Consider the following 115,343-nt stretch of genomic DNA (forward strand, 5'->3'; position numbering starts at 1 on the left):
CAGGAATCACTCTTCACAAAAATATATATGAAATCATCTTTTATGCAAAAGAAGATGACACCACAAAAATCGCTACAGAGTTCGTTGAGCTTCCTCATGAAATTGAAGACAGGGAAAAAAGATTCATCGGATACCATTCTAAAAGGGATCAAAACTGGGAATATGTGAAGATGTATTTTGAAGCAATGTCTAAAAAGTAATTGTGATTTTCTTTCATGAAAATAAAAGAGATTTTGGCCACTGTCAAAATCTCTTTTTTATTACTTATTCTTCTTCTCTCGATTATCCATTAAAGTAATGTACAGTAAGGGAATTCTTTATGATTCCATATTTCTCCCGTAGTACACAAGAAATTAATAATCATTAAAAAACAAAACATTTTAACATATATAAATCATCAATAAGAGAAATAAATTATTATATTAGTATTTGAAAATTAAACAGATAACATTTTGAAACCATTTTAAAAATATTGATATGAACAAACAACTTAATGACTTATTTTCTCCGAAGATGTTGACTAAAAGAACAATCTTCATGAGTTTTATTGTTGCAGCTACATTCATTTCTTGTAGTAAAAATAATGAAGAGATTGCAACAGAGGCACAAACAACAGCCTCCAATATGGAAAACGTTATAAAGGGCCAACTGAATGGTCAGGAGATTACTTATGAGAAAAAAGATGGAATGAATTTCTTTCAGGGAGATATCGTTCTTACAGACCAGCAGTTAACGGAAGAGCGTTCATCCCATAAAGGAGGTGCCAGTTTCTCAAGATGGCCCGGAGGTAAAATTTATTATACTATTGCAGGCAATATGGGCTCTATCAACGTAAATAAAATCAATACGGCTGTTAGTGAATATAACTCCAAAACAAATACCCAATGGATTCCTCGTACCAATCAGAGTAATTATGTAGAATTTATTTTTGGAAGCTCATCTGGAGCAGATGGATGGGCACATATCGGTTATCAGGGTGGAAAGCAGACTGTTTCTTTGGATCAGTACATTTCTGTAGGATCAGTCATTCATGAAATGGGACATACAGTGGGACTTTATCACGAACATTCCCGTAAAGACAGAGATCAGTATCTTAGTATTCAGTGGGGTAACATTCAGGATGGACAGGCTTATAATTTCAATATTTACAATTCAGGAACAGATATAGGTCCTTTCAATATTAATTCGGTGATGATGTATTGGCCAAATTCTTACTCTAAAAATGGACAACCCACCATTAAAAGAGCGAATAATACAACCTTTACATATAATAGAACAGGATTTACAACCGGAGATATCAATACGATCAATACGATGTATCCATAATATTCAATATAAAAGGCTTAAAGCAGGAAAAGAATTCTTTACGAATTCTTTTCCTTTTTATAATTATAATGATTGATCAAAATTCTGATCTCATTAAACTCAAAATTGCTTGGCAATGCATTCTTCCATTCGGTTAAGGTTTCATGTGGATTTTTGTAAAACTCTGTCTCAAAAGCCTTGATTTTATCCGAAACAATTACTCTTGAAATATCCAGTAATCCCTGTTCTGCAAACTTGGCAAGATGCCCGATGACGGTTTCTTTTACCAATCCTCTTTCCAAGGCAATTTCCCCAATGGTTTTACCTTGTTCAAATAATTGAAAAGTTAAAACCTGTGATGGAACTTTAGCTATTTTCAGACTGACTTCTTTATCATTTTTTTCATCTAAAAGTTTTGTATCAAGAAGATGAATTTCTTTCAGACTATTCAGATATTCTTCAGTATCCTCAAGCCAGCCTTTGAATTCTTCGTTGTATTGCTTCAGACCTTTTGCTCCTTTTATTTCAGCATAGAACTCTTTCAACGGATCAAAGATTTTATTTCTGGTTTCAGTAAAAAAGAAATTAACGGCTCCTTTCGACTTACTTTCAATCTCCGTCCATTCTTCTTTTTGTTCAATGAAATTATTAACTTTCTGAAAGATTACCCTTTCTAACTTTTCAAAGATTTTTCCGAGATTAGTTGCTTCATGTTTTAATTGAAGATACAATTGATTGGTCTTTACGTGATCAATATTTTTAGTCACAATGGAAAGTTTATTCCAATCCTCAACTTCTTTTAAAAACCACTGGCAATCCACAGTACGAAGTACTTTTCTGATGCTGTAATCATATTTTTCCTGATTCAAAATAGATTCTACGTGATCATTTGCCACTGTATCGGTATGGAAATGTAAAATTCTATTATCCTTAAAGATCACTTCTGGAGTAATTTTAGATTTTAAAACAATTCCCTCCAGTGTTCTACAACGTGATAAGGCAACATATACCTGACCAGCCGTAAAACTTTTCCCTGCGTCAATAATTACTTTATCAAATGTTAATCCCTGACTTTTATGGATGGTAACGGCCCAGGCTAATTTAATCGGGAATTGTTCAAAGCTTCCCAAAACCTCTTCCTTAATGGTTTTATCCGTATCTAGAAAATATTTTTTCTGTTCCCAGGTTTCTCTTTTTACTGTAATCTCTCTTTCATTTCCATCAAGAACTACACGGATTTCATTTTCATCAAGACCAATGATTTCCCCCAATTTACCATTGAAATATTTCTTTTCTCCGGAAATATCATTTCTGATGAACATCACCTGAGCACCAATTTTTAATTCTAAAAACTGTTCATTGGGAAATTGATTTTCCTTAAAGTCTCCTACCAATTTTGCTTCGTAGGTTTGAGCATCAACTTTTATTTCCGTTAATTTTTCCTGATTGATCTCATCCGCCATTTTATTGTGTGAACATAGATAGACATAGGATTCTTTCCCCATATCAAAATCAGGATCATATCTTTTGTTGAGATGATCAAAATCTATATTGGCAACATCACCATCACGAATAGCATTCAAAATCTCCAAAAATTCTTCATCAGATTGCCTGTAAACCTTTGTCAGTTCGATCGTAACAATCGGAATATCTTTAATGGCATGGCTATCGAAAAAGAATGGCGAATTGTAATACATTTTCAGAATATGCTCATCTCTTACCACTGGTGGAAGCTGAAATAAATCCCCGATGAATAACATTTGTACTCCACCAAACCTTTGATTATTTCTTCTGATAAATCTTAAGGAAAAATCCATCATGTCCAGAACATCAGCCCTCAACATGGAAACCTCATCAATGATGATGATCTCAACCTCTCTTAAAAGCTTGAGCTTATCTTTTCTATATTTGAAATGAGGCATCAGATCAGCAATATTATTAGCCAAACTGGTATCTATTCTTTCTGTTGTAGGCAAAAAGGTTCTTAATGGTAGTCCAAACATGGAGTGAATAGTCACTCCTCCTGCATTAATGGCAGCAATTCCTGTAGGAGCAATTACAATATGCTTCTTCTTGGTTCGTCTTACAAAATCATTAAGAAACGTTGTTTTCCCCGTTCCCGCTTTCCCGGTAAGGAAAACACTTCTATTGGTATACTCTATTAAGTCAAAAAAATGATTGTTCATCGTCGTCAAAAATACGGAAATGAATTTGAATTTCTTACCTTGGCATAAGTTTTGAAAATTCTTAAAAAGAAAAAAGTCTATTGTGAAAAAAAATTTACTCTATATTTCAGCAGTAGTATTCTGTACTACAATAGCTCTGGTTTCCTGTAATTCGTCGAAGAATCTTAATACCAATCTTCCTGTAGATATTGCAAACCGACCTGCTGATGAAGACAGTCAGAAATATGATCAGGCCCAACTGGATAAGTTAAAAGCCTCCATCGAATCTGAAGCAACAGGAGAAAAATGTACGGATGCCAGTGAGTGGACATTTGCTCCCATGGGAGTAAAAGCCTGTGGTGGACCTCAGCAATATATCGCCTATTCTAAAAAGATAGAGTCCAGTATTCTACCTAGGATTAATGAATATACAGATAAGGTAAGGATTTTTAATGAAAAATATAATATTACCTCTGATTGTATGGTGATTACACCTCCAACTTCTCTAAAGTGCATCCACGGGAAAGTAAGACTTATCACTCCTGATGATAATTAAAAATAAAGCAAAGGTTCTATAATCAAATCAACAAAAATCCCGTTCCTAAGAACGGGATTTTTACTTATATCTGAAAAGTAAGACTCTAGAGATGAAGATAAGGGGGCAATATTTAGCACGTAAGCTTTAAATCTTGAACCTTACCCTCTAAACCCGAATTCTACAACTCGTAATCTTTTACATTTTCTTTATACCAAGACGAATACTTCACATAGTTATCTGCAATTCTGTTGACTTCGCCTTCCAGTAACTGAGCATTGATGTCTTTAATTTTTTTAGCAGGAACACCTCCCCAAACTTCTCCGGATTTGATGTGAGTTCCCTGTGTTACCACTGAACCCGCTCCTACAATTGAATTTTCCTCAACCAGACAATCATCCATAACAATAGCTCCCATTCCAATCAATACATTATCATGAATAGTACATCCGTGAACAATTGCATTGTGTCCGATGGAAACATTATTCCCGATATTCAGAGGATGTTTCTGATAGGTACAGTGCAGCATTGCATTATCCTGAACATTCACCTTGTTTCCCATTTTAATATAATGAACATCTCCACGGATCACAGCATTGTACCAAACGCTACAATCTTTTCCCATGGTAACATCTCCGATAATAGTAGCCGTTTCAGCTAAAAAAGTGTTCTCTCCGATCTGTGGGCTTTTCCCTAAAAGTTCTTTTATTAGTGCCATAGTTTTAATTTGAAATTTGAAAATAAGCCTGTTTGAAAATTATGATTTACTATGTTTTAATTTTTAGTATCTAACTTCTAAATTAAAGCGATAGCAAAAATCTAACTCTCAATTTTCAGCTTCTGACTTCTAATGCGTATTTTTGTATCTCAAATTTAACGAAAAAATGCGTACCGTACTTATAGAACCAACCGAAAACCCAAAAGTGATGAAATTTGTTGCAGATTACAACTTGATTCCCGGGTCTTTAGAATTGGACAGAACTTCAGATGTTTCAGAAATTCCTTTGGCACAGGAGCTTTTCAATTATCCGTTTGTGGAAAGAATTTTCATTACGGCTAATTTTGTAGCAGTAGCTAAGCAGGATACCATAGAATGGGAACATGTAGCTGAAAGTCTGAAAAATGTAATTGAAGATGAGTTATTGGCTAATCCTAGACTTTATCTTCAGAAGAAAAAAGAAATGTATCAGATCTATTCAGAAATGACACCTAACCCAAATGTAATGAAATTTGTTTCCAGCAAATTGCTTATGGAGGGGTTTGTAGAGGTAAAATCAAGAGAAGCAGCAACCGAAGTTCCTTTGGCAGCAGCTATCTTCAATGAGTTTGACTTTGCAACAGAGGTTTTTATTTCAGATAACTTTGTGGCAGTTACGAAAAATCATTCTGTAGAATGGCATGAAGTAATGAGTACTGTTCGTGCTCTTATCTCTGATTATCTTCAAAATGGAGGTGAAATTTCTAATGTTGAACCTCAAAAACACGAAAATCCTGTTGAGAAAATCATCAACAGAGATTATACGGATGATGAGCAGAAAATTTCTGATATCTTAAATGAATATGTGGCTCCTGCTGTGGAAAATGATGGTGGAAAAATTTCTTTAATGGAATATGATGAATCTACCAAGACGGCAAGAATGCTTTTACAGGGAGCTTGCTCAGGATGTCCTAGTTCTACTGCTACTTTAAAGAATGGTATTGAGAATATCTTGAAACAATTTGTTCCGGATCTTGTAGAAAGAGTGGAAGCTGTAAACGGATAACATATACTTCATGATCTCCCGAAAGAAAATTCTGATAATTGTTGGAAGTGCTACAAAAGACTCCAGCAATCAGAAACTGATGGAACAGGTATTGGAAAAGAATCCCAATATTAATTTCCTGATGTGTGATGATCTATCTATTCTTCCTCATTTTGATACATCCTTAACGGATGTTGATACCCCTGAGGAAGTTGTGAAAATCAGGGAGAGCATTAATCATTCGGCGGGAGTACTATTTTCTACTCCGGAATATATTTTCAGTATTCCGAGCAGACTAAAGAACTTACTGGAATGGTGTGTTTCCACCAATGTTTTCTCGGACAAACCTGTTGCTTTTATTACAGGTTCTGCTAGTGGTGAAAAAGGTCATGAAGAATTATTATTGCTTTTAAAGACTCTTGGAGCAAAAACTAATGATAAACATCAGCTTTTGATAAAGGGGATAAAAGGTAAGTTCAGTAATGATGGCATGGTTGAAAGTAATACCTTTGCTAAAGTATCAAAATTAGTAACAGATTTCAACGATTCTGTTTCATAATTAAAATTAAAAACATTGAATAAAAAAGGAATTTTACTAGTCAATCTCGGATCTCCGAGATCTACTGAAGTAAACGATGTAAAAGAATATCTTGACGAATTTTTAATGGATGAAAGAGTAATCGATTACCGTTGGATTTTCCGTGCTCTTCTTGTTCAGGGTGTTATCCTGAAAACAAGACCTGCCAAGTCTGCTGAAGCTTATAAAACGGTATGGACAGATGAGGGTTCACCATTGATCTTTATTACTGAAAGGATTCAGAAAAAACTTCAGAAATTAGTAGATGTTCCTGTGGAAATCGGGATGAGATATGCAGAACCAAGTATTGAAACCGGAATTCAAAAACTGGTGGATCAGGGTATTTCTGAAATTGTTCTTTTTCCTTTGTATCCTCAATATGCAATGAGTACCACGGAAACTGTTATTGAAAAAGCAGAGGAAGTGAGAAAGAAAAAATTCCCAAAGGTGAAGATTAATTATATTCAGCCTTTTTACAATAGGGATATTTATATTAATTGTCTTGCAGAAAGTATTAAGGAAAAGCTTCCTGAAAATTTTGATGCTCTACAGTTTTCTTACCATGGAGTTCCTGAAAGACATCTTTACAAAACAGATCCGTCTAACACTTGTAAAATTGATGATGCCAATTGCATCAACAGTCAGGTAGATACTCACAATGCTTATTGCTACAGACACCAATGTTATAAAACCACTGAGGCTGTGATTGCCAAAATGGGACTTCCAAAAGAAAAAACCATCGTTTCTTTCCAATCAAGATTAGGAAAAGATAAATGGATTGAACCTTACACGGATGAAACTCTGGAAACTATTCCTAAAAAAGGTGTGAAAAATCTAGCCATTGTTTGTCCTGCATTTGTTTCAGACTGTCTTGAAACCCTTGAGGAAATTTCTGTGGAAGGGAAAGAGCAGTTCATGCATGGAGGTGGAGAAACGTTCCAATATATTCCTTGTTTAAATGATGAAGACCGATGGATAGAAGTAGTAAAGACACTTTGTGAAGAAAAACTGAATGATTTTTATTTGGTATAATTCATTCACCCAAAATATACAAAAAGGCCGCAGAATATTTCTACGGCCTTTTCTTTGGAATATATTAAAGTTTATTTTTTGATAAGATTTCCTGCAGTTTGTCCGTTCACTGTTACAACATAAACTCCTGGAAGCATATTGGTAGGAAGCTGTATATTAATTTTGTTTGCTCCATCAGTAAGGATAACTCTTTCGGAGATCTCCTTTTTCCCTGTTAAGCTTACCAATTCTACAGTTCCTTTACCAGCTTTTCCATCAAATGCAACTGTAAATCTGTCTGTTGCCGGATTTGGACTAATGGTATAACGTGATTCTTTTGCTGCTGTTGCTACTAATCCTGCCGGAGAGGTACCACCACCAACACCTACTGCATTCCATGCATTGGTAACCTGTGTTACTTCATTACTACCTGCTCCGTATAAATCTGCAGCTGACTGAAGAGAATACGTTCTTGCATTAGCATAAGTAGATGAGGAAGTAAGATAAGTAGTTAAAGTTCTGTAAGCAATTGCTCCTGCTTTATCTAACCCGATTCCGGAAACATTATAAGCAAAACCTTTATCATTGGTTCCTGTTCCTCCTGTTACCAATAAGTAGTACCAAAAATTAAGCACTCCTGAATTGGTGTGAACTCCGCAATAATCATTAGATTGGCTAGGGCTGGCACATCCTGAAGTGGTAGTTGTTTTCCAGTAAGTTCCCATATAAGTATCCGGCTGGCTATAAGCATTAGGATTTGCCATATTTCTGATCACATAGCTGAAGTCCTCTCCCAATGTCCAGCTTGCCTGGCTTGGTCTAGCCCATTTTTCTATTGTATTTCCAAAAATATCCGAGAATCCTTCATTTAAAGCTCCAGGCTCTCTCTGATAAACAAGATTTGCTGTTTTAGAAGTCATTCCGTGGGTAATTTCATGACCGCAAACATCCAGGGCAGTTAGGGGCTTACCTCCATTAGTAGAAGAACTTCCGTCACCGTAAGTCATTCTAGATCCATCCCAAAATGCATTAAAATAATTGGTTGAATAATGAACATATGATTTTATAGCAAAGTTATTGTTGTCAATACTTTTTCTACCAAATTTTGTATAGAAATAATCCAGCGTCATTTCTGCTCCCCAATGGGCATCGGTAGCATACTGATCTTTATTGGTATTCACATTATTCCATACATTGTCAGTATCTGTAAAATCTACTGCAGAAGAATAATTGGTTCCTTTTTTCAAATTATAGGTCTCTACAGCTGTTCCTCCATTTCTACCGGTTTCTCTCAGCCTGTAACTTCCATTATAAGAATCAGCTACAATATTTCTGCTTCCACTGTATCCTGTAGTAGCCGTTCCCGGAGCATTTACATCGTGAATAATGGCATCTACTCCCAAGACTTTACCATTCTTTGCATCTACAAAAACATATTGTCTGCTTAATGGTTTTTCTGCATAAATATCAAATTTATAAGCGAGTTTAAGCTCTTTTAAGCTTTCATCTGTAGGCTCTGAATAATAGACAATCTCACCTTTAGGGGTAAAACTGGCCTTATCGTCACCAGATTCTTTTTTAATAAAATCTTCCTCTTCTTTATTTTGCCATTTGTATTTATCTGCTCCCACAAAGGAAAGTGCACTTTGTAATGCAGTACTTTCAGAAATATTGGATTTCTTCTCTATTCCCTGTGGAACATCAAGAATCCATTTTCCGGACTCTCCTACAATTTTACCGTCTTTGGTTTGTACAGCCATCATTCCGTATTCTACAGGAATTCCATTGACCGTTTGTTGAAATCTGTGGGTTTCAAAACCTAATCCATCTTTTTCTAATCCAATCTTACGGGATTCTCCGGAAGAAAGTCGCTGGGAAGCTTCATTGAATAAAACCGGACTTCCTTGAAAAGTAGGTCCATCTTTTTCAAATCTCATAAACTCTGCATGCAGTCCGCTTTTACCAGGAACTACTTTTGATGGTGTGTTTTGTCCAAAAGCAAAAGAGCAAGCTGCAACACTTGCTGCTAGGATAAATTTTGTTTTCATAATAATATTGGTTTGATGTGAAAACGAATTTATAAATTTTTCACAACAAAATGATATATAATTTAATTAAAATTCAATAGAAAATATAAATCATTAAACATAACACAATGATGATTTTAAAAAGAAGAGAAATAATTAAACATAATTTTATTATTATTTGAAATTTTCATTAATTAATTTAATAAAAATCATCTTTTTGTGAATTATTTTTTTTTCGTTATGCAAAACATTAAACTGGAAATAATTCTATCAGTCAACAATTATGTAAAAAAAAAGGCTATCTCAATGGAGACAGCCAAAAAATATTTTATACAGTTTAATTAAAAAAGGAATTATTTTCTAATTGGAGTTCTGAATTCCCCATATCCTATTAAACCATCATAGTTTCTTCCAAAAGGAGCGTAATATAGAAATGCCTGGTAAAGGTTATCTGTCTGCCAGAAATTACCGTTTACTTCACCAAAATCCAATGGGCCATTACCTTGCTTCGTTGCTAAAATATAGTTATAAAAACCTTGCTTCAGGAAAATCTTAGCCACATATTGTTTACCTGCGGCATCGTACTGCATCTGATTTTCTTTGCTAGCCTGAAAATTATTAAATCCGCCAAGAACATAAATTTCTTTATCCACCGGTTCTGATTCCAGATAAAAATATACCCAAGAATAATCGGCTTCCCTTTCTGCATCTCTTTCTCTTCCCAGATCATTTCTTCTGTAATACCAAGCTCCGTTTACATCGGGCTGATACTGATAGTTTAAAGGAAATGCCCACACCGGATGCAAATAGGTATAATTGCCATCATCCTTTACCTCTACTGCACGAACCATGTCTGCAGCGATAGTCATGTTTTTATTATCAAAATAATAGAATTCATTGTCTCCCGGAAAGGTAAGGTTCATTTGCTGGAAAAGCATTTGATTTCCTAAAACAGTACTTGGTTTCTGATTAGAAATAACCATATTCGGGTTGTTATTCTGCATCACATTTAATGATATGGAATTCACATTGGAAGAAAGATCTCCTCCTTTTGGTGAAGCTTTTACTTCTACCCTCTGGTTCAGATTGGGATTCTTTGCATCCGCAATCCTAGAAACATTTAATCCTACAGACGCAATGTCTTCTACCAAATAAAATCTTCTTTTGAAAAGAGGTTTATCTGCAGAATCCTTGTACACAATCAGCTCAAAATTCCCCGATACTTTTGGTTGTATCTTATCATTCGGGAACGTTAGTTTGTAATGAGTATAGGCCTGTAATGTATTGAAAGAGTATTGAAATTTATCCAGAAGCGCATTCATGGTTCCATTGGCGAACTCTGTGAAAAACAGGTTGTCATCATTCCAGTTTCTGTCGTAATGTTTAATGGTATATCTATAGATTTCGCTGCCATTGGTAAGGTCATCAAAGCTCAAAACCAATTGTTCACCGAACTTTATTACCGGAGTTTCATCATTCGTCTGAGGGTTGAACAACTGGATACTTTGGATATTTTGTCCGTAAACCAGCCCACCCAAGGAGAGTAAAAGTATTCGCAAAGTTTTCATTATGACGAAGATAACGAAAAATAGCCATTTTCTTAATAATATCGTATTTTTGAATAAAAAATATTCAGATTATGCTTCAGATTCAAGGTTTCGTATTCAACTTTGCCAGCGAAAATACATATATCATTTACAACGAAAACAAGAATGCCTGGTTAATTGATCCGGGAAATATGAATGCTCAGGAAACTCAGGCCATTGATAATTTTATCAAAGATCACGAGCTGAAAATTCAGAAAATTCTTTTAACCCATGCTCATATTGATCATGTTTTAGGGCTTCAGTGGGCATTTGACACTTTTAAAGTTCCTGTATCTATGCATCAGGAGGATCAGGAGGTTCTGGATATGCTTCAGGCTAGTGGAATGAGATTTGGCTTTTCTGTTGACCCTGTAAAAGTGGATGTGGAATATGTAAAGGAGGAGGATGAGTTGGATCTGGATGGTGAAAAATTCAAGATTTATCATGTTCCGGGACATTCTCCTGGAAGTGTTGTTTATCACAATGAAAATCAAAAATTTATGATTTCCGGTGATGTTCTTTTTGAGGGAAGTATCGGTAGAACAGACCTTTACAAAGGAAACTATGAACAATTGATTGATGGAATAAAAACTAAACTTTTCGTTTTAGATTCTGACACACAGGTCTTCTCGGGTCATGGAAATCCTACTTCAATAGGTTTTGAAAAACAATATAATCCGTTTTTAAAATAGCAAACAAAATTTAAAGGTTAGGAGAATATAATGTTTTCCTTTCGTTGATTTTACAGATAAAGCAGATTTCATTTTTTTGAGATATGCAAACAACAAATAGAAACCGTCAGGATGTGTTTTCCTGACGGTTTCGTGTTATAAAGAAATAGAGTTTAGAAATCTAATGTGATTGAAGCTCTGGCAGCAGCTCCCATAATTGGTCTTGCCATTCTGATATTGGTTCCTGATCCTGCCGGAGATCTAGGATCGCCCTCTGTAATTCCAATGGTATTAAAGATATTGGTACCGTCTACAGCAAAACGAATTTTTCCAAGCTGATAAGACATTCCTGCTCCAAATTCTGTGAATGATGGCAGTTTATTTTCATCGGTATTCCCTTCATCCTGGAAACGCTTTCCATAATAGTTCATACTTACATACGCTCGCCATTCTTTCGTGATATTCACCGCCGGAGAGATGTTGAAGTAAAACTTAGGAATTCTTCTTACCGTATTTCCACTGTAATCAAATGCAGTTCCGTCACCATTTCTACCCTTGAAGTCTTTGTATTTCGGACTCTGAACTGTTCCGTTAAAAGTGACTTCAAAGATATTATTGAATAATCTCGCATATCCTTCAATCTCTACCCCAAAGTTAGTGGTATTGGCAAATTTATTTTCAGATGTTCCATCTATATAAACATCTGTAAATGAAAGATTTTTAAGAGCTGAGTAAAAAGGAATCACAGCAATATCAAATGTACGCGAGTAATATTTATACCCAACTTCCAACTGATTGGTCAACACGGGTTTTATTACGCTAAGATCTGATATATTATTGTAATATGCTTCTTCATTTGGAGATCTGAAACCATGAGAGAAACGGGCATACACCGCATTTTCACGATTAATCTTATAATTGGATGCCAAGGTATAAGACACTTTATTGATATCATAATACCAATAATTAAACTGATTTCCCAGAACATTCATGTTATCATCTGCCGTAGTGGTTTCAAAACCATGAGTTCCATCCACTGTTAAACCAGAATTATTAAGGTTGGCTCTTGTCGTATTTACTTTATATCCTCTGTAATAATCTCTGCTGTAACGAATTCCTCCATTAAAACTTAATGCATCGGTTACATTATAATCTAGGTTTAAATAAAGATCATTTAAGCTTCCCTGAATTTGTGAATCTCTTACCAAAGTAGACATGTCCGTAACTCCGTTATAGGTTTTAGAATACCCCACACTGCTTGGGCTAAGAGATGGATCTACCAGGTTCAACAGCTCAGGGCGGTCTGTTGCAGTAGCCAGAATATTACTCCAGTTCCAGTATTGATGGGACTTCCAGTTTGATTTATAAAAACCTGCTGTTACATTTCCTTTATCAAATTTATAATTGAACTGAAGATCATTCACAAAGTTATTCATCTGCTTATCAATTGCCCAGAATCCTAATTTTTGTACAAACTCAGGATTAACAACTGCTCCCGTACTTACTAATGAATATTGATAATTGGCCATTTTCATATCCTTTGCGAAATCAGCACCTGTTTTGGGTGCTCCGGCTGGGAAAATACCTGTATAGTTCATATCAATATTGGTATATCGGGTTTTATTTAAAACACTGAAATTATTTCCCAGATCATATTTAAATTCTGCCCCTAGTACATCTACCTTTGGATGAATTCCGTCTTCCAGATTTCTATTGAAAAAACCACCTCCGGCCTGTGGAATATTGAGCTGGCTGATTGCTCTGTAACTATAGGTTCCATAATTAGGATCAAAACCTTGGAACCCTTTTAATTTATCTCCATCCTGCGTTAATGGAATCGGAAGGAAAAATGTATTCCTGTCATCTAATTTTTTATAGTAAACTTTAGCATAGCCTTTATCAAAGACATACTTAAGGTTCATTCTGATCTGACCTCCGTTATTGGCTTTAAATCCTGTTTTTCTGATACCATCATCAGATCTGTAAAATCCTCCGACATTGAAAAATAGTTTATCTTTCACCAAAGCTCCACCAAGATTAAGATCTGTACGTATTAATCCGTATGTACTGGTTTCAAGCTTGGCTGTTCCTTTAAAATCATTAGTTCCTTCTTTCGAAATAAAGTTGATAAGCCCTCCGGGAGAGTTATTGGCATAAATGGAACCCGAACCTCCTCTTAAAGCCTCCAGACGGCTCACTGTATTATCTACACGGAAAAAATTATCTGCATTGGCAAACTGAAGTGCCCCATCCTCAAAAACCGGAAGACCATCTTCCTGTACCTGCACAAACTCGTAAGCTCCTGCAGATGGAATCCCCCTTGCAAAAAGGTTATTTCCTACTTCACCACCTGATGTTTCCACAGCAAATCCGGGAACCCTTTGTAACAAGGCGGCTGCACTAATTGGGTTTTGTTTTTGAATTTCCTTGGCACTGAACGTTGAAATAGCAGTACTGGATTCTATTTTTTTCTTGGGATTGGAGTTACCCGTAATCACAATCTGATCGATAGAGGAAACCTTTGCGGAATCTTGCGGAGTTTCCTGAGCATAAGCATTATTAAAGTATAATGTAGCTGTTGCGGCGATTAAAAAGATTGATTTTTTTTTCATAGCCATATTTTTTATTGTTAGTTTCAGTTTTGTTGTAGTTTTAAATACACTCCATTGGTCCAACCGAATCCATCCTGATTGGGGTATTCCCCACCTCCTGCTATCGTTTCTGTATCTAATGCATTGTATTTTTCCATCAGTTTCCCTGTGTTTTTATAAACCCTTTCTACGTTAGAACACCAGTTATTTTTAATACTTTCTGCCAATTCATCAAAGCCATAGTTCTTCATTGCTTTAAAGCCAAGCCATTGATAAGGTGCCCAGGCATTCGGTAAATCCCATTGCTGACCAGATTTTTTGGTAGTAGTCACAAGCCCTCCCTGATATAAAAACTTCTCAGAGATAGCCTTAGCCATAGCTTCGGCTTGTTGCTTATCTGCAATTCCAAGGAATAAAGGGTAAAGAGCAGCAATATGTTCAGACGGTGTGTTTGTGTTTTTTATAATATGATAATCTCTGTAAATCTTAGTCTTTTCATCCCAGAAGTATTTATTGATCATATGTCTTCGGCTTGCTGCTCTTTCGGTAAAATAATTTTCTTTTTCTTTCAGATTCTGAAGTGCTGAAGATTTGGCCAGGGTTGTTTCCAAATGCCATAAAAGGCTATTTAAATCTACCTCTGCAAGGTTCAGCGTTTCGATTGTCTGTATGTGATCTCCGTCTGCAAACCATCTGCTGGAAAAATCCCAGCCGGATTCGCATGCGCTTCTTATATTTCTGTAAAATTCTTCTCCTGAAGCATTTTCATGATCTTCAATATCAATTAAATAACTTTCAGGACGCGGTTCGTTTGCTGCATCGTAATATCTGTTCAAAATATCTCCATCATTGGTTTTTACCACTCGTTGGAGACCTGAACCTCTTTCAACTTTTTCTTTCCCATCCATCCAGAAAGTATATTCTTTCTCTAAAGTATCATGATATCGGGTATAAATGGTTTCATCATTTGTAGTCTCAGCAAGAAGCTCCAGCATCAGCGAAAAGTACGGTGGCTGTGAACGACTTAAAAAATGGGTTCTGCTTGCATTGGGTACAAATCCAACATTTTGAATGAGATAAGAACAGTTGTCCACAATATTCTCCATCATTTCCACTCTACCGGAAACCTGTAATCCAAGCATGATAAAATAGCTGTCCCAATAGAAAAACTCATTAAAACGTCCACCCGGAACAATATAGGGTTTGGGTAATTTCAAAAGCGTTCCTTTTTCTTCATAAGCTGTACGGGTCAGCTCATCCCAAAGCTTTTCGATATGCTGCCCAATGGGAAGATGATCTTCTTTCCGAACAGAAACTCTTGCTCCTAAAAAATCAAAATGGGTCATCACAAAACTTCTTAGGTCAAAACCATCAGAACTTTTCTCTTGCTCATATTTTGCATTGATTTCAGCAATCGGAAACAACGGAACTGCATCTGTCATCATTTTTTGATCTTCAAAGATCTTTGACTTCTGTACCGCATCAAAAAGAGCCTGAATTTCGTTGATGTAAAGTTGATTACTCATTATTATTTTTTAGGATTAATTTTTAATTTATTCATGAAAATTGCTGACGTGATCAACAATGAAAGTGGGATCAGGGAAAGATAAAATGCTTGCTGCCCACTGAATTCCTGAAATACAAAGCCCGTAATGATTGAGCCTATCGTTCCTCCAATAGCAGAGAACACTACAATCAAACCGGACATGGCACTGTGTAAATATTTAGGAATCGAAGCCAGAATAACAGAGTTGATACTCGGATAAATAGGTGCCAATAGACCTCCCATCAAGGGAAATAAATACACAACCAGTGGGGCATTCAGCCAATTTGTATTGGTATCAATATGAATATCGTGTGTCAATGGTAAAACCAAAAGTAAGCTTATGGCAAAACCAACCACACAGAATGAAACAACATAAATCCAGCTGAATTTCTTGGAAAAGAAACCTGATAAAAATCTTCCCAAAGCAAAAGCTCCTGCCAATACGGCTCCTGCCTGGATACTCATTGAGGTCGGAACTTTTAAGATCTCTTTATAAAATGTAGGCGTCCATGTCTGAAAACTCTGTTCTACCAATACAAAAAGGAAAGCACACAGTAAAAAGCACAATACTTTTTTATAACTGAACAGGCTGGCACTGTTTCTTAAATCACCCAATAAATCTGTTTTTTCGCTTTTCGCTTCGCTTTCATTCAACTTTGAAAAGAATAAAAACAAAAACGATAATGTTGAAAGAACTCCCAGTACCCAATATACATTCAGCCAATGGGTAGATTTCGGATTATGATCATCAATATATAAGCTGAATAAAACATTTCCCGCTAATACACCAATCATGAAAAATCCCTCCAGAAATCCCATAAAGCTCGAATGCTCTTTATCTGTTTCTGTAATCAGTCCAATGGAAGTAAAAACGGATATTTTTATCAAAGCAAAAGAAACTCCTACAATAGCAAATAATAATTTAAAGACCCAGAAATCATTTGTAAATGGCATCACAAAACACATGCAGCTCACCAAAAACAAAGCAATAAGCATGGATTTTTTGATTCCGATTTTGGGAAGAAATGAAGCCAGAATGAATGAACAGATTGCAATGGGAAGATCTTTAAATCCCTCCAATATGCTGGCAGATGATTTTGAAATTCCAAAGTTCTGCTGTACCTGCAAAATAACCGTTCCCACAGAATTCAAAAGAATTGCGAAAACAAAATAGTTTAAAAACAAAACCGCCTTTATGTTGAAATTTTTCATCCAGATCATTTCTTGTCGGCTAAGATAGAAGCATTTGTGTTAACGATAATTTAACACAATAAATCAATATTTGAACAATATTAATATAATTAGTATTTTTAGTGATTAAATATGATTAATTAAATGAAAGTTACTTTTGAAAGAGTAATTCCCAATGAGAAAAGCTCTTTCCGCACGATTCATAATAACTCCCCTATTTCGGAATTCAAATGGGAATATCATTATCATCCCGAAATTGAACTTGTCTGTGTAATTTCCGGGAGCGGAACCCGTCATGTGGGCTATCATAAAAGCAATTATACCAATGGAGATCTTGTACTGATAGGTTCCAATATTCCACATTCAGGATTTGGACTAAACTCCATTGATCCGCATGAAGAAATTGTATTGCAATTCAAGGAAGAGATTCTTCAGTTTCCTCAACAGGAAGTTGAAGCCCGATCTATCAAAAACTTGCTGGAACTTTCTAAATATGGTATTCATTTCCATCATAAGGTAAAAAAAGTGATGCTTCCGAAGCTAAAGCTTATGCTCGAATCTGAAGGATATAAAAGATATCTGTTACTGCTGGAAATACTTTTTGAACTGTCAAAGTGTAAAGACTATGATCTTTTGAACAAGGAAATCATGCCTTACACCATTATTTCAAAGAATAAAACACGCCTGGAAAATATTTTCACCTATGTAGAGCATCATTATGATAGGGAAATCAATATTGAAGAAGTAGCTAAACTCGCCAATCTCACCTTGCCGGCCTTTTGTAATTTTTTTAAAAAAGCAACCCAGATTACCTTTACTGAATTTGTGAACCGTTATCGTATTAATAAGGCATGCTTACTGATGGCGCAAGATAAATCCATTTCAGAATGCAGCTATAGTTGTGGTTTTAATAATGTGACTTACTTCAATAGAATGTTTAAAAAATATACTGCGAAAACCCCCTCAGAGTTTATTAAGGATTATTCTCATAATAAGGTGAATGTGTAATGAGACCACGTTAATTCTTTTATATGGTATAAAAGTGGATGGATAAACTAAACGTTCTATTTGGCATTCTGTAGGAATCCAAATGACTTTATTTTAAATCTCACGCAAATTTCGCGAATTTCGCAGATGTTTACGTATAAAATTCCCACAGTAACAAATCTGCATAATCTCCTAAATCTGCGAGAATAATAATCCGTGAAATCAGAGCGATCTGTAGGAAATAAAAAAGCTGTTCTTTAAAAAGAACAGCTCTGTATTATACTAGTAAGAATTAGTAATAAGAAAATTATTTCCATTTAATATTACATCCCATACTTGGTCTTTGGATCTCTTCCTGTGGTTCCCCAATTAAAAGATTTTCAAAGGCAATAATTAAATCTTCTCCGGTTACATCCTTATTATTCCCAGGTCTTGAATCATCCATCTGGCCTCTGTAAACAAGGTCCAGTTTATCATCAAAGAAATAAAAATCAGGTGTACATGCTGCTTCATATGCTCTTGCTACTGCCTGGCTCTCATCAAATAAATAAGGGAAATCAAAATTTTTATCGATTTGAAACTCAATCATTTTTTCAGGAGAATCAGCCGGATATTTTTCAATATCATTAGCATTAATCGCGATGAATTCAATACCTTTTTCATTATAGTCTTCGTATAATTCATTGATCTTGTCGATCACATGAAGAACAAACGGACAGTGGTTGCACATAAAGATCACCAATGTTCCTTTTTCTCCTTTCAGTTCTTCTAAAGACTGAAGTTCATTCGTTTTTGACGGGTTTGGAAGCTCAAAAAACGGAGCTTTTGTACCTAATGCCAACATATTTGAGGGAGTATTCATATCCTTTTTTCTTTAGTTCACAAAGATAAAAATTTCTTTTATTAATAGACTATTCAGGAATTTATAAACTTTCGTTAAATGTTAAAATTAAAATAACGTTTGGAAGATAACCTTAAAAGTTTGTAGTTTTGCTAACACTGTTAGTAAACAAATATCATGGGCCTACATGAACGTCGTCAAAGAGAAAAAGAATCCATTCGTGCAAATATCTTGCAGGCTGCATTCACTTTGGCTAAAACTGAGGGCTGGGCATCACTTTCCATGCGTAAAATAGCAGACGCTATTGAATACAGCGCACCGGTGGTGTATGATTATTTTGAAAATAAGGAAGCTATTTTATTTGAAATTTCATTAGATGGCTTTCACAAGTTACATATAGAATTACTAAAAGCACAGCAGAAACACAATACTCCTGAAGAACAACTTGTTGCTATTGTGGATGCTTATTGGAGCTTTGCTTTTAAGAATAAGGAATATTACCAGCTTATGTTTGGTTTGGGAATGCAGTGCTGTGGAAAAGGACAGATGAAGAAAGAATTTTCATCATTCCAGGAGCTGATCTATGAGTGTACTGCGAGCATTATCAAAAAGAATGGATCAAATCCTGATAATGCATGTCATATGTCTCATGCGTTGTTCTCGGCGGTACACGGAATGATTTCCATTATGATGATGCGTACAGCAGATATTCTTTCTACAATGAATAAATCGGCTTTGGATGAAACTGTTTCGTCTTTTATTAAGTCTTTATAATATTTTTTTGAACTAAAATTAACACCGTTAGGAAATTTAACACTGAATTAATATACATAATTCATTTAAACCTAATAAAAAAACAAAAATCTTTTATGTAGAATCTTAATCAATTCATTTTTTAAAAGTAGTCATTTTTTCTTTTAAAATTAACACTGTTAGCAAAAATAACACACATTACAACTCACATCTTCATATACTTAAATATTTTAAAAACAATTTCAATTATGGAAAATATCGATCAGATCGGACATTAAAAATTCTGTAATTTTTTTTGAACAAATTATTAACACTGTTAGGAAAAAAAACAGCATTTATCAAAAAAGAAACATTACTTAAATCTAACACTTCATTAAAAAAATTAAACCAACAATGAAAATACCTGGAAAAACAAGGTTTATTGTACTTATATCAAGTATAATTCTTTTACAGAGCTGCACCAAGGCTGCGGAAGGATCCAATGCCGCACCTCCAGCTCCAGAACTTCCGGTTTATACCGTTATCACCTCTCCTGCTACCATTTATCAAGAATTACCAACCGCTTTGGAAGGAAAAAATAATGTGGAAATCAGATCGCAGGTAGATGGATATCTTGATAGAATTTATGTAGAGGAAGGGGCTTATGTAAGAGCCGGACAGCCTTTATTTAAGATAGATTCAAGAAGCTATGGCGAACAAATGAATATGGCGCAAGCTAATCTTCAGGCGGCTAATGCCAATATACAGAAAGCAAAAGTAGAGGTTGACAGACTTCAGCCACTGGTTGCTGCAAAAGTAGTATCTGATGTACAGCTGAAAACAGCAAAAGCTAATTATGAAGCTGCTGTTGCCGCTGCCTCACAAGCAAGAGCATCGGTAGGAAGCGCAAAAATTAATGTAGGATTTACAACAATTACAGCGCCTGTAAGTGGTTATATTGGTAGAATTCCTTATAAAAAAGGAAGCTTAATCTCCAGAACAGACCCTAGTCCATTGACTTTATTGTCAGATATCAGTGAAATTTATGCCTACTTCTCTTTAAGTGAACTTGATTTTATTGCTTTCCAGAATAAATATCCGGGAGCTACTTTAGATGAGAAATTGAAAAATATGCCGATGGTAGAACTGGTAATCGCGGACAATAGTACTTATCCTGAAAAGGGAAGATTAAGTATTGTAGACGGACAGTTTGACAAAACAACCGGATCTATAAGTGTACGTGCGGTTTTCCCTAATGCAAACGGAACTTTGAGAACCGGTAATACGGGAAGAATACGTATGCCACAGCTTATTTCAAATGCAGTGATTATTCCACAGGAATCTACTTTTGAGATTCAGGATAAAACTTATGTCTATGTAATGGGCAAAGATCAGAAAGTGACTGGGAAACCCATCAAGATCTCAGGAAAAACCGATAGCTATTACTTTATTTCTGAAGGACTTTCACCAGGAGACAAGATTGTCTTTACCGGTATTGGAAGTCTAAAGGATGGAGTCTCCATTAAACCGAAAGCAATCTCTTCTGATAGTTTATTGAGAGCAAAACCTTTGTAATAGATTTCAATATGATTATTTAAGAGCAGTTTAAACATTTTTCTTTTTAATGCTTAAGTTTTTGAAGTCATCATCATTCCGTTGATTAAGAGCATATAAGTTTTTCATTTAAGAGGATACTTACTATTCTCAAGCTTTAAAACTAAATCAACTTAAGTGTTTAAAAAGGTTTAAACAACATTAAAAAATAAACTTCTTATGTTAAAACAATTTATAGAAAGACCGGTCCTTTCAACGGTCATCTCCATAATACTCTTATTATTGGGAGCTTTGTCTCTCTTTAATTTACCGATTGCTCTCTTTCCGGACATTGCTCCGCCGAGTGTTCAGGTAACGGCCTTTTATCCGGGAGCAAATGCTGAGGTAGTAGCTCGTTCTGTAGCAACACCCATTGAGGAAGCAGTGAACGGGGTTGAAAATATGACCTACATGACTTCCAACTCAAGTAATGATGGTACCATGACACTGAGCGTTTTCTTCAAGCAGGGATCTGATCCTGATAATGCAGCCGTAAACGTACAAAACCGTGTATCAAAAGCAATGAGCCAACTTCCTCAGGAAGTAGTACAAGCGGGAATTTCTACACAGAAAGTTCAAAATAGTATGATTATGTTCATGGGATTATCCAGTGATGATCCGAAACAATATGATGAACTTTTCTTACAGAATTACCTTAAGATCAACGTGATTCCTCAGATTCAGCGTATTCCGGGGGTTGCTCAGGCTCAGGTTTTCGGAACCAGAGATTATTCCATGAGAATCTGGTTAAAACCGGATAGACTGGCTGCCAACAATCTTTCTCCACAGGAAGTTTTGAATGCCATTAAAGATCACAACCTTGAAGCTGCTCCGGGACGTCTTGGACAAGGGAGTAAAGAAACTTACGAATATATCCTTAAATATAAAGGAAAGCTGAACAAAGGTGAAGATTACGAAAGTATCGCCATTAAAGCGAATAGTGACGGATCATTCCTAAGATTAAAAGACGTTGCAAGAGTAGAATTTGGTTCTTATACCTATACTGCAACCAACAGAGTAGACGGAAAACCGGTTGCCGGATTTGCTATTCTTCAAACTGCAGGTTCAAATGCCAATGAGATCCTTACTGAAATTGAAAAGCAGGTGGATACATTCAGTACTACCCTACCTAAAGGAGTGAAGCCTATTATCATGTATAATTCTAAGGATTTCCTTGATGCTTCTATTCATCAGGTAGTAGAAACATTGGTGATTGCATTCGTTTTGGTATTTATTGTAGTATTTATTTTCCTTCAGGATTTCAGATCTACTTTAATTCCGGCCATTGCAGTTCCGGTAGCCATTATTGGTACATTCTTCTTCCTTCAATTATTTGGTTTCAGTATTAATATGCTTACGTTGTTCGCATTGGTATTGGCTATTGGTATTGTAGTGGATGATGCCATCGTAGTGGTAGAGGCTGTCCATTCCAAAATGGAACAAACGGGAATGCCTGTGGAGCAAGCCACCATCAACTCAATGAGTGAAATTTCCGGGGCCATTATTTCCATTACATTGGTGATGTGTGCGGTATTTATTCCCGTAGGCTTTATGCAGGGCCCTGCAGGGGTTTTCTACAGACAGTTTGCCTTTACACTGGCCATTGCTATTTTGATTTCAGCAGTAAATGCATTGACATTGAGTCCTGCTTTATGTGCCCTTTTCCTTAATGATCCTCAGGGAGAACATGGTGAACACGGTCACAAAAAAGGATTTGGAGCAAGATTCTTCAACGCATTTAATGTGAGCTTCAATAACATGACCAGAAAATATATTTACAGCCTTAAATTTTTAATTAAAAATAAATGGGTTGCCATCGGAGGTCTTGTTCTGATTACTGCAGTCAGCATATTTATGATTAAAAAAGCCCCTTCAGGATTTATTCCGACAGAAGATCAAGGATTCGTATTATATGCAGTGAACACTCCTCCGGGAAGCTCACTGGAAAGAACACATAATGCAACTGCACAAATTGATAAAATCATTAACGGAGAAAAAGCAACCAATCACCTTTGGGTAGCAGATGGGATGAACTTTATCAGTAATGCCAATGCTTCGCCTTATTCTGCAGGTTTCATCAAGCTTAAAGATTATGATAAACGTGGTGAAATGAAAGATCCTGATCAGATTGCAGCTGCATTAACAGGAAAAGTAAGTCAGGTAAAGGATGCCAACGCATTCTTCTTCAACTTCCCAACAATTCAGGGATTTGGTAACGTTTCCGGTTTTGAATTTATGCTTCAGGATAAAACCAACGGTTCTTTTGAGCAATTGGGAACAACAACACAACAATTCATTGGTGAATTAATGAAGCGTCCGGAAATTGCATTTGCGTTTACTACTTATGCAGCCGGAAATCCACAATACACTATTGATGTAGATACAGATAAAGCCAATCAGTTAGGAGTTTCTGTTACAGAATTAATGCAGACTATGCAGATATATTACGGAAGTAGCTTCGTTTCAGATTTCAACAGATTTGGTAAGTATTACAGGGTAATGGCACAGGCCGATATTCCTTATCGTACAGATATCAATTCTTTGGAGGGAATCTATGTGAAAAATAAATCAGGCGAAATGGTTCCTGCTAAAACATTGGTTACCTTAAAAAGAACCTTTGGACCTGAAACGGTAACCAGAAATAACCTATTCAACGCCGTAACCATCAATGGTACTCCAAAACCTGGGTACAGTACCGGAGATGCCATCAAAGCAGTAGAAGAAGTAGCCAAGCAATCACTTCCAAGAGGTTATGGCTATGAATGGACAGGAATTACCCGTGAAGAAATTAAAACAGGTGGACAAACTACATTCATCTTCCTTTTAAGTATTCTTTTTGTTTACTTTCTATTGGCTGCACAGTATGAAAGTTATATTCTTCCGTTTGCCATTATCTTAACTATTCCAACAGGGATCTTTGGGGTATTTGCCTTCACAGGGCTGGCAGGAATTGATAATAACATCTATGTACAGGTTGGATTGATCATGCTGGTCGGATTATTGGCGAAAAATGCCATCCTGATTGTAGAGTTTGCCGTTCAGAGAAGAAAAGCAGGAAGATCATTAATTGAATCTGCTCTTCAGGCTTCAAGATTACGTCTAAGACCAATTTTGATGACGTCCTTTGCCTTTATCGTAGGGATGCTTCCATTGGTATGGACACAGGGAGCTTCTGCAAAAGGGAACCACTCCATCGGTTATAGTACAGTAGGTGGAATGCTTACAGGAGTTGTATTCGGAGTTTTCATTATTCCGGTAATGTATGTAGTCTTCCAGTATCTGCATGAAAAAATGCCGAGCAGAAAAAAGAAAAGACTTCAAAGAAAATTACAGCAAGAGCAAGCTTTAACAGCTACTCATTAAAAATTATTTATAAACTGTTGAGGAATATAATAATCACAAAAAGGCTTTGAAAATTGTTCAAATATTTGCGCAAATCTCAGCAAACCGTGTTGACAACCTTATTATATTCCTCAAAATTTTGTACTCAATTAAAGTCTATTAAACAAAAACTATGAAAAGAGTAAAAAATATTATTCTAACATTTGCGCTGGCTATAGGATCTGTTTCGTGTGTGTCAAAACTGGCATACACGGAGCCGGACCTTCCGCTTCCGGAAAAGTTCCAGTACACAGCAACTGCCGATACAGCAAGCATTGCTAATCTGGAATGGAAACAATTTTTCAACGATCCTATTTTACAGGGATTGATTGAAAAGGGAATTAAAAATAATTATGACCTTCAAATTGCTTTAAAACAAGTTGCCTCTTCACAGGAAAAACTAAAACAGGCAAAATATATGCAATATCCGGACGTTGGCTTCGGAGTATCTGCACAGATTTCAAAACCATCCAAAAACAGTATGAATGGGCAGAGCTTAAATTTATTTTTAGGACAAAGCCATGTTGAAGATTACAACGCTGCATTCAACTTATCTTGGGAGGCTGATATTTGGGGAAAGATCAAAAATCAGCAGGAAGTTTCAAGAATGCAATATCTACAAACTTACGAAGGTTCAAAAGCTATCCAGACGCAGGTGATTGCAGCCATTGCCCAAGGATATTACAATCTTTTGATGCTTGATAAACAATTGGGCATTGCAAAATCCAATCTGGAATTAAGCAGTAATACCTTAATGATTACACAAAAAATGTGGGAAAGTGGTGATACAACCTCTTTGGGAGTACAACAGGCTGCCGCTCAGAAACAGGCTACTGAACTTCTGATCTCTCAATTGGAACAAAATATTGCCATTCAGGAAAATGCTTTAAGTATTTTGGTAGGCGAAACCCCTAATAAGGTCAATAGAACTATTGAAATGTCTGACACTTCCCTTCCTCAAAATATTTCAGCAGGACTTCCGGCAGCTATGGTAAGCAGAAGACCTGATGTACGTCAGCAGGAACTTGTTTTATTGGAATCCAATGCTATGGTAGGAATTGCCCAAGCCAATATGTATCCAGCATTAAAAATCACAGCAAATGGAGGGGTTAACTCATTCAAAATTGATAACTGGTTTCAAATTCCGGCATCATTATTTGGATCTGTTTTAGGAGGAATTACTCAGCCTATTTTCCAGAAAAGACAATTAAAAACGGATTTGGCAGTGGCTCAAATTCAAAGAGAAAAAAATGTATTGGCTTTCCGTCAATCGGTACTGAATGCCGTTGGTGAAGTTTCTGATGCCTTGGTTTCTAATGAAAACTTAAAAATTCAGGAACAAAAAGCTGCAGAACAGTCCACTACATTAAAAGATGGGATTAAAAGCGCACAGCTTCTTTACAGAGGAGGTTCAGCCAATTATCTGGAGGTAATTACCGCACAAGGGAATTCTCTTCAGGCTGAGTTGAATCTTGCTTCCATTAAAAGACAGAGATTAAGCAGCATTGTAGACCTATACAGAGCGCTAGGAGGCGGTTGGAAGTAGTAAATTTAATTATATTGTTTGAGTGCAGTCTTTCGGGACTGCATTTTTATTTCATTGAAGTACTTGTTCTATTAATTCTAATCTTTTAACAATGGTTTTTTTATTTAAAATACTTCCCGGAGATAGAACAGCATTCGCACCAATTTTACAGTCATCTCCCACCAATGAACCAAATTTATTGATACCCGTAGAAATTATTTGATTGTTATAGATAACTGAAATATTTTTTTCTTCTCTTTCATTAAAATGATTTGCGCAAATAGATCCGGCTTCAAAATTTACATTTTTACCAATAATACTATTTCCTATATAATTAAAATGTGCCGTGGCAGAGTAATCAAGAATGATAGATTGTTTAATTTCAGAGCCTGGACCAATATTCACAGATTTGCCAAGAAATATAGGCCCTCTCAGATAGGCATATGCTCCTACCCTACAATTTTCATTGATGATTAAGGTTCCTTTTAAAACTGCACCTTGTTCAATTTCTGCAGATTTATGGATAGCAATACCTCCGTTAATAATATAATCGTCTGATAAAGTCTTTATTTTTTCAATTAATAGTATTTCTAACTGATCTGTTATTTCCCATGGAAATTTATTTTCAGTGTTAAAAACTTCAGAATCAAAATCATTTATAAAATTCTTTATTTCAATCATACTTACTATTCTATAAGCTTTAATCTGGTTGATATATATTCAATCAATCCATCATAATCCTGTTGAGAATATCCCAATTGCAAATAATGAATATCGTCCGCTCTTCTATACCAGGTCAATTGACGTTTGGCATATCTACGGCTATTCTTTTTAATTTCTGAAACGGCAAAATCAAGATCCCATTCCCCATCAAAGTATTTGAATAGTTCTGAGTAACCAACCGTATTCAAAGCAGTAAGTCCTTTAAATTTCTCCAAACCTTTTACCTCATCCAAAAGACCTTTCTCCATCATAATATCAACCCTACGATTGATCCTGTCATACAATTCTTCTCTAGGCGCTTCAATTCCAATTCTGATGACATTAAAATCTCTGGAGTCCTGAGAAATCGCAATCTGTTCAGAATATTTTTTATTAGTTTGCCAGATTACATCAATGGCGCGCAGAAGTCTTCGGTGGTTATGAATATCTACCACCTCAGCATATTCGGGATCCAGTTCTTTTAAAATTTCCTGAAGTTTTTCAATTCCCTCCTGCTCCATAAGTTGCTGAAGTTTCTCCTGATTTTCTGCATCAGCTTCCGGCAGATCATTCAATCCTTCAATGACTGCTTTTTCATACATCATACTTCCACCGACAAGAATTACGGTGTTATGATTTTTAAAAAGTTCATTAAGTTTTTGCAGGGCATCTTCTTCGTATTGCCCAATAGAATAGTAGTCTTCTACTAAAAGATTTCCAATAAAATGATGAGGTGCTTCAGCCAGCTCCTCTTCAGAAGGAGATGCCGTTCCTATTTTCATTTCCTTAAAGAACTGCCGTGAATCACAGGAAACAATCTCAGTATTGAAATATTTTGCAAGATCAATTGCCAGTCTCGTTTTACCTATTCCGGTGGGTCCTACTACAGAAATTAGATTTTTCATCAGTTCACGTTCATTATTTTATTGGTCAGATGGAGTCTTTACAGATTTCACAGTGCTAATTTAAATGTTTATCTTTGTAGAACAATAAAAAACTATGATTTTATCAATGACTGGCTTCGGTAGAGCCGAAGGTGTTTTTGAAGGAAAAAAAATAACAATAGATATTAAATCATTGAACAGCAAGAGCTTTGATTTAAATATCAAAATTCCTTTACGTTATAAAGAAAAAGAATTTGAAATCAGAAAAATTCTTAATGATAGAATTATCCGTGGAAAGGTAGACTGCTACGTCAATCTGGAAAACCTTGAAGAATCCAATGATGTGAAAATCAATAAGAGTTTAATTGAATCTTATGTCAATGAGCTTAAAAACATTGCATCAGACGGACCTAATTTCGAATATCTGAAAATGGCCGTAAGACTTCCTGACGCCATTACATCAAGACCTGATGAGCTTACAGAGGGTGAATGGGAAGCATTAGCAAAAATCGTTAATGCTGCTGTTGATAGATTTGAAGAATTCAGAAAAACTGAAGGCAGTATTTTACACGAAGAACTGAACAGAAATATTCAAAATATTGATAAATATCTGGGTGAAGTGATTCCTTTTGAAGAAGAAAGAATCGTAAGTGTAAAAGAACGTTACCAAAAGTCTCTGAAAGAATTCGAAAATGTGGATGAGACTCGTTTTTATCAGGAAATGGCTTATTTCACAGAAAAATTAGACATTTCAGAAGAAAAGGTAAGACTTACCCAGCACTTGAAATACTATAAGGAAGTAATGGACAATGAATCTTTCAACGGAAAAAAACTGGGCTTTATTTCTCAGGAAATCGGAAGAGAGATCAATACATTAGGTTCCAAAGCCAACCATGCTGAAATCCAGAAGCTGGTGGTGATGATGAAAGATGATTTGGAAAAAATTAAAGAACAAACGTTAAACGTATTATAAATAGTTGATTGTTGATAGTAGGGATAAGCTCCTATCTATCAACCACCAACTGAGAACTCTATGGATAAGGTAATTATATTTTCAGCACCGTCTGGAAGCGGAAAAACTACATTGGTAAAACATTCTCTTGAAACATTTCCTGAACTTGAATTTTCTATTTCCTGTACTACAAGACAGCCAAGAGGAAGTGAAGTTCATGCAGTGGACTATCATTTTTTATCTCCTGATGAATTCAGACAGAAAATTTCAGAAGATGCTTTTGTAGAATATGAGGAAGTATACACTGATAAATATTACGGTACTTTAAAGTCTGAAGTAGAAAAGATCTGGAATCAGGGAAAAGTTGTTATTTTTGATGTAGATGTAAAAGGAGGAATTTCCTTAAAAAAATACTTCGGAGAAAAGGCATTGTCTATTTTTATAGAACCCCCTTCCATTGAAGAACTGGAACGAAGATTGATTACAAGGAATACAGATGATGCAGAAACCATTAAAACCCGCGTAGAAAAGGCAGAAGAAGAAATGTCTTATGCAAGCGAGTTTGATAAGATCGTGATTAATTCTGATCTGGACGAAGCTAAAAAAGAAATAGAAAGTTTAATAAAAAGTTTTATCAACAATTAATGGCTGGAAGATGGAGGTCAGAAAATGGAAGTCATATACTCCCATTCTTATCTAACTTCTAATTTCTAATCTCTAATTTCTGATAATAAAAAACATTGAGGTTGATATGAGTACCGAAACATTAGAAAAAGCTAAATCTGCAATTCCTGTAAAAGGATTTCTGGATATAAAAGATATAGCAATTCCTCAGGGAGAAGAATTGGTAAAGGCCATTCTAAAACTTAAGGAAGAAAAAAATGCTGTAATCCTTGCCCATTATTACCAACCGGGAGAAATTCAGGATATCGCTGATTTCCTTGGAGATTCCCTACAATTGGCAAGACAGGCAAAGGATACCAATGCTGACATGATTGTATTCTGCGGAGTACACTTCATGGCGGAAGCGGCCAAAATTCTGAACCCAACTAAAAAAGTAGTTCTTCCTGATACTATGGCAGGATGCTCTCTTGCAGACGGATGTTCAGGTGAAGGGTTGAGAAAAATGCGTGAACAGCATCCTAACGCCTTAATTGCAACTTACATCAACTGTAATGCTGAAACCAAGGCAGAAAGTGACATCATTGTAACAAGCTCTAACGCTGAAACAGTAATTGAAGCGCTACCAACAGACAGACCTATCATTTTTGCACCGGATAAAAACCTTGGAAGATATTTATCTAAAAAGACAGGTCGTGATATGATCCTTTGGGATGGAAGTTGTATAGTACACGAAGCATTTTCTATGGAGAGAATTGCTAAGCAGCTGGCAGACAACCCAGACGCTAAAATGATTGCACACCCGGAAAGTGAAGAAGCCGTTTTAAAACTGGCTCACTTCATTGGTTCTACTTCTGCTCTATTAAACTTTGTAGAAAAAGACGATTGCCAGAAATTCATTATTGCTACTGAAGAAGGTATTCTTCACGAAATGAGAAAACGCGCACCGCATAAGGAATTAATTCCAGCTTTAGTTTTTGACGAAAGCTGTAACTGTTCTGAGTGTTTCTACATGAAGCGTAATACCATGGAAAAATTGTACTTATGTATGAAGTATGAACTTCCTGAGATTCTTATTGACGAAGAATTGAGATTAAGAGCATTAAAGCCAATTGAGGCCATGCTTGATCTTTCTAAAAGTATAAAATAATTTTTTTGTTTTTGAATATTTATTATATTTAGCATTCAAACTAATAATAAATATGAAAAATCTTAAAAAATTAAACCGAGAAAATCTTAAAAGAGTAAACGGTGGAGCAGGAAATTTCTGCAACTTTTGTGAAATACATGAAACCTGTGGATCAGGATGCAATGGAGAATCAATTTGTATTCCAAAAGGAGAACATTTCCCTCCTAATTGTTAATAAAATTAAAGCACTGTTTTTACAGTGCTTTTTTATTTCAATTGATCTCGTCTTATTAAGAAACTCCTCCATCCATGCATTCTATACTTACAATCACACACATTTTGCAACGGAAAGGAAGCGCATTATAAGCATCACAAGGAGCATCATTAGGTCCATTTCCATAAGTAGTATTTCTCGGACATCCACTACAGCTTGCTCCAGCTGCCCCATTGAGTTGTTCAAGTTCTTTTCTGTTTAATTTCTTAAGATTTTTCATAGTTGTTTTAATTTTTTGGTATTAAATATTTGACTCTTCTTAAAAAGGAATTAGTTTGAATCTTTAATTATAAAAATCAGAATAATCCGGACCATAGCAATCTGCACTTACATCTACACAATTTCTACAGTTTGGAGATAATGCCCAATAACTGGAACAGCTATTCGTATATTCTGGGCCGTCTCCGTAGTTTCCTCCGGTTGGGCATCCGGCACATCCTGCCATTCCCTTACCCTTGATACTCTTCAGTTTTGTTCTTGATAACTTTTTCATACTATTTATTTTTATGAATTAAGCTTATTGTAAGTATCGGAATACCTACTTCATTATAATTTAGGATCATAGCAAGTTCCACCTGGCTTTAATGAACACCCCCATCTTCCACCTCCTCTGAAGCACACAAACTGTGCTCCGCCACAAGCTTCAATTTGGATATCCGTAATACCTCCATTGATGGTTTTCTTTTGTTCTCTTGATAATTTTTTAATTGTTTTCATAATGTTTTAATTTGATGTTAATGAGAAATATAGAACACTATTTTATAATGTTATTCTATGATTATAATAATTAATAAGGACCGAAACAATCCATACTTACCAGTACTCTTAGTTTACAGCATTCTGGTAAACCATTAAACTCTCCGCAAGATCTTGGTTGATCAGGGCCATAAGGACCCGGAGGACAAGACTCATTACAATGTCCTATTCCTCCTCCATTAATTGATTTTAGATTCTCTCTGTTAATCTTTTTTGAATTTTTCATGATTAATTTTAATTATAGTTTGAATATAAATGTAAGATTTTTAATCAATTACACCAAGTATTTCTCCAAAAAAGGAATTATTAATTTATTATGTTAAAAACATGTTATTCCAAAATAATTTGTACATTTGTTTCACTACAATGAATTTTTTAAGAAACATATCTGATATTTCTGCCCTGAAATTACCTATTTCAGGCATATCTTCTGTTTCTACATTCACAACTACAACGACTACCCCATAAAGGGGTAAATTTTCACATATTATTTTCGGGACCTGTACTCTTTTTTTAAAGAGTAACCTTTCTACTTTCTCTAACCTCAAATAAATAATTGATGAAAATTTTAAAATTCGGTGGTACATCAGTCGCCAATTCTCAGAATATACTTCTGGTAGAAAACATAATAAAAAAAGAATCCTTGCAAGACAGGATCATCGTTATAGTATCTGCACTACACGGCGTTACAGACAAGCTGATTAAAGCAGCAGAATATGCTTCTGTCAAGGATGAAAGCTATTTACAAATTGTAAACAACCTTGAAGAAAAACATTTAACCTTAGTCAAAGATCTTATCCCTATTTTAGATCAAAGCTCATGGTTAAGCTTCGTTAAAAAACATTTCAATGATATAGAAGACCTATATAACGGAATTTTTGTTTTGGGTGAACTTACGGACAGAATCAAGGATAAAATTGCATCATATGGGGAATTTCTATCTTCTCATATCATTGCTGCAAGACTACAATATCAGCAACTAGACTGTGTCTGGATGAATTCTGCTGATCTCATCAGAACTGACAGTAATTTTACCAATGCAAAAGTTAATTCTGAAATTACAGAAAATAACATTAAGAATTATCTTAATGATCATCCAAACCAAATCATCATAGGCCCCGGTTTCATAGCCCATGATGATAAAAACAATGCTACAACATTAGGACGAGGAGGCTCAGATTATACAGCTTCCCTTATTGCCGCTGCTGTTCATGCCGAAGAACTTCAGATCTGGACAGATGTAAGTGGTATGATGACTGCCGATCCGCGTCTGGCTTCCAATGCAAAACCCATTTCGGAAATATCCTATCATGAAGCAATGGAACTTTCCCATTTTGGGGCAAAAGTTCTTTATCCACCATCCATTCAACCTGTGATGGTGAAAAATATTGACCTGAAAATCAAAAACACTTTTGATCCGAATGCCAAAGGAACCTTGGTTTCTCACAATCTTGAAACTCTGGAGAACGAAAAACAACAGGTAGCTGTTGGGGTTTCAAATATGAGTAATATAGCCCTCCTTACTTTGGAAGGCAGCGGAATGGTTGGTATTCCCGGTATTTCAGCAAAATTATTTCAATGTCTTAGTCAGGAGAAAATCAATATCATTCTTATTACGCAAGGTTCATCGGAACATTCCATTACTCTTGCTATTCATGAAAAAGATAAATCTATTGCTGAAAGCGCCATCAATTCCTCATTTGCAGATGATATTAGCTTAAAGAGAATTGACCCAGTCAAAATTGAGATTGGACTTTCCATTGTTGCCATAGTAGGTGAAAACATGAAAAGTAAAAGTGGGGTGAGTGCAAAAATGTTCGGATGTCTGGGAAACAACGGAATCAATATAAGAACAATTGCCCAAGGTTCCTCAGAAAGAAACATCAGCGTTGTAATCTCAGAAAAAGACACAAAAAAAGCAGTGAATGTTCTTCATGAAGAATTTTTTGAATCTGAAATAAAACAAATTCACCTTTACATTTGTGGAACCGGTAATGTAGGATCAAAACTGATTCAGCAGATCTATAAACAAAATCAATATCTGAGAGAAAATTCCTTAATTAATCTAAGAATTGCAGGATTATCCAACAGCCGTAAAATGATCTTTTCAGATAAAGGAATTTCAGAAGAGGAATACCTCAACTGGAGCGAATCAGGAATAGAATCTTCACCACAAGATTTTGCTGCAGAGATCATCTCCCGAAACTTGAGAAATTCTGTTTTTGTAGATATTACAGCAAGTTCTGACGTTCCGGAAGTGTATGAAAGATTGCTAAAAAGAAGTATCAATATTGTAGCCTGTAACAAAATTGCAGCCTCATCAGATTTTGAAAAATATAAAGCTCTAAAAAATACAGCCCGAAATCATAATTGCAAATTCTATTTTGAAACCAATGTAGGCGCAGGACTTCCGGTAATAGGCACCATTAATGACCTGATTAAAAGTGGTGATAAAATAACTTCCATTGAAGCTGTACTAAGTGGAACATTAAATTTTGTATTCAATAACTATGATGGAAGCAGAACATTTTCTGAAGTGGTAGCACAAGCTCAAGAAGAAGGATATACAGAACCAGACCCAAGACTGGATTTATCGGGGACAGATGTGGCCCGTAAAACTTTAATCCTCGCCAGAGAAGCTGGTTATCCACTTCAATTGGAAGAAATTGAAAATACAGGGTTTCTTCCTGAAGCATGTATGCAGGGAAGTGTAGAACATTTCTATGAAAAACTTTCAGAATACGAACAGCATTTCAAAGCATTGCTTGCAGATGCTAAAAAAGAGGGTAAAATATTAAAGTATGTTGCCAAATTCAAGGAGGGTAAAGCAAAAGTAGGTTTACAGCATGTTGCACCAGAAAGCGATCTTTTTCATCTCTATGGAAAAGACAACATTGTTATTTTTAAAACTTTAAGATATTCTGAACAACCATTAGTCATAAAAGGAGCCGGTGCCGGTGCCGAGGTAACGGCAAGTGGAATTTTTGCAGACATTATACGTTCAATTTAAAAACATAGAAAATGAAAAAAATAAAATTAAAAATTCCGGCTACAGTAGCCAATATGGTATGTGGATTTGATATTCTGGGAATGGCTATACATGAACCTTATGACGAAATGGAGATTACGTTACTGGAAACTCCGGAAATCATCATTAAACATAAGGATCAGTTTAAACTTCCTGAGGAACCTTCTAAAAATGTAGCAGGAATAGTCCTTCTGAAAATTCAGGAACATTTGAACTTAACCCAAGGTTTTGAGGTCGTGATCCATAAACATATAAAACCAGGAAGTGGGCTTGGCTCCAGTGCAGCGAGTGCTGCCGGAGCCGCATTGGGTGCTAGTATTTTATTAGGAAATATATTTTCCAAAGATGAAATTATTCATTTCGCTATGTTTGGGGAAGAACTGGCTTCCGGAGTTCGTCATGCAGACAATATTGCGCCTTGCATTTATGGAGGCATCACATTGGTAAAATCAACCAATCCTATTGATATTATCCCATTGAATGCACCCGATTTGTTTGTAGCCGCTGTACATCCTCAAGTTGAAGTAAAAACTTCAGATTCAAGACAGATTCTGAAGAAAAATATCTCTCTAAAAAGCGCCATTGAACAATGGGGAAATATTGCAGGACTGGTTGCAGGTATTCAAAAAAATGATTTCCCATTGATTGGCAGGAGCCTTAATGATGTTATCATAGAACCTATACGAAGTATTTTAATTCCAAAATTTGATGAAATTAAAATGACAAGTCTTCAACTTGGTGCATTGGGTGGAGGAATTTCCGGATCTGGTCCTTCAATTTTCATGTTGGCTGAAGAAAAGGAAACTGCAGAAAAAATTGCATTCCAGATGAAGTCTGTTTATGACGAAATCAATATTGAAAGCTTTGTATATGTTTCAAAAATAAATCCAGGTGGGATTGAAATCATTGAAGAATCAAAACAACATTAAAAAAAACAAATGAAATATTATAATCTAAAAGACAGTCAGGAAAAAGTTGATTTCAGGACAGCAACAATAAAAGGCCAGGGAAAAGACAAAGGATTATTTTTTCCGGAAAGTATTCCGCAATTTGAAAAAGAGTTTATTCAAAATCTTCATCAATATTCTGATGAGGAAATTGCCTACCGATGCATGAAAGATTTTATTGGAGATGAAATTCCCTCAGAAATACTACGGGAAATCATCGCCGAAACGATCAGCTTTGAGATTCCTTTACAAAAGATCAGTGACAGAATTTCAATTCTTGAGCTTTTTCATGGACCTACCTTGGCATTCAAGGATATCGGAGCCAGATTTATGAGCCGTTGCCTATCCTATTTTTTGAAAGATCAAGATAGAAAAGTGACAGTTCTTGTTGCTACCTCTGGAGATACGGGCGGAGCTGTTGCCCATGGATTTTACGGTCTTCCAGACATTGATGTTGTTATTCTTTATCCTAAAAACAGGGTAAGTCCGGTTCAGGAAAAACAACTTACGGCATTGGGTGAAAATATTTTTGCCTTGGAAGTGAACGGAAGCTTCGATGATTGTCAAGGATTGGTAAAACAAACTTTCACTAATGAGGAAATCAATAAAAAATTATTTCTGACCTCCGCCAACTCTATTAATATTGCAAGATGGCTTCCACAGCAGATATATTATTTATTAGCTTTAAAACAATGGCAAAAATCAGAAAAAGAAGCTCCGGTAATTTGTGTTCCCAGTGGAAATTTCGGAAATATATGTGCAGGACTTCTCGCTCATCTTCGAGGACTTCCTGCAGAACATTTTATTGCAGCGTGTAATGCCAATGATGTAGTTCCTGAATATTTAAAAACTCAGAATTTTAAGCCTAAAAAAGCTTTGGCTACTTTATCTAATGCAATGGATGTAGGAGATCCCAGCAACTTTGTAAGGATCATGGAACTTTTTGGACAGAACTTTGGCTCATTAAAAAATAAAATATCCGGCTATTCTGTAAATGATGAAGAAACTATGAATACTATTACAGAAGTTCATAAAAAATATAAATACATTCTCGAGCCTCATAGCGCAGTAGCATTTGCATCCATGGAGCAATATCTGAGTGAAAATCCAGGGAAAAAGGGATTCATTTTAGGAACAGCTCATCCTGTAAAATTCCCTGATGCTGTGGAAAAAGCGATCAAAGTAAAAATTGAAATTCCAGAATCTTTGAATGACCTGATGAAAAAGGAGAAAAAAACTGTAGAAATAAACTCAGATTTTGAAGAATTAAGACGATTTTTGCTTGATAAAAATTAAATGCAATGAGCAAAATATATCTTGAAGATGTAAAAATATATGCCTACCACGGAGTGTTACCTGAGGAAAACATTATTGGAACGTATTATATTTTAAATGCAGAGCTTCATACCGATTTGTGGAAAGCCGCCGGATCTGATGACCTGAACGATACCATAAGTTATGCAGACCTTAATGACATTATCCATCATGAAATGAAAATAAAGTCTCAACTTTTGGAGCATGTAGCCGGAAGAATTATTTCAACAATTCATGCACGTTTTCCACAAATCGATTATATTAAGTTAAAAATAACCAAAACTGCTCCCCCAATGCAGGGAGAAATGAAAGGAGCCAGTATTGAACTGGAAAAAAGCTTTAAGCCGGAAAATTAAAATTCTTATTTTCGTTTTATAAAAAAATACAAAATTGAAACTTGTTAAAATATTATTCTTAGTAGCATTCATCAATGCTTTTGGACAATCTGGTGTAGATAATCAATTGGCAAATTATAACTTTCCAAAGATCAAGTCCAGCATTACCATGCCGGTAACTATTCCTCTTTCGGAGCTGAGTAACATGATTAATGCCTCTGTAAAGGATCTGGTATATCAGGATGATTCTTATACCGATAACAATAACGACCAGTTTAAGGTAAAAGTTTGGAAAACCAGACCTATCCGTTTGGTAGGAGGGACTACCCAAAACCTGTTGATTGAAGTTCCCCTAAAAATATGGGCAGAAAAAGGTATTGGAACATTAGGCGTTTACAGCTACCAGAATACCACCTTTGAAACAGTAATGTCCTTTAATACCACCGTTACTTTTAAAAATAACTGGACCATTACAACCTCTACAAGACCGAATGGCTTCAGATGGGTAACAAAACCTGTATTAGATTATGGTAGAATACAAATACCAATTACTCCAATTGTTGAAAAAAGCCTTAAGGAACAACAGGAGAAATTCTGTAAAACTATTGATCAGCAGATGGCTACTCAACTGAACTTCCAGCAATATGCCGTGATGGCATGGAATACTTTCTTGCAGCCATTTAATATTTCTGAGGAATACAACACATGGTTGAAGATAAGTCCGGTTGGAGTTAATATTACTCCTTTGAAATTTTACGGAAACCAGATCAATGCAACTCTTGGTATTGACATTTACTCTGAAACTTTCACAGGAAACAAACCCGTGGCTTCTCCATCCGTGGCCTCGGCTACCAACTTTAACTTCTCTCCTACCGTTGCAGATAAGTTTCTTTTACAAACCACCGCGAATATTCCCTTTACAGAAGCCAGCAACATGGCCAGAAAGACTTTCTTAAACAAGGAATTTGATATCAGAGATTCAAAGGTAAAAGTAACAGATATTAGAGTATATGGTCTAGATAACAGGGTTGTCATTGAGGCTCAGACTGATGGATATATTAAAGGAACTGCTGTTATTTCAGGAATTCCGGTGTATGACGAAACCAAAAGAAAAATTGTTTTGTCTGACACCAAGTTCAAATTAAAAACCATGAATATTCTTCAAAAAACAGCTTCTCTCCTATTTCAGGGAAAAATTGTAAAAATGATTGAAGAAGAATACGGAATCCCAACTCAGGAATTGGAAGAAACATCCAGAAAAAGTATTGAAGACGCCTTTAATAAAGAATATTATAAGGGCTTAAAGATGAGTGGAAAAGTATTTAACCTGAAGCCAAGTAAAATTCTTCTCAACAGTACGGGGATTACAGCTGTGATTGATACCAATGCTACCCTAAAATTACTGGTCAACGGATTTTAAAATAGTAAATAAAATTCAACCTAGAAAAAACTAATAACCAACCATGAAAAGAATTCTAAATGTTGTTGAATATAATAAAGCTTCATTATGGATTAGGCTTGCCAATAATTTCATAGATCTTACGGTCATATATATTGTGAATTATCTGATCTCTATTATTTTCAATTTCCTTTATAAAATAACTTCAATTGAGTTTTTCTACTTCTATAGTAATGGCCATATTTTATGGAGTTTTCTTATTGGAAATTTCAACTATTGTCTTTATTATTTTCTAATGGAAAACTATTTAGATGGGAGAACTGTCTCAAAATATATTACAGGAACTAAAGTAATCAGTACAGATGGTACCAAACCAACTACTCAACAAATTATTTACAGAAGTCTTTCCAGAATTGTTCCTTTTGATGGAATATCATTTCTTGGAGTAAACGGATGGCACGACAGCTGGAGCTATACAAGGGTAATTAATGTTAAAAATTATATTACTGAAAATCAATCAAAAAGCGAAATTGACAGTCTAGGAAAGAAAGAAATTGCATGAAAACTTTTGTTCATAAAGAAATTTTGCTATATTTGCACACCTCAAAAATGGTAAAACATGGTACTTTGGCCGAGCGGCTAGGCAGTGGTCTGCAACACCATCTACAGCGGTTCGAATCCGCTAGGTACCTCTTCAAAACCTCTAAATTTTATTTAGAGGTTTTTTTGTTTCTTAATATCCCATTTTAAATTTAAAATACAAGATTAATTTATAAAATGAAGTGGCTTTAAATCCTTTTTCATCATTAGGAAAACTCATTACTTTTCAACACATTTACATAAGGCCAGCATATCTTTGTTAGAAAAATAAAATATAGCATTACCAAGAAAAACTTAAATACTCAAGAGTATTATTAGTAATCAACTGTAATTATTTTCAGAACCCCACCAATCTTCAACTTAACATATAGAAACAAAAAAAATCCTCGGAAATTCCGAGGATAAAAACTAATAACCATGAAAACTCAAATTAAACATGAGTTGCGTTTGTATATTGAAAAATCGTGCCAAGAATTACAAATTTTGAAAAAAAAATGCATTTTATTCCCCAACCCTACTTACTCTATTTTTTACTTTTACAACCTTATTAACATACATTATAATAATTTTATTAAAACATTTAATTATATAAAATTAAAAAACACACAACAGAATAAAATTTAATAAATAATTAATAATTAAAAAAAATATGAAATTTATATAATTCATGAATTAAAAAAATAATTCACAAAGCAAAATTGGACTTAAATATATCTTTTGAAGAGCAAAATGCTTTTTACTTTAAACTAAAAAGCAAAAGACCTCCCATTCAGGAGGCCTAAAAAACACAAATGATGAAAAAAATCTATTTAGATAAATCTAAACAGAATATTGTATGATACCCACCCTATTTTTTTTCATAGAAGAATTTAAATCTCAAGGCAAGTAATTATCTATAACTTTATAATGATTAAAAAAATCCTCATTTCGAGGATTGGTAAATTTAGATAAATATTTTGTTTTTCACAAAGTTATTCTTCCCACGTAATTGGAACATATATCGTAATGTATCCATCCGCATCTACATTCGCTTCAGAAACTGTAGCAACTACCGTTCCATAACCTACCCAGCCTCCCTGGCCCTGAATTCCTGAAAAAGCATACGTTCCTGCCGGAAGATCCTCCTCAGAATACTGTGGAAGTACTGTATTATATCCATTATTACTATAGTACGTTTCCCCAGTCGCCGTATTTTCTGCAATAAAACCTCCCAAGTCAAATCCTGAACCTGAAAGAATTTTTGTTCCACTCTTTGAAAGAAGACCATAACGAATTTTAAAAGTCTGAGTTTTTGCATCTTTATGAGATACTTCTGAACGAACTTTAGTTTGAACTTCAATAACATCCGTAGAAGAAAAAGAAGTAGTAACAGCCAGTAATCCTACAACAGCTGCAACTGTAAAAATTGATTTTTTCATATTTAAAGTAATTTGATATTCAAAAATAGACAACGTAAATGAATTCAACAAGAACTAATGATTAACTATATTTTACAATTACTTATAACAAAAAAAATTCCCCGGAAATACCAGGGAACTATGATGAATCTCGTTTAGAAGATTAATTTTCAAATTCGAAAACTGAAAACATATTGACAAACTCTATGCCTAAATTTTCAACAAACCTCCAATTTCACATGAAATTTGTCAGGAATTAAAGGTTATGAATAGTACCAATACCAACTTTAACGTTTTTTAACTGAAACTTGGCTTCATAATTGAAAATAAAATAGATCTAGAGTCGTTTTGGCTTAAGCTTATTAAAATTTGAATTATGAAAAAGATAGTATTAACAGGTTTCTTATCCGTCTTTTTATTGGCGGCCTGTAAGAAAGATGACACAGTTGCTGAAAAATCACTGGAAGTACAAAAGCTTGAATTCCAGGCCAGACAGCTTGAAATAGAAAAGCAAAAACTTGCCATTGAGAAAGAAAAGCTCGTATATGAAGCTCAAAAAAAGTCAGACAGCATCTCTGAAAGCAAGAAAGCTAAGGCTACTGCTGATAATAATTCGAAACCAAAGGTGATAAGAGAAACCAGAACTGTATACCGAGACAGAAGTTCTAATTCCAATTCTGGAGGTGGAAGCAATGGAGGTTACGCAGATAACGGAAACGGAACATCACAAGGAACTACCAAGAAAAAAGGGATGAGTAAAGCTGCTAAAGGAACCATCATTGGTACTGTAGGTGGTGCAGCTGCCGGTGCCATCATTGCTAAGAAAAACAGAGGTCTTGGCGCTGTAATCGGAGGCGTAGTAGGTGGAGCTACCGGATATACAATTGGTAGATCACAAGATAGAAAAGACGGAAGAGTACAACCACGTAGATAATTTTTTTCACAATAACATATAAAGATTGCTTATTTTTAGGCAATCTTTTTTTATGATACTAATCCTGTTCTCTTCAATTTTTATTATTCCGGTCTTAATGGGACTGGGTAAGATTATGGAGAAAGCATTCGGAATTTTATTTCAGGGGGTCTCGGGTAAAATTCTTTTGGGAATAATGGGGATAAGCCTTACATGGACTATCACTTCATTTTTCTGCCCTTTAAATATTTATGTAGAAACTGTAACTGTTCTATTAGGCTTACTCTATTTTTTTAAAGAAAAACTTTATCAGGAGTTTTATCAGTTGACAAGAGAAGAGATTACTTTAGGCATAATTGTTTCTGTCATCATTCTATTATCCGGATCATACCATCCTTATATATTAGATCATTTCGGATACTATGTTCCAACAATCAAATGGCTTACAGAATATGGATTGATAAAAGGAATTTCTAATCTGGACTTCACCTTGGGACAGATGTCTGTATGGCATATTTTCCAGGCTGGCTTTTCAAATTTCTCAGATCCTTTTTTAAGATTAAACTCCATACTACTGATCGTTTATACCCTTTATAGTATTGAGCGAAAAAGCTGGATCCAGCTATGCTTTCTCCCTATTTTATTATTATTCTCGCAGTCACCAAGCCCTGATCTTCCCGTCATTATATTTTCTTTGATTGTTTTAAATGAAATGATATCCGGAAATAAAAACACTTCTCTCCTTTTTGCTTTTTCTGTTTTTGTTTTTGTCATAAAACCTACCATGATCTGGCTGCCAATATTGGTTTTCCTGAATAGTATTATTATTTTAAAATCAAACTTCAAAAAATTATTTTTTGGAGGTCTAATCTTACTTTTATTCTTTATTAAAAATATCTGGACATTTGGTTATCCCATATTTCCAGTATCAATAATTGACTTAGGTTTTAGTTGGAAGCCCAATCCTGAAGTTTTGAAAACTTCCTCACAATATGCCATTATGAAAACCTATGACATGCAGTATTCATACGAAGAAATTCAAAGGTTTTCAACATTTGATCATATTAAAAACTGGTTCTTTCTGAAAGGCATCAAATCAATGATTAATATTTTTTTCATTTTGAGCCTACTTATTTTTTCAGCATTTACATGGATGAAGAAAAAGAAACTAATCACTCTGATCTGTATTTCCCTGTTGATAAAAAGTATACTCGTTCTTGCTTTTTCAGCACAGTACAGATTTTTCATCGATGTTTTCTTTGTCATATTCCTTGTATTATTTTATGAATATTTTGATAAAAGAAAATCTTTGGTTGTTTTTTCTGGGCTCAGTCTGTTTTTTATTTCAATATTGTCCTTTCCTAGTTTTATTCAACAATCTATTCCAAGTTTTCGCTTGGGAAGCTTTATGGCAGGATTCAAAAAAGAACAACTTTATCAGCCGTCAACTTACCAATATCATCAATTCAATACTTTTAAAGTGGGAAATTTAAATTTCAATGTTTCTAAAAATTACTCCTATAATTTTGACACTCCACTTCCAGCCATCTCTAGCAGCTACATTTTTGATGATGTAAAAGCTCGAATTTTCCCTCAGCTTATTAACAAAAACGACATGAGAAAGGGATTTATCTGGAAAAAGATGACTCCCGAGGAAAAAAAGGAAGCTACAACCGTGATCAATAATATCGAAAACGTTGATAAATAGAACAAATCCAGAAACTTTATTATCTGAAGAAAAAAAGGTAATTTTGTATCATGTTCAATTCATTAGGTAATCTTCTTAGTCTTACAACATTTGGAGAAAGTCACGGAGTGGCTTACGGCGGTATCATCAATAATTTTCCGGCAGGTTTAACGGTAGATCTCGATAAGGTTCAATATGAACTGGGACGAAGAAAACCCGGCCAGTCTGCTATTGTTACTCAAAGAAAAGAAAGTGACACTGTAAAGTTTCTTTCAGGGATCTTTGACGGAAAAACAACAGGTACACCCATTGGTTTTATCATTGAAAACGAAAATCAGAAATCAAAGGATTACGACCATATTGCAGGAGCATATCGTCCGAGCCATGCTGATTTTACGTATGACCAAAAATTTGGTTTTAGGGATCACCGCGGAGGCGGAAAATCTTCTGCAAGAGAAACCATGAACTGGGTTGTGGCAGGAGCTCTTGCCAAACAACTTTTACCGGAGATTGAAATCAACGCTTACGTTTCTTCCGTAGGTGATATTTTCTGCGAAAAACCATACCAGGCTTTAGATTTTTCCAAAACGGAAAGCAATGATGTACGTTGTCCGGATGCTGAAACGGCAGAAAAAATGATTTCCAGAATCAAGGAAATCAAAAAAGAAGGCAATACCATTGGTGGAACTATTACGTGTGTCATCAAAAATGTTCCTGTAGGAATAGGTGAACCTATATTTTCAAAGCTTCAGGCAGAGCTAGCGAAAGCAATGCTGAATATCAATGCCTGCAAAGGTTTTGAATATGGAAGCGGGTTCTGTGGAGCAAAAATGACAGGAAAAGAGCATAATGATGCTTTCAATACTGATTTTTCCACAAAATCTAACTTGTCAGGAGGTATTCAGGGAGGTATTTCCAATGGAATGGATATCTACTTCCGTGTAGCCTTCAAACCTGTAGCCACTATTTTGAGACCTCAGGACAGTATAGATAAGGATGGAAATCCTGTTATTGTAGAAGGTAAGGGACGTCATGATCCATGTGTAGTACCGAGAGCTGTTCCTGTAGTGGAAAGTCTTGCTGCATTTGTATTGGCAGATCTATTTTTGATCAATAAAACAAGAAACATCAATAATTTTTAATATAAATATTTTTGGTAATGAAAAATTACTGGGATCAAGGAATTTCTTTTGAAGAGTATCTTCAAATAGCAAACAAAAGATTAGAGAATCCTGCTAACGAACAGGAGCTTGAATATAAACAATACTATGAGCTTGGGCTTCAGAGAATGGACAGAACTGTAAAAAAGTATGTCCCAGATGAAGAACAGCTAAAGGAATTGACAGCCAAGAACTTTGACGGAAAAATTTTAGTTATTTCCGAAGCTTGGTGTGGTGATGCCAGTGCAACAGTTCCCGCTTTATTCAAATTCTTTGAAGGACATAATGAAATCAGAGTGTTTCTAAGGGATAGTGATAAAAGCTTAATCAACCAGTTTTTGACCAATGGAACGGAATCCATTCCTAAGGTTCTTATACTGGATAAGGATTTTAATGTAAAAAATTCTTGGGGACCTCGTCCGAAGTATGGATATGAATTACTCATGAAATACAAAGCTGATCCGGAAAGGTATCCAAAAGAGACTTTCTATAACGATCTGCAGATATATTATGCCAAAAACAGAGGAAAAGATGCCGTTCAGGAAATCTTGGATCTGCTATAAAAACGACTTATGAAAAAGAGTATCATTTTTATTGTATTAATTGTCATCGTCGGTATCATTGCTTTTGTACCGGGAGTAAAGGATTTTCTGAAAAATCAGTTCTTTCCTATTGCTACCATTGAAAATGCAGTGCATGTGGGTGAAGAGGACTACGATGTTGACCTTAAGGGAATCAACGCACCAAGCACGAATCTTAAAAACTTTAAAGATAAGGCAGTCTTTCTGAACTTCTGGGGAACGTGGTGTCCGCCGTGTAGAAAAGAATGGCCTTCCATTCAGAAACTGTATGATTCCAGAAAAGGAAATGTAGACTTTGTTCTTATCGCTATGAATGATAAGGAGGAAGATGTAAGAAAATTTTTAAAGGAAAATAATTATACAGTTCCCGTATACATTGCCCAAAGCCCTATTTCTGAGAAAATTCTTCCTAAAGTATTCCCTACCACTTTCCTTTTGGATAAGAGCGGGAGAATCCTTATTAAAGAAGATGCATCCAAAGATTGGGACACAGAGTCTGTGCATCAATTCATTGACAATATCATAAAATAATTTTTTAACTAAATTTTATAATTAGTTGGTACAAGATTTGTGAAATTTATAGCGTTGAAAAATTTATTTAAATCCAAACACAAAATGAAATATTCAAAATTAAATCTTGCAAAAGAAGCTATCAGTCACAAGGGCTTTGTAAAAAAGATCCCTGATATTTTCAGAATGGTAAAATTATGGAGAAAAGGAGTTTATCCAATAAAATCCATTGACATTATTCTTCCTCTGTTAGGAATTCTGTATGTCATCTCTCCTATTGACCTTCTTCCTGAATTTGCCATACCGGTACTTGGAGTAATGGATGATTTGGCCGTGTTGTCACTTACCATTCCAAAACTCATTAAAGAGGTTGACAAATTTTTACTTTGGGAAGCTGAACAAAGATATAGGGGAACCCAAGTCATTGATGCTGAAATCGTAAAACAATAGTTTATTATATTTTTCAAACCATTCTGTAAGTTACAGGATGGTTTTTTATTTATCAAATGAGCGATAAATTTTTGAGCCTTATTTCAAATCCTTAAATTTGCAATATCTAATAAAAAATAATGGAAAGTAAAAAAGAATTCTTCTTAGAGTGCTACAAGCTAGGTATCATTAAATTTGGAAGGTTTACCTTGAAAAGCGGTATTGAAAGTCCGTTTTATGTAGACTTGAGACCTTTAGCTTCAGATCCTAAAATCTTGAAAAATCTTGCTAATTATTTACTGGAAATGCTTCCATTGGATAATTTTGATTTAATATGTGGAGTTCCTTATGCTGCCCTTCCTATGGCTACTGCAATGTCACTGGAAAGCTATATTCCATTAATTATTAAAAGAAAAGAAGCGAAAAGCTATGGTACAAAAAAATTAATCGAGGGAATTTATCAGAAAGGACAAAACTGTCTTTTGGTAGAAGATGTGATTACTTCAGGAAAATCTTTGTTAGAGACTATTCCCGAAATAGAACAGGAAGATCTTAAAGTTTCTGACATTGTGGTGGTGCTGGACAGAGAGCAAGGTGGAAAACAGCTGTTAGAAAGCAAAGGATATAGAGTACACACTCTTTTCAATATTTCGGAAGTATGTGACATTCTTCAGCAAACTGGTGAACTGTCTGATGAAGAAGTAAAAAGAATCCAGGACTTCCTACAAGGAAACCACATTCAGTTTGAAGAAGAAACCCGATCTTCTTACGAACAAAAACTTCAAAATGCACAACATTCTGTTTCAAAAAAATTACTGGAAACTGCTTTAGCTAAAAAATCAAACCTTATTGCTTCTGCAGATGTAACCACGACTCAAGAGCTACTTAATTTTGCTGAAAAAGTAGGGCCTCATATTGTTGCTTTAAAAACGCATATTGATATTATTTCGGATTTTGAATACGAAAAAACGATCACACCTTTAAAGGAAATTGCTGCAAGACACCAATTCTTATTAATGGAAGACCGAAAATTTGCAGACATCGGAAATACTCAGGAATTACAGTTTACAAGCGGAGTCTTTAAGATTACAAACTGGGCTGATTTTGTAACTTCTCAGGTTATCGGAGGATTCGAGTCTTTAGACTGCTTCAATAATGTGGGTGTAGTTGCTATTGTAGGGATGTCATCTAAAGGAACTTTAACGACTGCCAGCTATCGTGAAGAAGCATTAAAAGTTGCTCTATCTCACCCTAATGTAATTGGAGGAGTTTCACAGAATAAAATTCCGGAAGAACTGTTATTATTCACGCCAGGAGTAAATCTTGCAGACTCAGGAGATGGAAAAGGACAGCAATATAATACACCGGAACACGTTTTCAAAACTCTGCATACAGATTTTATTATTGTAGGAAGAGGAATCTACAAGTCTGATAATCCGGAAGCATCTGCTGTTACGTATAAAACTGAGGGTTGGAACGCTTATATTAATTCTTTGGAAAAAAAAGCAATTCAGGGTTAAAATCTTATAAAGTATATACAAAATAAGTTATATTTGAGCTTTATCACGGATATTTGAAAAAGATTAGCATTTGCCTTATTTTGTTTTGGGGAGTTATACAGGTTTCTGCACAGAAAGACAGTATTTATATTGAGGCTAAATTGTCTCCTGACAGGAAATCTTTGGAAGTCAATCAGGAAATTGTTTATTACAATCATTCCGACAAAGACCTGCAAACAGTAAAACTTCTGAATTGGGTTTCTGCCTACAACAAGCGCGGAACATCTTTAGTCTACAGAAAACTGGAAGACAGAAACAATGATTTGCATTTTGCTAAGAATGATGAATTGGGAAAACTTCTGGAGCTAAATATTAAAAATTCGGAAAATCAGGAGATCCCCATCAATACCATTTCAGATGAAAATCTTTTTCTTCCTCTGAATAAAGCATTAAAACCTGGCGAGAGCATTACCCTGCAGCTTCAATACAAGATGTTGCTACCCGATAAAAAATTTACGGGATACGGAACATCTTCTCAAAACACTGCATTAAAATATTTCTTTATTGTTCCGGATCATTTTGATCCGGACAATATTTCTCAAAATAATTACCATGACATTGAGGAGCCAGTAAGCTTCAATACTTTTTGGACTGTAAATTTTGATATTCCGGTCAATAATTTCATTGAAGGAAACCTACCTCAGGTCCAAATGAATTCTTTTAAGGGCTATCTGGATTCTGATCCTGAGTTCTTAATTTCTCAAACTGCATACCCTTCTATAACAACCAGCGTTGATGGTAGTAATACTTTAGTTAAATTTGGTTATAATCTTAAACCTGAAGAGAAGCAAAACCTTGAGTTTTACTTACCACTTCATTTAAAATTTCTGAAAGAAAAACTAGGTTTTCTCCCGGAAAGCATATTCATTTCGGATAAATTTAGAGCCAAGGAAGATTTTTTTGGGAATAATGACATTACTTTCTGGAAATTCAGATTTCAGTTATTTACTGATGCAGAAAAAACCGATCTTGATTATTTTGGAATCATTACCAAAAAAATTCTTGACGAGAATATTATTGCAGATAAGCAGAAAGATCATTGGTTTAAAAATGGTTTAAAATCATATATTGAAATCCAATACCTGAATAAATTCTATAAAGACACAAAACTTTTAGGTACATTACCCGAATCAAAGTTATTTGGCCTCAAACCTTTAAAATTATTTCATGCTTCAAAGGTTAAGCTTCTGGACCGCTATGGACTGGCCTATCAATACATCATGCTTCAAAATCTGGATCAGAAAATTGATGAAAACTTTGCAGTATTAAGTAATTTTAATGATATGGCTATCAGCAGTTTTGAGACAGGAAGCCTGTTCAATTATTCAGCTGATAAAATAGGCGACTCCACGTTCAATGATCTTGTGAAAAATTATATTTCACAAAATTCAGGGAAGAAGATCAATCCGGAAGACTTTTTGAAAGAATTGTCTAAAAAAGATAAATCTACAAATTACCTTACAGATTTTTTCAAACAAAAAAACAGGGTTAATTTCAAGTTGAAGCGCATTAAAAAAGAAAACGATTCTCTTCAGATCAAAATAGCCCGAAATACAGATCTTCCCATTCCTGTAAAACTGGAAACAGAAACCAAGGAGGGCGAAAAAAAAGAATATTGGATTGAAAACAAAGAAAACGAAAGAATTAAAGATTTTTCTCTTCCGGCGTCAGACAATATTTATAAAATCACTTTAAACAACGGATATATTTTCCCTGAGTCTAACTATAGGGATAACTTTCTGTATGCAAAAGGAATATTTTCAAATACAAAAAAGATTAAGCTTAAGCTTATAAAAGATATTCCAAATCCTGAGTACAATGAGATTTATATAAGCCCGAGGGTTCGTTTCAACAATACATATGATAAATTCCTTTTGGGAGTTAATTTAAAGAACCAATCATTTTTTGATCAAAAATTTCTGTACTCATTTACACCCATGTACAGTACAGGAACTGGAAAACTGACAGGTTCCGGAGCTGTCTCCTACTCTTTTCTACCTGCTGAAAGTATTTTCCGAAGCCTCACATTTGGAGCTTCCGGTTCTTATTTTCACTATGATTATGGATTAGCTTATAGAAAAGGATCTTTATTTTCCAATTTCAACTTTAGAAAAAATCCAAGAAGTACGGTTAGTAGAAGTGTCGGGTTTTCATATAATTATTTTGAAAGAGATTTGAGTCCTCTTATGATTGCCAATGATGACTACAAAAAATATAATCTTTGGAGCGTAGGATACGGATATAGTGACAACCAGATGATTCATGAAAAAAGTTTCAGTCTGAGTGCACAGGGAATGGAAGACTTCAATAAAATTACTGCTGAAGGATTTTACAGATGGGAATTTGCTCCTAAACAAAAATTAAGTCTTCGATTATTCGCCGGATATTTTCTAAGAAATGATACTCGAAATAACTTGTTTGATTATGGAATTTCAAGGGTTTCAAACTATACATTTTCCTATAATCTTCTGGGGGAAAGTGCCAGCAGCGGACTTCTTTCACAACAGTTTATTCTAGCCGATGGTGGGTTCAAATCATTTATTCCCGGTACTGTCAATCAATGGATCACTTCTGCTAATGTAGATTCCAGTGTTTGGAAAATCTTCCATGTTTATGCTGATGCAGGAATATATAAAAATAAGGATATGCCTGCAAAGTTCATATGGGACACCGGAGTTAAGGTAAGAATCATTCCGGATTTCCTTGAGGTTTATTTCCCGATACAATCTTCATTGGGGTTCGAACCATCATTCAAGGATTATGCAAAACGAATCAGATATACCTTGATTCTTAATCTTGGATCAATCATCAACGCAGCAAGAAGAGGATGGTATTAAAATAAAAGAACAGCTCACGTAGGCTGTTCTTTCTTTATCAAAATATATTTAAAAATTAATCTTTAATAATCTTTTGAGAAATAGGAGCATTATTAATTGTTCCTGTCACAATATAAGTTCCTTTGGGAAGCTCTGTAATATCGAGAAATGACGCAAATTTTGTAGGAGCTTTTTTAACAACCTGTCTAAATGTGTCATATAATTTCACATCCTTTACCTCCATTCCGAAGACAATTCTGCCATCTTTTATAAATGGGTTCTGTACAAAGCCTGACTTAGCTGAACCTTCAAGGGAAAAATCTATCATATTATCACTATTGCTCTCTAAATTCCTTTTGATAGCTACAGTAGGTGTTGGAGAAGGAGCCGGTCCATCCCCTTTGAATTGATCAGCGTTTGCTCCATAACCTACAAAATCCAATACATTAGAAGAAACCGGATTTGTAACCTGTACAATATTTCCTGCTAAAGCAATCTTTCCGGAGACGCTAGATATTCTGATTCCTGCAATTTTATTAGAAGTTCCATCAAAATTAGTAATGGTAGTTGCTATAAAATCGGGTGTTGGTAAATTTTCTGTTCCCCCCTCTATTTCAGCTTCCTGAATAAGATATGTTTGTTCAGGTCCCAAAGTCAAGTCTGGTAATGTATGATATTGAGTAAAAGCTCCTATTGCCGGGGCATATTGTATACTGGCACCCGTTAAGGAAACCAACGTTGTTCCTATATTTTTAAGAACAATATAATTATTCTTTAAAATAGCTCCTGAACCTGCATTGCCACCATAGATTTCATTGATCACAATCTGAGCATTTGCCGATGCTGTCATCAATAGTAATCCAACAATAGTAAAGATTTTTTTCATCATAATAATTTTAGAAGTAAGTTGTGGTAAAAACATCAAAAACAATACCACCTGATTGGGAAATTTACAAAAAAAGCGCCATAGATAAGTATACTTTCGTGAACAAAATAATCAGTTCATTATAATAAAAAAGTCCGGCCATTTCTTTGAAATGGCCGGACTGTATTTTGATCTAAAAACTTAATTAGTCTTTTAAGATTTTTTGAGATACTAATTGGTTGTTTACTGTACCAGTTACGATATAGTTTCCTTTAGCCAATTCAGAAACGCTTACAGTTTCATTTTGCTTTACAGTAGCTGTTTTCACAACTTGTCCAGCCATATTGAAAACTTTTACATCCTTAGCATCAGCTCCGAAAGTAATTCCATTGTTTTTAACCAGAGTGTTTTTAACAAAAGTTGCAGTCTTCGCTTTGTTAGTATCTGAAACAGCTAAAGATCCAGAAGCAACTGTTTTGATAACAACATTATCTAAATAAGCTCTATAAGAAGTATTTAAAGTTTCAAATGTAACTGTTGAGTTTGCCTGTCCTCCTGTGAAAGTCACTGTTTTAGACTCAGGAGTTCCACTCATTACAGCAGTATACGCCACAGTCTGATTTGCTAAATTAGTTACTTTTACAACAATAGTACCTGAAGCAGCAGTCCATCCCTTAATATCAAAAGTGATTACTACATTTCCTCCATCAGTAGATAAATCTAAAGACTTTGAAGTCATTGTTCCAATAACAGAACCTGTTCCCAACTTTACCATACCACCTGCACTGTATGCCTTTGCACCAGCAGGAAAGTTAGCTACAGGAGGAAGAGGGTTTGTAGCAGTTCCAGGATTGTAAACATCTGTTGCATCAGGAGCGTTAGTTCCTGTTGAAGTTGTATTTCCACCAGCCGTATAAGAAGCAAAATTCTCAGATAAAACAACTGTTTGTTGAGCATTTGCCATAAAAGCTACAGCTGTAATGCTTAAAATAGTAAAGATCTTTTTCATAAAATAATTTTTTTTAAAATTTATGTTGTAAAAGTACAAATAAAACGCTCCTTTAAAGCGATAGGGTTATAGATTTAACAATTTGTTAAAATTACCTTTTAATAATTCTCTCAAAAACGGCTTTACCATTAATATTTCCTGCCACAAAATAAATCCCACTTTGTAGATTTTCTACATTTACAGATCCATTTTCAAGAACAGAAGCAGTTTTTATAACTTGTCCGTTTACATTAAAAATTTTAATCTCAGATTTGGTTCCAAAATAAATTTCTTTATCTACAAAAGTATTTTTCACAAAAGTCTTTGTAGACAATTTTGTATCATGTACAGCAAGACCTCCCTCCGTAACAACTTTAATTTCGTCAATAAAGAATCGTTTTGATGTAGCGGCAGCTGAGAATTTTAATTTTGTACTTGATGTACCCCCTACTATATTTACTGAGTATTCAGAAAATGAAGAATTTACTAAAGTGAAGCTATTCGTTCCATTGATGGTTCCACCACCTGTAATGGTAACAGTAAGTCTCGTATTATCAGAACTGTATCCAGCAGCTTTGAAAGTTAAAGTTGCATTTCCAGAAAGTCCACTTAAAGTAGGAGTTGTCACCGTACCTACACTATTGGAAGATCCAGCCTTGATACATTGTGCGGCACCACCTGCTCCGGAAAATGCCCAGCCGGCAGATGAATAATTATTTAAAGAGTTTGTTCCAACATTACCTGTCCAGACATTATCGTTTCCTCCTGTACCGTTTAAATCATCAAAGTTTGCATTGAAAATAGTAGTTTGAGCAAAAGCTATGGTTGCACATAGAGCTGTTGCAAATAACGAATAAAGTTTTTTCATGGTTTTTAAATTTAATTATTAATAATTTGAACCACTAAATTACAGCTATTTTTAAGGCATTCACAATAATTGGATTAATTTTCTGTTAATAATGCTAAGCATCTTAGCATTAACATTTTTTAATTACTTTTACCAATTATTTTTCAGGAGTTGCGGAATTTTTTTATCCTACTTGTTTTATTTTTCTTAGGCATATTTTCAGGAAGTGCTCAGGTATTCTCATGGAAAAATCCTAACGTTCCTGAAGACAGTATTAAAAGAGACAGTATCCTTACAGCAAAGCTTGAGCAGGATATTTTCGCAAAAGATACTTTAGACTTTATACGAACCAATAACCGAGTTATTATTGATGAAGCTGTACTGGCTAAAAATGACAAGAAAAGATTTTTAGGGGAACTTAATTCTAAGGGGTCTATTATCCGTGGGATTACGTTTGGTAATAATCAGGGGCAATCGGTACAAAGTTCTATGGACCTTCAGATTTCCGGAAGGCTTTCTAAAGATGTCACTATTTTAGCAAGTATTTCGGATCATAATCTCCCTATTCAGGCAGATGGTTATACGCAAACTTTGGAGGAATTTGACAAGATCTATATGCAGCTTAACATTAAGGATAAATCTATTCTTAGAGCCGGCCATTTGGATCTTGTAGAATCTAAGAACTATTTTGCTAAATACCAGCGAAGAAGTATGGGTATTCAGTTTCAGACTGAATTTGGAAAGGAAAACAAAACGTTTGTAGATATTTCTGCAGGGGTGGCTCGAAGTGAGTTTCACAGAGTCCGTTTTCAGGGTATTGAAGGAAACCAGGGGCCTTATCGTCTGACCGGAAAAAATGGCGAACAGTTCATTACTCTTATTTCCGGTTCTGAACAGGTTTTCATTGACGGAATCTTAATGAAACGTGGTGAAAACCAAGATTATGTAATCAATTATAACACTGGTGAAGTTACCTTTACCAGTTTCCGTCCTATTTTTCAACAGAATTTTATCACCATTTCCTATAACTATGCCAATAGAAATTATTCAAGGTATTTATTTACTGGGAAATTAGAGCATCAAAGGGAAAAATTCAAGGTTGGGCTGAACTGGTTTATGGAGAATGATAACAAAAATGCCCCTCTTTCCTTAAGTTTATCAAAAGAAGATGAACAGATCCTTGCTAATGCCGGGAATGATCCTAATCTGATGTATGCACCATCTGGGGTTGTGACTGAGTATGATGTGAATAAGATTTTATACCGTTTAAGTCCTGCCGGAAATTTTTATGAATTTTCCACGGATCCTAATGAAACACTTTATCAAGTTTCTTTCACCTATTTTGGGCCCAATCAAGGAGATTATAAAACGTCACAAACTACCAATAACGGACGTGTTTTTGAATATGCAGGACCTAATGCAGGAGATTACAGAGCTGTAAGGAAGCTACCGTCCCCTCAGAAGTCTCAAGTGTTCTCACTTAATTCTGAATATTTATTGAATGAAGGTAAAATCGGAGCCGATATCTCTTTGAGTAACTATGATGTCAATTTATTCTCATCTAAGGACTCTAATCAGAATATGGGGTATGCATGGCGTATCTTCGGAAATAAAACCTTTGCAAAAAGCTCATGGAAAGGAACTCCAAGTTTTGAGTACCAATATATTGACAAACAGTTTCATATCCTTGATCGTATTAATGATGTGGAATTCTCCAGAGATTTTAACTTAGTACAGGAGTTTAACAAAAAGACGCAGAACAGATTTATATTCAGCTTCTTGAACAAATGGAACAATAAGTCTACTTTAAATTATCGTGTCAATTATTTGAATGAGCAAGATTCTTATAAAGGGCTTAAAAATGATCTGGACTTTGGTTGGATCACAGGAAAATTCTTTACAAAAGGAAATTTATCTTATCTGAATACTACTGCAACTCTTCAGGATACCAAGTTCATTCGTGGAGGAGTATCTACAGAATTTACCGGCAAAAAAGGGAGCTGGGCAATTGGTGGAAGCATGGAGCATAATGAGAAGAAATACAATGACACTCAGCTTATGGATGTCACAAGTTTCAGTTGGAAAGAGCTTTTTGTTCAGAAGAAAATTGGTGACAGTACCCGCACCAAATTGCTTGCTAAAGTATATATGAGAGATAATGACTCTGTACGTGATAACAGGCTTCAAAATATGAACAATATTTTGGGGATCATGGCAGAAAGTCAAATTATCAAGACAGAAAGAACATCTTTAAATGTCTTAATTCATTATAGAAAATTCTTTTATCAGAGTGCAGAAGCTAATGTTACCAGAAACAATGATTTTGTGGTAGGAAATATTCTTTACAACCAACAACTTTTCAGAAACGGTATGCGACTTCAGGCTTTCTATGAGCTTGGAAACGGGCAGGAAGCACAGAGAGAATTCCAATATATTAAAGTAACGGATGGACAAGGTGTCTATAAATGGACGGATTACAATGGAGACGGCATTCAGCAGCTTGACGAATTTGAAATTGCTGAATATTCTGATTTGGCTCAATATATTAGAGTTTATACCAACTCTGTCAGATATATTCCGTCTAATAAAAACAAGATACAGCTTGCTTTGTTTGTTAACCCTGCTATTGTTTTTAATTCGGAAAATGGATTTTTAAAACGCTGGAATTTCAATATTTCTTTAAATTCTCAAAATTCATTCTATAAAAAGGATAAAGTATTGGTATTGAATCCATTTGAGAAAAATAGTGACCAGATTCTTAAAAATCAAAACATTTTAGCCTCTGTACAATTCAATCCGACGGATAAATCTGGTTGGAATGGAAATTATAGATTCATCACCAACGATAACCTCATCAATGCTAATTTCAGCAATGAAGAGCGTGAACAGACCTCTCATTTCCTAAATTTAGGATATTGGTTTAATAAGGAATTCAGGGTAGATTGGGAAAATTCCGTTCATGATATCAAAAACTCTTCACAGCTATTCGCGACAAGGGATTATCGCTTAAATAATTTTGAAACCAAACCAAAAGCAACTTATAAATTCACAGATGCTCTTCAGACTGAGCTTTCTTCTGCATACCGCCAAAAGAAACGATTAGATGGAGAAGAAATATTAAAGGCATTTGATGTTACAGGAACCATTCAATGGGAGTATAGAAAGACTTCTATCCGTGGAAATTTCTCTTTTATCAACAATAACTTTAGCGGAAATAACTTCAGTATTGTCGGCAACCAGATGCTTGATGGCTTAAAGCCTGGGAAGAATCAGGTTTGGAGTGTATTCATTCAACAAGCCATCAACTCATTTATTCAATTAAACTTTAACTATGAGGGAAGAAATTCCGGAGAAAGAACCATTCATATTGGAAGCATGCAGGTAAAGGCGAGTTTCTAAAAAACCTCATTATCAAATTATTACAATTTATTTTATATTGAAATTCTATTTCTATTTCACTATCATTGTATCCATATCTTCATCATTTACACTAATAGATAATATCATATTTTTCACTATTTAGAATTTTGTAAATTTGCACCATGATAAAAATAGGCAACATAGAACTGCCGGAATTTCCGCTTTTGCTAGCTCCAATGGAAGATGTAAGTGACCCTCCATTCAGACGTTTGTGTAAAATGCACGGCGCAGATTTAATGTATTCAGAATTTATTTCTTCTGAGGGTTTAATTCGCGATGCTATCAAAAGCCGCAAAAAGCTCGACATCTTCGACTATGAAAGACCAGTTGGTATACAAATTTTTGGTGGTGATGAAGAAGCAATGGCCATGTCTGCAAGAATTGTAGAAACGGTAAATCCGGATTTGGTTGACATTAACTTTGGATGCCCTGTAAAAAAGGTTGTCTGCAAAGGAGCAGGTGCAGGAGTTTTGAAAGATATTGATCTTATGGTTCGCCTTACAAAAGCAGTAGTAAGCTCTACCCATCTTCCTGTAACTGTTAAAACCCGCTTAGGCTGGGATAGTACTTCCATCAACATTGATGAAGTAGCAGAACGTTTGCAGGAAACCGGAATCAAAGCTCTTACCATACACGCCAGAACCCGTGCACAAATGTATAAGGGTGAAGCAGATTGGGAGCATATTTCAAGAATTAAACAAAATCCTAATATTGAGATTCCTATTTTTGGAAATGGGGATATAGACTCTGCTGAAAAAGCATTAGAGTACAAACAAAAGTATGCATGTGACGGTATTATGATTGGTCGTGCAGCTATCGGTTATCCTTGGATATTTAATGAAATTAAGCATTTCTTTAATACTGGTGAACACTTACCTGCTCCAACTATTTCAGACCGATTATTGGCAGTACGTCAACATGCTGAATGGAGTGCAGAATGGAAAGGAGAAAGATTAGGACTGGTTGAAATGAGACAACACTACAGCAACTATTTCAGAGGGATTCCTCACTTCAAGGATTTTAGAAAAAAATTCCTGGAGGTTTTCACTATGGAAGAGATGAATATCTTAATTAAAGAAACTCAACAATTCTACGAAGAATATCAAGCTCAGATATAAAACAAAAAACCATCAATTTGATTGATGGTTTTTTTATTCTTGTTTTCAATATCAGTCTTAATATCCCGATGAAGATTCATTTTTAATGAGTGCCAGTGCTGAAGAGGTTCCGATTCTCTTTACCCCCATGTTAATCATTTTCTCAGCATCTTCAGGAGTTCTTACTCCTCCGGCTGCCTTTACAGGAAGTTTCCCAGCGTTGTCAAGCATGATCTTTACTCCCTCAAATGTTGCTCCATTAGGCTTTCCACCTGTTGTTTCATAGAATCCTGTTGAAGATTTTACGAAAATTTTAGACAAATCATTGTCAGAAAAGTTTTCTTCTGCCCAGTTGGAAATATCTTTGGTAAGATCAGCAATCTGTTCATCGGTTAAAGCTGCAATTTCAATAATCCATTTAGCGATTTTATGATGTTCCAAAGATAATTTGGTACATTTCACAAACTCTTCTTTTACCAATTCTGTATTCCCTTGAAGATAAGCATTGTAATTAATAACAAAATCCAATTCATCAGCATTATCTTCTATTGCTTTTGAAGCTTCTGCAAGCTTTTCATCAACAGAATACGTTCCTTCGTGAAATCCTATTACAGTACCTACTGCAACATTTGAATTTCTTTCCTTAATATATTTTTTAATCTCTGCTACATAATCCGGACGGATCATTACGGCAAAAATACCATTATCAATAGCTTCCTGAGCAAGTTTTTTATTTATTTGAAGAGTTTCTTCATGTGAGATACCTGATTGTTCGGGTGTCTTCAAATAAGTTGAATCCAAATATTGGGCTATGTTCATATCGTTATACTTTCAATTGTCTGTAAATACCTTGTTCCAAAGATATAAAAGTTTCTGTTCTTGTTACTCCTTTCAATTTTTGAAGTTTGTTAAGGATTTGCATCAAATGATCGTTATCCTTACAAAGAACCTTTAAAAATATTGTATAATTACCTGTAGTATAGTGGGCTTCCACTACTTCATTGATATCATGTAAAGATTTTACTACTTCTGGGTAGTGACTTGGCTGATCCAAGAATACACCAATGTAACAAATTACCTTATATCCAATTTTTTTAGGATTAAGAAATGAAATTGAATTTTCAATCACTCCTGCATGTTCCAGTTTCTTAATTCTTTGATGTACTGCAGTTGTAGAAATTCCTACATTTTTTGAGATGTGTGCTAAAGACGTTTTAGCATTATCCATCAGCATATAGATGATTTCCTTGTCAATTGAATCTAAATGATAGCTTGTGTTGCTCGAATTTTTCATTTTCTACTTTTTTATTATTTATGTTTTTTACTGTAAGTTTTTAAACTTCACAAAAACCGGAAAGTGATCGCTATATCCACCTAAATACCGTGTACCGGCATAAGTTCGGAAAGGTCGTCCTTCAAAATTTCTGGTTCTGCTGCTGATTTTTTCAGAATTAAATATGTGAGCATCCTGAAAAGCCAGAGTTTTATTATCAAGAAAAGATCTTGACATAATAATCTGATCATACAACAATCCAGACTTATAATGAAAAGTAGAATAATTTCTGGTAGAAAACAACTCCTGAAACGGGTTCATTAGAACCTTTTCATGATCATTGTCATAGAGAATTTGCACTAAATTTTCATCATCCGGGTTTTCGTTAAAATCACCACACAATATGACATGTTCCTTATCATCATCTACAATTTTCAAGATCCGTTGCCGGACCTCATTCAGTATAAAGGCTCTTTTGGGTTTATTGATATCTTTCTCGCGCTTAGAGGGAAGGTGAGCGATAAAGACATTAATAATTTCCCCTTTATATTTAATTTTAGAAAAAAGTACATCCCTAGTTGTATCGTAATTTCCTGTGTTTTTATTAACTATTTCAAAAAAGAAAGTAATGGTTTCAGAATCTATTACCTCTACTTTATTTTTATCATATAACATGGCTACATCTACCTTCCTTTCGTCCATAGAATTGTAATGTACAATCCCATATTCCGAATTAAAAGGTTCCATCTCCACAAGATCCTCCAAAACTTTCCTTCCGGAAACTTCAGACAATCCAATTATAAATGGCATTACACCATTATCCTCCTTCATCAATTCAAATACGTGTGAGATTTTAAAAAGTTTATTTTTATATCTCTTTTCATCCCAGTTTCTTAAACCTGATTGGGTAGGATCTAATTTATGAACAGGTTTAGGATCAGGTAAGAATAAATTTTCAACATTATAAAAAGAGAACAGTTCCATCAACACAAATTTCTATACTTTAATTAATATGTCCTTTTCTTAAAACGCAAATTTATTATTTTTTTCAAAATTCATTTGATCTATCTATAATATTGAAAAATCAATTTATAACAATAAATATTTCAAATATAATAAAAAATACCAATAAAAACATCTATATTGAATTGAATTTTCAATCATCTCTTTAATTCATTCTGTATATCGAAATCTAAATAATATACAAAAATCAAAATAATAGAAATAAAATTTCAACTTAAAAACAAAAATGCTAATATTTTACTTTTCACTTGCAATAATAACAAATATTATTCCATTTGATATATTAACAAGCGGGATCAATAAAAAAAGAGCGTTTCAATGGCTTTTTAAAGCAGATCTGGACGTTTTTCTTTTGTAATTCTTACGGCTTCATCGTGACGCCATTCTTCAATTTTACCAAGATTTCCACTTAACAAAATCTTAGGAACATCTAATCCCTTATAACTTTCGGGTCTTGTATAAATAGGAGGAGATAAAAGATCGTCTTGAAAACTGTCTGTTAGAGCACTTTGCTCATCATTCAAAACTCCGGGAAGCAGTCTTATAATAGAATCAGCAAGCACACATGCTGCTAGTTCACCTCCAGTAAGAACATAATCTCCTATTGAAATTTCCTTTGTAATATGTAGATCTCTAACTCTTTGATCAATTCCTTTGTAATGTCCACAAAGAAAAATCAGATTATTTTTAATAGAAAGAGTGTTGGCAATTTTTTGATTCAAGGTTACTCCATCAGGAGTCAGGTAGATTACCTCATCATACTCTCTTTGGGATTTAAGCTCTGAAATACATTTGTCTATTGGTTCAATCATCATCACCATTCCTGCACCACCTCCGTAAGGTTCATCATCAATTTGCCTATGCTTATTGATTGCCCAGTCTCTTAGATGATGAAAATGCACTTCCGCCAGTCCTTTATCCATTGCTCTTTTCAAAATAGAGGTATGAAACGGACTTTCCATCAATTCTGGAAGCACGCTTATTATATCAATTCTCATTGTAATGTTCCGTTTTTCTTAGTAGGTATAATAATTAATCTTAAAGAAGAATCTTTGTTGATATAGCTCCACATCCAGTTAAAGAATATGGCCAGCTTATTTCGAACGCTCAAAATTAGCATTAAATGGAGAAACATCCAGAAATACCATGCGAAAAATCCTTGAAATTTAATGAATGGTAAATCTACAACCGCTCTGTGCTTTCCAATAGTCGCCAGCGAGCCTTGGTCATCATATTCATATTCGTTCCATTCTCCTGAAGTTTTCTTTAAAAGATTTTTACCTAGATTCTTTGCTTGATTAATCGCTACGTTAGCAACCTGAGGGTGGCCTTGTGGATATTTTGGTGTCTCCATATAAGCTATATCCCCAATTGCATAAATGTTGTCGTAGCCTTTTATTTTATTGTGTCGATCTACTATATATCTGTTTCGAGCTAATTTATCTTCCGGAAAGCCGTCTATTACATTCCCTGTAACGCCTGCTGCCCAAATAACATTATTAGAGGGTATTTCTTTGCCACTTTTCAGATGTACTTTTTCTCCATCGTAATCGGTAACAATTTCTCCGCTCATAAAAGTTACACCAAGATCTTTCAGATATTTTTCTGACTTTTCCTGGGCTTCACTGCTCATTACTGCAAGAGGTTTTTCTGTAGAACTAACCAGAATAATCTTTAACTGATCGAAGTTCATGTAAGGATAATCCCTTGGAAGAATATCTTTTTTCATTTCAGCAAATGCTCCTGCAAGTTCTACACCTGTCGGGCCACTTCCTACAATAACGATATTCCAGTTTCCGTCATCGCTTCTACTCTTTTCAATAATCAATTTTTCAAAGGTCATCAAAACATGATTTCTGATACTGATTGCTTCCTGAGTATTTTTCATCCCGAAAGCTTTTCCTTCAAGTTCTTTGTTACCGAAAAAATTAGTTTTACAACCTGTTGCAATAATCAGTTTGTCATAGGTAAATTCTGCTTCATCGGTAATCACCTTATTGTTTACAGCATCAATTTCTCTGACATCTGTCATCCGGAACTGAGTGTTTCTGGATTGCTGAAAAATCTTTCGGAAAGGGAAAGAAATATTGGAGGGTTCTATCCTCCCGGAGGCTACCTGATAAAAAAGCGGTTGAAACATATGATGGTTCATCCGATCCAGAACAATGACCTTTTTGTTCTTATTATTTAATGTTTTTGCAAGCTGCAGCCCCGCAAATCCTCCTCCTATAATGATGATTTTTTCGCGTGTTTCCATAATACACAAATTTACTGATTTTATTTAGCATTTAGCAGTGAAAAAAGTTAGTTTTGCAAAACTTTATGACACCAAAAAAGTACACCAAAAAAACTGCCAAACAGATTCATAAGACCCGCCGAAAGAATTATTTTTTCCGTCGATGGGTGATATTGGCAATCTTAATAGTTGCTTTAATTGGAACCGGATTTTATCTCAAACAATCCGTAAGCTATTACTACGCCCTGTACTTCAATAAATTTACTCATAAAAAACTTCATAATAGTGAAAAGGAAGCTTCAAGGATTCAAAGGGTTTTAGCCAATAATCTTGATAAAACCTATGGCTTTGATGTTTCTCACTATCAAAACAGGGAAGACATCAAATGGGACAGCCTAAGCATTGGAAATAAAACAATTCCTTTGGAGTTTGTGGTAATGCGTGCAACCATGGGGAATCGCAGTGCTGATAAGCATTTTGATGAATTTTGGGGAATGGCTAAGAAGCACAATCTCATTCGGGGAGCTTATCATTTTTACAGAGCTGATGAGGATCCTGTAATTCAGGCCAACAATTTTTTAGCTAATGTAAAACTGGAAAGTGGTGATCTTCCACCTATTTTGGATATTGAAAAAATCCCAAAACGTAAAACCAATAAAAAACTGATTGAGGACTTAAAGGTATGGTGTAAAATTGTGGAAGAAACATATGGTGAGAAACCCATTATTTATACTTACTATCATTATTATAAAGATTTTCTGAAAGGCGAATTTGAAGGCTACCCACTATGGCTGGCCAACTATAATGATGTTCCTACCCCCTCTCCTAATGACCAGTGGGATTTCTGGCAATTTACAGAAAACGGAATCGTTCATGGGATCAATACCAAGGTAGATCTTGATATTTACAATGGAAATTCATGGTCTTTAAAAAGACTGACGTTGGATTAATAGAGAAGAACCCAAAAGATGGAAGTTATTATGACTTGAGATAGCAATACCCAACCTCCATCTTTTTGTTTTAGGCTCTAATTATTTTTTCAAGAATTTCATAATATCGGAATTTAATTCATCAGCTTTTTCAAAAGGAACCATGTGGGTAGTATCCTTATAAATTTTCAATTCTGTGTTAGGAATTTCTTTTGCGATAAATTCTGTATGCTCTGGCTTAATAACATCCTTATCTCCCACAATAACCAATACCGGACTTTTTATTTTATTCAAATCTTTTTTACTGATGTTAGGTTCAGTAAGCATAATCTTTAATAATCTACGTTCATTGAATATTTCAGGAGTATTTAATTGATTTAGCTGGTTCATTTGACTAGAGAACCGAGCAAGAAGTTTTTCGTCTACTCCTTCAGGAAAAGCGTTGGCACCGATTATGACCAGCTTATTAAGATGATCCGGATATTTCAACGCGAATTCTAATCCTGTACATCCTCCATCACTCCATCCTGCAATATTAATTTTATCAAGTTTCAAATGGTCTGCCAATGCCTTTACATCATCTGCAAACAATTTATAAGTAAAATCTTTTTTTGAGATATCCTTGCTTTTTCCCTGGCCTCTTGTATCTACTGCAATTACCTTATACTGCTTGGATAAAACCGGAATTTGTTGATAATAATCTTTTATACTTCCTGAATTACCATGAAGCAATATCAAAGGATCGCCCTCTCCATAAACCTCATAATAAAGATCAGTATGTTTCAATTTCAAATATTTCCCTACAGATTCATTTTTACCATATAGGGATAGATCTGCTTCCTGAATATATTTTGAGTTGTCAGAAATCCAATCCTGAATACTATCATCAGAATACCCAGCAGCATCCTCTTTCGTCTCTTTTCCATTTTTATCCATTTTCACATCGATATTAATAGCCGGCGCCGCGATTGACATTTTCATCCAGTCACCATAAAATTCTCTTATAAACCCTGTTCTGAATAATGCTGCACTAATTTTAATACTTCCATTAAATTCTTTTAAAAACTGAATTCCAACAAAAAACTTTCCCTGAACCCAAATATTATGATCATTAACATCCAGTGTATAGGTTCCGTCTTTTATCATGTCTTCGGTAAGTTCAACAGTAATTTCTTCATCCAGAATGTTTTTATCCGGAAAACCATTTTTTTCACTGTAAATACTGTATCGCATCAAAACAGGTTCAGTAGAAGTATAGCGGGCGATATTCAGATTAATGTTCTTAATCTTGGATCTTTTCTTTGCATTAAACTCCAGAGCTGTTTCTCCTAAAAAATCCTTTTTACTCATTGCCGGATTCACTGAATACAAAACACTTTTTGTCTTTGTATTTACACCCCAGTTTTTATCTACCAACTTTTTAGGCTTAATGGCAATTTCCTTGATATTTTTAATCTTCTCTTTTAAAAATATTTTCTGTTGATCATGCTTTTTAAAATCCTGTACCGTTTCTTCGTACAACTCATATCCTGGAACTTCAATCTTTACTATTTGTTGTAACGCTAACTTGGAAAGGTCTATTGAAAAATTTCCTTTCTCGTCAGAAATTGTTCCATTGGTATTTTTTTCGATTCCAACTTTTACATAAGGAATAGGTTGGTTTTCATTTTTAGAAATAATTGTTCCGGAAATGACTTGTGCATCAAGTGTGGAAATAGCCAAAATAAAGAATAAGGCATTACGTTTTTTCATGTTAAAAGTTTGATGCAAACTTATTTATTTTACATGACCAATCTTCATAAGACCTTATTAAATTTGGAACCCTTTTAGTTAAATTTGTTTTAAATTTCCAGTCTTTAAGGGAAATTCATCTACATCTATTTAAACGTTATCCTATTTCTACAAAATATTCATGATCTCTTCCCATGAGTTTACCCTCTTATATGTTTCATTTTCTATCAGTTCATTATGAGGCTGGGTAAAAATCAGTCTATCACCTGAAAAATGATCTAAATTTTTTGGATAATCATCAATCATTACATCTCCCGACACTACCCTTTTGCTTCCGCAAAGAACAATCTGCTCCCATGTGATGAATGGAAAATGCTCTGCCAGCCAGTCATATTTTTCTCTGAGACTGTTGGGAAACTCCATTCCTGCAGAGACAATGTAGAGTTCATATTTATTGTTTAAATACTCCATCGCTTCACGGCTGCCTTCCATTACAGGCAAGGTGCGGAAAAAACCCACCTCATTCACATGCTTTTTCCCATTAGGAAAGACCTCTAATTCAGGCTTCCCAACCATAGTACCTACTTCAAGATCTTTTCCTGTATCTCTCTTTTCAAATTGTGCCAACTGATGATATACATCTGCCATTACTCCATCCATATCAACAATTACTTTTTTCATACTTCATTATATTATTTGTTATTAATGATTATTTTTTATCAACTGCTATCAAATTTACAGAATAGTTTTCTCAGGCAGTGGACACAGTTTATTAAAAAATCGTAAATAATCATTTTTATAAAAGAAGTTCCGGAAAGTTTTATGGTTACATTTTCGTATTTTTGCCGTTCTATTCAAAATTAAAATCAAACCATTAATTTCCAATGAATTACGTTTCTGCAGAAAATCTTACCAAATCCTACGGCATCAAAGTTTTGTTTGAAAACATTTCTTTTCACATCAATGAAGGAGACAAAATTGCCATTGTTGCCAAAAACGGAAGTGGAAAATCTACCCTTCTGAAAATTCTAATGGGTAAAGAAATTGCAGACAGTGGTACTGCGATCATCAACAAAGATATTCAGGTTGTTTTATTTGACCAGGAAATCGATTATGATCCCAATCTCAACATTGAGGAATTTATGATGACATTGGATTCTAAACCTATTCTTGCCCTGAAGAACTATCACAAGTCTCTTCATTCTACCGATAATGACTTTATTGAAAAAGCATTAGCTGACATGGAAGCTCACAAAGCCTGGGATCTTGAAAATGAAATGAAGCAGATTCTTTCTCAGCTTAAGATTACTGATCTTGAAGCAAAAATGGGAACGCTTTCTGGAGGCCAGATCAAACGTGTAGCATTAGCAAAATTATTGACAGAAACCAGAGCTGAGCACAGACATACTCTACTGATTATGGATGAGCCTACCAACCACCTGGATGTGGATATGGTAGAATGGCTTGAAAATTATTTAACGAAAGCAAAAATCACCCTATTACTTGTTACCCACGACAGGTATTTTCTAGACAGTGTCTGTGATATTATCTGGGAAATGGAGGACGGAAACCTTTATTTTCACAATGGTTCATATGCTACTTATCTTGAGAACAAAATGATTCGTGAGGATAATCTCAATGCAACCATTGATAAAGCCAACAACCTTTACAGAAAGGAACTGGAATGGATGCGAAGACAGCCTAAAGCAAGAACCACAAAGTCCAAAAGCAGAATTGATTCTTTTTACGAAACTGAAAAGGTGGCTAAAACAGACACCAGAAAACAGGGTCTGGAACTGGATTTTGAAATGAAGCGTCTCGGCAATAAAGTTCTTGAGCTGAAAAACATTGATAAAAGTTTTGGCAACAAAGTATTATTAAAGGATTTCAGTTATCAATTTCAACGTGGTGAGAAAGTAGGAATCATCGGGAAAAATGGAGCGGGGAAATCTACTCTTCTTAATATCATTCAGGGTTTTGAAAAATATGATAATGGTGAGATTGAAACCGGAGAAACTATTTCTTTTGGATATTTTGCCCAAAAGGGACTTACCTATAAGGAAGATGAGCGTGTTATTGATTTTATTAAAGAAATTGCAGAATTCTATCCTTTAGCGAATGGAAAAAGTCTTTCTGCATCACAGTTTTTGAGATTATTCTTATTCGATGATCAGACGCAATACTCTCCTATTTCAAAGTTATCAGGTGGAGAAAAAAGAAGGCTGCATTTAATGTATATTCTTTATCAGAATCCTAACTTTTTAATTTTTGACGAACCTACAAATGATCTGGATCTTCCCACATTAACGGTTCTTGAAAACTTTCTTCAACAATTCCAGGGATCTTTAATTATTGTTTCTCACGACAGATATTTCATGGACAGGATTGTAGATCATGTTCTTGCTTTTGAAGGAGATGGAAAAATAAGAGATTTTGTTGGAACCTTTTCGGAATACCGAGAAGCAAAAAGCAGAGAAGATGCCCTAGAAAAAAATACAGTTGTAAAACCTGAACCTGTTAAAGAAACTGTTTCTATTCCGGAAACTCCTCAATCTTCTAATGCTCCAAAAAGGAAACTAACCTTTAAGGAACAAAGGGAATTGGAAACTATTGAAAAAGAAATGCCTGAGCTGGAAGAAAAGCGTGCAAAGATCTTGGACCAGCTTAATAATGAAAGTGATTATGAAAAAATAGCCGGTCTTTCCTCAGAACTGGAAACAATTTCCGAAAAACTGGAAAACCATGAGATGAGATGGCTTGAATTACAGGAAGCATTATAAAATTTTGAGCTAAGAATTATGAATTGGTCATTAACATATGAACCAATTCATAATTCATAGTTTATATTACAGCTTAACTATGTTTTGTTCTTTTGTACTTTTTAGTGAAGCGTCTATAATCTTCATATTCTGAATTACTTCTTTTCCCGGTGATGGTAAAGGATATCCAAATACAATATGTTCATAGATTTGCTGGTAATAATTCATATAATTTCCGGCCTCACTTGAAGTGAATGTTCTTACTGTTTCGGAATTTTCATTGAGATAGTTTAAAATTCCGTCTGCCTCTTTCAAAGGCTCCATCCAATCTTTACCATAGACAGGAATTGCTCCGGCAACTAATTCACTTTCCTGATTATCTGTTCTTTCCTGTAAAAAACTCCCTCTATCTCCATGAATGGTATAGGCATAATGAGCTTCTTTACTGAATACTGAAGATTTCAATCTTACCCTCAAATCATTTTTATAAAACAGCAAAATCTCGAAATAGTCATTAGCGAATTCCGGACCTTTCATGGAAAATACATCTGCAAAAAGCTTTTCGGGATAACCGAAATACTGTACAGCCTGATCCACAAGATGAGCACCAAGATCATGAAGTGACCCTGAGCCTGTCTGATCCGGATTTTCCTTATGTTGCTTTCCACTTGGTGTCGTACGGAAACGATCAAAACGGATTTCGGCTTCTTTGATATTCCCTAGTTTCCCATCAGCTAAAATCTTTTGTACCTGTAAGAAATCACGATCAAATCTCCTGTTCTGATATACACTTAGAAATAAGCCCTTTTCTTCAGCAAGCTTTACCAGTTCCTCGGCTTCGGCAACATTTACGGTAAATGGTTTTTCAACAATAATATTTTTCCCGGCCTGAAGTGCTTTTTTTGCATATTCATAATGTGTTTGAACCGGTGTATTAACAATCACCAGCTCGACATCTGCATTTTGAAGCATTTCGTCTACTGAGTGATAAATTGTTGCTTCAGGATATTTTTCTTTTGATTCCTCTTTACTTCTTTCTACCACAGCAGAAATAAAAAACCCCGGATGTTCTTTTAAAAAAGGGGCATGAAATACCTTGCCACTCATTCCAAAGGCGCAAAGCCCTGCTTTTACCAATTGCATACTTTATTTTTTAGACAAATATATTCATAAAAACTCTTGATTTTCCCACCCACAATAACAATAGAAATAATCCATTTATTCCACCTAAAAAAACATGACAAAAATCACAAAATTATTTTTATCTATTCTAAACAAATACTTACATTTGCGCCTTATTTAAAACTGTTCTACATAAAAATAAAATGAAAAGACAACTACTTTCTTTAGGTCTTCTATTTATCGCTGTTTCAGCAAGTTCTCAGATGAAAAATGCTGAAGCAGATACTATCAGAACCCAAACTATTGAAGATATTAATCTTCATAAAACAGGAAACCCAAACCAAGCAAGAGCATTATCTACAAAGTCAAATCTGACGGTAATGGAGAATCCTCAGCCTATTGCAATTGTTACTCACGAGATTATTGAGCAGCAACAAGCAAAACAACTGAGTGATGTTCTTCAAAATGTGAATGGAATGTACATTACTTCATCCAGAGGTAATTCTCAGGACAGTTTTGGAGGGCGTGGTTTTATCCTAGGAAATGACAATATTTTCAAGAATGGAGCAAGGATAAACAGTGGAGTTTTCCCTGAAGTAAGTGGTCTTGAAAGAGTGGAAGTATTAAAAGGAGCTAATGCAATGCTTTTTGGTAATGCCGCCGCCGGAGGTATTATTAATATGATTACTAAGAAACCAAAATTCAATTTTGGTGGAAGTATAGGATTAAATGGTGGAAGCTGGAACTCCTACAAACCAACTGTAGATTTCTATGGCCCTTTATCTAAAAATATTGCGTTTAGAATAAATGGAGCTTATGAATATGCTGAAAGTTTCAGAGATGTTGTTGAATCTGAAAAATACTATTTCAATCCTTCATTCTTATTCAATTTAAGTCCTAAATCTCAATTAATTGTTGAGGCAGATTACCTTAAAAACAATTTCACTCCTGATTTTGGTCTTGGATCTATTATCAATCCTGACGGAAGTTTCAAAATAAACGATTTGCTCCCTAAAAATGCATTCTTAGGAGCAGACTGGCAATATCAAAATGTAGAACAACTATCTACCAACGTAACTTTCAACCATCAATTTAATGACAGATGGAGTTTAAATACTGTTGCTTCATTCCAAAGTTATACTAAAGACTACTACTCAACGGAAAGAGTACAATGGTCATATGACAAGCCGAACAACAGGTATTACTGGGCAAGACCTTTAAATAAAACATTTAACGAACAAAACTATACTTCATTACAAGTTAATATTAATGGAGATTTCAATACAGGAAAAATTAATCACAAGGTTTTAATTGGTACCGATGGGGATTATGGAGTTCAAAATAACTACACTTATACCAACCCAACCGCTTATGGAACTAATGGCAATACTTCAGCTATTAATAATAACCTTTATCTAGATGATCCATCAAGTTGGGCTAGTGGAAAAATGCCTAATGCATCTCTAAAAGACAGAACTAGAATTCCTACTCAGAGATTCGGTATTTACATTCAGGATTTCATCAGCCTTACCAAACAATTTAAAGTAATTGCAGGTTTAAGATGGTCTTACCTAGAAACAATGACTAATACCAAGAATACCTTTACAAATAATCTTGGGGATGTTGATCAAAAAAATACGTCTATATCAGACAGAGCATTTTCACCTAAAGCAGGTTTAGTCTACATGCCAAATGAAAACCTTTCAGTATTTGCAACGTATACTAATTCTTTTGCCCAAAATACAGGAAAGGATATTTTTGAACAAGCATTAAAACCTACAACAATTGACCAATATGAAGTAGGAGTAAAGAAAAATCTTTGGAACAATGCTTTAGCTGTTAACCTAACAGCATATCAGATCATTTATAATAATTATTATCAAACAGCTCCTCAATTAGCAAACGGACAAGCAAATTCAGATTCTTTCTATAAAGAATTTGCAGGAAAAATGAGAAGCCGAGGAGTAGAGTTGGATATTACAGGAAATCCAACAGAAAACTTATCCATCATCGGAGGTTTCTCTTATAATAATTCGGTATATATAGATACACCGGAAGGATTCGGATATGTTGAAAAACAGAGATTGGTAAGAACACCTGCTACAACAGCAAATGCTTCCGTATTTTATAAATTCACTCGTTATGCAAAAGGCTTAAAAGTAGGTGCAGGAGCTTATTTTATTGGAGATAGATTAGCAGGATGGAATGATACAAAAAATGGTTCAACCGGACTGGGTGCAAGAAACGGAATCAGTAGATCATTTGCATTAAAAGATTATACTACTGTAATGGTATCTGTTGGCTACGAATGGAAGAAATTCTCTATCCAAGGTAAAGTGGGTAACCTGTTTAATGTCGAAAACTACAACGTTCACGAGAATTATTCAGTAAACCCTATCACGCCAAGAAATTATTATTTCACATTGACGTACAAACTTTAGAATTAATTACATAATTACTTCTTCATTAAAAGTGGAAATTGCATTTTTGCAGTTTCCACTTTTGAAATTTAAAAACAAAACAATTAGATATGGATAAGATTAAAGACACGAGAACTTTCATGAGGATTACACACCGTTATCTGGGGTATTTCCTTGCAGGGATTATGGCTGTGTATGCAGTAAGTGGAATTATTTTGGTCTACAGAGACACTGACTTTCTAAAGAGCGAAAAAAAGTATGAAAAGACTTTATCTGCAAACCTTTCTGAAAAAGAGCTTAAAAAGGAGCTAAAGATGAAAGGTCTTGAAGTGGAAAAGACTGAAGGTACAATTCTTCATTTTAAAAAAGGAACTTATGATTCAGCAACAGGAGTCGCTAAGTATTCAAAAATGGAACTTCCTTTTGTACTGGATAAAATGGTTTCTCTTCACAAATCACAGTCTAAAGATGCCATAGCGCCTCTAAGTGTATTTTTCGGAGTTGCTCTTTTCTTCTTTGTTATTTCAAGTTTCTGGATGTTCAACCCTAAAACTAAAGCTTTCAAACGTGGAATCAAGTTTACTATTGCCGGGCTTATCATCTCTATAATTCTTTTATTTATTTAAAGTAAAGAAGCCAAAAAGTAAGACAAGAAATACATAAGATCACTTATATCTGTTTTTATTTGATGTTATTCAATAGCAAAAATGGAAATAATAATTTTTAAAACTTCAACAATATTCCAATCCCAACTTATAACATCAATTATTTATCATTACAGAATCATCAGTTATATTGTTAAAAAATTGAATTATATCTTGCTCATAATCTTAACATTAATTTAGAAAAATTGTCTAAAATTAAGAGTCTGGCACATTTATTGTTTTTTCTATAATTCGTGAATAATAAACATTTAATTATTAAAATAATAAATTATGAAAAAACTTATTTTAACAGGAGTATTAGCTATAGCAGGTTTAACAGCAACTGCAAACGCTCAGATTCAGAAAGGTAATTGGATGGTAGGAAGTAGTTTAGCAACAAGTAATTTCGGATTAAATACAGGTGGTGGATACCAAATTAACCTACAACCAAAAGGAGCTTATTTCATCGAAGATAACCTAGCTGTTGGGGGATATGTAAATTTAGGTATTGGCAAATCTTCTAAAGAGTCAAGCACAAGATTTGATTATGGTGTAGGAGCTTTAGGACGTTATTATCTTTCTCCGGGAGAACAAGGTGTTAACAACTTATTACATCACGGAAGATGGTTCTTCGAGGGTAACGTAGGTGTTGGTGGATATTCTATCAGCAAAGGGGGTAACTCTACAACAGGACTTGACTTTGGTGCAGGACCAGGTTATTCTTACTTTGTGACTCCAAATATTGGGCTAGAAGGTTTAGTAAAATATGCAGGTGTTACAGGTTTCGGAAATACAGGTTTAACTTCTAACATTACTTTTAACCTTGGATTTAGTATTTATTTGCCAAGCTCTAAAGCTAAGCAAGTTATTAACGACGTTAAGTAATCACTGAAATACTTATAAAAAATTGAAAGCGCCCCGGAATTTTATTTCTGGGGCGCTTTTCGTACAAATTAAAACTAAACTATAAAAAATCAAATAAATCATATATTGGGCTGAGGAGTATATCGTAAATATGGCTTTATCTCAGTAACACCCTTGGGAAATTTCTTTCTGGCATCCTCCGTAGAAATAGCAGGAGGAATAATTACATCATCACCATTTTCCCAGTTCACAGGAGTTGCCACCTGATGAGCATCTACCAATTGCAGAGAATCTAGCACTCTCAGAATTTCATTAAAATTTCTTCCGGTAGAAGCAGGGTAAGTAATAATCAGTCTTACTTTCTTTTCAGGATCAATAATCAACAAAGATCGAACAGTAGCCGTAGCCGAGGCATTGGGGTGAATGAAGTCATACAATTCGGAAATTTGTCTGTCTTTATCAGCAATAATAGGAAACTGTACATCTGTATTTTGGGTTTCATTAATATCTTTAACCCAGTTTTGATGATCTTCTACTCCATCTACACTCAAAGCGATCACCTTGGTTCCTCTTTGGGCAAATTCTGACTTCAATTTTGAGGTATAACCAAGTTCTGTTGTGCAAACCGGTGTATAATCTGCCGGATGTGAAAATAAAATACCCCAGGAATCTCCCAGATAATCATAAAAATGAATATCACCTAAAGATGATTCTGCCTTAAAGTTGGGTGCTGTATCTCCTAGTTTGATTGACATAATATTTCGCATTTGTTAGTCTACAAATTTAATAGACTTTTTGGAACTAGCAAAATTTTTACAGAAAATTTATATCTTTAATGTAAAATTTTATTCATGGAGAAAACCGGACTCAGCTACATTGACGTTGTTTATAAGGTATTGGAAAGCTGGTATGTGACGCTTGCAGAGCTTACCCCAAAATTAATTGTGGGAATTTTAGTATTTACTTTTTTCGTTATCAGCAGTAAATATCTAAGCCAAATTTCAGTAAAACTATTTCATCGATTCTTCCCAAAAAGCCAAAAGGAAAGCTCATTGGTGACCTTAATCAGTATTTTCAAGTTCCTGATTATGTTATTTGGGACCTTTATTTCCCTTGAAATCATGGGGTTCAGTGGTTTTCTTTGGAAGTTTATCGGAAGCTTGGGAGTGGCCGGAGTTATAGCCGGGGTTGCTTTAAAAGATCTTGTTTCCAGTATCTTTTCAGGAATGCTGATTGGGATTGACAAGGCCTTTAAAGTTGGAGATTATATTACAATTGGTGCTCATTCGGGAACCGTGCAGGAAATTGGTTTTTTAACTACAAAAATATTAACCGATGATGGCAAGAAAGCTTATATACCCAATCAAGTGGTTTTCAATGCACCTTTTTATAATATTACAGCATCTCCACAGCGCAGAATTATCTTAAACTTTGAAATCCCTGCAGATGAAGATATTAGTAAGGCACAAAAGAGCATTATGGAGGTGGTTCAAAATCTTGACAATGTAGATAAGTTGGATACTGCAGAAGTAATTTTTACGGATCTGAAGCAAGGATCATTCAATCTTCAGGTAAAGTTCTGGATAAAAGTAGGAGCTAATCTGGCACAGATAAAAAGTAAGGCTTATTTAGGCATTAAAGAACGTTTTGATACAGATCATATTCAATTGGTAACGCCAACGAGTATTAGTATTACTAATGCAGACAGTGCATCACCTGAAAACCAAGATAAATAATATTTCACTTCTACAGATCCGCTAATTATGCAGATGATTGTGGATAACTTAAAATAATATAAAGCTGTTTCAAAAGTTTGAGGCAGCTTTTTTTAATAAAAAAAGGTTTTATCTGAATAAACTAAAAAATTAATTTATTTCTTATCATGCTTTTTTAAATCCTGCGCTTTATCTTTTCCAGGAATTTTCGCAATCGTATCATTTTCTACTATAACAGCCTCTCCCATAACATAATTATTATTGATTACTACTGAATCTTCTTCTTTTATATCAACCATCCCTGTTGTACTATAAACTTCTTCTTTTGGCTTTGAACAACCTATTAAAAACAATACTAAGGAAAACAAGCTTAGTATCATTTTATTATTTTGAAAACTGAAAGGAATATATTTAAAGAAATATTTTTTTATTCTCTCTGATGAATCTATATCTTCTTTTAACTGATAGTTGTAAAACCTACCACAAATCTGCTCTTCTTTTCTCTCTTCAATAATCTGTTGAATTTCCTGAGATTGCTTTTGGGTAAAGTCAATAACACATTTATTACAAACAGAACAAAACCTGCCTTTTTCCTGTGGTGACATGGATTCCCAGTTTTCAGAACATGGTTCCGGAATGAATAGATTCTTCATGGAATAGCGTTTCTTATATGCATTAAAAAACCGTTCCAAAAAATGAAACGGTTCTTTATTTTATTTAAAAATTTTAGATTACGCTAAAACTTCTTTTACTTTGTTTGCAGCTTCTTCTAAAGTAATTGCAGAGTGAACTGGAAGACCAGACTCGTCAATTAATTTTTTAGCTTCTACAGCGTTAGTTCCTTGTAATCTTACGATTAATGGAACTGGAAGGCTACCCATAGCTTTGTAAGCATCTACCACCCCTTGAGCAACTCTGTCACATCTTACGATACCTCCGAAGATGTTAATCAAAATAGCTTTTACGTTTGGATCTCTTAAGATGATTCCGAAAGCAGTTTGTACTCTTTGAGCATCTGCAGTACCACCTACGTCAAGGAAGTTAGCAGGGTTACCACCAGATAATTTGATGATATCCATAGTTGCCATTGCAAGACCAGCCCCGTTTACCATACAAGCAACGTTACCATCCAATTTTACGAAGTTAAGACCAGCTTCACCAGCTTCAACATCGATAGGATCTTCTTCTCTTGTATCTCTTAATTCTGCAAGATCTTTGTGACGGAATAATGAGTTACCATCTAAAGTTACTTTAGCATCAACAGCGATAATTTTGTTATCAGAAGTTTTTAATACAGGGTTGATTTCAAAAAGAGAAGCATCAATTCCTGTGTAAGCATTGTAAAGAGATGAAATAAATTTCACAAATTCTTTGAATGCATTTCCTTCAAGACCTAAGTTGAAAGCAATTTTTCTAGCTTGGAAACCTTGAAGACCTAAAGCAGGGTCAATAAGTTCGTTGTGGATCAAATGAGGAGTTACTTCAGCAACGTGCTCAATATCCATTCCACCTTCAGTAGAATATACGATTGTATTTTTCCCTTGAGCTCTATCTAAAAGAATAGAAACATAAAATTCTTTAGTTTCAGATTCTCCAGGATAATAAACATCTTCTGCAACCAAAACAGAGTGTACTTTTTTACCTTCAGCAGAAGTTTGTGGAGTTACCAACTGCATTCCGATGATATTTTGAGCGTTTTCTTTAAGTTTATCCATGTTTGGAGAAAACTTAACACCCCCACCTTTACCACGACCACCTGCGTGAATCTGTGCTTTTACAACCCAAGCCTGAGCTCCAGTTTCAGCAGTCAATTTTTCAGCAGCTGCTACAGCTTCTTCTACGTTGTTTGCTACGAAACCACGTTGGATAGCTACTCCATACTTTGATAAAATCTCTTTTGATTGATACTCGTGAAGATTCATATTATTTTTATTATTTTATTTTAATATTTAAAGGTTGACAAATTTACTAAAAACAGATGAAATATCAATTTTTATTTTAAAGAAACCATTGCATTAGTGGGAGATAAAAATCATATTTCTCTCATAAAAAAGCAAGAAAAGGGTGTATGCAATTATCCTTTGATTCTTTAGTTGACGATTCCCAATTTCATATTAAGTAAATCAACCATAATGATGGTAACTATTAAAAACCATTTCACATAATTCCATCTATACTATCTTCCTTTCATGAAAAAAGCTCTTCAATTAAGAAAAGCTTTTTTATTTTATTGAAAAGGAAATCATGTTATTCTTCCGAGAGTTTTTCAGACTGCGATCCGATGAAAGGAATCTTCGGGGCAAGGAAATATCCTGTCAGACTGGCAAACAATATTGGTACAAAATAAGTAAATCCTGTAAGTGTTCCTAAAATGATGGTTGTACTCATAGGTGTTCTTGTAACACATGCATTGATAGCTGCCATACAACTAACAATAGCCAAGGTTGTATCCACAGTTGGAAACAAATTGTGAATAATTAATCCCAATGTTGTTCCTACAAAGAACAAAGGAATAATAAAACCTCCTCTCCAGCCGGAAGTTACTGTAACAGCAATCGCTATTATTTTAAAGATCAGAACCAAGATTAAAAAGTTCAATCCAAAGTTCCCTCCTATCAGCTGGTTGATTTCATGGTGACCAAAGTATCTTGTAATCGGAAAATTATAAGCAATAACCCCTAAAATAACTCCTCCTACGAAAGTTTTAATATAAATCGGAAATTGTCTGTATTCAAAAACTTTTTTGAAGAATTTTACAACAAAGATAAAAATCCATCCAAATAAAGTTCCTACTATTCCAAAGGCTGTAGCATAGGCAAAATCATATACTCCGGTATAATGGTAGGCTTTCAGATCCCATGTTGCACCAATTCCCAAATGGATAATTAAAGCAAACATCAAGTAACTAAAACAACTGGCTACTAAAGCAGGAATAATGGCTTTATAATATTCAACAGCGTGCTTATGATGTAAAATTTCAAGGGAAAAAAGACTTCCTCCCAGGGGTGCTCCAAATAAGGCTGTAAACCCTGAAGCCATTCCGGCGATACTTAAAGAACGTAATTCTTCTCCTTTTAATCTGAAAATCTTTCCCAACCATGTTCCCGTAGATCCTGTGACCTGTACCAATGGTGCTTCCGGACCTAAACTTCCCCCTGATGCAACGCAAAAAAGAGAGGAAAGGATCATTGACGGGTTATTTTTGGGTTCCAGTTTTCCTTTATTGAATCTGATATTATTAACAATCAAATGGATTTCTCCGGGATCTCCGATAAAATGGATGACCAAGCCTGCCAATAAACCACAAACTGCCATTGTAGGAATTACCTGCCAACCTTGAAAATGGGCTAAAAATTCAGTAAAATGTTCGAGTACAATCCAATATCCTCCTGCAATAATACCTCCTACCAAACCTGTAATGGCCCACATGAAAAAAGTACGGCTAAATACAAACGGATTAAACCTCATCGGCTGATCCAAGAGATTAAATGTTCTTATAAGCCGTCTCCTTCTGTTAATTTTCATTTTCATTTATTTTAAATAGCAAAAGAATCTCATCATTTGTCTTTACTGATTATTACAGCTTTTACAATACGCACTTTATTTATTTGAAATTTAATACAATGGGTTGTGCAAAGCTTTGAATAATTGGCTTTTTGTTATACATCAAAGGGTTATCCAAGCCGCCAATAGCATACAGGAATAATACACTGATGATACTGAATTCCATATTAGATGATTCACTATATTTCACTTTTTTGAACTTCCCATCCACGTCAATTATAAAATTCAACTTACAACGATAGACTCCTTCGCCAAAATCCTCCATTAAATAAGCAGGAAAATTCACGGTCATCTGTTTTTTCAACTCAACAAGCTGCTGATAATTTTCAACCTCAGCAATATCAATAGACTTATTTTTCAATACTAACGGAGGGTTAACTTCTGATTGGAGTACATTATTTTCGACCTGTATTTCTTTTGTAGCCCTAAATGAAATATTTGGATCTATTTTTCCAATTATTACCTCTTTGTCAGAAATGCTGTGATACAAATCTTCGAAACCTTTTAGTTTCTCACCATAAAAACGTTTATACTTTTGAGAATATAAAACCTTATCTTTTTTGTAATCATAACGGTTAATACTATCAGAAAAACGCTTTTGTATATTTTTTATTTCTACTAAAATATTTCTGTTTAACAGTTTCTTCCCTTGTGCATTTATTTTTTGAACACTTATAAAAGAAATTACAAGAGCACTCACAAATAATAAAAAACGATGTTTCATGGTTTGAATTTTCTGTCAACAATCTACCTAATATATTGCAAATCTTTTTTATTTGCCGTAATTAAAAGATTAGATTCTATTTTTCGCAAAATAAAGAATAAGCATTCCCCAGCTTAAGATCATCAATAGTCCTCCAAGCGGAGTAATAGGACCTAAAAATTTAAGATTTGCTCCCAAATAGTCCTGCAAACTAAGAAAATAGATGCTTATTGAGAATAATAATGTTCCTGCAATCATTAAAATTGAAGTCCATTTTTCAGTGGATGTTTCAAATTTTAAAATATATCCAATGATAAGCAGAAAGAATGCTGCATACATCTGGTATCTTACTCCGGTTTCAAAACTTTCCAGTCTTTCTACGGATAATATTTTCTTTAAGGCGTGTGCTCCGAATGCGCCAAGGATTACTGAAAGCATTCCATAAACCGCTCCAAAAATAAGGGTAATTGTTTTCATTTTATAACTCTTCTAATTCTAGGGTTAAATATTTTTTTGTTTTATAATCCTGCCAGGTTCCGATAATTGTGCTGCCTTTCATTTCAGCTTCCACTAATGCTCTTGGTATCCATTGGCTTGCAGCATCATCATAACGGTCATTTTCAGTGATAGAAATATGATTTCCTTTCAACTTTCCATCCCATTTAATCAGCTTTTTGCTTTTATCATACCAATACTCTGCATTAAAGGAACTCATCCCTGAATGATCGTTATCAGGATAAAAACGCTTGATGAGAACGGTAATTGGATATTTTCCATCAATTTTTCCTTTGTACAGCTTATTTCGGAAACTCGTTTTATCTGTTTTTTCAGAACCTGAAATTAAATTCTTGGCATAAGAACTCCAATACTTATCCAGATCTTTATATGGAATTCCGATCTCATGACTATCCAAATCATCCAAAGCTCTCATCGCATGATTGGAACATCTTCCTGCTACAAATGTTATTTTATCTTTTCCAAAATGGTATCTGATATCATCCAAAGACTGTTCTGTAAAACAGCCCTCATACATCCCGATTTGCTCTTCTGTTTCTTCTGTACGCTTTTTCTGAGATTTTAATTCTTTAAGATAGTCATCCACCCTTTTCTTTACTTTTTGCTGAAGGATATTTTCAACAGTTTTCACTGAAGCCGGCTGAAACAAATCTTGAGCATTGATAAAGTTTCCTGTTCTCAGATCAAAATTTTTCCAGTCTGAAAAGCCTTCAGGATAAGCTCCGGAAGCTTCTCCATCCAAACCAATACTTAAAATATTTTTAGGTGTTTCCAGCTTTTCCCAGCTATAAAAATAAACGTAGTTGGAATAAGAAGTGGTTCCTGTAGAGACCAGCTTAAATGGATTACTTCCTGAATTCGGAACATATTCCAGCTCATCAACCTGCAAAAATGTATTTATCTTACTTTCTACCGTCGAATTTTCGACATAAGAAATTACAGGAAAAGTAGAATCCTCTGTTTTTGGCGGCAAGTTGCTAATCTTCACATTTTTCTGCTGTGAAAAGCTTAAGCCGGAAATCAACAAAAAAAACAGGATACTCTTTTTCACTATTTCGATTTTAAGTACATTAAAATAAACTTGGCAACCAATGTAGAAATTCCCAGTATGATAAACATATTGGCAAATTTCTTGGAAGTTCTGAAACCAGGTGATGTTGTTTTCTTTAAAAAGAATCCAAAGATGAGAAATATAACGGGCAGGATAATCTGTAACATTAGTTTCCTCTCATTCGGTTAAACTCATTGATTACCTCATGATGACTAACCGTCTTATCTTTGAAGTAAGTCACAAAATATTGTTTTTCCTCTTCCGTAGCGCCCAATTGATTTAAGATATTCAATAAGTGCATCTTCATATGACCTTTCTGAATACCGGTTGTTACCAATGAACGTAGCGCTCCAAAGTTTTGGGCTAATCCTGAAACAGCCAGAATACTCATTAATTCCTGAGCTGAAGGTTTTCCAAGTAAGGCTAAAGAGAATTTTACCAATGGGTGAAGATTAGTTAACCCCCCTACTACTCCTACAGAAATTGGAAGATCAATCCAGAATCTGAAAACTCCGTTATCTGTTGTACAGTGAGTTAAAGATCTGTATTGTCCGTCCCTTGCAGCGTAAGCATGAGCACAGGCTTCTGTTGCTCTAAAGTCGTTTCCGGTTGCAATAACTACCGCATCTACCCCATTCATTACTCCTTTGTTGTGTGTGGTTGCACGGTAAGGTTCAATTTCTGCTATGGTAACGGCTTGCTTGAATTTGGAAGCAAATTCTTCAGGAGAAATTCCACTATCATCCTTTAAATCTTCCATTTTGCATGAAACCTCAGCTCTTACAATACAATCAGGCGTAAAGTTGGAAAGAATGTTCATTACAATCTGCAATGAATTTTTTTCCTCCTGAATAAAGTCTTCGCTTGTTGCCACTTCCTGTCTTAACGTTTTTCCAAACTGCTCAAGACAAGAATTGATAAAGTTAGCTCCCATCGAGTCTACTGTATCAAAGCTTGCTTTCAATTGGTAATAATTAGGCATTTCTGCAGTTTTATCAACCAGACTTATATTTAGAATTCCACCGCCACGTTTTCTCATATTGGCAGTGATATCATCTGTAGTTTCAAAAAGTTTTTTCTTTAAACTGAAATTAAAGAAATGCAATAACTTGTGAGATTCTACATTGAAAATAAAATGGGTATGTCCTAATTTTTCAGTATTGATAATGGTCGTTTTAAAACCTCCTTTATCAATCCAGAATTTTGCTGCTTTAGAAGCTGCAGCCACTACAGAACTTTCCTCAACGGCCATTGGAAGTGCCACTAGTTTTCCGTCGATTAAAAAGTTCGGAGCAATTCCGTAAGGCATATAGAAATTAGAAATCGTATTTTCAGAAAATTCATCGTGAAGTTTCTGAAGATCTGCATCTTCATTCCAATATTGCTTTAATATATTTTGATATTCCTGATTTCCCTCAAGGTATTCGTTTACGAGCCAGTCGATTTTCCCCTGCTTTGGAAGCTTAGAAAAACCTTCGATTGGTTTATGATTCATGATATAAACTTTAATGAGCCGTAAATATAATGATTTTGAGGTTTTATTTTGTTGATAACTTCCATGAAAAAAGATTGACATTTATCAATTTTTAGAACTAAATTTGAACAAGTTTTGAATTTAAAATTGATACAAATAATATCCATTCATTAAAAACATGAATTTCGATCGCCTTAAAGAAAAGCTTGAAATCCTTGCTGATGCTGCGAAATATGATGTTTCCTGTTCTTCCAGCGGAGGAACAAGAAAAAATAAAAAAGGTGCTTTAGGAGATAGCTCCGTAAGTGGAATTTGTCATACATATACAGAAGATGGAAGATGTGTTTCTCTCCTGAAAGTTTTATTGACCAATCACTGTATCTATGATTGCGCCTACTGTGTATCCCGAAGTTCAAATGATATTAAAAGAGCTGCATTTACGGTAGAAGAAGTTGTAGACTTAACGATTAATTTTTACCGTAGAAATTATATTGAAGGGTTATTTCTGAGCTCCGGAATCTTCAAGAATGCCGATACCACCATGGAACGTCTTGTGAGGGTTGCTAAAAAACTTCGCCTGGAAGAAAATTTCAATGGGTATATTCACTTAAAATCTATTCCGGGAGCTAGTGACGATCTCATGCAGGAAGCAGCATTATATGCAGACAGACTTTCTGTGAATCTTGAAATTCCTACAGAAAGTGGATTAAAGCTTTTGGCTCCGGAAAAAAACAGACAGGACATGATCAGCCCAATGCGATATATTCAAAAAGGGATTATCCAATATCAGGATGAGAAAAAGATTTTAAAGAAAGTCCCTAAGTTTGCTCCGGCAGGACAATCTACTCAAATGATCGTGGGTGCTACTCAGGAAAACGACTTGCAAATCATTAAGGTTGCTGATCATTTTTACAAAAATTTTAATCTTAAAAGAGTTTATTATTCAGGATATGTTCCGGTTTTGGAAGATAAAAGACTTCCATCATTAACTACCGAGGTACCGATGCTTCGTGAAAACAGATTGTACCAGTCGGATTGGCTGATGAGATTTTACGGATTTAAGGCCGAAGAAATTTTGGATCCAAGTGTTCCATTTCTTGATCTGGAAGTAGATCCTAAGTTAAGCTGGGCACTTCGTCATCTGGACCAGTTTCCTGTGAATATCCAGACAGCGGATTATCAGATGATTTTAAGAATTCCCGGAATTGGGGTAAAATCAGCACAAAAAATAGTAAGCGCAAGACGTTTTCAGGTTTTAAATATAGACCATTTGAAAAAGTTAGGAACTGCCGTAAACCGGGCAAAATATTTTATTGATTTTAATACAGGGAACGCCTATTTGAAATATTTAACGGATAAAAACTTCAGAAAATTATTAGTAGGTGGAAGCTCTTCTAAATTTCACAATCAGTTTTCACAGCAATTAAGTTTATTTTAAAGATGAGAACAAAAAAAACTATACATTCCGGTGAGCAATGGAAGAGAGAAATTGAAAAAGAAGTTATCAAGTTTTCTCAACCTCTAATGTCTAATTCAAAATGGGTAAGACTAATTGATACATTAGTTGATAACAATGAAACTGTTCAAAAAATTTTCTTTAAAAAGATTCAGCATGAGAATATGGGAGAATTATACATAGCAGACAACCCTTCTTATGGATTTGAATACTGGCATGCAGGATTCGAGCTCAATAATTCTTTTGGAGAACCTCTACAATTCAATGAAATAGAATTTCTTTCTTTCCCTAGAGTTATTGATTCAAGTTCCTATCAGGATCTAGAAAAGATTTCCATAATTATACAAAACATTGGTGAGTTTTGTTTGGAATCAGACGAAAATGAATTGAAATTAATCTGCTATAGAAAATAGCAAAGCAACAAAATTGTTACTCTTTCAAATCAAACTATGACAACCCTACTCTACGACGGAAGTTTTGATGGTCTTTTTACTGCGATATTTGAAGTTTTTGAATACCGTTATCAGGATGTGGAAATTGTAAGCAGGGAAAAATTTCATCAGGAAAATATTTTTGCTGAGATTCATGAAGTAATTACCCAGAACAACAAATCTGAAAGGGTTTTAAATAAACTAGAGCAAAATCTTGGAAAACAAGGCATTCATAAGCTTTTAAAAGTTTTTTTATCAGAAGATCCTGAACTAGAAAAAATAATTCTATCTGCAGTAAGGCAATCTATAAAACAACCCACAGAAAATATTCTTGAAAATTTTACAGATCCAGATATTATGACGATCTCAAAAATCTGTAAATCGGTAGGCAGAGAAAGTCACCGAATGACCGCTTTCGTACGTTTTGAAAAAATGCAGGACAATGTTTTTTTCTCAAAAATTGATCCGGACTTCAATGTTCTTCCCTTGATCAGAAAGCATTTTAAAGATCGATATCAGGATCAGAAATGGATGATTTATGATTTGCGCAGAAACTACGGAATCCTGTATGATCTGGAAAACTGCGATTTCTTTTATCCAGAGGAAAAATTAGACTTAAATAGATATGAGGATAAATTCCATGATGATGAAAAAAATTACCAAACACTTTGGCAGAGGTATTTTACAAAGACCAACATTGTAGAACGGAAGAATTTGAAACTGCATATTCAGCATGTTCCCAAGAGATATTGGAAGTATTTGACTGAGAAATGGTGACAAATCAATTTGAGTTTTCATTCTCCTGCTTTCTTTTTATTTCTGATAAATTATACCAAGAATCACCCTCTATCTACTTTATAACATTCACGGAGCTTATGTAAGTACTTTAATTCATATTTCCATATTGTGGATAACTTTTTTATCCTAAAAATTAAACTAATTCTCACAAATGCCCTTTACAAGGATACTTTATAACTTACTAAATATATGATAGATATAGGAGTTATTAATCTACAATTCCATATTGTGGATAACTTTTTAGTAAAAAAACTGACTGAATTTTCACTAATATTTTCTTTTTAAAGCTTTAATAAATCTCATTTGCAGAAAAAAATTAAAGTCATATTTATCATGATAAAATTCTTGAAGTCTCAGCGGGCTGATTTAATCCATATTTTCATATTGTGGATAACTTTTTCATACCAAAAATTAAACTAATTCTCACAAATGCCTTTTACGACGATATTTTATAAGTTACTAATTTTATGAAAGATACAACAAGGATTAATCTACAATTCCATATTGTGGATAACTTTTTAGTCTAGAAATTGACTCTATTTTCACAGATATCATCTTTTTAAAAATTTAATACATCTTATTTACAAAAGAAAAATTAAAATCATATTTATCACGATGAATTTTGTAGAATCTATGCAAGAACTTTAATCCATATTTCCATATTGTGGATAACTTTTTTCACCCAAAAATTAGATTAATTTCAGCAAACATCTTTTAGAAAGTGATTCTTTAACTTATTAAATTTGTGAAAGATATAGGAGTTATTAATCTACAATTCCATATTGTGGATAACTTTTTAGTGTAAAAATTGACCAGATTTTACGATTATTATCTTTTTAAAACTTTGATAAATCTTGTCTAAAGAAGAAAAACAGAAATCATATTTACCTAAGTGAAATCACAAAAAAACTAACAAGAAGGTTCCAACTGTTTTTTTGAGTTTGTGGATAACTTTTATTTACGAATGGTACGGAGCGCTTTTTTGACAATATAATTAGTTTCTTTTGTATTGCTTTCTCTAAGCCATTCATCGCAGGTTTCTACCACGAATTCCGGTTGTGATTTACTTGCATCATTGAGCCAGTTCCCAACGCTGTCCTGTACATATCTTGAAGAGTCTGATTTCAAGGGTTCTAAGATTTCCAATGCTAATCCCGGATTTTGTTTTAATTCCAGAATATGTTCACACCATACCCCTCGTGGTCTGGTAGATTCACTTGCGAAACGTCTGATATTTTCGTCGTCATGTTGAGTCCATTCTGATAAGATTAACAGACTTTCTGTAAGATTTTTTGAAATGTCCGGACGTACCGTCATCCAACAGATTTCCCTTACCCCAAAATGATGATCAGAAGCAAAACGCTGTATCCGTTTCAGCTTATCTTTCATATCAAAAGCATCATTTCTTCCTACTGTGTAAGCAGCCCAGCATCGTACCAAATCTGCCTGATGGGTTGATAAGCTGAAGAGAAACTCTTCATCCTTATTTTTGAGTGCAAAGTCCAGAAGTCCAAGTCCAATGGCTTCATTGATTGTATTAACTGTCTGCTTTTTCAGCTGGTCTACCTTTTTCAGAATAGGTTTTAAATATTCTGTACGATTATTCCGTTGCAATAAATTGTCCAGCAAGAGTTTTTGATCTACTGCCAGCCATTCTGTAAGATTGGCGGTTTCTATTTCACCTCTATTTAATTGTATCAAAATATCACCGGGAATATCCTTGATGGAACGTCCTCCTTTTCTTTTTTCTGTCATAGCGCTTCTATTAATTCTTCTACATCTACTCTGCTCATGTAATTTACATCTAAAAATTTATAGGTAACCAGTCTATTTTCATCAATCACAAAAACAGCTGGAACTGGTAATTTGTTATCGTTATTTTTATTATAATCTGAAAGATCAATGCCCAAACCTTGATAATATGGAAGTACAAAATCTTGTAATTGAAAGACAATACCCAGTTTTTCAGCAAAAGCATTATCTGTATCTGTCAATATTTCAAATTCCAGATTATTTTTTTCAGCCAATACAAGAGAATGATCCGGACTTTGTGGCGAAATAGCCAGCAGAACTGTATTTTTATCTTTTATTCTTGAAAGATTATCCTGCAAAAATTTTAATTCCAAATTGCAGTATGGGCACCAGCTTCCTCTGTAAAATGCCAAAATTATTTTTTTATTCTTAGAAACTTCAACAGAATTTATTATTTCACCTCGTGTATTTGGCAGGGAAAATTCTGGTATTTTTTCACCAATCTGAATACTATTTTCTTCCATCTTCTTACTCTTTAAATCTTCAATAGATTGTGCAAATGCATCTAATATTTCCGATGGAAGTTGTGATGATAGTTCTCTATTTAATTGCTCTATCTGCATGGTTAAAGTAGTATTCATTATTTTTTAATTTATTATTTTTACAAAGGTCTAAAAGCCTTTAGAAATAGGCAATAACGCATATTTTTAACCCATAGGGATAAAAAAGTCAATTTTATGGAAACAAAGGAAAGAGCTGAGGAAAATAAAATCTGTCCACTGGAAGTTGCCGTTAATACCATCAGTGGAAAATGGAAAATCCCTATCGTTTGGCAGATCAATGAGGGAAAGAAACGTCCAAGTGAATTTTTACGCGGCATTGCTAAAGTAGACAGACGAGTACTTAATCAGCAACTAACCGAAATGGTAGAAGATGGTATTCTTACCAAGCAGTCCTTTAATGAACTTCCTCCCAGGGTTGAATATACTCTTACGGAACTGGGTGAAAAACTCGTTGCCATTCTTTGGCAGTTGAATGATTGGGGAAAATTGTTAATTCCGGAAGAAGAACTTAGTAAATAATTTCACCCCTGTAGATTGAGTTAATTTTCAGTTGAAAAATTTCATCTTAAAAAAATACATTTCCTATCATACGTAATAAAAAAAACCTCATATTTGTAATTGAATCAAATGAATATGAAAAAAATTATTTCCGGAGTGGTTATAGCTATTGTTCTATCAGGCTGTGTCAATGACAAGAATTCATCTGGCCATAATTCTCAGGAAACAAAAGATCTTAATCAGGAAAATTCAGTACCAATCAATAAGGATAAAAATACCATCAGAGAAAGATTTTCTCCACCTAAAGATTATGAGTGGGTAGATGAAAAATCTGACTCATTCGGGTATTTCATTGAAAATTTTAAGCTGAAACCTTATGGAAGTCAAATCTTAAAATATGATGGTTCTCCTATTGCCACACAACATCTTCACGAAGCTATTTTTGATATTGATACCGGAAATAAAGATTTACAGCAATGCGCTGATGCTGTTATTCGTTTGAGGGCTGAATATTTATATAAGATGAAGAGGTTTGATGAAATTAAGTTTCACTTTACGAGTGGTGACCTCCTGAGCTGGAATGACTACAAAAACGGAACAAGAGCCATAGTTAATGGAAATTCCGTAAGCTTCAGAAAAATGTCCGCATTTGATGATTCTTATCAGGGTTTTAGAAATTATCTGGATCTGATCTTTAATTATGCGGGAACTATTTCTCTGAACAAGGAAACTAAGCCGGTAACTCAAAATTCAGATTTAAAAACAGGAGACATTCTGATTACTCCCGGAAGTCCCGGCCATATAGTCTTCATTGCAGGAGTAGCTAAAAATAAAGAAGGAAAAAAAGTATTTTTGTTAGGTGAAGGATTTACTCCTGCTCAGTCTATTCATTTGCTTTCCAATCCTTTCAATAAAAATATTTCGCCATGGTATGATCTTGATATCAATGAAAAGGAAACCAAAACGGCGCGGTATATTTTCAAACCGACAAACTTCAGAAGCTTTTAATTATTTATATTCAAAACTATTGGAAAGTTACTACGATAATCTGAACTTGTTTTTGTAAATTTGTGTTCGAAATTTTTTACTAGATGAAAGAGAGTGCTGTAAAAAAGATTGCAGTTCTTACTTCGGGAGGAGATTCTCCGGGTATGAATGCTGCATTAAGAGCGGTGGTAAGAACCGCCAATTACTATAATATCGAATGTTACGGAGTAAGGGAAGGCTACAATGGCCTTATCAGCAATGATTTCCTTAAAATGGGAGCCCGTTCTGTAAAAAACATAATCAACCAAGGTGGAACCATTCTAAAGTCTGCCAGATCCGCTGAATTCAGAACCAAGGAAGGCCGTCAGAAAGCCTACGATAACTGCTTAAAGTTTGGTATCGATGGATTGGTCTGTATTGGTGGAGACGGAACTTTCACTGGAGCTAAGATCTTCAGTGAAGAATTTGGAATCAGGGTTATCGGTATTCCGGGAACAATCGACAATGATATTTTCGGAACGGATAATACGATAGGATATGACACTGCGTTGAATACTGCTATGGAAGCTATTGACAAAATCCGTGATACGGCAACTTCCCACAACAGAGTTTTCTTTGTAGAGGTGATGGGTCGTGATGCAGGATTTATTGCTTTAAATAGTGGATTAGCAACAGGTGCTCTGGATATTCTTATTCCTGAAAAGAAAGACAGCTTACAGGATCTTTTCTCTAACTTCAGAAAGGCTGAGAAAACAGGAAAGGCTTCCAGTATCGTAGTCGTGGCAGAAGGAGAGAAACTGGGTAGTATTTATGATATTGCCAACAGTACAAAAGAAGAGTTTCCACAATACGACATTCGTATTGCTGTATTAGGGCATATCCAAAGAGGAGGCTCTCCTAGTTGTGCAGACAGAGTATTGGCAAGCAGACTTGGATATGGTGCAGTAGTAGGATTAATGGATGGACAAACCAATGTAATGGCAGGAATGCGTTCCAACGATGTGGTATATACCCCTATTGAAGAAGCCATTAAAAAACATAACGAAATCAACAAGGATTTAATGTTGATTTCAGAAATTTTAGCAATCTAATTATTTTTATAAATCTAATAAAAACAAACTATTATGTCAACAATTAAAGTAGGTATCAACGGTTTTGGTAGAATTGGACGTCTTGTTTTCAGAGCAATGACTGAAAGAGACAACATTGAAGTTGTAGGAATCAATGACCTAATCAATGCAGAATACATGGCTTACATGTTAAAATATGACTCTGTACACGGTGTTTTCCCAGGTGAGGTTTCTGTAGAAGGAAATGATCTTGTAGTAAACGGGAAAAAAATCAGAGTAACTGCTGAAAAAGATCCTAACAACCTAAAGTGGAACGAAATTGGTGCTGATTATATCGTAGAATCTACAGGTCTTTTCTTATCTAAAGATTCTGCTCAAGCTCACATTAATGCAGGTGCTAAGAAAGTAATCCTTTCTGCTCCTTCTAAAGATGATACTCCAATGTTTGTAATGGGTGTAAACCACAAGGAACTTACTGATGATATCAAAATTTTATCAAACGCTTCTTGTACTACAAACTGTTTAGCTCCTTTAGCTAAAGTTATCCACGATAAATTTGGAATCGTAGAAGGTTTAATGACAACTGTACACGCTACAACAGCTACTCAAAAAACTGTTGATGGTCCTTCAATGAAAGACTGGAGAGGTGGTAGAGCTGCTCTAAACAACATCATCCCTTCTTCTACAGGTGCTGCTAAAGCAGTAGGAAAAGTAATTCCTTCACTAAACGGTAAATTAACAGGTATGTCTTTCAGAGTACCTACTGTAGACGTTTCTGTAGTTGACCTTACTGTAAGATTAGAAAAAGCTACTTCTTACGATGAGATCTGTGCTGCTATTAAAGAAGCTTCAGAAGGTGAATTGAAAGGTATCCTAGGATATACTGAAGATGCAGTAGTATCTCAGGACTTCGTAGGAGATAAGAGAACTTCTATCTTCGATAAAGATGCTGGTATTATGCTTTCTCCTAACTTCGTGAAACTTGTTTCTTGGTATGACAACGAAATGGGTTACTCTAACAAGTTAGTTGATATGCTTGTACACGCTGCTTCTTTATAATAAGTAACAAACAACAAGTAATATAAAACCTTCCCGTTGGGAAGGTTTTTTTTATTGAGCTTTCAATTTTTTATGCATATTCTATTTCTTCGCTTCATGATAAAATCAGAAAATCATTTACTATTGATTAGATTTTGTCATTCCTGTATTATTTGCCGCAGCTCCAAAAGAAATATTAATACCTATTCCAATCCAACCTTTTCCATTATATTTCCAATGATAATTATCCTGATCTTTTCCACTTATTTTATCAAAACCAAGAGTTAGCCCACAATTAATATTATTAGTTAAATGTACTAATACTCCACCTATCATTGTAAAGGCACTTATATTAGTTGCTTCTGTTGTATTACTATTTGATTCATCAAGTTTTATACTTGCCAAACCAAATCCCAAAATAGGCTCCAAAGCAAACCCATTTTCTGTTTTCCTATTCCATCTAATTTTAGCTCCTATGTTCGCTCCTATATTTATATTGGAATCAAAAGAAAAGCTACTTAATCTCAATTTAAAAGGAACCGTGTATGCCCCAGCTCTATATTCTACTCTATCATAAAGTGGTTTTGCATTTTTCTCAAAAGTATCTAATGGAAGTGAATAAACAGTTCGTTTAGTATTATAGCTGTTGGAAGGAACGTTCGGGAATATTCCTTTAGGATGAAGACTTTCTTCATCAAAATTTAATTGATTTATTATTGGCTCCAATGCTCCAGTTTCTCCTTTAAATTCTCCAAAAACAAAATATATTTTACCATTTTCAATCTTTGTAACATGAATATTAAAAGATGTACCATCTAGTATACTTATAATTTCATCTTTATGAGATTGAAAAGCAGTAGAACTATTTTCAATATTTGAAAGAGCACTTTGAGGTATATAATTAAAATAATAATTCCCTCCAGATTTAATATTAGTTTCTTGCCCCAAGGCTACCCCCGCCCAACCGAGCAGAAACAGCAATAAAATTTTTGTTTTCATGATTATTTGTTTTCAGGTTAAAGTTTTTTTGATTGAAATAAAGAATAGAAAGCCACAACCATAAAACAAACAGTTTAGAAATTGAGCTTCCATGGTCATTAGTTTCATATAAAGCTACAATAGTTTTGAGCCAAATGAAATACCGCAAAAGGGGTATTTTTTAACATAATTTTATTAATTTTATGAAAACATTAACCATGGATAAGAAATTTATAACCCAGGCCAAAAAGCCGCATCCCCTCACTAAAGTCTGGAATAATTATCCGGAACTTCTTCAGAATGAGAAAACAATGCTATCCGTTCCCTCCGTTGAGCGCATTATTGGGGAAGTTTTTGCTCCTGGAAAGTTTTATCATTATGTGATCAACTTTGCAGACAGTACAATTTATAATCATCATGAGGATATCCTGAAAATACATGGATTAAGCAGATATCCTGTACACCTCAAGGAAATCATAGATCTCATCCATCCCGATGACCTTGAGTTTGTGATGGAAGCTGAAAGAATGTGCATGGATAAAATGAAAGAAATTGGAGCTAATGACTATCTCCCGGAACTGAAATTCAGCTATTGTTTTCGGATGAAGACGCCTAAAGGAAACTATGAACTTTTTCATCATCAATCCTTGCATACATTCAAAGATGAGTATGGGAAAGCTCTTCAGGCGATTAACATTCATACCAATATTGAGCACATTACGCATCAAAACTCCTACACTGTTTTGATTTCGGGAATAAACGGGCGGGAAGACTTTCATCAGATGCAATGGTTGAAACATGATAAGACGACCGAACCCATACCTTTCACCTTTACCAAAAGGGAAGTTGAGATTATCACTTACATTGCAAAAGGATACTCAGCCGGAAAAGTTTCCGAACTTTTGAATATTTCAGAAGAAACGGTACGTACACACAGAAAAAATATTTTAAGGAAATCTGGATGTAAAAACTGTTCAGAACTTATAAAAATGGCTTTTGAATGGGGATATTTATAATACTCCTTTTTAAAACTGATAAATCTCACCAGAGTATTTCGGTGTAAAACTTGTATTTTTAACTGTAAAGGAATGAACAATGATACAACCTCGGTTTAAGGATTCTCCCCACTTTAGAAATTTTTGGGAAAACGGAAATGGGAAACAACTGATTGAATTTTCTGGAGCTCAAGTGAGCTTTCAAGATTTTGAAAAGTATGCTCCTTTCTTTTATCATGTGGATGAAACCGGTGATGAAGTTGTAAAAGAGGTTTATTTTACGAAAAAATTCAGTGAAGCTTCAAGGGAGATTGAACATTATATCCGAAATGGGGTTTCTGAAAATGATTCCGTTCCTGAAAGTGTAAAAAAACTTTTTGCCCAAACGCAGGAAGTCCCGGACTGGCTTGATTATAATTTATTAAAAAGCGGTGCGGAGCTCTGCATGAGAAGCAATCTGGATTCTTTAATTTCGCTAAGGGACTACTGTTTAATAGGAGGCTATGACTATGCCTACCTCAACAAGCCCCTTATTGTTACGGAAGCCTTGAAAAAAGGAGCCGTAAAGCGTCTTTCCGAAACATTGGATTTTTGGGTGAACGCTACTCGTTATGATGCTCTGGAAATTCATGCAAAGGGATATGAATTTGCTATAAAAACTCGTTTAATCCATTCCTACGCAAGGCTTTCCATTAAAAAGCATTATAAAGATTGGGATACGGAAAACTGGGGCGAGCCTATTAATTCTTGGGATATGATGGCAACCTACATTGGTTTTAGTCTTGTTTTTCTCCACAGTCTTCAGAAATTAGGAAATACTTTTTCTATTGAAGAAGAACAGGGAATTTTCCATCTATGGAAATATGTTGGATACTTACTTGGAATTCCGAAACAACTGCTACCCGATGATAAAAAGCAGGCGACAGAATATTTTTATTTATGGACTTCTCTTCAGCCACCGTCTGATAAGGATTCTGTTCTTTTGGCCCATTCTTTACTGAATGAATCATTGGAAAATCCTATTTTAAAATTTGAATTTCAAAGGAAAAATCTGAGATATCTTCATATTTGCTGTACCTGGTTTTTATTGGATGATGACGTTTGCAAAAGATTACAAATTCCGGAGGTTTCTTACAGAAAATTATTTCCGAAATCAAAAATATTTTTCAATAAAATCTATGACAGTCTTGTAAGCAGAGACTCAAGAATTAAAAGAGGAAATAAAGACCAAATGCAAGTATTAAAAGATTATCTGAACATAACCCAGAATTCAAATTTTCATTAAAAAAATTCTCTTTATTTCAGAAAAAATATATTTTCAAAAAGGTTACTGCATCTGCTTCGTTATGAATGACATCAGCTATAAAAAATTATCATTTTTTAACTTTAAAAACATATTTCAGGGATAAATAATATTAGTTTTTGATATTTAAATTATGTATTTTTGAGAAATTATTTTAATAGAGATGAGTAACATTGATGATAAGAAAAAAGCACTCGCATTAGTGCTTGACAAATTAGATAAAACATACGGAAAGGGAACGGTAATGACTTTGGGTGATAGTGCCGTAGACACTACAATAGAAGTAATCCCATCCGGATCTTTAGGACTAGACATTGCATTAGGTATAGGTGGATATCCAAAAGGTAGAATCATTGAGATATATGGCCCTGAATCTTCAGGTAAAACAACATTAACTCTTCACGCTATTGCTGAAGCTCAAAAAGCTGGTGGTATTGCCGCTTTCATTGATGCTGAGCATGCTTTTGACAGAACATACGCTTCAAAACTGGGAATTGATTTAGAAAACCTTATCATTTCTCAACCGGACAACGGTGAGCAGGCTTTAGAAATTGCGGATAACCTTATTCGTTCCGGAGCTATTGATATCGTAGTTATTGACTCCGTAGCAGCTCTTACTCCAAAAGCAGAGATTGAAGGAGAAATGGGGGATTCAAAAATGGGTCTTCACGCAAGATTGATGTCTCAGGCATTAAGAAAGCTAACAGCTACCATTTCAAGAACGAAGTGTACTGTAATTTTCATTAACCAGCTAAGAGAAAAAATCGGTGTAATGTTCGGTAACCCTGAAACGACTACCGGTGGTAATGCTCTTAAATTCTATGCGTCTGTAAGAATTGATATCAGAAAGGCAAGTGCACCTATCAAACAAGGTGATGAAGCTATCGGAAGCCGTGTGAAAGTGAAGATTGTGAAAAATAAAGTAGCTCCACCTTTCAAGCAGGCAGAATTTGACATCATGTATGGTGAAGGAGTTTCCAAAGTTGGAGAAATCCTTGACGCTGCTGTAGATATGGGAATTGTGAAGAAAAGCGGATCTTGGTTCAGTTATGAAGAAAGTAAACTAGGACAAGGACGTGATGCAGTAAAAGATGTTTTAAAAGATAACCCTGAACTTTCCGAAGAATTGGAAAACAAAATCAAGGAAGAATTGAAAAACAAATAATTCATAAAAAAACGGTCTGAATATTCAGACCGTTTTTATTTTATATACTTTGCATTATTCTGCAATTTTACCCTGCAACTGCAAAAGTCCAGCGACTTTCATTCCTTTTTCTAAGGCTTCAAATCTCATATTATCTTTATGGACAAAAACATCAATGGTGAAGAAATCATCCATTTCTTCATGAGTAATTAACTTTAGTTTTACAATATACCCCTGTACGCTTCCATCCTCAAACAATACCGTTTCTTTGAAATCAATAACCTTACCGATAAAATCAAAGCATGCATAATTAGGAAGATCTTTACTTGGCATATAAGTAGTGAATTCTTCACTCATTTTAGTTCCGTCTGGTAAATCAAAATCCTTATGAACATCTAATACAAAAGCAATCCCACTCAGATTGATATGCAGATGAGGCTGGACTAAATACTGATTTCTTTTCTCTGCATAATCTGTAGCAAAGAACCAAACACCAAAGGTATCTCTTGCAGGACCTGCTACAATAGCTTCTTCATTGGATGCATTTTCTAGTTCACTGATAACTTTAGTTTCAAAATCCAATGAAAAATCAGTCTTAATTTCCGGATATATTGTCCCAAATTCTTCGTTAAAAAGAGTTTTGAATTTCACATCCGCAAATTCCATTTTGCTTGCTTTATTCTTTTCAAAATCCTGCTCATTAGCCTTGCTTTCCTTTAAAAGAGTAATCAAATGATCAGCATAAGAAAGATTGTTCTGAAAATTATCATGTCCAAAAATACCGCTCCAGGTATTAATAAGACTAGGTACGTTCGATTTTCTTATTTTAATACCGGCTTCGTTGGTGATTTCAGGTGCCTTGATAGGCTCCATATTGGTAAAATAATTTTTCCCCTCAACCAATTGAGTATTCATGATATCATTATTTTCTTCATGAGAAAACTCTACGATCCCTTTATACGTAATGTTATCATTTTCGAAAACATAAGGTAATGCAATCTTATCTTGATCTTCATCTTTAAAATGATAAGTCATTGTAATAGCCTTAAATTCATTCTCTCTTGTTGCCAGGCTGTGATTACCATCATTGTCAAATTGTGAGTGGTACAAAATCATATAAGACTTAATTTTACCTTCTTCAAGTTCACTTTCGAACTTTGCTTCCATTCTTTCAATTACTTCCTCAGCGGAAAGAGTATACCCCTCCTCTGTCACCATGTAGGCAAACCCTTCTACTTCCCCATTTTCTTTTTCAAATGCAGAAATAGGGGCAAGATCACCTCTAAGCTGAAGAGCGATGGAATACATGATATAATCATTGTAAATCCTGATTTTTTCGTACTGCTCACTTATTTTCACCTCTTCTATTGGCTGTGCCGGAACTTCTGGTACTGTATCTACTACTTCCTCTACTCCCTTTTCAACCACTTTTTCCTCTGGTATTTCATCATACTGAACCGGAGTGCTTACATTTTCCTGTCTGTTATTCTTTTTCTTAAAAAAATCAAAGATTCCCATATTGTTATTATAATTGGCGGTAAATATAATAAAAGCGATGAATTGGCCCATCATAAAAAAAATGCCATTCTGTCAGTTTCTTCGCTGTGGTATTTTTTTTGAGAAATATTAGGAAATTAAAAAATCTAAAATATTATGACTAAAGGAAATATTAATGTATCTGTGGAAAATATTTTTCCACTTATTAAAAAATTTCTTTACAGTGACCACGAAATATTCTTAAGAGAATTAATCTCCAACGCGACAGATGCTACATTAAAATTAAAGCATCTAACAAGTATTGGAGAAGCAAAGGTTGAATACGGAAACCCAAAACTTGAGGTTAAAATTGATAAAGAGCAAAAAACGTTACGTATTATAGACCAAGGTATCGGGATGACCGGTGAAGAGGTTGAAAAATACATCAATCAGGTTGCTTTTTCCGGAGCTGAAGAGTTTCTGGAAAAATATAAGGATACAGCTAAAGATTCGGGAATTATCGGACACTTCGGACTTGGATTCTACTCTGCATTTATGGTAGCTGAGAAAGTAGAAATCATTACGAAATCTTATAAAGATGAGCCTGCGGTAAGATGGATTTGTGACGGAAGCCCTGAGTTTACTCTTGAAGAAACTACTGAGAAAACAGACAGAGGAACAGAAATCATTCTTCACATTGCAGAAGATTCTGTAGAGTTTTTAGAAGAAAACAAAATCCGTGAATTACTTTTAAAGTATAACAAATTCATGCCTGTTCCTATTAAATTCGGAACAAAAACACATACGCTTCCATTACCGGAAGGTGCTCCTGAAGATGCTGTTGCTGAAACTGAAGAAGTAGATAATATCATCAACAATCCGGTACCGGCATGGACTATTTCTCCAAGCGAACTTACAAATGAGGATTACATGAAGTTCTACCACGAGCTTTATCCAATGCAGTTTGAAGAGCCTTTATTCAATATTCACCTGAATGTAGACTATCCGTTCAATCTTACCGGAGTTTTATTCTTTCCTAAATTAAGCAACAACTTAAATATGGATAAGGATAAGATCCAGTTATACCAAAATCAGGTATTCGTAACGGATGAAGTAAAAGGTATCGTTCCTGATTTCCTAATGCTTCTAAGAGGAGTAATTGATTCTCCAGATATCCCATTGAATGTATCCCGTTCTTATCTTCAGGCAGATGGTGCTGTAAAGAAAATTTCTTCTTACATCACTAAAAAAGTTGCCGATAAAATGGCTTCCTTAATCAATGAAAACCGTGAAGATTATGAACAAAAATGGAACGACATTAAAATCGTTATTGAGTACGGAATCATTACAGAAGAAAAGTTTGCTGAAAAAGCAGATAAATTTACCCTATATCCTACAACTGACGGAAAATATTTCCTTTGGAATGAATTGATAGAAAAAATTACTCCATCACAAACAGACAAGGATAACAAATTGGTCATTTTATATGCCACCAACGCAGACGAGCAACACAGCTACATCCAATCTGCAAAAGATAAAGGATATGAGGTTCTTTTATTAGACTCTCCTATTATTCCACACGTGATTCAAAAACTGGAAACTTCAAAGGAAAACATTTCATTTGCAAGAGTAGACGCTGATCACATCAATAACCTGATCAAAAAAGATGAACCTGTCATTTCAAAATTAAATGAAACAGAAAAGGAATCTTTAAAGAAAAACGTAGAAGAAGCTATTCAGGATACTAAATTCACAGTACAACTTGAAGATCTGGATAGCAATGATGCTCCGTTTACCATTACTCAGCCTGAATTTATGAGAAGAATGAAAGAAATGCAGGCAACAGGCGGTGGCGGTATGTTTGGAATGGGAGGTTTCCCGGAAATGTACAACCTTGTGGTGAATTCTAACAGTGATCTTTCTAATCAGATCTTAAAAACAGAGAACACTGAGGAAAAAGAAAGCCTGATTAAACATGCACTGGATCTGGCTAAGCTATCTCAAAACTTACTGAAAGGAAAAGACCTGACAGATTTTATACAAAGAAGCTACAAGCAACTTGAAAAATAATACACGAAAGGCTGTTTCATCTGAGACAGCCTTTTTTTTATCATTTTAATAGATATTCTTTAACCACAAAAGTCACAAAAGATTTAAACACTTAAGTTATTTAAAGAGACAAGCTTCATACATATGAAGTACACTTAAGATTTTCTACTGACATGAACTTTTTATATCATTTTTCTGAACTTACTCCTGTGAACTAAAGGCTTTAAAAATAAAGCTTTTTGTGACTTTTGTGGTTTATAATTTGAGTATCTAAATAATGAACTTTTATTTCAGGAATAAAAGAAAATCATCAACTATTCAATTGAATAATACTCATATTATACATCTCATCTTCGTTTTCACTTAGTTCTCATCATTTTAAAGCATTTTTTTTCTATTTTTTATTGTATACATTCTACTTTTTCTCCATTTTTGTATAAAATGTCGGACATGCAAAAAGAAAAATTACGCATCATTAGAAAGCAAAAAGGCTATACGCAAAAGCAGGTAGCTGACTTTATCGCGACTGATGTATCTAACTACAGCAGAAAAGAAAGCGGTGATGTAAGAATTATACCTGAAGAATGGGATAAAATTGCTCGCTTTTTGGAAGTTCCGCTAGATGAAATTTTTGAAGAAGAGGATGCTAAAATTATAGTTAATAATGATCATCCCGTATTTAATGATAATTCAGGAACTTCTGCAGGGTTAATTAATACTCAGAGTAATTATGGAAATATTCCGGGGGAGATTATTGAGAATCTACAGGGATATATTGCTTTGTTAAAGGAAGAAAATGAAAGACTTAAGGAGGAATTAAAGAATCCAAAGGTTAAAAAATAATACAGTTTAAAACTGTCATCTTTAGAGGCCATTCATATTGTTTATCAACATGTATTGGCTTTTTTTGTACCCAAAACTAATCCCGATCTCAAAATCTCATATCCAAAGTTTATTATAACTCCTCCATTGGATCCCAAAATAGTTTTTTGAAACTTTTTATCCTCAGATTTTCCACGGTAATTCCCTCTCTTTCTAATTTTCCTTGAAATTCTGGCACAGATAACACTCCTGAACTGGAAATTACTCGATGTGCAGGAACATCTTCCGGACAGCCTCCCATTGCCTTTCCTACATGGCGTGAATGATTGGGGTAACCTACTGCTTTTGCAATGGCTCCATAGGTAGAAACTCGTCCTTTCGGAATAAGTTTTGCCACTTCATAAACCTGTTGTTTGAAAATCTCATCCATAATGTATTAATGTATAATAGGAAACCTTATTTCGTTTTTGCATCATTTTTGAGGTTATATAAACCCAATGATGTTCCATTAAAAGATAAAGATATGAAAAAATCATTTTTCCGATTGCTGAATGTAATCAATAAAAAGGTTCTTCCAAAGTTGAGTAACAAAGATCCTAATCAATTGACAAAGGTTGAAAAGGGAATTCTGGCGTATCGTTATTTTGTGCTGGTAAATTCTTTGGATTAATTTTTTGTACATATTGCGGTTTGTTGGAAATCATAAAGATGCAAGTTGACTTAAAGTATCGCCACTGTAGGACGTAAAATTTCAGCTCCGATAAAATTTAGTACTCTAAATCCTTTATGCATAATCTTTGCTGAAAATCTTTGATTTTTTTTTGTGCCTTTACGTTTATCGCATCCAATATATCTTAACGACAAAGCTAATGCTGCAAAATAAAAAAGCGCTTCAAAATAAATTGAAGCGCTGTTATTTTAGTCTCGTTTGAGATATCTTTATTTCTTAAGAATTTTCAAGAATGTAAGAGAACATCAATGGTGCACAGATAGTTGCATCACTTTCAACGATAAATTTCGGTGTAGTAATATCTAATTTACCCCAAGTAATTTTCTCATTTGGAACTGCTCCTGAATAAGAACCATAAGATGTGGTAGAATCAGAAATCTGACAGAAGTAAGACCAGAAAGGAATGTCATGCATTTCCATATCCTGATACAACATTGGTACTACACAGATAGGGAAATCTCCAGCGATACCTCCTCCAATCTGGAAGAACCCAACTCCTTTTCCAGCTGAATTTTTAGTGTACCAGTCTGCAAGGTAAGTCATATATTCAATACCTGATTTCATTGTAGTAGCTGTAAGCTCTCCTTTGATACAGTAAGAAGCGAAGATGTTACCCATTGTAGAGTCTTCCCATCCTGGAACTACGATTGGCAAGTTTGCTTCTGCAGCAGCAATCATCCATGAGTTTTCTCTAGGAATCTCATAATACTGCTCCAATACTCCTGAAAGAATCATTTTGTACATGAATTCATGTGGGAAGTATCTTTCTCCTTTAGCTTCTGCATCTTTCCAGATCTCAACAATATGCTTTTGCAATCTTCTGAATGCTTCTTCTTCAGGAATACAAGTATCGGTAACTCTGTTTAATCCTCTTTCTAATAAATCCCATTCTTGCTGAGGCGTAAGATCTCTATAATCCGGAACTCTTTCATAATGAGAGTGAGCCACAAGATTCATTAAGTCTTCCTCAAGGTTAGCTCCTGTACAAGAGATGAAGTCCACTTTTCCCTGACGGATCATTTCTGCAAGAATTTTCCCCAATTCAGCAGTAGACATTGCTCCTGCCAAAGTGATCATCATTTTCCCACCATCTTTAAGATGTGCAACATACCCTTTAGATGCATCTACCAAAGCAGCTGCATTGAAATGCAGAAAATATTTTTCTATAAATTCAGAAATTGGTTTGTTCATTTTTATAATTTTTGCAAAGATAAAACTTAAAAATGGAATGCAGCCAAAGCACTCGAAGAAAGTATCATAGAGGTTGCTTTTTTTATCATTTGTTAAATAAAAAGCGCGACCCCAAAATGAGCCACGCTTCTTTTATAATAATATTCAACAAAAGGCTATCCCTCCCAGGTTTCTACCTTTAGAATTTCAATCTTCCGTTCACCATCCCTGAAAGGCCAGTCGATAATATCCCCTACTTTATACCCAACTACAGCCAACGCTATATCGGAAAGAATGGAATGTTTATTTTTTTTCACTTTCTCCTTAGCTGAAGGAACAAAAATATATTCGTGTTCAAAATCCAGCGTATGATCTTTTAAGGTTACTTTTCTCTCGACTGTTACTACATCTGCCGGTAAGTCTCTTCTTAAAACCTGCTTGGCTTTTCTAAGTTCTTCAGTCAATTTCTTCTCTTCGGGAATGCTTACTTTTTTTCTTCTAAGGGTATCTTTTATAGCATCATAAATTCCGGTAGTTACAATAATTTGATTGGACATTTTTTCAATTTTTAAGATTAAAATGCAGGTATTCCCCGATGATCCAATGTAGAAATCAAGCATATATCAGCTCATTTCCATGGAAAACCGCAAAAACAATAAATAAAAATCTGGAATAATCCCCTGTCTTGGATCCTGACAGGGCTTAATTGATAAAGTCCTTAGAACTTTTAAGAAAAGAATCTGTATGTAGATAAAGTAATGACAGCAACAATCCTGCTCTTCGGCGCTCCGTTGATAAAAAGATTGTGGCTGTCATTATAATTATTATTTCTATTCTTACAAATATATAACTTAAAAACGGAATGTTGCTGCTGCGCTTAAGGAAACTCTTGTAAGACCTTCTTTTTGATCGTCTCCAAAATTAACCGTCGTTCCATTAAATTTCATTTTTCCTAATGTTCCCGCTGTAATTCCAAGCTTAGGTCCTATTAAAAAATTCTTAGAAAGTGCATATTGATACCCTACACCTGCATCTAATCCAAGATTGGAGCCAGTTCCTTTTACATTGGCTGTTTTTGTAGTATAAGAAATCACTCCAAGTGACACATCAAAAAATAGTTTATGTTTAGTAGCCTCATTATAATTGGAATACATTAGAGAAGGACCAAAAAATGTAATATTATCTTTAGTTGTAACAGGAACGGAAATAGGAGTTCCATTTCCAGAATATCCCAATATATAGCCATTGCTTGATGCATTGAAGTTAGAAAACTTAACCCCCAGACCAATATTTTTCAAATTATAATAGGCAGAAATATCAAAATGAACACCAGTTTTTAATCCTTTTACATAATCTTTCTCTGCTTTGGAAAGCCCAGACGGTGTTTCAGCGATTCTCCATGCATATCCTACAGATGGAATAATTGAAATCTTTTGTTGAGCAAACGAAACTAATGAACTTGAAAAAGCCCCTAAAAGAAATAGTTTTTTTATCATTGGTTAAAAAATTTGGCAAAAATAAGATTTTCCAGGAAAAGAGGTCTAAAATTTAAAACGTCTGTTTTCTTTTTTATCCGAAAGTTTCTTTTTGGTATCCAAGCGCTTCTGCTTCTGCCTTTTTGATGGTTTTGTGGCTGTTCTTTTTTTAGGAATAAACAAGGATTTATCTACTATTTCAATTATTTTTTCAATAGCCTTATTTTTATTCATTAGCTGGGTTCTGCTCTCAGAAACAGTCAGGAATAACCACCCTTCTGCATTAATCCTATTCTTCAGTTTATCCTGAATTAATGCTTTTTCATCTTCATTAAAAAAATCAGAGGCTTCAACTTTCCAAAGTACGGTAACAGCAGTCTCTACTTTATTCACATTCTGTCCTCCAGCTCCACTGCTGCGGGAGGTTTTGAAACTGAGTTCTTTTGAAAAGTCTTTCATTGTTTTAAATTTTGAGATTCAAGATGCGAGAGCCAAGATATAACTAAATATTTTCACTAACGAGTTTGGTTAATTCTATTCTGCTAACCTTTCCATTCGGTGTTCTTGGAATTGTATTGACAAAAATAACTTCCTTTGGTTTGTGAAATTTTTTCTCAAATAATATCTGTGAAATCGTTTCCCTTAATCTCCCGGATTCTTTTCCCTCAACAACCAGTACTAGCTTCTGCCCCAAACTTTCATCCGGTAAGCCTAGAAAAATAACTTCATTGGGAATTTCTTTCTTGACTAAAGTTTCAAGCGCTTCTGGAAAAATTTTCGCTCCACCAGAATTAATTACGTTGTCTATCCTTCCCAAAAATTTAAACTGTTTATCATTCTTAATTTCAACTAAATCATTAGTTTTCAATACCTCATCATTTACATTAGGTGCAAATAAGGTCAGACATCCTCTTTCATCCAAGGAAATAGAAACATTTTCAAAAACAGTAAAATATTCCTCAGATTCGGGCATTAGCTGTTTCAGACCAATGTGAGAAAGAGTTTCTGACATTCCATAAGTTTCAAAAATACGGTTGGAATTCTTTAGGTTTATCTTACGAATTTTATTTTTAAGGCTTTCAGAAACTGCAGCTCCGCCAATGATCAAATTTTTAATCAAATGTAATTGATCCAGTGAGTTTTCTACCTGAAGCGGAGTCATCGCACAAAAGTCTATTTCTTCATCCAAATGTCCTACTGGATTTAAAGATGGTTCTGTAACAATCAACTTCAGCTTTCTTTCCATGGAGCGAACTACCATCATTTTTCCTGAAATGTATTCTACAGGCAGGCACAATAAAGCTTTATCTCCTTCTTTTAATCCCAGAAAGTTACAGGTCATTACTGCAGAATTGATCATTTTCTTTTTCTCGATGTCGAAAATTTTTGGAACACCCGTTGACCCTGAAGTCTGAACTTTTACCATTTCACCATCAGAAACCCATTCTTCTAAAAAGTTTTCTACTTTTTTTTCAAATTCTGTATGGAATGATAATTTATTAATATTGAGATTATTGAAGTCTATAAGCATGATTGTGATACATAAAAAGTGATGTAAATTTAAAAAAAACTTTAAAAAATTCTTGTATCTAAACAAAAAAGCTGTAAATTTGCATCACCAAAATAAAACAGACCTATAGTGTAACGGTAGCACTCCGGTTTTTGGTACCGTCAGTCGGGGTTCGAATCCCTGTGGGTCTACAAACCATCCTTTTTAAGGATGGTTTTTGTTTTTTAAATAATCAGGTTACTATTTTTAAATTCATTCAAAATTCAACTTAAAAATCATAGTGCGAAATAGGACAAATTGATCAAATAAAAACTTCACTATGAAATTTTTCAAAAACAGTTTTTGCATATAAGGAAAAAAGTTGTAGATTTGCACCACCAAAAATAAAACAGACCTATAGTGTAACGGTAGCACTCCGGTTTTTGGTACCGTCAGTCGGGGTTCGAATCCCTGTGGGTCTACAAACCATCCTTTTTAAGGATGGTTTTTGTTTTTTAAATAATCAGAGTTACTATTTTTAAATCCTATTTTTTATAATAATATTCTTCTTCCCTAAGAATTTTAATATTGATCCCAGTTTATACAAGTCATAATCAGTCATCTCCCGTTCTTTATTCAAAACTTTCTGTAAAAATAACCAATCCTCTGTAAGGCTTCCCATTGTAAGGTCTTTAGGTTCCTCATAGGGATCATACAAATCTTTATCAAGAATATTCCAATACAGATCATCTTCAAATTCTACAACATCTGCATCATTCAATTTATTCAATTCTTCTGATAAAACATGTATAAGTCTTTTTATATCCAAAACTTTTAAAATAGTATTATTGCTTTCCATTCTCTTATAAGATACTATGATTTTTAGAGAAAATAAGATTCCTCCAAATGTTTAAGGTAGTCGTTTTTATCTCTTCTTTATTTAATGATAATGAATATTCTTACATTCCGTTCGTAACGGTTCATTTAAGCTTTTACGGTTTAATGAAAGTAATTAAATAAAAAAAAACTCTACAAGAGTTTTTTTTTATCATTTATTTTTTCAATTCATCAATTTCGTCCTGTATAGACTTAATTCTATCTCTAAGCTCTTGGCTTACTTTCCCAGGAATTTTTTTCACCTTTCTTAAATCCAAGGCCAACATAATGGAAGCTATTCCCATAAAGATAAAGGAAACACCTGTAAGTGTAACTAAGGAAATTCCCGTAAACACAGGATTAAATATCAACAATAGAGAAAAGATAATTCCTCCGACACTGGCAAGGGCTACATTTCCCCAACTCATTATTTTCATACTTCTCAGATCAAAAGCAAAACCCAATAATTGAAAGGAACGAAACAGTAAAGTGAATCCAACAACAAACGGAAGTACGGTCATTGAAATTTGTGGATAAGCTATAAGATAGGCTCCTATTGCTGTAGTTAGCAATCCACTTACTAGAAACCAGCCCCAACCTTGCAGGGATTTACTATTCTGCAGGGAAAAGAATATTTCCGTGATCCCAGAAAACAGGAATGAAACGCTAAAAAAGATGGAAAGCGTGACATAGGTTGCAAGGGGTACACTAAATACATAAAAACCGCAGATCAGGAAAAGAATTCCAAAGATCAATGGAATATACCAATGTTTTACGGTGTTGGTAAGAGTTTGAAATAAATTAGCCATAAGAGTGTTTTTTGTTTTGCCTACTTTGTGCTGCGGTGTTCGGCTTGTCCGCCGGAATTTCAAAAAACAGATTATAATTTCACCTGAGTTTGAATAATAACCTCTTACCAATTTACAAAAAATAGATTAAGTAATCAAACTTTGAGCTAATAATAGAACTACATATTCAAAAAAGGCATCATAGTAGATAAATACCACCATAATGCCTTCTATAAAACCTAAAATTCAGATTTTATTTCATTAATTTTCCTTCAGGTTGCTGCTGTGTAACACAATGCACCATTCCTCCGTTTTCATATAGATTTCTTACATCTATTCCTATTACTTTTCTGCCAGGATATTGATCCTGAATAATTTTATTGGCTATCTGATCATTTGGATCGCCATAATTAGGAACTAAAACTACCGTATTGGCTACATAATAATTCACATAAGATCCTTTTTCATCCAGTTGCTTTCCATAAGCTGTCTTCACTTTATTTTTGGTGGCAGGCAGATATACTTTTTTATATTCCTTACCATCAACATTGGAAGCGGTATACAATGTGTTGATATCCTTATCTGAAAGACCAAGCTCCAAAAGATCATCTTCATTCATTGTAATCATGGTATTATGGTTTACAAACTTCATGAAACCGTCAATGTGCATATCAGTAACATCCAATCCTGTAACGCCATCCAGCCATATTACTTTGGAGACACCGTAGTAGGTTTCAAACATTTCCTCGGCTTCTTCCTGTGTAATCCCTTTGTTTCTTGTTGCTCCTTTTTCCTGACTGATTACTGAGCTTTTACATGCCATCAGGACTCCATTACCATCTGTTTCTACAGATCCACCCTCATTCACCATTTCTTCATTAAGGTCAATTACCTTTACGCCTAAATCTTTCCCGATACTTTTTGGAATTTCATCACAGTTTTCGAAATCAAATTTTTCTCCCCAGCCATTGAATCCCCAATCTTCAATTAATACATTCCCTTTGTTATCTTTTACGAAAATAGGACCGTTATCTCTTACCCAAACATCATCTGTAGGATAAATCTTAAAGTCCACATTCTTCATGGGAACCTTATTTCCTTCTAAAAGGTTTACAATTCTCTTTTTCTCATCCTCATTATAAGCTATAATGTGAACTTTTTCTCCTGATTGCAGAGCCTTTGTCATATCAATCCAGGTTTGTTCTACTCTTTGACGATAAGTATTACCGTGCTGATAGTGGTGAGGCCATTGCAGCCAGGTTCCTTCATGACGTGAAGATTCTTCCGGAAAATGATAAGTCTGTGCCATAGTGCATATAAAGCTCAATACAAAAGTGAGCGTGAATAATTTGTTCATATAATTAAAATTTTTTTCCTATAAATAATCCAAAGTTAATATCAGTATCAAAACTGCTTCCTGTCTGAGAAATATTACTACCTATCCCCCATTGCATTTTTTTCTTGTTTTCTAGTCCAATGCGAATAACCTGACTACTGGATTGATGTTCTTTAAAACTAAAATCAGACTCTACAATAAGCATACTGTAAAAGTTAAGCTTTTCATTAATCTTAGGAGTGTATTCCAGTAAGGTGTATAACCCCAATCCAAAATTCTTTGCATCTGTAGAATAGGTAAGAGCAGGAAAAACATTAATGTTAAAAACATCATTTTCTTTTCCATAAGCCAATCCCACCGACGGCATTACATCTTCTTTTGAAATATGAACCCCTGCTGAGACACCCCAGTTTTTTCCAACTCCATAATTGATATTCTGATAGATTTCCGGGTTTACTTTTTTTGCATCATAATCATAGGATATAGTTCCCGATGCAAAATAGTTCCATTTCTGATTAAAGTCTTTACTGTAGATTCCCAGCAATTCAGCTTCTTTATTTCCTGCATAAGCCTGAACAGAAATCTGAGACTTACCATAAAAAGGAAGCAGTAAGGCTAAGAGAAATACTTTTTTTTTCATTGTTCTTTGTCTTTTTATTTTTTACATTATAAATTCCCTTTGTGGTTATTTACTGATGCAAAATTAGATTCTAATAAAAACAATACTTGTCCTAAAAGGACATTCTATCCATATAACGGAAAATAAATATGAGTAACTTCTGACTCCTCATATTCTTCAATAACATCTGAATTATCAAGTAGCAAATCTTGGTCAGAAAGCCAATAACGATAAAACGAACGATAAGTTTCCAAAATATCCTCATAAGGTCCATAATGGGTAAACTTTACATATCTTCCACCAAAAATATCTCTTTTAAGAAATCCTTTTAATCCATCATCAGATGTTACCGCAGCACCATATCTGCAATGTGAGTAACTTGTTATTAAAGGCTGGTCGCGGATAATTCCGTAGGCTGCCTCAAATATTTCAGATTCCGGTTCTATTTCTTTCCACAGTTCATCAATTTCCTGATTATTATAATCTTTAGCCTTAATGAATTTACAGAAAACAGGTACTGCATCTTTATACTTAACCTCAAGTTTTAAATCTGTATGATTATTTTCTATAAATTTTTGAAATACTCCTTGTTTTTGCTTTCTTGCTTCTGCCGGAGAAATAGAATATTGCTTTTTAAATGCTTTTGAAAAAGACTGAATGTTGAAATATCCGACCTGCCATGCAATCTCAGAAATAGTATCTTCTGTATAGATCAATTTTTTATATGAATTCTCAAGACGCAACCGTTTTTGAAATCCGGAAATAGTTTCATTAAAAATTTTGAAAAAGACCCGTTGAAAATTACGGTAAGAGTAATGAGATATAGACTCTATTTCATGAGCTGTTATTTCCCTATCAAAGTTGGCTTCAATATGGCTGACTATCTTCTGGATATCGTTAAAGTTAGACTCCATTTTATCTATTATTAAAAACAATAACTCATAAGGAAGATTCTATTTTGAGACCAATCACAAGAATTCAAAGTAGAATTTCCTGAAATTTTAATATAATCTACTACCAATTTACGGAAAAATGACCATAAAAAAGGTGAAAATCATCTATTGACTTTCACCTTTTTAAAACATATAAATATGGTTTACTATTTTTTAACTGGGTTTATACAGCTTATACATTACAAATAGAAATCCTATCCAGACCGGAATCAGAATTACCTGAATTTCCATTCCTGTAATACTCATCAGCCCTAAAATAAGAACCAAAAAGGCAATACAGATATAATTGGATATGGGATAAAATATAGATGGAAATTTCGATTGAATTCCCGAACTGTTTATTGATTTTTTGAACTTTAAATGGGTATAACATATCATCAGCCAGTTGATGATTAATGTAGATACAACAAGAGCCATTAGGTATTCAAATGCTTTTTCCGGAACCAATTTATTAATGATAATACAGATTCCTGCAAAGCAAGACGAAATAAGAATGGCATTAATTGGAACTGAATTTTTATTTAATTTCTTCAAGAACTTTGGTGCATTTCCCTGTTGCGCTAATCCGAAAAGCATTCTACTATTACTGTACACACTACTGTTGTAAACAGATAAAGCAGCAGTTAGTACAATAACGTTAAGAACATTTGCAATTAGTGAATTAAATTGAATGACTTTACCAAAAAGGCTGAATTCTAATCCATTTAAGTTTTGAAAAACCATTACAAACGGGCTTGATCCCTCTGTAATTTCTCTCCAAGGACTCAATGAAAACAAGATTACCAAAGCTCCTACATAGAAAATCAAAATTCTATAAATTACCTGATTGGTTGCCTGTGGAATTGTTTTTTCAGGATTCTTCGCCTCAGCAGCTGTAATTCCGATCAACTCCAACCCTCCAAAAGAGAACATAATCATCGCCATTGCTGCAAACAACCCGGAATATCCGGATTCAGTTTTATTGAATAATCCTTTGGGAAAGAAGCCTCCATCATTCCATAGATTGGAAACACTTGCCTTATCACCTCCTGTTCCGCTGGCTAACAAGTAGATCCCGAAGATAATCATTGCGATAATAGCAACTACTTTAATAATGGAAAACCAGAATTCTGTTTCCCCATAAACCTTTACAGAAGCAAGGTTCAAAGCATTAATTACTACAAAAAAGAATAAACTGGAAACCCAGAGAGGAATCTCAGGCCACCAGAAATGAATATAATGGCCAATGGCTGTAAGTTCAGCCATACTTACGAGAATATAGAGAATCCAGTAGTTCCACCCTGATGCAAACCCGGGGAAATTTCCCCAATATTTATAGGCAAAGTGACTAAAACTCCCCGATACCGGTTCCTGAACAACCATTTCACCAAGCTGACGCATGATAAAAAAGGCAATAATTCCGGCTAAGGCATACCCTAGAATTACTGATGGACCAGCCAATACTGCTGCAGGCCCAATTCCCAGAAACAACCCTGTTCCTATGGCACCACCAAGGGCAATTAATTGGATATGTCGGTTTGTTAATCCTCTAACTAAAGTTTCATTTTGTTCTGTTTTCTTCTCGTTGTCCATAGAATGAATTATTCGGTCGCTAAATATATAAAAACTTTTAACAGAAATTCTCATTCCATGGGGTAAATTGACAAATCAGGTGAAGCAAAAAAACAAAAAATAATTATCCTGCCTATCCTATTCATAGGGGTAACCTGGAAAATAATTATAAAAAACAAGCCCCGACTCACTGGTCAGGGCTACTCTTTTAATATGTTATTCTATATTTTCAAATATTTACTTTTTATCCTCTAAATATTCTTTCGGAATAGAGATATTATTTTTTTTCATATACTCCAAAAGATTTTGATACTTGTCTTCATACCCGTCATCTGTACCGCACTTATGTGAGATACTACAAATATCGGAAGGCTTAATGTCTAAAATATCAGATATTTTAGTCAGTATCTCCAGATTGATTTTCACCTTAGAATTTTCAATATCTGAATAGGCCTTTTGGGAAATCCCCATTTCAAAAGCCATGTACTCCTGCGTAAGATCCCTGCTCCTACGAATTTTCCTGATATTTTGTCCACATACTTTCATCGTTTTTGTTTTAGTAGTTTTCGGTATAGTTTAGAAGTTTATCTATTAGCCTCCAACAAAGTTAATAAATACCTTTGGCAAAACATTATACACGTTACATGATATTTATTTTCGGTAGAGAAAAAGGCACAAAACAGGGTCTATTTTCAGAGAAAATATCACTTCGGTAAACACTATTGGAATTTATGGAGACGCAAAAATTTAATTATGACAATAATATTGTCAGAGCATTCCTCTATGCAACTATCGTATTCGGACTCGTCGGATTTCTGCTGGGACTTACTGCTGCATTGATGCTTTTTTATCCCGAATTACCTGAATTTTTATTCGGTACAGATGATACTACTATTAAAAGTTTAGCTTCGGGTAATATTCAGGGATTAATTAACACTCAGGGAGCCATGGGCTTCGGAAGAATCAGAATGCTTCACACGAGTGCCGTAATTTTTGCCTTTGTTTGTAACTCCTTTTTCTGTGGTGCTTATTATAGCATGCAAAGACTTCTTAAAACCAGAATGTACAGTGATGCACTTTCATGGATCCACTTCTGGTCTTGGCAGCTTATGATTGTTGCTGTGGTTATTACTTTCCTTATGGGAATCAATACTTCTAAGGAATATGCTGAACATGAGTGGCCGATTGATATATTAATTACATTCTCTTGGGTGATCTTCGGAATCAATATGTTCGGAACAATTGCCAAGAGAAGAGTAAGACATTTATATGTAGCGATATGGTTCTATCTGGCAACGTGGATTGCTGTGGCAATGCTTCACATCTTCAATAACCTGGAAGTTCCGTTATCTTTCACAAGCTGGAAATCTTATTCTGTATATGCAGGTGTAAAAGATGCATTAGTACAATGGTGGTATGGGCACAATGCGGTAGCATTTGTATTAACCACCCCTGTATTAGGTCTTATGTATTACTTTATGCCAAAAGCGGCACAACGACCGGTATTCTCATACAAATTATCCATTATTCACTTCTGGTCGTTGATCTTTGTATACCTTTGGGCCGGACCTCACCACCTGCAATATACAGCATTACCAGCATGGGCGCAGGCTGTGGGAACAGGATTCTCCATCATGCTTATTGCTCCATCTTGGGGAGGTATGCTAAATGGTCTTCTTACCTTAAGAGGAGCCTGGGATAAAGTAAGAGAAAATCCAATTCTTAAATTCTTTGTGGTAGCTATTACCTGTTATGGTATGGCCACTTTCGAAGGACCTCTATTGGCAACAAAATCTTTAAATAAAATTGGACACTATACAGACTGGGTTATCGGTCACGTACACTTAGGAGCTCTTGGATGGAATGGTTTCATGGCATTCGGGGTAGTATATTATTTGGTACCAATTATGTGGAGAACGCCACTTTGGTCTAAAAAATTAGCCAACTGGCACTTCTGGCTGGGAACATTAGGAATTATTTTCTACGCCGTTCCGATGTATATTTCAGGATTTACACAGGGATTGATGTGGAAACAGTTCAACCCGGACGGAACATTATTGTGGAAAAACTGGTTAGATACCGTGACTGCAATTATTCCATACTTTAAAATGAGATTCTTAGGAGGTATCCTTTATCTTTCCGGAGCAATCTTGATGGTCATTAATGTTATCAAAACGGTTAAAGCCGGTTCATTCCAGAAAAATGTTCCTGCAGAAGCCCCTGCATTAGCCAACATTGGTGGTACCAGAAAAGAAGGAGAAGGTGTTCACCTTTGGTTAGAAAGAACGCCAACCCTGCTTTCCATATTAGCTTTTATCACGATAGCAATAGGTGGACTTGTAGAAATCGTTCCAACCTTATCACTTAAGCAAAGTGTTCCTACCATTACCGCTGTAAAGCCCTATACTCCACTAGAATTGGAAGGAAGAGATTTATATATCCGTGAAGGATGTAACTCTTGTCACTCTCAGATGATCAGACCTTTCCGTGATGAAGTATTGAGATTTGAAGGAAAAAACGGACAGTATTCCAAAGCGGGAGAGTTTATCTATGACAGACCATTCCTTTGGGGATCTAAGAGAACCGGTCCGGATCTTCATAGAGAAGGAGGCAGAAACCCAGATTCATGGCACTTTAAGCACATGTATAACCCAAGAATTACTTCTGCAGGTTCCATTATGCCACGTTTCCCTTGGTTAATTACCAATAAACTGGACCGTACACAAATGGTAGATAAGATGAAGCTGATGAAAAACTCTTTTGATGTACCATACACGAAAGCTCAGATTGACTCTGCAAATCAATGGGCAGACAACCAGTCTAAAGCCATTGTACAGAGAATTTATTCAGAAGCTACTGATGTAAAAGATCAGATGGTCAAAGAAAAAGGAGCAAAAGGAGCTGCTTATGTACCACTTGAACAAAGAGAAATTGTTGCAATGATCGCTTACCTGCAAAGATTAGGTACAGACATTAAAACAACACAGATTCAAACAGCAAGTGTAAAGTAATCACTAAAAATTGATGTAATGAAAACGAGAACCCCTATTTCAATATATATCGCAACAACGATAGGCTTAACCATTATGGCCTTTGAAATGTTCGCCAGTGATTCAGGATATTTTTCCTCTCCATTTTTCTGGGCATTGATATTGATTGCCGTTATACTTCTTATGATTATGAACTCTATTGGAGACATGATTGAAAATGAAAGTTTCAGCAGGTTATCCGAGGAAGAGAAAAAACAGTATCTGGCAGAAAAAAGTGTTCCTTATTATCAAAAACTTTGGAACTCTGCATTCAAAAAACAGTCTGTTACTGAAGAAAAAGACATTCTTATTGATCATGGTTTTGATGGAATCACAGAGCTTGATAACTCACTTCCAAAATGGTGGATTGGTTTGTTCTGGTTCGGATGTATCTTCTGTGTAGTGTATTTGATGGCCTTTTCTTTCACAGATTATGCTCACCCTGAAGCTGAATACACTAAGGAAACGAAAACCATGCTGGCTTCCATCGCAGAATATGAAAAAACAGCTCCTCAAATTAATTTGGAAACTGCTAAATACAGCGCAGACAATATTACAGAGGGTCAGGAACTTTTCAAAACCAACTGTGTAACCTGCCACGGAGATGCCGGAAAAGGAGGTATTGGTCCCAATCTTACCGATACTCATTGGATCAATATCAAAGAAAAAAGTTTATTTAAAAATGTTTTCTGGATGCTTGAAAATGGTTCTCCAAATAATCCTACTATGAGACCTTTCATTAAGGATGGAACCATTACAGGAAGAGATGCTGAGAAAATTGCAGCCTATATTTATCACATCAATCAGGAAACTGCTCCTATTACACCAGCCCAAGGTGGCGCTACTCCACAAGGAGAAGTGGCAAAATGGGAAAACGGAAACAACTAAAATTTATTATCTTCTCATATAAACCATGCCAAGCCCCCTTTAGAACAACACTAACATTTGAATTTTCATTTTTGCTAACTAACCTTTTCAACATTACAAAATGATATAAAGGGGGCTTTTTAAAAAACAAAATCCGCACCTTGGCTCGTCTTACTCAACTATTCACTTGACAACTACTACACTAAAAATTCCATAATAAGACAGCCAAGGCAGGATTTTTGCATTCGCAAAGGGTACCACAACAAAGACCAAATCAAATAGTATTACTATCTTTGTTAGAAACCACATCTCTTTTGAAACTAAAAATCAACACTACAAAACTTTTAAGGCGCACTGCCATCACCATTATTTCAATATTGGTTTTTCTTACCCTGTTGATACTAAGCCTAAGACTTCCTGCTGTTCAAAATTTCATCAAAGACAAACTTATTGTTTACCTTGAGAAAAAAATAAAGACCAAGGTAAGCCTTGAAAAAGTCTACATCGGATTTCCCAACAGTCTTGTGATGGAAAACCTTTACCTGAAAGGACAGGATGTAGATACTCTTTTGGCTGTAAAAAAACTGGATGTAGGTTTACACATGCTAAAGCTCATCAACTCTACGGCAGATATTACCTCTATAGAAATGGAGGGAACACGCGCCAATGTTGTAAGAAAACCGGATGGCAAATTCAATTTTGATTATATCATTGATGCCTTTGCTACCAGTGACAAGGAAGAAAGTTCTTCCAAGCCATTCATTATTTCTCTTGATAAAATTAAATTAAAGGACATAGGTGTTACATTCAACGATCAGCAGTCAAAGAATGATATTAAGCTCTATTTTAAATCTTTTGATACAAGAGTCAAAACCTTTGATCTCAGCAAAAATAAATATGCTGTCAACGATATTAACCTTGACGGATTAAAATTAAAGCTAAAACAAGGAATTTTAGAAGAGGTTTCTAAAAAGGTTGAGAAGAAAGTAGATTCACTCAACGAGAAGAAGCCTATGAGTATTGGACTGAGAGGCATCAAGCTTACTCATTTTGATATTGATTATGGTGATGAAAATACAAAAACTTTTGCCAAGGTTATATTTAAAGAATTAAGTACAAAGGTTAATAAACTTGATCTTGAAAACAATTCCTATAATGTTGCCAATGTATTCCTTTCCGGAGCAGACATTAATGCCAACCTTTATCTTCCTGCACAAAACGCTAATCCGAAAAATTCAAAAGAACCAGAACCATCAAAAGTTTCTGATCAGGGTAAAGCCATGAATCTTCTACTAGGAAAACTGGTTCTGAATGATGTAAAGGCAACCTACAACAATACAGCCGTTGCTCCGACCAAGCAGGGAATGGACTTCAATCACCTGAATTTTGCTAAAATGAATGTGGAAGTAAGAAGCTTCAAAATGGAGAATAATACTTTTGCAGGAACAGTTAATTCTGCGGAAATTAGAGAAGCAAGAGGTTTGGATATTCAAAAATTCAATACGGATTTTGTATATGCGGAAAAAGAAGCTTATCTCAAGGATCTTTATCTGCAAACTCCGAAAACAGTCCTGCGTGATGAGGTTATTTTAAACTATAACTCAATAGATCAACTTACTTCAAATCTTGGTGCTGTAAAGATTTCAGCCAATATCAAGGATTCTAAAATTGGTTTTTCAGATATTTTAAATTTGGTTCCTACTTTAAGAAATACAGTTCCATTCAATAAATATCCGAATGCGATACTCAATGTAAATGCCAATGTAAAAGGAAGTGTAAATGATCTTTTAATTCAGGATCTTAAAGTTTCAGGATTGGATCAATTGAGGGTGGCTGCATCAGGAAGAATCAAAAATGCCA

At 34.7% G+C, this 115,343-nt stretch carries 105 protein-coding genes and 3 tRNA genes (2 of these 108 cut by a window edge); 57 read left to right on the forward strand and 51 right to left on the reverse strand.

Going from position 1 to position 115,343, the window contains the following annotated elements:
• Positions 1-200 carry the 3' end of a hypothetical protein gene (locus tag C1638_RS13840; protein ID WP_109621891.1) on the forward strand. 229 nt of this gene lie to the left of the window's left edge, so only the last 200 of its 429 coding nucleotides appear in the window; its start codon lies beyond the left edge, outside the window; the stop codon is at positions 198-200.
• Between the two features lie 277 nt (positions 201-477).
• Positions 478-1,326 (forward strand): M12 family metallopeptidase, encoded by an 849-nt coding sequence (locus C1638_RS13845; protein ID WP_109621894.1) that lies wholly within the window; start codon positions 478-480, stop codon positions 1,324-1,326.
• Between the two features lie 38 nt (positions 1,327-1,364).
• Here C1638_RS13845 and C1638_RS13850 read toward each other — a convergent pair whose 3' ends face one another.
• Entirely contained in the window at positions 1,365-3,491 is a 2,127-nt protein-coding gene (locus tag C1638_RS13850) for a helix-turn-helix domain-containing protein (RefSeq protein ID WP_109621896.1), read from the reverse strand.
• Positions 3,492-3,573: 82 nt separating this feature from the next.
• Here C1638_RS13850 and C1638_RS13855 point away from each other — a divergent pair, with 82 nt between their 5' ends.
• Positions 3,574-4,026, forward strand: a complete 453-nt coding sequence (locus C1638_RS13855; protein ID WP_109621898.1) for a peptidylprolyl isomerase PrsA family protein — start codon at positions 3,574-3,576, stop codon at positions 4,024-4,026.
• Between the two features lie 160 nt (positions 4,027-4,186).
• On the opposite strand, the gene C1638_RS13860 is transcribed toward C1638_RS13855, so the two are convergent.
• Positions 4,187-4,723, reverse strand: a complete 537-nt coding sequence (locus C1638_RS13860; RefSeq protein WP_076354499.1) for a gamma carbonic anhydrase family protein — start codon at positions 4,721-4,723, stop codon at positions 4,187-4,189.
• 166 nt (positions 4,724-4,889) lie between these two features.
• On the opposite strand from C1638_RS13860, the gene C1638_RS13865 reads away from it, so the two are divergent.
• From C1638_RS13865 to hemH, 3 genes are read left to right on the forward strand one after another with little or no spacing between them, the layout of a single operon-like run.
• Positions 4,890-5,768: a NifU family protein gene (locus C1638_RS13865; RefSeq protein ID WP_109621900.1), complete on the forward strand. Its 879-nt coding sequence runs from the start codon at positions 4,890-4,892 to the stop codon at positions 5,766-5,768.
• Between the two features lie 10 nt (positions 5,769-5,778).
• Complete coding sequence (locus C1638_RS13870; protein WP_109621902.1) at positions 5,779-6,306, forward strand: NADPH-dependent FMN reductase; 528 nt, start codon at positions 5,779-5,781, stop codon at positions 6,304-6,306.
• A gap of 15 nt (positions 6,307-6,321) precedes the next feature.
• Positions 6,322-7,356, forward strand: a complete 1,035-nt coding sequence (gene hemH / locus C1638_RS13875) for a ferrochelatase (protein ID WP_109621904.1) — start codon at positions 6,322-6,324, stop codon at positions 7,354-7,356.
• A gap of 71 nt (positions 7,357-7,427) precedes the next feature.
• Here the strand turns inward: hemH and C1638_RS13880 are convergent, their stop codons facing one another.
• Positions 7,428-9,383 (reverse strand): M4 family metallopeptidase, encoded by a 1,956-nt coding sequence (locus C1638_RS13880; RefSeq protein ID WP_109621906.1) that lies wholly within the window; start codon positions 9,381-9,383, stop codon positions 7,428-7,430.
• 332 nt (positions 9,384-9,715) lie between these two features.
• Complete coding sequence (locus tag C1638_RS13885) at positions 9,716-10,930, reverse strand: type IX secretion system plug protein (protein ID WP_109621908.1); 1,215 nt, start codon at positions 10,928-10,930, stop codon at positions 9,716-9,718.
• Between the two features lie 71 nt (positions 10,931-11,001).
• Here C1638_RS13885 and C1638_RS13890 point away from each other — a divergent pair, with 71 nt between their 5' ends.
• Entirely contained in the window at positions 11,002-11,640 is a 639-nt protein-coding gene (locus C1638_RS13890; protein WP_109621909.1) for an MBL fold metallo-hydrolase, read from the forward strand.
• 152 nt (positions 11,641-11,792) lie between these two features.
• Here the strand turns inward: C1638_RS13890 and C1638_RS13895 are convergent, their stop codons facing one another.
• Genes C1638_RS13895 through C1638_RS13905 form a run of 3 tightly spaced genes read right to left on the reverse strand, consistent with a single transcriptional unit; the run spans position 11,793 to position 16,968 of the window.
• Entirely contained in the window at positions 11,793-14,231 is a 2,439-nt protein-coding gene (locus C1638_RS13895) for a TonB-dependent receptor (protein WP_109622504.1), read from the reverse strand.
• 23 nt (positions 14,232-14,254) lie between these two features.
• The gene (locus C1638_RS13900) at positions 14,255-15,736 is read right to left on the reverse strand and encodes a trehalase family glycosidase (RefSeq protein WP_109621911.1); all 1,482 of its coding nucleotides are present in this window, start codon (positions 15,734-15,736) and stop codon (positions 14,255-14,257) included.
• A 2-nt stretch (positions 15,737-15,738) separates the two neighbouring features.
• Positions 15,739-16,968 (reverse strand): MFS transporter, encoded by a 1,230-nt coding sequence (locus tag C1638_RS13905; protein WP_109622506.1) that lies wholly within the window; start codon positions 16,966-16,968, stop codon positions 15,739-15,741.
• 123 nt (positions 16,969-17,091) lie between these two features.
• Here C1638_RS13905 and C1638_RS13910 point away from each other — a divergent pair, with 123 nt between their 5' ends.
• Positions 17,092-17,955 (forward strand): AraC family transcriptional regulator, encoded by an 864-nt coding sequence (locus C1638_RS13910; RefSeq protein WP_109621913.1) that lies wholly within the window; start codon positions 17,092-17,094, stop codon positions 17,953-17,955.
• A gap of 286 nt (positions 17,956-18,241) precedes the next feature.
• On the opposite strand, the gene C1638_RS13915 is transcribed toward C1638_RS13910, so the two are convergent.
• The gene (locus C1638_RS13915; protein ID WP_109621915.1) at positions 18,242-18,796 is read right to left on the reverse strand and encodes a thioredoxin family protein; all 555 of its coding nucleotides are present in this window, start codon (positions 18,794-18,796) and stop codon (positions 18,242-18,244) included.
• Positions 18,797-18,952: 156 nt separating this feature from the next.
• Between C1638_RS13915 and C1638_RS13920 the strand changes: the two genes are divergently transcribed.
• The 4 genes from C1638_RS13920 (at position 18,953) to C1638_RS13935 (ending at position 26,027) form a co-directional block, all read left to right on the forward strand.
• A complete protein-coding gene (locus C1638_RS13920) occupies positions 18,953-19,549 on the forward strand; it encodes a TetR/AcrR family transcriptional regulator (protein ID WP_109621917.1) in 597 nt (198 codons plus the stop codon).
• Between the two features lie 372 nt (positions 19,550-19,921).
• Positions 19,922-21,082, forward strand: a complete 1,161-nt coding sequence (locus C1638_RS13925; RefSeq protein ID WP_109621919.1) for an efflux RND transporter periplasmic adaptor subunit — start codon at positions 19,922-19,924, stop codon at positions 21,080-21,082.
• Positions 21,083-21,280: 198 nt separating this feature from the next.
• Positions 21,281-24,463: an efflux RND transporter permease subunit gene (locus C1638_RS13930; RefSeq protein WP_109621921.1), complete on the forward strand. Its 3,183-nt coding sequence runs from the start codon at positions 21,281-21,283 to the stop codon at positions 24,461-24,463.
• Positions 24,464-24,614: 151 nt separating this feature from the next.
• On the forward strand, positions 24,615-26,027 hold the full coding sequence (locus C1638_RS13935; RefSeq protein WP_109621923.1) for an efflux transporter outer membrane subunit: 1,413 nt from the start codon (positions 24,615-24,617) through the stop codon (positions 26,025-26,027).
• A 51-nt stretch (positions 26,028-26,078) separates the two neighbouring features.
• Here the strand turns inward: C1638_RS13935 and C1638_RS13940 are convergent, their stop codons facing one another.
• Together C1638_RS13940 and miaA are read right to left on the reverse strand one after the other, a co-directional pair.
• Complete coding sequence (locus C1638_RS13940) at positions 26,079-26,687, reverse strand: LbetaH domain-containing protein (RefSeq protein ID WP_109621926.1); 609 nt, start codon at positions 26,685-26,687, stop codon at positions 26,079-26,081.
• Positions 26,688-26,692: 5 nt separating this feature from the next.
• A complete protein-coding gene (miaA, locus tag C1638_RS13945) occupies positions 26,693-27,613 on the reverse strand; it encodes a tRNA (adenosine(37)-N6)-dimethylallyltransferase MiaA (RefSeq protein ID WP_109621928.1) in 921 nt (306 codons plus the stop codon).
• Between the two features lie 94 nt (positions 27,614-27,707).
• Here miaA and C1638_RS13950 point away from each other — a divergent pair, with 94 nt between their 5' ends.
• The 4 genes from C1638_RS13950 to C1638_RS22845 all read left to right on the forward strand — a co-directional run bounded on the left by C1638_RS13950 (position 27,708) and on the right by C1638_RS22845 (position 30,529).
• Positions 27,708-28,565, forward strand: coding sequence for a YicC family protein (locus tag C1638_RS13950; protein WP_109621936.1), 858 nt, complete (start codon positions 27,708-27,710; stop codon positions 28,563-28,565).
• Between the two features lie 60 nt (positions 28,566-28,625).
• Positions 28,626-29,189 (forward strand): guanylate kinase, encoded by a 564-nt coding sequence (gmk, locus tag C1638_RS13955; protein WP_109621938.1) that lies wholly within the window; start codon positions 28,626-28,628, stop codon positions 29,187-29,189.
• Positions 29,190-29,295: 106 nt separating this feature from the next.
• Positions 29,296-30,315, forward strand: coding sequence for a quinolinate synthase NadA (nadA, locus tag C1638_RS13960; protein ID WP_076354533.1), 1,020 nt, complete (start codon positions 29,296-29,298; stop codon positions 30,313-30,315).
• A 52-nt stretch (positions 30,316-30,367) separates the two neighbouring features.
• Entirely contained in the window at positions 30,368-30,529 is a 162-nt protein-coding gene (locus tag C1638_RS22845; protein ID WP_438829981.1) for a bacteriocin-like protein, read from the forward strand.
• Positions 30,530-30,584: 55 nt separating this feature from the next.
• Here C1638_RS22845 and C1638_RS13970 read toward each other — a convergent pair whose 3' ends face one another.
• The 4 genes from C1638_RS13970 to C1638_RS13980 all read right to left on the reverse strand — a co-directional run bounded on the left by C1638_RS13970 (position 30,585) and on the right by C1638_RS13980 (position 31,550).
• Positions 30,585-30,788 carry a bacteriocin-like protein gene (locus C1638_RS13970; RefSeq protein WP_109621940.1) on the reverse strand — a complete coding sequence of 68 codons (204 nt, stop codon included), beginning with the start codon at positions 30,786-30,788 and terminating at the stop codon, positions 30,585-30,587.
• Positions 30,789-30,851: 63 nt separating this feature from the next.
• The gene (locus tag C1638_RS13975) at positions 30,852-31,061 is read right to left on the reverse strand and encodes a hypothetical protein (RefSeq protein WP_109621942.1); all 210 of its coding nucleotides are present in this window, start codon (positions 31,059-31,061) and stop codon (positions 30,852-30,854) included.
• 53 nt (positions 31,062-31,114) lie between these two features.
• Positions 31,115-31,285 (reverse strand): bacteriocin-like protein, encoded by a 171-nt coding sequence (locus tag C1638_RS22375; protein ID WP_165826538.1) that lies wholly within the window; start codon positions 31,283-31,285, stop codon positions 31,115-31,117.
• Between the two features lie 70 nt (positions 31,286-31,355).
• The gene (locus tag C1638_RS13980; protein WP_109621944.1) at positions 31,356-31,550 is read right to left on the reverse strand and encodes a bacteriocin-like protein; all 195 of its coding nucleotides are present in this window, start codon (positions 31,548-31,550) and stop codon (positions 31,356-31,358) included.
• Positions 31,551-31,883: 333 nt separating this feature from the next.
• On the opposite strand from C1638_RS13980, the gene thrA reads away from it, so the two are divergent.
• From thrA to C1638_RS14020, 7 genes are all read left to right on the forward strand, one after another.
• The gene (gene thrA / locus C1638_RS13990; RefSeq protein WP_109621948.1) at positions 31,884-34,334 is read left to right on the forward strand and encodes a bifunctional aspartate kinase/homoserine dehydrogenase I; all 2,451 of its coding nucleotides are present in this window, start codon (positions 31,884-31,886) and stop codon (positions 34,332-34,334) included.
• Positions 34,335-34,345: 11 nt separating this feature from the next.
• Positions 34,346-35,281, forward strand: a complete 936-nt coding sequence (locus C1638_RS13995; protein ID WP_109621949.1) for a homoserine kinase — start codon at positions 34,346-34,348, stop codon at positions 35,279-35,281.
• 9 nt (positions 35,282-35,290) lie between these two features.
• Positions 35,291-36,595, forward strand: a complete 1,305-nt coding sequence (thrC, locus tag C1638_RS14000) for a threonine synthase (protein WP_109621951.1) — start codon at positions 35,291-35,293, stop codon at positions 36,593-36,595.
• Positions 36,596-36,600: 5 nt separating this feature from the next.
• Complete coding sequence (folB, locus tag C1638_RS14005; RefSeq protein ID WP_109621952.1) at positions 36,601-36,969, forward strand: dihydroneopterin aldolase; 369 nt, start codon at positions 36,601-36,603, stop codon at positions 36,967-36,969.
• Between the two features lie 34 nt (positions 36,970-37,003).
• A complete protein-coding gene (locus tag C1638_RS14010; protein WP_109621954.1) occupies positions 37,004-38,368 on the forward strand; it encodes a DUF4403 family protein in 1,365 nt (454 codons plus the stop codon).
• Positions 38,369-38,411: 43 nt separating this feature from the next.
• Positions 38,412-38,909: an RDD family protein gene (locus C1638_RS14015; RefSeq protein ID WP_109621957.1), complete on the forward strand. Its 498-nt coding sequence runs from the start codon at positions 38,412-38,414 to the stop codon at positions 38,907-38,909.
• 59 nt (positions 38,910-38,968) lie between these two features.
• Positions 38,969-39,039, forward strand: a tRNA-Cys gene (locus C1638_RS14020).
• A gap of 879 nt (positions 39,040-39,918) precedes the next feature.
• On the opposite strand, the gene C1638_RS14025 is transcribed toward C1638_RS14020, so the two are convergent.
• Complete coding sequence (locus tag C1638_RS14025) at positions 39,919-40,365, reverse strand: hypothetical protein (RefSeq protein WP_076354548.1); 447 nt, start codon at positions 40,363-40,365, stop codon at positions 39,919-39,921.
• Positions 40,366-40,720: 355 nt separating this feature from the next.
• Between C1638_RS14025 and C1638_RS14030 the strand changes: the two genes are divergently transcribed.
• The 8 genes from C1638_RS14030 to C1638_RS14065 all read left to right on the forward strand — a co-directional run bounded on the left by C1638_RS14030 (position 40,721) and on the right by C1638_RS14065 (position 50,020).
• Positions 40,721-41,278 (forward strand): glycine zipper domain-containing protein, encoded by a 558-nt coding sequence (locus tag C1638_RS14030; protein WP_109621958.1) that lies wholly within the window; start codon positions 40,721-40,723, stop codon positions 41,276-41,278.
• Positions 41,279-41,330: 52 nt separating this feature from the next.
• A complete protein-coding gene (locus C1638_RS14035) occupies positions 41,331-42,965 on the forward strand; it encodes an LIC_10190 family membrane protein (protein ID WP_109621960.1) in 1,635 nt (544 codons plus the stop codon).
• A gap of 50 nt (positions 42,966-43,015) precedes the next feature.
• On the forward strand, positions 43,016-44,086 hold the full coding sequence (gene aroC / locus C1638_RS14040) for a chorismate synthase (RefSeq protein WP_076354554.1): 1,071 nt from the start codon (positions 43,016-43,018) through the stop codon (positions 44,084-44,086).
• A 17-nt stretch (positions 44,087-44,103) separates the two neighbouring features.
• Positions 44,104-44,667: a thioredoxin family protein gene (locus C1638_RS14045; protein ID WP_109621962.1), complete on the forward strand. Its 564-nt coding sequence runs from the start codon at positions 44,104-44,106 to the stop codon at positions 44,665-44,667.
• 9 nt (positions 44,668-44,676) lie between these two features.
• Positions 44,677-45,216 carry a TlpA family protein disulfide reductase gene (locus tag C1638_RS14050; protein WP_109621963.1) on the forward strand — a complete coding sequence of 180 codons (540 nt, stop codon included), beginning with the start codon at positions 44,677-44,679 and terminating at the stop codon, positions 45,214-45,216.
• An 84-nt stretch (positions 45,217-45,300) separates the two neighbouring features.
• Entirely contained in the window at positions 45,301-45,645 is a 345-nt protein-coding gene (locus C1638_RS14055) for a YkvA family protein (RefSeq protein WP_109621965.1), read from the forward strand.
• Positions 45,646-45,764: 119 nt separating this feature from the next.
• Positions 45,765-47,144 (forward strand): orotidine-5'-phosphate decarboxylase, encoded by a 1,380-nt coding sequence (gene pyrF, locus C1638_RS14060; RefSeq protein ID WP_109621967.1) that lies wholly within the window; start codon positions 45,765-45,767, stop codon positions 47,142-47,144.
• Positions 47,145-47,197: 53 nt separating this feature from the next.
• Complete coding sequence (locus tag C1638_RS14065) at positions 47,198-50,020, forward strand: gluzincin family metallopeptidase (RefSeq protein ID WP_228428160.1); 2,823 nt, start codon at positions 47,198-47,200, stop codon at positions 50,018-50,020.
• 55 nt (positions 50,021-50,075) lie between these two features.
• Here the strand turns inward: C1638_RS14065 and C1638_RS14070 are convergent, their stop codons facing one another.
• The 3 genes from C1638_RS14070 to C1638_RS14080 form a co-directional block, all read right to left on the reverse strand.
• On the reverse strand, positions 50,076-50,885 hold the full coding sequence (locus C1638_RS14070) for a lamin tail domain-containing protein (RefSeq protein WP_109622508.1): 810 nt from the start codon (positions 50,883-50,885) through the stop codon (positions 50,076-50,078).
• 184 nt (positions 50,886-51,069) lie between these two features.
• Positions 51,070-51,873 carry a T9SS type A sorting domain-containing protein gene (locus C1638_RS14075; protein ID WP_109621971.1) on the reverse strand — a complete coding sequence of 268 codons (804 nt, stop codon included), beginning with the start codon at positions 51,871-51,873 and terminating at the stop codon, positions 51,070-51,072.
• A 91-nt stretch (positions 51,874-51,964) separates the two neighbouring features.
• On the reverse strand, positions 51,965-52,720 hold the full coding sequence (locus tag C1638_RS14080) for a T9SS-dependent surface endonuclease, AS87_RS02955 family (RefSeq protein WP_109621972.1): 756 nt from the start codon (positions 52,718-52,720) through the stop codon (positions 51,965-51,967).
• A 150-nt stretch (positions 52,721-52,870) separates the two neighbouring features.
• On the opposite strand from C1638_RS14080, the gene C1638_RS14085 reads away from it, so the two are divergent.
• Together C1638_RS14085 and dusB are read left to right on the forward strand one after the other, a co-directional pair.
• Positions 52,871-56,098: a DUF8818 domain-containing protein gene (locus C1638_RS14085; RefSeq protein WP_109621974.1), complete on the forward strand. Its 3,228-nt coding sequence runs from the start codon at positions 52,871-52,873 to the stop codon at positions 56,096-56,098.
• A gap of 143 nt (positions 56,099-56,241) precedes the next feature.
• The gene (gene dusB, locus C1638_RS14090) at positions 56,242-57,237 is read left to right on the forward strand and encodes a tRNA dihydrouridine synthase DusB (RefSeq protein ID WP_109621976.1); all 996 of its coding nucleotides are present in this window, start codon (positions 56,242-56,244) and stop codon (positions 57,235-57,237) included.
• 57 nt (positions 57,238-57,294) lie between these two features.
• Here dusB and deoC read toward each other — a convergent pair whose 3' ends face one another.
• From deoC to C1638_RS14115, 5 genes are all read right to left on the reverse strand, one after another.
• Positions 57,295-58,035, reverse strand: coding sequence for a deoxyribose-phosphate aldolase (gene deoC / locus C1638_RS14095; protein ID WP_109621978.1), 741 nt, complete (start codon positions 58,033-58,035; stop codon positions 57,295-57,297).
• 4 nt (positions 58,036-58,039) lie between these two features.
• Complete coding sequence (locus C1638_RS14100; RefSeq protein ID WP_109621980.1) at positions 58,040-58,510, reverse strand: Lrp/AsnC ligand binding domain-containing protein; 471 nt, start codon at positions 58,508-58,510, stop codon at positions 58,040-58,042.
• 27 nt (positions 58,511-58,537) lie between these two features.
• Complete coding sequence (locus C1638_RS14105) at positions 58,538-59,473, reverse strand: endonuclease/exonuclease/phosphatase family protein (RefSeq protein WP_109621983.1); 936 nt, start codon at positions 59,471-59,473, stop codon at positions 58,538-58,540.
• 365 nt (positions 59,474-59,838) lie between these two features.
• Positions 59,839-60,510, reverse strand: coding sequence for a tRNA (guanosine(37)-N1)-methyltransferase TrmD (trmD, locus tag C1638_RS14110; protein ID WP_109621984.1), 672 nt, complete (start codon positions 60,508-60,510; stop codon positions 59,839-59,841).
• Positions 60,507-61,769, reverse strand: coding sequence for an NAD(P)/FAD-dependent oxidoreductase (locus C1638_RS14115; protein ID WP_109621986.1), 1,263 nt, complete (start codon positions 61,767-61,769; stop codon positions 60,507-60,509). The genes trmD and C1638_RS14115 overlap by 4 nt, the downstream gene beginning before the upstream one ends.
• Before the next feature lie 65 nt (positions 61,770-61,834).
• Between C1638_RS14115 and C1638_RS14120 the strand changes: the two genes are divergently transcribed.
• A complete protein-coding gene (locus tag C1638_RS14120; RefSeq protein WP_109621988.1) occupies positions 61,835-62,698 on the forward strand; it encodes a glycoside hydrolase family 25 protein in 864 nt (287 codons plus the stop codon).
• An 81-nt stretch (positions 62,699-62,779) separates the two neighbouring features.
• Here C1638_RS14120 and C1638_RS14125 read toward each other — a convergent pair whose 3' ends face one another.
• Both C1638_RS14125 and C1638_RS14130 read right to left on the reverse strand, forming a co-directional pair.
• The gene (locus C1638_RS14125) at positions 62,780-64,429 is read right to left on the reverse strand and encodes an alpha/beta fold hydrolase (RefSeq protein ID WP_109621990.1); all 1,650 of its coding nucleotides are present in this window, start codon (positions 64,427-64,429) and stop codon (positions 62,780-62,782) included.
• A 147-nt stretch (positions 64,430-64,576) separates the two neighbouring features.
• Positions 64,577-65,089 carry a 5' nucleotidase, NT5C type gene (locus C1638_RS14130; RefSeq protein WP_109621993.1) on the reverse strand — a complete coding sequence of 171 codons (513 nt, stop codon included), beginning with the start codon at positions 65,087-65,089 and terminating at the stop codon, positions 64,577-64,579.
• 203 nt (positions 65,090-65,292) lie between these two features.
• Here C1638_RS14130 and C1638_RS14135 point away from each other — a divergent pair, with 203 nt between their 5' ends.
• Positions 65,293-67,188: an ABC-F family ATP-binding cassette domain-containing protein gene (locus C1638_RS14135; protein ID WP_109621994.1), complete on the forward strand. Its 1,896-nt coding sequence runs from the start codon at positions 65,293-65,295 to the stop codon at positions 67,186-67,188.
• A gap of 66 nt (positions 67,189-67,254) precedes the next feature.
• Here C1638_RS14135 and C1638_RS14140 read toward each other — a convergent pair whose 3' ends face one another.
• Positions 67,255-68,310 (reverse strand): Gfo/Idh/MocA family oxidoreductase, encoded by a 1,056-nt coding sequence (locus C1638_RS14140; RefSeq protein ID WP_109621997.1) that lies wholly within the window; start codon positions 68,308-68,310, stop codon positions 67,255-67,257.
• Positions 68,311-68,492: 182 nt separating this feature from the next.
• Between C1638_RS14140 and C1638_RS14145 the strand changes: the two genes are divergently transcribed.
• The 3 genes from C1638_RS14145 (at position 68,493) to C1638_RS14155 (ending at position 72,238) form a co-directional block, all read left to right on the forward strand.
• The gene (locus C1638_RS14145; RefSeq protein WP_109621998.1) at positions 68,493-70,730 is read left to right on the forward strand and encodes a TonB-dependent siderophore receptor; all 2,238 of its coding nucleotides are present in this window, start codon (positions 68,493-68,495) and stop codon (positions 70,728-70,730) included.
• A gap of 89 nt (positions 70,731-70,819) precedes the next feature.
• On the forward strand, positions 70,820-71,335 hold the full coding sequence (locus C1638_RS14150) for a hypothetical protein (RefSeq protein ID WP_109622000.1): 516 nt from the start codon (positions 70,820-70,822) through the stop codon (positions 71,333-71,335).
• A gap of 309 nt (positions 71,336-71,644) precedes the next feature.
• A complete protein-coding gene (locus C1638_RS14155) occupies positions 71,645-72,238 on the forward strand; it encodes a hypothetical protein (RefSeq protein ID WP_109622002.1) in 594 nt (197 codons plus the stop codon).
• Positions 72,239-72,336: 98 nt separating this feature from the next.
• On the opposite strand, the gene C1638_RS14160 is transcribed toward C1638_RS14155, so the two are convergent.
• Positions 72,337-72,972 (reverse strand): peroxiredoxin, encoded by a 636-nt coding sequence (locus C1638_RS14160; RefSeq protein ID WP_109622003.1) that lies wholly within the window; start codon positions 72,970-72,972, stop codon positions 72,337-72,339.
• Positions 72,973-73,068: 96 nt separating this feature from the next.
• Here C1638_RS14160 and C1638_RS14165 point away from each other — a divergent pair, with 96 nt between their 5' ends.
• Complete coding sequence (locus tag C1638_RS14165) at positions 73,069-73,953, forward strand: mechanosensitive ion channel family protein (RefSeq protein WP_109622004.1); 885 nt, start codon at positions 73,069-73,071, stop codon at positions 73,951-73,953.
• Between the two features lie 134 nt (positions 73,954-74,087).
• Here C1638_RS14165 and C1638_RS14170 read toward each other — a convergent pair whose 3' ends face one another.
• The 7 genes from C1638_RS14170 to C1638_RS14200 form a co-directional block, all read right to left on the reverse strand.
• Complete coding sequence (locus tag C1638_RS14170) at positions 74,088-74,537, reverse strand: hypothetical protein (RefSeq protein ID WP_123838380.1); 450 nt, start codon at positions 74,535-74,537, stop codon at positions 74,088-74,090.
• A gap of 126 nt (positions 74,538-74,663) precedes the next feature.
• Entirely contained in the window at positions 74,664-75,854 is a 1,191-nt protein-coding gene (gene sucC / locus C1638_RS14175; RefSeq protein WP_109622006.1) for an ADP-forming succinate--CoA ligase subunit beta, read from the reverse strand.
• A 325-nt stretch (positions 75,855-76,179) separates the two neighbouring features.
• Positions 76,180-77,457 carry a chloride channel protein gene (locus C1638_RS14180; RefSeq protein WP_109622510.1) on the reverse strand — a complete coding sequence of 426 codons (1,278 nt, stop codon included), beginning with the start codon at positions 77,455-77,457 and terminating at the stop codon, positions 76,180-76,182.
• A gap of 79 nt (positions 77,458-77,536) precedes the next feature.
• Positions 77,537-78,220, reverse strand: coding sequence for a hypothetical protein (locus tag C1638_RS14185; RefSeq protein WP_109622007.1), 684 nt, complete (start codon positions 78,218-78,220; stop codon positions 77,537-77,539).
• A 69-nt stretch (positions 78,221-78,289) separates the two neighbouring features.
• Positions 78,290-78,676, reverse strand: coding sequence for a DUF423 domain-containing protein (locus C1638_RS14190; RefSeq protein WP_109622008.1), 387 nt, complete (start codon positions 78,674-78,676; stop codon positions 78,290-78,292).
• Between the two features lies 1 nt (position 78,677).
• Positions 78,678-79,766: a hypothetical protein gene (locus C1638_RS14195; RefSeq protein ID WP_109622010.1), complete on the reverse strand. Its 1,089-nt coding sequence runs from the start codon at positions 79,764-79,766 to the stop codon at positions 78,678-78,680.
• 166 nt (positions 79,767-79,932) lie between these two features.
• Positions 79,933-81,261 carry a hydroxymethylglutaryl-CoA reductase, degradative gene (locus C1638_RS14200; protein WP_109622011.1) on the reverse strand — a complete coding sequence of 443 codons (1,329 nt, stop codon included), beginning with the start codon at positions 81,259-81,261 and terminating at the stop codon, positions 79,933-79,935.
• Between the two features lie 157 nt (positions 81,262-81,418).
• Here C1638_RS14200 and C1638_RS14205 point away from each other — a divergent pair, with 157 nt between their 5' ends.
• From C1638_RS14205 to C1638_RS14215, 3 genes are read left to right on the forward strand one after another with little or no spacing between them, the layout of a single operon-like run.
• Complete coding sequence (locus tag C1638_RS14205; protein WP_109622013.1) at positions 81,419-82,678, forward strand: putative DNA modification/repair radical SAM protein; 1,260 nt, start codon at positions 81,419-81,421, stop codon at positions 82,676-82,678.
• Positions 82,679-82,680: 2 nt separating this feature from the next.
• Complete coding sequence (locus C1638_RS14210; RefSeq protein ID WP_109622015.1) at positions 82,681-83,109, forward strand: hypothetical protein; 429 nt, start codon at positions 82,681-82,683, stop codon at positions 83,107-83,109.
• A 36-nt stretch (positions 83,110-83,145) separates the two neighbouring features.
• Positions 83,146-83,904 (forward strand): TIGR03915 family putative DNA repair protein, encoded by a 759-nt coding sequence (locus tag C1638_RS14215; protein WP_109622017.1) that lies wholly within the window; start codon positions 83,146-83,148, stop codon positions 83,902-83,904.
• A gap of 975 nt (positions 83,905-84,879) precedes the next feature.
• Here C1638_RS14215 and C1638_RS14220 read toward each other — a convergent pair.
• Positions 84,880-85,680 (reverse strand): DNA alkylation repair protein, encoded by an 801-nt coding sequence (locus tag C1638_RS14220; RefSeq protein WP_109622019.1) that lies wholly within the window; start codon positions 85,678-85,680, stop codon positions 84,880-84,882.
• Complete coding sequence (locus C1638_RS14225; RefSeq protein WP_109622021.1) at positions 85,677-86,318, reverse strand: peroxiredoxin-like family protein; 642 nt, start codon at positions 86,316-86,318, stop codon at positions 85,677-85,679. Before C1638_RS14225 ends, C1638_RS14220 begins: the two co-directional genes overlap by 4 nt.
• Positions 86,319-86,414: 96 nt before the next feature.
• On the opposite strand from C1638_RS14225, the gene C1638_RS14230 reads away from it, so the two are divergent.
• The 4 genes from C1638_RS14230 (at position 86,415) to gap (ending at position 89,854) form a co-directional block, all read left to right on the forward strand.
• Positions 86,415-86,759, forward strand: a complete 345-nt coding sequence (locus C1638_RS14230; RefSeq protein ID WP_109622023.1) for a winged helix-turn-helix transcriptional regulator — start codon at positions 86,415-86,417, stop codon at positions 86,757-86,759.
• 114 nt (positions 86,760-86,873) lie between these two features.
• Entirely contained in the window at positions 86,874-87,746 is an 873-nt protein-coding gene (locus C1638_RS14235) for a DUF4846 domain-containing protein (RefSeq protein WP_109622025.1), read from the forward strand.
• 83 nt (positions 87,747-87,829) lie between these two features.
• Positions 87,830-88,816, forward strand: a complete 987-nt coding sequence (pfkA, locus tag C1638_RS14240) for a 6-phosphofructokinase (RefSeq protein ID WP_109622027.1) — start codon at positions 87,830-87,832, stop codon at positions 88,814-88,816.
• A gap of 33 nt (positions 88,817-88,849) precedes the next feature.
• The gene (gene gap / locus C1638_RS14245; protein ID WP_076354623.1) at positions 88,850-89,854 is read left to right on the forward strand and encodes a type I glyceraldehyde-3-phosphate dehydrogenase; all 1,005 of its coding nucleotides are present in this window, start codon (positions 88,850-88,852) and stop codon (positions 89,852-89,854) included.
• A 120-nt stretch (positions 89,855-89,974) separates the two neighbouring features.
• Here the strand turns inward: gap and C1638_RS14250 are convergent, their stop codons facing one another.
• Positions 89,975-90,832 carry a hypothetical protein gene (locus C1638_RS14250; RefSeq protein ID WP_109622029.1) on the reverse strand — a complete coding sequence of 286 codons (858 nt, stop codon included), beginning with the start codon at positions 90,830-90,832 and terminating at the stop codon, positions 89,975-89,977.
• A gap of 197 nt (positions 90,833-91,029) precedes the next feature.
• On the opposite strand from C1638_RS14250, the gene C1638_RS14255 reads away from it, so the two are divergent.
• The 3 genes from C1638_RS14255 (at position 91,030) to recA (ending at position 94,274) form a co-directional block, all read left to right on the forward strand.
• Entirely contained in the window at positions 91,030-91,827 is a 798-nt protein-coding gene (locus C1638_RS14255) for a response regulator transcription factor (RefSeq protein ID WP_109622512.1), read from the forward strand.
• Between the two features lie 79 nt (positions 91,828-91,906).
• The gene (locus tag C1638_RS14260) at positions 91,907-93,091 is read left to right on the forward strand and encodes an oxygenase MpaB family protein (protein WP_109622031.1); all 1,185 of its coding nucleotides are present in this window, start codon (positions 91,907-91,909) and stop codon (positions 93,089-93,091) included.
• A 181-nt stretch (positions 93,092-93,272) separates the two neighbouring features.
• Positions 93,273-94,274, forward strand: coding sequence for a recombinase RecA (recA, locus tag C1638_RS14265; RefSeq protein ID WP_109622033.1), 1,002 nt, complete (start codon positions 93,273-93,275; stop codon positions 94,272-94,274).
• 54 nt (positions 94,275-94,328) lie between these two features.
• Here the strand turns inward: recA and C1638_RS14270 are convergent, their stop codons facing one another.
• Positions 94,329-95,825, reverse strand: coding sequence for a hypothetical protein (locus C1638_RS14270; RefSeq protein WP_123838381.1), 1,497 nt, complete (start codon positions 95,823-95,825; stop codon positions 94,329-94,331).
• Between the two features lie 81 nt (positions 95,826-95,906).
• Between C1638_RS14270 and htpG the strand changes: the two genes are divergently transcribed.
• Together htpG and C1638_RS14280 are read left to right on the forward strand one after the other, a co-directional pair.
• Positions 95,907-97,799 (forward strand): molecular chaperone HtpG, encoded by a 1,893-nt coding sequence (gene htpG, locus C1638_RS14275; RefSeq protein ID WP_109622037.1) that lies wholly within the window; start codon positions 95,907-95,909, stop codon positions 97,797-97,799.
• 429 nt (positions 97,800-98,228) lie between these two features.
• Entirely contained in the window at positions 98,229-98,621 is a 393-nt protein-coding gene (locus C1638_RS14280) for a helix-turn-helix domain-containing protein (RefSeq protein ID WP_109622038.1), read from the forward strand.
• Positions 98,622-98,733: 112 nt separating this feature from the next.
• Here C1638_RS14280 and C1638_RS14285 read toward each other — a convergent pair whose 3' ends face one another.
• Complete coding sequence (locus tag C1638_RS14285; protein ID WP_109622040.1) at positions 98,734-99,030, reverse strand: MGMT family protein; 297 nt, start codon at positions 99,028-99,030, stop codon at positions 98,734-98,736.
• 93 nt (positions 99,031-99,123) lie between these two features.
• Between C1638_RS14285 and C1638_RS22380 the strand changes: the two genes are divergently transcribed.
• Complete coding sequence (locus C1638_RS22380) at positions 99,124-99,270, forward strand: hypothetical protein (RefSeq protein WP_165826539.1); 147 nt, start codon at positions 99,124-99,126, stop codon at positions 99,268-99,270.
• A 276-nt stretch (positions 99,271-99,546) separates the two neighbouring features.
• On the opposite strand, the gene C1638_RS14295 is transcribed toward C1638_RS22380, so the two are convergent.
• The 5 genes from C1638_RS14295 to C1638_RS14315 form a co-directional block, all read right to left on the reverse strand.
• Positions 99,547-100,521, reverse strand: a complete 975-nt coding sequence (locus tag C1638_RS14295; RefSeq protein ID WP_076354641.1) for a deoxyhypusine synthase family protein — start codon at positions 100,519-100,521, stop codon at positions 99,547-99,549.
• A gap of 155 nt (positions 100,522-100,676) precedes the next feature.
• Positions 100,677-101,057 carry a GreA/GreB family elongation factor gene (locus C1638_RS14300; protein ID WP_109622514.1) on the reverse strand — a complete coding sequence of 127 codons (381 nt, stop codon included), beginning with the start codon at positions 101,055-101,057 and terminating at the stop codon, positions 100,677-100,679.
• A 294-nt stretch (positions 101,058-101,351) separates the two neighbouring features.
• On the reverse strand, positions 101,352-101,996 hold the full coding sequence (locus C1638_RS14305; protein ID WP_109622043.1) for a hypothetical protein: 645 nt from the start codon (positions 101,994-101,996) through the stop codon (positions 101,352-101,354).
• Positions 101,997-102,041: 45 nt separating this feature from the next.
• Positions 102,042-102,434 (reverse strand): alternative ribosome rescue aminoacyl-tRNA hydrolase ArfB, encoded by a 393-nt coding sequence (gene arfB, locus C1638_RS14310; protein WP_109622045.1) that lies wholly within the window; start codon positions 102,432-102,434, stop codon positions 102,042-102,044.
• 43 nt (positions 102,435-102,477) lie between these two features.
• Positions 102,478-103,506, reverse strand: a complete 1,029-nt coding sequence (locus C1638_RS14315) for an AMP-binding protein (protein ID WP_109622047.1) — start codon at positions 103,504-103,506, stop codon at positions 102,478-102,480.
• A 99-nt stretch (positions 103,507-103,605) separates the two neighbouring features.
• Here C1638_RS14315 and C1638_RS14320 point away from each other — a divergent pair.
• Positions 103,606-103,676 (forward strand) — tRNA-Gln (locus C1638_RS14320).
• A gap of 199 nt (positions 103,677-103,875) precedes the next feature.
• A tRNA-Gln gene (locus C1638_RS14325) sits at positions 103,876-103,946 on the forward strand.
• Positions 103,947-104,002: 56 nt separating this feature from the next.
• On the opposite strand, the gene C1638_RS14330 is transcribed toward C1638_RS14325, so the two are convergent.
• The 7 genes from C1638_RS14330 to C1638_RS14360 all read right to left on the reverse strand — a co-directional run bounded on the left by C1638_RS14330 (position 104,003) and on the right by C1638_RS14360 (position 110,133).
• Positions 104,003-104,323 carry a hypothetical protein gene (locus C1638_RS14330; protein ID WP_109622049.1) on the reverse strand — a complete coding sequence of 107 codons (321 nt, stop codon included), beginning with the start codon at positions 104,321-104,323 and terminating at the stop codon, positions 104,003-104,005.
• 193 nt (positions 104,324-104,516) lie between these two features.
• A complete protein-coding gene (locus C1638_RS14335) occupies positions 104,517-105,149 on the reverse strand; it encodes an HdeD family acid-resistance protein (RefSeq protein WP_109622516.1) in 633 nt (210 codons plus the stop codon).
• 232 nt (positions 105,150-105,381) lie between these two features.
• Positions 105,382-106,485 carry an agmatine deiminase family protein gene (locus C1638_RS14340; RefSeq protein WP_109622051.1) on the reverse strand — a complete coding sequence of 368 codons (1,104 nt, stop codon included), beginning with the start codon at positions 106,483-106,485 and terminating at the stop codon, positions 105,382-105,384.
• Positions 106,486-106,489: 4 nt separating this feature from the next.
• Positions 106,490-107,104, reverse strand: a complete 615-nt coding sequence (locus C1638_RS14345; protein WP_109622053.1) for a hypothetical protein — start codon at positions 107,102-107,104, stop codon at positions 106,490-106,492.
• Positions 107,105-107,208: 104 nt separating this feature from the next.
• A complete protein-coding gene (locus tag C1638_RS14350; protein WP_109622055.1) occupies positions 107,209-107,997 on the reverse strand; it encodes an AraC family transcriptional regulator in 789 nt (262 codons plus the stop codon).
• 192 nt (positions 107,998-108,189) lie between these two features.
• A complete protein-coding gene (locus tag C1638_RS14355) occupies positions 108,190-109,608 on the reverse strand; it encodes an amino acid permease (RefSeq protein ID WP_109622057.1) in 1,419 nt (472 codons plus the stop codon).
• A 216-nt stretch (positions 109,609-109,824) separates the two neighbouring features.
• The gene (locus tag C1638_RS14360) at positions 109,825-110,133 is read right to left on the reverse strand and encodes a helix-turn-helix domain-containing protein (RefSeq protein ID WP_109622059.1); all 309 of its coding nucleotides are present in this window, start codon (positions 110,131-110,133) and stop codon (positions 109,825-109,827) included.
• Between the two features lie 185 nt (positions 110,134-110,318).
• On the opposite strand from C1638_RS14360, the gene ccoN reads away from it, so the two are divergent.
• The 3 genes from ccoN to C1638_RS14375 form a co-directional block, all read left to right on the forward strand.
• Positions 110,319-112,598: a cytochrome-c oxidase, cbb3-type subunit I gene (gene ccoN / locus C1638_RS14365; RefSeq protein ID WP_109622519.1), complete on the forward strand. Its 2,280-nt coding sequence runs from the start codon at positions 110,319-110,321 to the stop codon at positions 112,596-112,598.
• Between the two features lie 18 nt (positions 112,599-112,616).
• Complete coding sequence (locus C1638_RS14370) at positions 112,617-113,504, forward strand: cbb3-type cytochrome c oxidase N-terminal domain-containing protein (RefSeq protein WP_109622061.1); 888 nt, start codon at positions 112,617-112,619, stop codon at positions 113,502-113,504.
• A 293-nt stretch (positions 113,505-113,797) separates the two neighbouring features.
• Positions 113,798-115,343 carry the 5' portion of a translocation/assembly module TamB domain-containing protein gene (locus tag C1638_RS14375; protein ID WP_109622063.1) on the forward strand. The gene runs 3,485 nt beyond the window's last position, so the window shows 1,546 of its 5,031 coding nt (coding positions 1-1,546); its start codon is at positions 113,798-113,800; its stop codon lies off the right edge, out of view.

This window comes from Chryseobacterium oncorhynchi (assembly GCF_002899895.1).
GTDB lineage: Bacteria > Bacteroidota > Bacteroidia > Flavobacteriales > Weeksellaceae > Chryseobacterium > Chryseobacterium oncorhynchi.

What these genes read in the sequence shown, in the direction of transcription:
- C1638_RS13900 (WP_109621911.1), bottom strand. Translation starts at nt 15,736, where the DNA reads ATGAGTAATCAACTTTACATCAACGAAATTCAGGCTCTTTTTGATGCG.
- C1638_RS14075 (WP_109621971.1), bottom strand. Translation starts at nt 51,873, where the DNA reads ATGAAAAAGATCTTTACTATTTTAAGCATTACAGCTGTAGCTTTTATG.
- C1638_RS14260 (WP_109622031.1), top strand. Translation starts at nt 91,907, where the DNA reads ATGATACAACCTCGGTTTAAGGATTCTCCCCACTTTAGAAATTTTTGG.
- C1638_RS14155 (WP_109622002.1), top strand. Translation starts at nt 71,645, where the DNA reads ATGAAAAAACTTATTTTAACAGGAGTATTAGCTATAGCAGGTTTAACA.
- C1638_RS13885 (WP_109621908.1), bottom strand. Translation starts at nt 10,930, where the DNA reads ATGAAAACTTTGCGAATACTTTTACTCTCCTTGGGTGGGCTGGTTTAC.
- C1638_RS14050 (WP_109621963.1), top strand. Translation starts at nt 44,677, where the DNA reads ATGAAAAAGAGTATCATTTTTATTGTATTAATTGTCATCGTCGGTATC.
- C1638_RS13940 (WP_109621926.1), bottom strand. Translation starts at nt 26,687, where the DNA reads ATGATTGAAATAAAGAATTTTATAAATGATTTTGATTCTGAAGTTTTT.
- C1638_RS14295 (WP_076354641.1), bottom strand. Translation starts at nt 100,521, where the DNA reads ATGAACAAACCAATTTCTGAATTTATAGAAAAATATTTTCTGCATTTC.
- C1638_RS13970 (WP_109621940.1), bottom strand. Translation starts at nt 30,788, where the DNA reads ATGAAAAATCTTAAGAAATTAAACAGAAAAGAACTTGAACAACTCAAT.
- C1638_RS14360 (WP_109622059.1), bottom strand. Translation starts at nt 110,133, where the DNA reads ATGAAAGTATGTGGACAAAATATCAGGAAAATTCGTAGGAGCAGGGAT.
- sucC (WP_109622006.1), bottom strand. Translation starts at nt 75,854, where the DNA reads ATGAATCTTCACGAGTATCAATCAAAAGAGATTTTATCAAAGTATGGA.
- C1638_RS14340 (WP_109622051.1), bottom strand. Translation starts at nt 106,485, where the DNA reads ATGAACAAATTATTCACGCTCACTTTTGTATTGAGCTTTATATGCACT.
- C1638_RS14035 (WP_109621960.1), top strand. Translation starts at nt 41,331, where the DNA reads ATGATACTAATCCTGTTCTCTTCAATTTTTATTATTCCGGTCTTAATG.
- C1638_RS14305 (WP_109622043.1), bottom strand. Translation starts at nt 101,996, where the DNA reads ATGATAAAAAAACTATTTCTTTTAGGGGCTTTTTCAAGTTCATTAGTT.
- C1638_RS13880 (WP_109621906.1), bottom strand. Translation starts at nt 9,383, where the DNA reads ATGAAAACAAAATTTATCCTAGCAGCAAGTGTTGCAGCTTGCTCTTTT.
- C1638_RS14080 (WP_109621972.1), bottom strand. Translation starts at nt 52,720, where the DNA reads ATGAAAAAACTTTATTCGTTATTTGCAACAGCTCTATGTGCAACCATA.
- C1638_RS14025 (WP_076354548.1), bottom strand. Translation starts at nt 40,365, where the DNA reads ATGAAAAAATCAATTTTTACAGTTGCAGCTGTTGTAGGATTACTGGCT.
- C1638_RS14150 (WP_109622000.1), top strand. Translation starts at nt 70,820, where the DNA reads ATGGATAAGATTAAAGACACGAGAACTTTCATGAGGATTACACACCGT.
- thrC (WP_109621951.1), top strand. Translation starts at nt 35,291, where the DNA reads ATGAAATATTATAATCTAAAAGACAGTCAGGAAAAAGTTGATTTCAGG.
- C1638_RS14255 (WP_109622512.1), top strand. Translation starts at nt 91,030, where the DNA reads ATGGATAAGAAATTTATAACCCAGGCCAAAAAGCCGCATCCCCTCACT.
- C1638_RS14105 (WP_109621983.1), bottom strand. Translation starts at nt 59,473, where the DNA reads ATGGAACTGTTCTCTTTTTATAATGTTGAAAATTTATTCTTACCTGAT.
- C1638_RS14130 (WP_109621993.1), bottom strand. Translation starts at nt 65,089, where the DNA reads ATGAAAAAAGTAATTGTTGATATGGATGGAGTAATGGCAGATGTATAT.
- C1638_RS13845 (WP_109621894.1), top strand. Translation starts at nt 478, where the DNA reads ATGAACAAACAACTTAATGACTTATTTTCTCCGAAGATGTTGACTAAA.
- C1638_RS22845 (WP_438829981.1), top strand. Translation starts at nt 30,368, where the DNA reads ATGAAAAATCTTAAAAAATTAAACCGAGAAAATCTTAAAAGAGTAAAC.
- C1638_RS14045 (WP_109621962.1), top strand. Translation starts at nt 44,104, where the DNA reads ATGAAAAATTACTGGGATCAAGGAATTTCTTTTGAAGAGTATCTTCAA.
- C1638_RS14030 (WP_109621958.1), top strand. Translation starts at nt 40,721, where the DNA reads ATGAAAAAGATAGTATTAACAGGTTTCTTATCCGTCTTTTTATTGGCG.
- C1638_RS14210 (WP_109622015.1), top strand. Translation starts at nt 82,681, where the DNA reads ATGAGAACAAAAAAAACTATACATTCCGGTGAGCAATGGAAGAGAGAA.
- C1638_RS13890 (WP_109621909.1), top strand. Translation starts at nt 11,002, where the DNA reads ATGCTTCAGATTCAAGGTTTCGTATTCAACTTTGCCAGCGAAAATACA.
- C1638_RS13865 (WP_109621900.1), top strand. Translation starts at nt 4,890, where the DNA reads ATGCGTACCGTACTTATAGAACCAACCGAAAACCCAAAAGTGATGAAA.
- C1638_RS14115 (WP_109621986.1), bottom strand. Translation starts at nt 61,769, where the DNA reads ATGGAAACACGCGAAAAAATCATCATTATAGGAGGAGGATTTGCGGGG.
- C1638_RS13905 (WP_109622506.1), bottom strand. Translation starts at nt 16,968, where the DNA reads ATGAAAAATTTCAACATAAAGGCGGTTTTGTTTTTAAACTATTTTGTT.
- C1638_RS14270 (WP_123838381.1), bottom strand. Translation starts at nt 95,825, where the DNA reads ATGATGGGCCAATTCATCGCTTTTATTATATTTACCGCCAATTATAAT.
- C1638_RS14055 (WP_109621965.1), top strand. Translation starts at nt 45,301, where the DNA reads ATGAAATATTCAAAATTAAATCTTGCAAAAGAAGCTATCAGTCACAAG.
- pfkA (WP_109622027.1), top strand. Translation starts at nt 87,830, where the DNA reads ATGAAAGAGAGTGCTGTAAAAAAGATTGCAGTTCTTACTTCGGGAGGA.
- C1638_RS13995 (WP_109621949.1), top strand. Translation starts at nt 34,346, where the DNA reads ATGAAAAAAATAAAATTAAAAATTCCGGCTACAGTAGCCAATATGGTA.
- C1638_RS14235 (WP_109622025.1), top strand. Translation starts at nt 86,874, where the DNA reads ATGAAAAAAATTATTTCCGGAGTGGTTATAGCTATTGTTCTATCAGGC.
- C1638_RS14225 (WP_109622021.1), bottom strand. Translation starts at nt 86,318, where the DNA reads ATGAATACTACTTTAACCATGCAGATAGAGCAATTAAATAGAGAACTA.
- C1638_RS14190 (WP_109622008.1), bottom strand. Translation starts at nt 78,676, where the DNA reads ATGAAAACAATTACCCTTATTTTTGGAGCGGTTTATGGAATGCTTTCA.
- C1638_RS14200 (WP_109622011.1), bottom strand. Translation starts at nt 81,261, where the DNA reads ATGAATCATAAACCAATCGAAGGTTTTTCTAAGCTTCCAAAGCAGGGG.
- C1638_RS14160 (WP_109622003.1), bottom strand. Translation starts at nt 72,972, where the DNA reads ATGTCAATCAAACTAGGAGATACAGCACCCAACTTTAAGGCAGAATCA.
- thrA (WP_109621948.1), top strand. Translation starts at nt 31,884, where the DNA reads ATGAAAATTTTAAAATTCGGTGGTACATCAGTCGCCAATTCTCAGAAT.
- gap (WP_076354623.1), top strand. Translation starts at nt 88,850, where the DNA reads ATGTCAACAATTAAAGTAGGTATCAACGGTTTTGGTAGAATTGGACGT.
- C1638_RS13925 (WP_109621919.1), top strand. Translation starts at nt 19,922, where the DNA reads ATGAAAATACCTGGAAAAACAAGGTTTATTGTACTTATATCAAGTATA.
- C1638_RS13950 (WP_109621936.1), top strand. Translation starts at nt 27,708, where the DNA reads ATGATTTTATCAATGACTGGCTTCGGTAGAGCCGAAGGTGTTTTTGAA.
- C1638_RS14345 (WP_109622053.1), bottom strand. Translation starts at nt 107,104, where the DNA reads ATGAAAAAAAAAGTATTTCTCTTAGCCTTACTGCTTCCTTTTTATGGT.
- ccoN (WP_109622519.1), top strand. Translation starts at nt 110,319, where the DNA reads ATGGAGACGCAAAAATTTAATTATGACAATAATATTGTCAGAGCATTC.
- C1638_RS22380 (WP_165826539.1), top strand. Translation starts at nt 99,124, where the DNA reads ATGAAAAAATCATTTTTCCGATTGCTGAATGTAATCAATAAAAAGGTT.
- C1638_RS14350 (WP_109622055.1), bottom strand. Translation starts at nt 107,997, where the DNA reads ATGGAGTCTAACTTTAACGATATCCAGAAGATAGTCAGCCATATTGAA.
- C1638_RS14180 (WP_109622510.1), bottom strand. Translation starts at nt 77,457, where the DNA reads ATGAAAATTAACAGAAGGAGACGGCTTATAAGAACATTTAATCTCTTG.
- C1638_RS13850 (WP_109621896.1), bottom strand. Translation starts at nt 3,491, where the DNA reads ATGAACAATCATTTTTTTGACTTAATAGAGTATACCAATAGAAGTGTT.
- C1638_RS14230 (WP_109622023.1), top strand. Translation starts at nt 86,415, where the DNA reads ATGGAAACAAAGGAAAGAGCTGAGGAAAATAAAATCTGTCCACTGGAA.
- C1638_RS14215 (WP_109622017.1), top strand. Translation starts at nt 83,146, where the DNA reads ATGACAACCCTACTCTACGACGGAAGTTTTGATGGTCTTTTTACTGCG.
- C1638_RS14135 (WP_109621994.1), top strand. Translation starts at nt 65,293, where the DNA reads ATGAATTACGTTTCTGCAGAAAATCTTACCAAATCCTACGGCATCAAA.
- C1638_RS14205 (WP_109622013.1), top strand. Translation starts at nt 81,419, where the DNA reads ATGAATTTCGATCGCCTTAAAGAAAAGCTTGAAATCCTTGCTGATGCT.
- C1638_RS13895 (WP_109622504.1), bottom strand. Translation starts at nt 14,231, where the DNA reads ATGAAAAAAAAATCAATCTTTTTAATCGCCGCAACAGCTACATTATAC.
- C1638_RS13935 (WP_109621923.1), top strand. Translation starts at nt 24,615, where the DNA reads ATGAAAAGAGTAAAAAATATTATTCTAACATTTGCGCTGGCTATAGGA.
- C1638_RS13930 (WP_109621921.1), top strand. Translation starts at nt 21,281, where the DNA reads ATGTTAAAACAATTTATAGAAAGACCGGTCCTTTCAACGGTCATCTCC.
- C1638_RS14145 (WP_109621998.1), top strand. Translation starts at nt 68,493, where the DNA reads ATGAAAAGACAACTACTTTCTTTAGGTCTTCTATTTATCGCTGTTTCA.
- nadA (WP_076354533.1), top strand. Translation starts at nt 29,296, where the DNA reads ATGAGTACCGAAACATTAGAAAAAGCTAAATCTGCAATTCCTGTAAAA.
- recA (WP_109622033.1), top strand. Translation starts at nt 93,273, where the DNA reads ATGAGTAACATTGATGATAAGAAAAAAGCACTCGCATTAGTGCTTGAC.
- C1638_RS13860 (WP_076354499.1), bottom strand. Translation starts at nt 4,723, where the DNA reads ATGGCACTAATAAAAGAACTTTTAGGGAAAAGCCCACAGATCGGAGAG.
- C1638_RS14100 (WP_109621980.1), bottom strand. Translation starts at nt 58,510, where the DNA reads ATGAAAAATTCGAGCAACACAAGCTATCATTTAGATTCAATTGACAAG.
- pyrF (WP_109621967.1), top strand. Translation starts at nt 45,765, where the DNA reads ATGGAAAGTAAAAAAGAATTCTTCTTAGAGTGCTACAAGCTAGGTATC.
- C1638_RS14370 (WP_109622061.1), top strand. Translation starts at nt 112,617, where the DNA reads ATGAAAACGAGAACCCCTATTTCAATATATATCGCAACAACGATAGGC.
- C1638_RS14125 (WP_109621990.1), bottom strand. Translation starts at nt 64,429, where the DNA reads ATGAAAAAACGTAATGCCTTATTCTTTATTTTGGCTATTTCCACACTT.
- dusB (WP_109621976.1), top strand. Translation starts at nt 56,242, where the DNA reads ATGATAAAAATAGGCAACATAGAACTGCCGGAATTTCCGCTTTTGCTA.
- aroC (WP_076354554.1), top strand. Translation starts at nt 43,016, where the DNA reads ATGTTCAATTCATTAGGTAATCTTCTTAGTCTTACAACATTTGGAGAA.
- C1638_RS14300 (WP_109622514.1), bottom strand. Translation starts at nt 101,057, where the DNA reads ATGTCCAATCAAATTATTGTAACTACCGGAATTTATGATGCTATAAAA.
- C1638_RS14140 (WP_109621997.1), bottom strand. Translation starts at nt 68,310, where the DNA reads ATGCAATTGGTAAAAGCAGGGCTTTGCGCCTTTGGAATGAGTGGCAAG.
- C1638_RS14285 (WP_109622040.1), bottom strand. Translation starts at nt 99,030, where the DNA reads ATGGATGAGATTTTCAAACAACAGGTTTATGAAGTGGCAAAACTTATT.
- miaA (WP_109621928.1), bottom strand. Translation starts at nt 27,613, where the DNA reads ATGAAAAATCTAATTTCTGTAGTAGGACCCACCGGAATAGGTAAAACG.
- C1638_RS14335 (WP_109622516.1), bottom strand. Translation starts at nt 105,149, where the DNA reads ATGGCTAATTTATTTCAAACTCTTACCAACACCGTAAAACATTGGTAT.
- C1638_RS14250 (WP_109622029.1), bottom strand. Translation starts at nt 90,832, where the DNA reads ATGAAAACAAAAATTTTATTGCTGTTTCTGCTCGGTTGGGCGGGGGTA.
- C1638_RS13870 (WP_109621902.1), top strand. Translation starts at nt 5,779, where the DNA reads ATGATCTCCCGAAAGAAAATTCTGATAATTGTTGGAAGTGCTACAAAA.
- C1638_RS14280 (WP_109622038.1), top strand. Translation starts at nt 98,229, where the DNA reads ATGCAAAAAGAAAAATTACGCATCATTAGAAAGCAAAAAGGCTATACG.
- C1638_RS13910 (WP_109621913.1), top strand. Translation starts at nt 17,092, where the DNA reads ATGAAAGTTACTTTTGAAAGAGTAATTCCCAATGAGAAAAGCTCTTTC.
- C1638_RS14315 (WP_109622047.1), bottom strand. Translation starts at nt 103,506, where the DNA reads ATGCTTATAGACTTCAATAATCTCAATATTAATAAATTATCATTCCAT.
- C1638_RS14355 (WP_109622057.1), bottom strand. Translation starts at nt 109,608, where the DNA reads ATGGACAACGAGAAGAAAACAGAACAAAATGAAACTTTAGTTAGAGGA.
- folB (WP_109621952.1), top strand. Translation starts at nt 36,601, where the DNA reads ATGAGCAAAATATATCTTGAAGATGTAAAAATATATGCCTACCACGGA.
- C1638_RS13920 (WP_109621917.1), top strand. Translation starts at nt 18,953, where the DNA reads ATGGGCCTACATGAACGTCGTCAAAGAGAAAAAGAATCCATTCGTGCA.
- C1638_RS14220 (WP_109622019.1), bottom strand. Translation starts at nt 85,680, where the DNA reads ATGACAGAAAAAAGAAAAGGAGGACGTTCCATCAAGGATATTCCCGGT.
- C1638_RS14070 (WP_109622508.1), bottom strand. Translation starts at nt 50,885, where the DNA reads ATGAAAAAAATCTTTACTATTGTTGGATTACTATTGATGACAGCATCG.
- htpG (WP_109622037.1), top strand. Translation starts at nt 95,907, where the DNA reads ATGACTAAAGGAAATATTAATGTATCTGTGGAAAATATTTTTCCACTT.
- C1638_RS14015 (WP_109621957.1), top strand. Translation starts at nt 38,412, where the DNA reads ATGAAAAGAATTCTAAATGTTGTTGAATATAATAAAGCTTCATTATGG.
- gmk (WP_109621938.1), top strand. Translation starts at nt 28,626, where the DNA reads ATGGATAAGGTAATTATATTTTCAGCACCGTCTGGAAGCGGAAAAACT.
- C1638_RS22375 (WP_165826538.1), bottom strand. Translation starts at nt 31,285, where the DNA reads ATGAAAACAATTAAAAAATTATCAAGAGAACAAAAGAAAACCATCAAT.
- C1638_RS14170 (WP_123838380.1), bottom strand. Translation starts at nt 74,537, where the DNA reads ATGTCACCACAGGAAAAAGGCAGGTTTTGTTCTGTTTGTAATAAATGT.
- C1638_RS14165 (WP_109622004.1), top strand. Translation starts at nt 73,069, where the DNA reads ATGGAGAAAACCGGACTCAGCTACATTGACGTTGTTTATAAGGTATTG.
- C1638_RS13975 (WP_109621942.1), bottom strand. Translation starts at nt 31,061, where the DNA reads ATGAAAAAGTTATCAAGAACAAAACTGAAGAGTATCAAGGGTAAGGGA.
- C1638_RS13915 (WP_109621915.1), bottom strand. Translation starts at nt 18,796, where the DNA reads ATGAATACTCCCTCAAATATGTTGGCATTAGGTACAAAAGCTCCGTTT.
- trmD (WP_109621984.1), bottom strand. Translation starts at nt 60,510, where the DNA reads ATGAGAATTGATATAATAAGCGTGCTTCCAGAATTGATGGAAAGTCCG.
- arfB (WP_109622045.1), bottom strand. Translation starts at nt 102,434, where the DNA reads ATGAAAGACTTTTCAAAAGAACTCAGTTTCAAAACCTCCCGCAGCAGT.
- C1638_RS14120 (WP_109621988.1), top strand. Translation starts at nt 61,835, where the DNA reads ATGACACCAAAAAAGTACACCAAAAAAACTGCCAAACAGATTCATAAG.
- deoC (WP_109621978.1), bottom strand. Translation starts at nt 58,035, where the DNA reads ATGAACATAGCCCAATATTTGGATTCAACTTATTTGAAGACACCCGAA.
- C1638_RS13980 (WP_109621944.1), bottom strand. Translation starts at nt 31,550, where the DNA reads ATGAAAAATTCAAAAAAGATTAACAGAGAGAATCTAAAATCAATTAAT.
- C1638_RS14185 (WP_109622007.1), bottom strand. Translation starts at nt 78,220, where the DNA reads ATGAAACATCGTTTTTTATTATTTGTGAGTGCTCTTGTAATTTCTTTT.
- C1638_RS14330 (WP_109622049.1), bottom strand. Translation starts at nt 104,323, where the DNA reads ATGGAAAGCAATAATACTATTTTAAAAGTTTTGGATATAAAAAGACTT.